Annotated in this window: 115 protein-coding genes (2 of these 115 only partly in view); 21 read left to right on the top strand and 94 right to left on the bottom strand. The window is 69.7% G+C overall.

What is annotated here, in order from left to right; translation table 11 throughout:
• From P0Y48_14355 to P0Y48_14345, 3 genes are all read left to right on the top strand, one after another.
• Positions 1-978, top strand: partial view of a branched-chain amino acid ABC transporter permease gene (locus P0Y48_14355; GenBank protein WEK15092.1) — the 3' portion only. It extends 12 nt beyond the left edge of the window; the window shows 978 of its 990 coding nt (coding positions 13-990); its start codon lies off the left edge, out of view; the stop codon is at positions 976-978.
• Between the two features lie 115 nt (positions 979-1,093).
• On the top strand, positions 1,094-1,969 hold the full coding sequence (locus P0Y48_14350) for an ABC transporter ATP-binding protein (protein ID WEK15091.1): 876 nt from the start codon (positions 1,094-1,096) through the stop codon (positions 1,967-1,969).
• A 62-nt stretch (positions 1,970-2,031) separates the two neighbouring features.
• Positions 2,032-2,745, top strand: coding sequence for an ABC transporter ATP-binding protein (locus P0Y48_14345; GenBank protein ID WEK15090.1), 714 nt, complete (start codon positions 2,032-2,034; stop codon positions 2,743-2,745).
• Positions 2,746-3,076: 331 nt separating this feature from the next.
• Here the strand turns inward: P0Y48_14345 and P0Y48_14340 are convergent, their stop codons facing one another.
• From P0Y48_14340 to groES, 3 genes are all read right to left on the bottom strand, one after another.
• Complete coding sequence (locus P0Y48_14340) at positions 3,077-4,345, bottom strand: ABC transporter substrate-binding protein (GenBank protein ID WEK13618.1); 1,269 nt, start codon at positions 4,343-4,345, stop codon at positions 3,077-3,079.
• A 119-nt stretch (positions 4,346-4,464) separates the two neighbouring features.
• Complete coding sequence (rarD, locus tag P0Y48_14335; protein ID WEK13617.1) at positions 4,465-5,403, bottom strand: EamA family transporter RarD; 939 nt, start codon at positions 5,401-5,403, stop codon at positions 4,465-4,467.
• Between the two features lie 154 nt (positions 5,404-5,557).
• Positions 5,558-5,854: a co-chaperone GroES gene (gene groES, locus P0Y48_14330; GenBank protein ID WEK13616.1), complete on the bottom strand. Its 297-nt coding sequence runs from the start codon at positions 5,852-5,854 to the stop codon at positions 5,558-5,560.
• A gap of 159 nt (positions 5,855-6,013) precedes the next feature.
• Here groES and P0Y48_14325 point away from each other — a divergent pair, with 159 nt between their 5' ends.
• On the top strand, positions 6,014-7,201 hold the full coding sequence (locus tag P0Y48_14325) for a class I SAM-dependent methyltransferase (GenBank protein ID WEK13615.1): 1,188 nt from the start codon (positions 6,014-6,016) through the stop codon (positions 7,199-7,201).
• Between the two features lie 33 nt (positions 7,202-7,234).
• On the opposite strand, the gene P0Y48_14320 is transcribed toward P0Y48_14325, so the two are convergent.
• The 9 genes from P0Y48_14320 to coaA form a co-directional block, all read right to left on the bottom strand.
• The gene (locus tag P0Y48_14320) at positions 7,235-7,690 is read right to left on the bottom strand and encodes a hypothetical protein (GenBank protein ID WEK13614.1); all 456 of its coding nucleotides are present in this window, start codon (positions 7,688-7,690) and stop codon (positions 7,235-7,237) included.
• A complete protein-coding gene (tsaD, locus tag P0Y48_14315; protein ID WEK13613.1) occupies positions 7,687-8,778 on the bottom strand; it encodes a tRNA (adenosine(37)-N6)-threonylcarbamoyltransferase complex transferase subunit TsaD in 1,092 nt (363 codons plus the stop codon). Before tsaD ends, P0Y48_14320 begins: the two co-directional genes overlap by 4 nt.
• The gene (gene rimI / locus P0Y48_14310) at positions 8,778-9,317 is read right to left on the bottom strand and encodes a ribosomal protein S18-alanine N-acetyltransferase (protein ID WEK13612.1); all 540 of its coding nucleotides are present in this window, start codon (positions 9,315-9,317) and stop codon (positions 8,778-8,780) included. Before rimI ends, tsaD begins: the two co-directional genes overlap by 1 nt.
• Positions 9,314-9,982, bottom strand: a complete 669-nt coding sequence (gene tsaB, locus P0Y48_14305) for a tRNA (adenosine(37)-N6)-threonylcarbamoyltransferase complex dimerization subunit type 1 TsaB (GenBank protein WEK13611.1) — start codon at positions 9,980-9,982, stop codon at positions 9,314-9,316. Before tsaB ends, rimI begins: the two co-directional genes overlap by 4 nt.
• Before the next feature lie 40 nt (positions 9,983-10,022).
• The gene (gene tsaE / locus P0Y48_14300) at positions 10,023-10,532 is read right to left on the bottom strand and encodes a tRNA (adenosine(37)-N6)-threonylcarbamoyltransferase complex ATPase subunit type 1 TsaE (GenBank protein ID WEK13610.1); all 510 of its coding nucleotides are present in this window, start codon (positions 10,530-10,532) and stop codon (positions 10,023-10,025) included.
• Positions 10,529-11,656, bottom strand: a complete 1,128-nt coding sequence (gene alr / locus P0Y48_14295; protein ID WEK13609.1) for an alanine racemase — start codon at positions 11,654-11,656, stop codon at positions 10,529-10,531. Before alr ends, tsaE begins: the two co-directional genes overlap by 4 nt.
• The gene (locus P0Y48_14290) at positions 11,653-12,018 is read right to left on the bottom strand and encodes a holo-ACP synthase (protein WEK13608.1); all 366 of its coding nucleotides are present in this window, start codon (positions 12,016-12,018) and stop codon (positions 11,653-11,655) included. The genes alr and P0Y48_14290 overlap by 4 nt, the downstream gene beginning before the upstream one ends.
• 74 nt (positions 12,019-12,092) lie before the next feature.
• Positions 12,093-13,943: a glutamine--fructose-6-phosphate transaminase (isomerizing) gene (glmS, locus tag P0Y48_14285; GenBank protein WEK13607.1), complete on the bottom strand. Its 1,851-nt coding sequence runs from the start codon at positions 13,941-13,943 to the stop codon at positions 12,093-12,095.
• Between the two features lie 86 nt (positions 13,944-14,029).
• On the bottom strand, positions 14,030-14,974 hold the full coding sequence (gene coaA / locus P0Y48_14280; protein WEK13606.1) for a type I pantothenate kinase: 945 nt from the start codon (positions 14,972-14,974) through the stop codon (positions 14,030-14,032).
• Between the two features lie 49 nt (positions 14,975-15,023).
• Between coaA and P0Y48_14275 the strand changes: the two genes are divergently transcribed.
• Positions 15,024-15,968, top strand: coding sequence for a Ppx/GppA phosphatase family protein (locus tag P0Y48_14275; GenBank protein ID WEK13605.1), 945 nt, complete (start codon positions 15,024-15,026; stop codon positions 15,966-15,968).
• Between the two features lie 57 nt (positions 15,969-16,025).
• On the opposite strand, the gene P0Y48_14270 is transcribed toward P0Y48_14275, so the two are convergent.
• From P0Y48_14270 to rplM, 4 genes are read right to left on the bottom strand one after another with little or no spacing between them, the layout of a single operon-like run.
• The gene (locus tag P0Y48_14270; protein ID WEK13604.1) at positions 16,026-17,846 is read right to left on the bottom strand and encodes a hypothetical protein; all 1,821 of its coding nucleotides are present in this window, start codon (positions 17,844-17,846) and stop codon (positions 16,026-16,028) included.
• Entirely contained in the window at positions 17,818-19,161 is a 1,344-nt protein-coding gene (gene glmM / locus P0Y48_14265) for a phosphoglucosamine mutase (protein ID WEK13603.1), read from the bottom strand. Before glmM ends, P0Y48_14270 begins: the two co-directional genes overlap by 29 nt.
• Before the next feature lie 7 nt (positions 19,162-19,168).
• Entirely contained in the window at positions 19,169-19,657 is a 489-nt protein-coding gene (rpsI, locus tag P0Y48_14260; GenBank protein ID WEK13602.1) for a 30S ribosomal protein S9, read from the bottom strand.
• A gap of 29 nt (positions 19,658-19,686) precedes the next feature.
• Positions 19,687-20,133 (bottom strand): 50S ribosomal protein L13, encoded by a 447-nt coding sequence (rplM, locus tag P0Y48_14255; GenBank protein ID WEK13601.1) that lies wholly within the window; start codon positions 20,131-20,133, stop codon positions 19,687-19,689.
• 320 nt (positions 20,134-20,453) lie between these two features.
• Between rplM and P0Y48_14250 the strand changes: the two genes are divergently transcribed.
• Complete coding sequence (locus P0Y48_14250) at positions 20,454-21,479, top strand: CAP domain-containing protein (GenBank protein WEK13600.1); 1,026 nt, start codon at positions 20,454-20,456, stop codon at positions 21,477-21,479.
• A 1-nt stretch (position 21,480) separates the two neighbouring features.
• Here the strand turns inward: P0Y48_14250 and P0Y48_14245 are convergent, their stop codons facing one another.
• From P0Y48_14245 to P0Y48_13965, 57 genes are all read right to left on the bottom strand, one after another.
• A complete protein-coding gene (locus P0Y48_14245; protein WEK13599.1) occupies positions 21,481-22,173 on the bottom strand; it encodes an endonuclease/exonuclease/phosphatase family protein in 693 nt (230 codons plus the stop codon).
• 77 nt (positions 22,174-22,250) lie between these two features.
• Positions 22,251-23,087 (bottom strand): tRNA pseudouridine(38-40) synthase TruA, encoded by an 837-nt coding sequence (gene truA / locus P0Y48_14240; protein WEK13598.1) that lies wholly within the window; start codon positions 23,085-23,087, stop codon positions 22,251-22,253.
• A 31-nt stretch (positions 23,088-23,118) separates the two neighbouring features.
• Positions 23,119-24,033, bottom strand: coding sequence for a carbohydrate kinase (locus tag P0Y48_14235; protein ID WEK13597.1), 915 nt, complete (start codon positions 24,031-24,033; stop codon positions 23,119-23,121).
• 50 nt (positions 24,034-24,083) lie between these two features.
• Complete coding sequence (locus P0Y48_14230; protein WEK13596.1) at positions 24,084-25,136, bottom strand: GNAT family N-acetyltransferase; 1,053 nt, start codon at positions 25,134-25,136, stop codon at positions 24,084-24,086.
• A gap of 107 nt (positions 25,137-25,243) precedes the next feature.
• Positions 25,244-25,807 carry a 50S ribosomal protein L17 gene (rplQ, locus tag P0Y48_14225; GenBank protein WEK13595.1) on the bottom strand — a complete coding sequence of 188 codons (564 nt, stop codon included), beginning with the start codon at positions 25,805-25,807 and terminating at the stop codon, positions 25,244-25,246.
• A gap of 55 nt (positions 25,808-25,862) precedes the next feature.
• A complete protein-coding gene (locus tag P0Y48_14220) occupies positions 25,863-26,852 on the bottom strand; it encodes a DNA-directed RNA polymerase subunit alpha (GenBank protein ID WEK13594.1) in 990 nt (329 codons plus the stop codon).
• 115 nt (positions 26,853-26,967) lie between these two features.
• On the bottom strand, positions 26,968-27,366 hold the full coding sequence (rpsK, locus tag P0Y48_14215; protein WEK13593.1) for a 30S ribosomal protein S11: 399 nt from the start codon (positions 27,364-27,366) through the stop codon (positions 26,968-26,970).
• Between the two features lie 33 nt (positions 27,367-27,399).
• Positions 27,400-27,774, bottom strand: a complete 375-nt coding sequence (gene rpsM / locus P0Y48_14210; GenBank protein ID WEK13592.1) for a 30S ribosomal protein S13 — start codon at positions 27,772-27,774, stop codon at positions 27,400-27,402.
• 165 nt (positions 27,775-27,939) lie between these two features.
• Positions 27,940-28,056: a 50S ribosomal protein L36 gene (rpmJ, locus tag P0Y48_14205; protein WEK13591.1), complete on the bottom strand. Its 117-nt coding sequence runs from the start codon at positions 28,054-28,056 to the stop codon at positions 27,940-27,942.
• A gap of 65 nt (positions 28,057-28,121) precedes the next feature.
• Positions 28,122-28,343, bottom strand: a complete 222-nt coding sequence (gene infA, locus P0Y48_14200) for a translation initiation factor IF-1 (protein ID WEK13590.1) — start codon at positions 28,341-28,343, stop codon at positions 28,122-28,124.
• 145 nt (positions 28,344-28,488) lie between these two features.
• Entirely contained in the window at positions 28,489-29,166 is a 678-nt protein-coding gene (locus P0Y48_14195; protein WEK13589.1) for a thioredoxin domain-containing protein, read from the bottom strand.
• A 166-nt stretch (positions 29,167-29,332) separates the two neighbouring features.
• On the bottom strand, positions 29,333-30,166 hold the full coding sequence (gene map, locus P0Y48_14190) for a type I methionyl aminopeptidase (protein WEK13588.1): 834 nt from the start codon (positions 30,164-30,166) through the stop codon (positions 29,333-29,335).
• Between the two features lie 2 nt (positions 30,167-30,168).
• A complete protein-coding gene (locus tag P0Y48_14185) occupies positions 30,169-30,780 on the bottom strand; it encodes an adenylate kinase (protein WEK13587.1) in 612 nt (203 codons plus the stop codon).
• Positions 30,777-32,105 (bottom strand): preprotein translocase subunit SecY, encoded by a 1,329-nt coding sequence (gene secY / locus P0Y48_14180; protein WEK13586.1) that lies wholly within the window; start codon positions 32,103-32,105, stop codon positions 30,777-30,779. Before secY ends, P0Y48_14185 begins: the two co-directional genes overlap by 4 nt.
• A gap of 105 nt (positions 32,106-32,210) precedes the next feature.
• Positions 32,211-32,828 (bottom strand): 50S ribosomal protein L15, encoded by a 618-nt coding sequence (gene rplO / locus P0Y48_14175; GenBank protein WEK13585.1) that lies wholly within the window; start codon positions 32,826-32,828, stop codon positions 32,211-32,213.
• Positions 32,828-33,013: a 50S ribosomal protein L30 gene (rpmD, locus tag P0Y48_14170; GenBank protein ID WEK13584.1), complete on the bottom strand. Its 186-nt coding sequence runs from the start codon at positions 33,011-33,013 to the stop codon at positions 32,828-32,830. The genes rplO and rpmD overlap by 1 nt, the downstream gene beginning before the upstream one ends.
• Positions 33,013-33,681 carry a 30S ribosomal protein S5 gene (gene rpsE, locus P0Y48_14165; protein WEK13583.1) on the bottom strand — a complete coding sequence of 223 codons (669 nt, stop codon included), beginning with the start codon at positions 33,679-33,681 and terminating at the stop codon, positions 33,013-33,015. Before rpsE ends, rpmD begins: the two co-directional genes overlap by 1 nt.
• Positions 33,682-33,701: 20 nt before the next feature.
• Positions 33,702-34,061: a 50S ribosomal protein L18 gene (gene rplR, locus P0Y48_14160; protein WEK13582.1), complete on the bottom strand. Its 360-nt coding sequence runs from the start codon at positions 34,059-34,061 to the stop codon at positions 33,702-33,704.
• 2 nt (positions 34,062-34,063) lie between these two features.
• Complete coding sequence (rplF, locus tag P0Y48_14155) at positions 34,064-34,600, bottom strand: 50S ribosomal protein L6 (GenBank protein ID WEK13581.1); 537 nt, start codon at positions 34,598-34,600, stop codon at positions 34,064-34,066.
• A 6-nt stretch (positions 34,601-34,606) separates the two neighbouring features.
• A complete protein-coding gene (gene rpsH, locus P0Y48_14150) occupies positions 34,607-35,005 on the bottom strand; it encodes a 30S ribosomal protein S8 (protein WEK13580.1) in 399 nt (132 codons plus the stop codon).
• 67 nt (positions 35,006-35,072) lie between these two features.
• Positions 35,073-35,660, bottom strand: coding sequence for a 50S ribosomal protein L5 (rplE, locus tag P0Y48_14145; protein ID WEK13579.1), 588 nt, complete (start codon positions 35,658-35,660; stop codon positions 35,073-35,075).
• Between the two features lie 2 nt (positions 35,661-35,662).
• Positions 35,663-36,022 carry a 50S ribosomal protein L24 gene (rplX, locus tag P0Y48_14140; GenBank protein ID WEK13578.1) on the bottom strand — a complete coding sequence of 120 codons (360 nt, stop codon included), beginning with the start codon at positions 36,020-36,022 and terminating at the stop codon, positions 35,663-35,665.
• A 2-nt stretch (positions 36,023-36,024) separates the two neighbouring features.
• Positions 36,025-36,393 carry a 50S ribosomal protein L14 gene (gene rplN / locus P0Y48_14135; protein WEK13577.1) on the bottom strand — a complete coding sequence of 123 codons (369 nt, stop codon included), beginning with the start codon at positions 36,391-36,393 and terminating at the stop codon, positions 36,025-36,027.
• A gap of 35 nt (positions 36,394-36,428) precedes the next feature.
• Positions 36,429-36,695, bottom strand: a complete 267-nt coding sequence (gene rpsQ, locus P0Y48_14130; protein ID WEK15089.1) for a 30S ribosomal protein S17 — start codon at positions 36,693-36,695, stop codon at positions 36,429-36,431.
• Between the two features lie 119 nt (positions 36,696-36,814).
• Entirely contained in the window at positions 36,815-37,129 is a 315-nt protein-coding gene (gene rpmC / locus P0Y48_14125; protein WEK13576.1) for a 50S ribosomal protein L29, read from the bottom strand.
• The gene (gene rplP, locus P0Y48_14120; protein ID WEK13575.1) at positions 37,129-37,548 is read right to left on the bottom strand and encodes a 50S ribosomal protein L16; all 420 of its coding nucleotides are present in this window, start codon (positions 37,546-37,548) and stop codon (positions 37,129-37,131) included. The genes rpmC and rplP overlap by 1 nt, the downstream gene beginning before the upstream one ends.
• Positions 37,548-38,303 carry a 30S ribosomal protein S3 gene (gene rpsC, locus P0Y48_14115; protein ID WEK13574.1) on the bottom strand — a complete coding sequence of 252 codons (756 nt, stop codon included), beginning with the start codon at positions 38,301-38,303 and terminating at the stop codon, positions 37,548-37,550. The genes rplP and rpsC overlap by 1 nt, the downstream gene beginning before the upstream one ends.
• On the bottom strand, positions 38,303-38,695 hold the full coding sequence (rplV, locus tag P0Y48_14110; protein WEK13573.1) for a 50S ribosomal protein L22: 393 nt from the start codon (positions 38,693-38,695) through the stop codon (positions 38,303-38,305). The genes rpsC and rplV overlap by 1 nt, the downstream gene beginning before the upstream one ends.
• 38 nt (positions 38,696-38,733) lie before the next feature.
• Positions 38,734-39,015, bottom strand: a complete 282-nt coding sequence (gene rpsS, locus P0Y48_14105; GenBank protein ID WEK13572.1) for a 30S ribosomal protein S19 — start codon at positions 39,013-39,015, stop codon at positions 38,734-38,736.
• A 12-nt stretch (positions 39,016-39,027) separates the two neighbouring features.
• Positions 39,028-39,867 carry a 50S ribosomal protein L2 gene (rplB, locus tag P0Y48_14100; protein ID WEK13571.1) on the bottom strand — a complete coding sequence of 280 codons (840 nt, stop codon included), beginning with the start codon at positions 39,865-39,867 and terminating at the stop codon, positions 39,028-39,030.
• A 25-nt stretch (positions 39,868-39,892) separates the two neighbouring features.
• Positions 39,893-40,192 (bottom strand): 50S ribosomal protein L23, encoded by a 300-nt coding sequence (gene rplW / locus P0Y48_14095; protein ID WEK13570.1) that lies wholly within the window; start codon positions 40,190-40,192, stop codon positions 39,893-39,895.
• Positions 40,189-40,851: a 50S ribosomal protein L4 gene (gene rplD / locus P0Y48_14090; protein WEK13569.1), complete on the bottom strand. Its 663-nt coding sequence runs from the start codon at positions 40,849-40,851 to the stop codon at positions 40,189-40,191. The genes rplW and rplD overlap by 4 nt, the downstream gene beginning before the upstream one ends.
• 2 nt (positions 40,852-40,853) lie before the next feature.
• The gene (gene rplC, locus P0Y48_14085) at positions 40,854-41,513 is read right to left on the bottom strand and encodes a 50S ribosomal protein L3 (protein WEK13568.1); all 660 of its coding nucleotides are present in this window, start codon (positions 41,511-41,513) and stop codon (positions 40,854-40,856) included.
• A 7-nt stretch (positions 41,514-41,520) separates the two neighbouring features.
• The gene (gene rpsJ, locus P0Y48_14080) at positions 41,521-41,829 is read right to left on the bottom strand and encodes a 30S ribosomal protein S10 (protein WEK13567.1); all 309 of its coding nucleotides are present in this window, start codon (positions 41,827-41,829) and stop codon (positions 41,521-41,523) included.
• A 450-nt stretch (positions 41,830-42,279) separates the two neighbouring features.
• The gene (locus tag P0Y48_14075) at positions 42,280-42,495 is read right to left on the bottom strand and encodes an Rv0909 family putative TA system antitoxin (GenBank protein WEK13566.1); all 216 of its coding nucleotides are present in this window, start codon (positions 42,493-42,495) and stop codon (positions 42,280-42,282) included.
• 177 nt (positions 42,496-42,672) lie between these two features.
• On the bottom strand, positions 42,673-43,866 hold the full coding sequence (tuf, locus tag P0Y48_14070) for an elongation factor Tu (GenBank protein WEK13565.1): 1,194 nt from the start codon (positions 43,864-43,866) through the stop codon (positions 42,673-42,675).
• A gap of 151 nt (positions 43,867-44,017) precedes the next feature.
• The gene (gene fusA / locus P0Y48_14065) at positions 44,018-46,132 is read right to left on the bottom strand and encodes an elongation factor G (GenBank protein ID WEK13564.1); all 2,115 of its coding nucleotides are present in this window, start codon (positions 46,130-46,132) and stop codon (positions 44,018-44,020) included.
• A gap of 111 nt (positions 46,133-46,243) precedes the next feature.
• Positions 46,244-46,714, bottom strand: a complete 471-nt coding sequence (rpsG, locus tag P0Y48_14060) for a 30S ribosomal protein S7 (GenBank protein WEK13563.1) — start codon at positions 46,712-46,714, stop codon at positions 46,244-46,246.
• Positions 46,715-46,719: 5 nt separating this feature from the next.
• The gene (gene rpsL, locus P0Y48_14055; GenBank protein ID WEK13562.1) at positions 46,720-47,088 is read right to left on the bottom strand and encodes a 30S ribosomal protein S12; all 369 of its coding nucleotides are present in this window, start codon (positions 47,086-47,088) and stop codon (positions 46,720-46,722) included.
• 312 nt (positions 47,089-47,400) lie between these two features.
• Positions 47,401-48,069, bottom strand: coding sequence for a hypothetical protein (locus P0Y48_14050; protein ID WEK13561.1), 669 nt, complete (start codon positions 48,067-48,069; stop codon positions 47,401-47,403).
• Positions 48,066-48,548, bottom strand: a complete 483-nt coding sequence (locus P0Y48_14045) for a hypothetical protein (protein ID WEK13560.1) — start codon at positions 48,546-48,548, stop codon at positions 48,066-48,068. The genes P0Y48_14050 and P0Y48_14045 overlap by 4 nt, the downstream gene beginning before the upstream one ends.
• Positions 48,549-48,591: 43 nt before the next feature.
• Positions 48,592-50,478: a hypothetical protein gene (locus P0Y48_14040; protein WEK13559.1), complete on the bottom strand. Its 1,887-nt coding sequence runs from the start codon at positions 50,476-50,478 to the stop codon at positions 48,592-48,594.
• Positions 50,478-50,765: a hypothetical protein gene (locus P0Y48_14035; GenBank protein WEK13558.1), complete on the bottom strand. Its 288-nt coding sequence runs from the start codon at positions 50,763-50,765 to the stop codon at positions 50,478-50,480. Before P0Y48_14035 ends, P0Y48_14040 begins: the two co-directional genes overlap by 1 nt.
• A 116-nt stretch (positions 50,766-50,881) precedes the next feature.
• Positions 50,882-51,169, bottom strand: a complete 288-nt coding sequence (locus tag P0Y48_14030) for a WXG100 family type VII secretion target (protein WEK13557.1) — start codon at positions 51,167-51,169, stop codon at positions 50,882-50,884.
• Positions 51,170-51,360: 191 nt separating this feature from the next.
• Entirely contained in the window at positions 51,361-51,870 is a 510-nt protein-coding gene (locus P0Y48_14025; GenBank protein WEK13556.1) for a hypothetical protein, read from the bottom strand.
• Positions 51,871-51,999: 129 nt separating this feature from the next.
• Complete coding sequence (locus P0Y48_14020; GenBank protein WEK13555.1) at positions 52,000-52,620, bottom strand: hypothetical protein; 621 nt, start codon at positions 52,618-52,620, stop codon at positions 52,000-52,002.
• Positions 52,617-53,483 (bottom strand): hypothetical protein, encoded by an 867-nt coding sequence (locus P0Y48_14015; protein WEK13554.1) that lies wholly within the window; start codon positions 53,481-53,483, stop codon positions 52,617-52,619. Before P0Y48_14015 ends, P0Y48_14020 begins: the two co-directional genes overlap by 4 nt.
• On the bottom strand, positions 53,480-54,070 hold the full coding sequence (locus P0Y48_14010) for a hypothetical protein (protein WEK13553.1): 591 nt from the start codon (positions 54,068-54,070) through the stop codon (positions 53,480-53,482). The genes P0Y48_14015 and P0Y48_14010 overlap by 4 nt, the downstream gene beginning before the upstream one ends.
• 59 nt (positions 54,071-54,129) lie before the next feature.
• Entirely contained in the window at positions 54,130-55,482 is a 1,353-nt protein-coding gene (locus P0Y48_14005) for a hypothetical protein (protein ID WEK13552.1), read from the bottom strand.
• A 13-nt stretch (positions 55,483-55,495) separates the two neighbouring features.
• The gene (locus P0Y48_14000) at positions 55,496-55,792 is read right to left on the bottom strand and encodes a hypothetical protein (GenBank protein WEK13551.1); all 297 of its coding nucleotides are present in this window, start codon (positions 55,790-55,792) and stop codon (positions 55,496-55,498) included.
• 64 nt (positions 55,793-55,856) lie between these two features.
• A complete protein-coding gene (locus P0Y48_13995) occupies positions 55,857-56,144 on the bottom strand; it encodes a WXG100 family type VII secretion target (protein WEK13550.1) in 288 nt (95 codons plus the stop codon).
• Positions 56,145-56,330: 186 nt separating this feature from the next.
• Positions 56,331-60,803 (bottom strand): FtsK/SpoIIIE domain-containing protein, encoded by a 4,473-nt coding sequence (locus tag P0Y48_13990; protein WEK13549.1) that lies wholly within the window; start codon positions 60,801-60,803, stop codon positions 56,331-56,333.
• Complete coding sequence (locus P0Y48_13985; GenBank protein WEK13548.1) at positions 60,800-61,858, bottom strand: RDD family protein; 1,059 nt, start codon at positions 61,856-61,858, stop codon at positions 60,800-60,802. The genes P0Y48_13990 and P0Y48_13985 overlap by 4 nt, the downstream gene beginning before the upstream one ends.
• A gap of 40 nt (positions 61,859-61,898) precedes the next feature.
• Entirely contained in the window at positions 61,899-63,458 is a 1,560-nt protein-coding gene (locus P0Y48_13980; protein WEK13547.1) for a DUF5684 domain-containing protein, read from the bottom strand.
• A 10-nt stretch (positions 63,459-63,468) separates the two neighbouring features.
• A complete protein-coding gene (locus P0Y48_13975; GenBank protein WEK13546.1) occupies positions 63,469-64,134 on the bottom strand; it encodes a spermidine/putrescine ABC transporter substrate-binding protein in 666 nt (221 codons plus the stop codon).
• A 79-nt stretch (positions 64,135-64,213) separates the two neighbouring features.
• Complete coding sequence (locus tag P0Y48_13970) at positions 64,214-64,669, bottom strand: hypothetical protein (protein WEK13545.1); 456 nt, start codon at positions 64,667-64,669, stop codon at positions 64,214-64,216.
• Positions 64,670-64,724: 55 nt separating this feature from the next.
• Complete coding sequence (locus P0Y48_13965) at positions 64,725-65,645, bottom strand: ABC transporter (protein ID WEK13544.1); 921 nt, start codon at positions 65,643-65,645, stop codon at positions 64,725-64,727.
• A gap of 134 nt (positions 65,646-65,779) precedes the next feature.
• Between P0Y48_13965 and P0Y48_13960 the strand changes: the two genes are divergently transcribed.
• A complete protein-coding gene (locus P0Y48_13960; GenBank protein WEK13543.1) occupies positions 65,780-66,421 on the top strand; it encodes a DUF3558 family protein in 642 nt (213 codons plus the stop codon).
• 3 nt (positions 66,422-66,424) lie between these two features.
• On the opposite strand, the gene P0Y48_13955 is transcribed toward P0Y48_13960, so the two are convergent.
• The 6 genes from P0Y48_13955 to P0Y48_13930 all read right to left on the bottom strand — a co-directional run bounded on the left by P0Y48_13955 (position 66,425) and on the right by P0Y48_13930 (position 77,906).
• On the bottom strand, positions 66,425-67,036 hold the full coding sequence (locus P0Y48_13955) for a hypothetical protein (GenBank protein ID WEK13542.1): 612 nt from the start codon (positions 67,034-67,036) through the stop codon (positions 66,425-66,427).
• Positions 67,037-67,250: 214 nt separating this feature from the next.
• Positions 67,251-71,126, bottom strand: coding sequence for a DNA-directed RNA polymerase subunit beta' (gene rpoC, locus P0Y48_13950; GenBank protein ID WEK13541.1), 3,876 nt, complete (start codon positions 71,124-71,126; stop codon positions 67,251-67,253).
• Positions 71,127-71,167: 41 nt separating this feature from the next.
• Complete coding sequence (locus tag P0Y48_13945; protein ID WEK13540.1) at positions 71,168-74,668, bottom strand: DNA-directed RNA polymerase subunit beta; 3,501 nt, start codon at positions 74,666-74,668, stop codon at positions 71,168-71,170.
• 280 nt (positions 74,669-74,948) lie between these two features.
• On the bottom strand, positions 74,949-75,536 hold the full coding sequence (locus P0Y48_13940; protein ID WEK13539.1) for a hypothetical protein: 588 nt from the start codon (positions 75,534-75,536) through the stop codon (positions 74,949-74,951).
• 46 nt (positions 75,537-75,582) lie between these two features.
• Positions 75,583-77,157 (bottom strand): 5-oxoprolinase/urea amidolyase family protein, encoded by a 1,575-nt coding sequence (locus tag P0Y48_13935; GenBank protein ID WEK13538.1) that lies wholly within the window; start codon positions 77,155-77,157, stop codon positions 75,583-75,585.
• A complete protein-coding gene (locus P0Y48_13930) occupies positions 77,151-77,906 on the bottom strand; it encodes a LamB/YcsF family protein (protein ID WEK13537.1) in 756 nt (251 codons plus the stop codon). Before P0Y48_13930 ends, P0Y48_13935 begins: the two co-directional genes overlap by 7 nt.
• A 281-nt stretch (positions 77,907-78,187) precedes the next feature.
• Between P0Y48_13930 and P0Y48_13925 the strand changes: the two genes are divergently transcribed.
• A complete protein-coding gene (locus P0Y48_13925) occupies positions 78,188-79,894 on the top strand; it encodes an ABC transporter ATP-binding protein (GenBank protein WEK13536.1) in 1,707 nt (568 codons plus the stop codon).
• A 53-nt stretch (positions 79,895-79,947) separates the two neighbouring features.
• Here P0Y48_13925 and P0Y48_13920 read toward each other — a convergent pair whose 3' ends face one another.
• The 3 genes from P0Y48_13920 to P0Y48_13910 all read right to left on the bottom strand — a co-directional run bounded on the left by P0Y48_13920 (position 79,948) and on the right by P0Y48_13910 (position 83,651).
• On the bottom strand, positions 79,948-80,901 hold the full coding sequence (locus P0Y48_13920) for an ABC transporter permease (GenBank protein ID WEK13535.1): 954 nt from the start codon (positions 80,899-80,901) through the stop codon (positions 79,948-79,950).
• Positions 80,898-81,902, bottom strand: a complete 1,005-nt coding sequence (locus P0Y48_13915) for an ABC transporter permease (GenBank protein ID WEK13534.1) — start codon at positions 81,900-81,902, stop codon at positions 80,898-80,900. Before P0Y48_13915 ends, P0Y48_13920 begins: the two co-directional genes overlap by 4 nt.
• 84 nt (positions 81,903-81,986) lie before the next feature.
• A complete protein-coding gene (locus P0Y48_13910) occupies positions 81,987-83,651 on the bottom strand; it encodes an ABC transporter substrate-binding protein (protein ID WEK13533.1) in 1,665 nt (554 codons plus the stop codon).
• 142 nt (positions 83,652-83,793) lie between these two features.
• On the opposite strand from P0Y48_13910, the gene P0Y48_13905 reads away from it, so the two are divergent.
• The 3 genes from P0Y48_13905 to P0Y48_13895 all read left to right on the top strand — a co-directional run bounded on the left by P0Y48_13905 (position 83,794) and on the right by P0Y48_13895 (position 85,776).
• Positions 83,794-84,657, top strand: coding sequence for a fused MFS/spermidine synthase (locus tag P0Y48_13905; protein WEK13532.1), 864 nt, complete (start codon positions 83,794-83,796; stop codon positions 84,655-84,657).
• Between the two features lie 79 nt (positions 84,658-84,736).
• The gene (locus P0Y48_13900; GenBank protein ID WEK13531.1) at positions 84,737-85,258 is read left to right on the top strand and encodes a hypothetical protein; all 522 of its coding nucleotides are present in this window, start codon (positions 84,737-84,739) and stop codon (positions 85,256-85,258) included.
• Positions 85,259-85,287: 29 nt separating this feature from the next.
• Entirely contained in the window at positions 85,288-85,776 is a 489-nt protein-coding gene (locus P0Y48_13895) for a SprT-like domain-containing protein (protein WEK13530.1), read from the top strand.
• Positions 85,777-85,862: 86 nt separating this feature from the next.
• Here the strand turns inward: P0Y48_13895 and P0Y48_13890 are convergent, their stop codons facing one another.
• A complete protein-coding gene (locus tag P0Y48_13890; GenBank protein WEK13529.1) occupies positions 85,863-86,501 on the bottom strand; it encodes a 2-phosphosulfolactate phosphatase in 639 nt (212 codons plus the stop codon).
• Between the two features lie 53 nt (positions 86,502-86,554).
• Here P0Y48_13890 and P0Y48_13885 point away from each other — a divergent pair, with 53 nt between their 5' ends.
• Complete coding sequence (locus P0Y48_13885) at positions 86,555-87,097, top strand: hypothetical protein (GenBank protein ID WEK13528.1); 543 nt, start codon at positions 86,555-86,557, stop codon at positions 87,095-87,097.
• A 119-nt stretch (positions 87,098-87,216) separates the two neighbouring features.
• On the opposite strand, the gene P0Y48_13880 is transcribed toward P0Y48_13885, so the two are convergent.
• The 5 genes from P0Y48_13880 to P0Y48_13860 all read right to left on the bottom strand — a co-directional run bounded on the left by P0Y48_13880 (position 87,217) and on the right by P0Y48_13860 (position 91,918).
• Positions 87,217-88,680 (bottom strand): FtsX-like permease family protein, encoded by a 1,464-nt coding sequence (locus P0Y48_13880; GenBank protein WEK13527.1) that lies wholly within the window; start codon positions 88,678-88,680, stop codon positions 87,217-87,219.
• Positions 88,677-89,438: an ABC transporter ATP-binding protein gene (locus P0Y48_13875; GenBank protein ID WEK13526.1), complete on the bottom strand. Its 762-nt coding sequence runs from the start codon at positions 89,436-89,438 to the stop codon at positions 88,677-88,679. Before P0Y48_13875 ends, P0Y48_13880 begins: the two co-directional genes overlap by 4 nt.
• A 104-nt stretch (positions 89,439-89,542) precedes the next feature.
• On the bottom strand, positions 89,543-90,199 hold the full coding sequence (locus P0Y48_13870) for a response regulator transcription factor (protein ID WEK13525.1): 657 nt from the start codon (positions 90,197-90,199) through the stop codon (positions 89,543-89,545).
• A complete protein-coding gene (locus P0Y48_13865; GenBank protein ID WEK13524.1) occupies positions 90,196-91,383 on the bottom strand; it encodes a histidine kinase in 1,188 nt (395 codons plus the stop codon). Before P0Y48_13865 ends, P0Y48_13870 begins: the two co-directional genes overlap by 4 nt.
• A 79-nt stretch (positions 91,384-91,462) precedes the next feature.
• Positions 91,463-91,918, bottom strand: a complete 456-nt coding sequence (locus tag P0Y48_13860; protein ID WEK13523.1) for an Lrp/AsnC family transcriptional regulator — start codon at positions 91,916-91,918, stop codon at positions 91,463-91,465.
• A 119-nt stretch (positions 91,919-92,037) separates the two neighbouring features.
• Here P0Y48_13860 and P0Y48_13855 point away from each other — a divergent pair, with 119 nt between their 5' ends.
• Positions 92,038-93,453, top strand: a complete 1,416-nt coding sequence (locus P0Y48_13855; protein WEK13522.1) for a DUF6421 family protein — start codon at positions 92,038-92,040, stop codon at positions 93,451-93,453.
• Positions 93,446-94,138, top strand: a complete 693-nt coding sequence (locus P0Y48_13850) for an SDR family NAD(P)-dependent oxidoreductase (GenBank protein WEK13521.1) — start codon at positions 93,446-93,448, stop codon at positions 94,136-94,138. The genes P0Y48_13855 and P0Y48_13850 overlap by 8 nt, the downstream gene beginning before the upstream one ends.
• Before the next feature lie 6 nt (positions 94,139-94,144).
• On the opposite strand, the gene P0Y48_13845 is transcribed toward P0Y48_13850, so the two are convergent.
• Positions 94,145-95,602, bottom strand: coding sequence for an MFS transporter (locus P0Y48_13845; protein ID WEK15088.1), 1,458 nt, complete (start codon positions 95,600-95,602; stop codon positions 94,145-94,147).
• A gap of 119 nt (positions 95,603-95,721) precedes the next feature.
• Here P0Y48_13845 and P0Y48_13840 point away from each other — a divergent pair, with 119 nt between their 5' ends.
• Positions 95,722-96,792 (top strand): low specificity L-threonine aldolase, encoded by a 1,071-nt coding sequence (locus tag P0Y48_13840; GenBank protein ID WEK13520.1) that lies wholly within the window; start codon positions 95,722-95,724, stop codon positions 96,790-96,792.
• Between the two features lie 22 nt (positions 96,793-96,814).
• On the opposite strand, the gene P0Y48_13835 is transcribed toward P0Y48_13840, so the two are convergent.
• From P0Y48_13835 to P0Y48_13820, 4 genes are all read right to left on the bottom strand, one after another.
• On the bottom strand, positions 96,815-98,146 hold the full coding sequence (locus P0Y48_13835) for a cell division initiation protein (GenBank protein ID WEK13519.1): 1,332 nt from the start codon (positions 98,144-98,146) through the stop codon (positions 96,815-96,817).
• 182 nt (positions 98,147-98,328) lie between these two features.
• The gene (locus P0Y48_13830) at positions 98,329-100,242 is read right to left on the bottom strand and encodes a Zn-dependent oligopeptidase (protein WEK13518.1); all 1,914 of its coding nucleotides are present in this window, start codon (positions 100,240-100,242) and stop codon (positions 98,329-98,331) included.
• A gap of 26 nt (positions 100,243-100,268) precedes the next feature.
• Positions 100,269-101,084, bottom strand: a complete 816-nt coding sequence (locus P0Y48_13825) for an ATP-binding protein (GenBank protein ID WEK13517.1) — start codon at positions 101,082-101,084, stop codon at positions 100,269-100,271.
• A gap of 13 nt (positions 101,085-101,097) precedes the next feature.
• A complete protein-coding gene (locus P0Y48_13820; protein WEK13516.1) occupies positions 101,098-101,754 on the bottom strand; it encodes an NUDIX hydrolase family protein in 657 nt (218 codons plus the stop codon).
• 84 nt (positions 101,755-101,838) lie between these two features.
• Between P0Y48_13820 and P0Y48_13815 the strand changes: the two genes are divergently transcribed.
• The 5 genes from P0Y48_13815 (at position 101,839) to P0Y48_13795 (ending at position 111,625) form a co-directional block, all read left to right on the top strand.
• Complete coding sequence (locus P0Y48_13815; protein WEK13515.1) at positions 101,839-102,486, top strand: alpha/beta hydrolase-fold protein; 648 nt, start codon at positions 101,839-101,841, stop codon at positions 102,484-102,486.
• 280 nt (positions 102,487-102,766) lie between these two features.
• On the top strand, positions 102,767-104,371 hold the full coding sequence (locus P0Y48_13810) for an ABC-F family ATP-binding cassette domain-containing protein (GenBank protein ID WEK13514.1): 1,605 nt from the start codon (positions 102,767-102,769) through the stop codon (positions 104,369-104,371).
• Positions 104,372-104,522: 151 nt separating this feature from the next.
• On the top strand, positions 104,523-105,950 hold the full coding sequence (locus P0Y48_13805; protein WEK13513.1) for a hypothetical protein: 1,428 nt from the start codon (positions 104,523-104,525) through the stop codon (positions 105,948-105,950).
• A 55-nt stretch (positions 105,951-106,005) separates the two neighbouring features.
• Positions 106,006-110,802 (top strand): DEAD/DEAH box helicase, encoded by a 4,797-nt coding sequence (locus P0Y48_13800; protein ID WEK13512.1) that lies wholly within the window; start codon positions 106,006-106,008, stop codon positions 110,800-110,802.
• 49 nt (positions 110,803-110,851) lie between these two features.
• Positions 110,852-111,625, top strand: a complete 774-nt coding sequence (locus tag P0Y48_13795) for an Fpg/Nei family DNA glycosylase (protein WEK13511.1) — start codon at positions 110,852-110,854, stop codon at positions 111,623-111,625.
• 24 nt (positions 111,626-111,649) lie between these two features.
• Here the strand turns inward: P0Y48_13795 and P0Y48_13790 are convergent, their stop codons facing one another.
• A complete protein-coding gene (locus P0Y48_13790) occupies positions 111,650-112,258 on the bottom strand; it encodes a YitT family protein (GenBank protein ID WEK15087.1) in 609 nt (202 codons plus the stop codon).
• Positions 112,259-112,447: 189 nt separating this feature from the next.
• Between P0Y48_13790 and P0Y48_13785 the strand changes: the two genes are divergently transcribed.
• Positions 112,448-113,260: the 5' portion of a phosphodiester glycosidase family protein gene (locus P0Y48_13785; GenBank protein WEK13510.1), read on the top strand. 129 nt of this gene lie beyond the right edge of the window; 813 of the gene's 942 nt are visible here — the first part of the coding sequence; it begins with the start codon at positions 112,448-112,450; its stop codon lies beyond the right edge, outside the window.

The raw sequence follows: 113,260 nt of genomic DNA, 5'->3' as shown, positions 1-113,260 counted from the left end.
GCCATCCTCAACAACACGCTCAGCTACCTGCTGAGCCCCGTCACGATCGCCTACGCCCTCGCGGCCACGGGCCTCGCCGTGCACTTCGGCTACGCCGGACTGCTGAACTTCGGTATGGCCGGCTTCATGGCCCTCGGCGCCTACGGCTACGCGATCTCCATCCTCACGTTCCAGCTGCCGTGGTACCTCGCGATGCTCGTGGGTCTCGCGCTGGCCGTCGTGTTCGCCGTCATCCTCGGTGTGCCGACGCTGCGCCTGCGCGCCGACTATCTCGCCATCGTGACCATCGCGGCCGCCGAGATCGTCCGACTGCTCTTCACGACCCAGGTGTTCGACGAGTGGACCAACTCGGCCGACGGCCTCGGGAACTACAACGGCAGCTTCCAGTCGTCCAACCCGTTCCCGGCGCTCCCCACGGGCGAGCGCTACGGCTTCGGCCCCTGGCAGTTCACGCCGCAACAGCTGTGGATCGTGGTGTTCGGCCTGATCGTGCTGGCGCTGTCGATCTTCGTCGTGTGGTCGCTCATGCGCAGTCCGTGGGGCCGCGTGCTCAAGGGCATCCGTGAAGACGAGGATGCCGTGCGCTCGCTCGGCAAGAACGTCTTCGCGTACAAGATGCAGGCGCTCATCGTCGGTGGTGTCATCGGCGCCCTCGGCGGCATCGTCTACGTCCTGCCGTCGGCGGTGATCCCGTCGAGCTACACGACGGCGCTGACGTTCTTCCTGTGGACGATCCTGCTGCTCGGCGGTGCGTCCACCATCTTCGGTCCGTCGCTCGGCGCCGTGATCTTCTGGATGGTGCTCGCGCTCCTGGGCAACCTGCTGCCGCAGATGGCGCAGGCGGGCTGGCTCCCAATGACGCCGATCCAGGCGGGCACGCTCCGCTACATCCTCGTGGGCGTCGCGCTCATGCTCCTCGTGATCTTCAGGCCGCAGGGAATCCTCGGCGACAAGAGGGAGATGACCTTTGTCAAGTAATGAGACTCCCGGCGCCCCCGAACCGGCGCCCGTCACGGGCAGCGTCCCGCGGCCGAAGACGACAGGACTCGCGAAGGGCGACGCCGTCCCCGGCGTCGCGAAGGTCGATCCGATCATGGTGGTCGACGGTGTGACGCGGCAGTTCGGCGGCCTGAAAGCCGTCGACGTCGAGCACCTGGAGATCCCGCGCAACGCGATCACCGCCCTCATCGGCCCGAACGGCGCCGGGAAGACGACGCTGTTCAACCTGCTCTGCGGGTTCGACAAGCCCAACTCCGGCACATGGTCGTACGACGGGAAGAGCCTCTCCGGCATCCCCGCCTTCAAGGTGGCCCGCATGGGCCAGGTGCGCACCTTCCAGCTCACGAAGGCGCTGTCGTTGCTCACGGTGCTCGAGAACATGAAGCTGGGCGCTCCCCAGCAGCGCGGGGAGAAGTTCTGGCAGTCGTTCCTCCCCGCCACCTGGCGGGGTCAGGAGACCGACAACGAGGAGAAGGCGCGCGGTCTGCTCAAGCGCTTCAAGCTCGACGCCAAGGAGCAGGACTTCGCGGCATCCCTCTCCGGCGGTCAGCGCAAGCTCCTCGAGATGGCGCGGGCGCTCATGAGCGATCCCCAGCTGGTCATGCTCGACGAGCCGATGGCCGGGGTCAATCCGGCTCTGACGGAGTCGCTGCTCGATCACATCCTCGATCTGAAGGAACTCGGCGTCACGGTGCTGTTCGTCGAGCACGACATGCACATGGTGCGCCACATCGCCGACTGGGTCGTCGTTATGGCCGAGGGCAAGGTCGTCGCCGAGGGTCCGCCCGACACCGTCATGCAGGATCAGGCGGTGATCGACGCCTATCTCGGCAGCCACCAGGACGTCGATCTGGGCGTCGTGACCGGTCGCGTCTCGGGCACTCTCGACGATTCGGCGCGGGAACTGCTCGACGAGATCAAAGACGAGGAAGCCGCCTCGATCGCCGACGCGGAGGAGGACAAGAAGTGACCGATTCTTCCAGCCAGCCGGAAGGCGCAGGCGCAGCGACCGTCGACGAGCGCGAGGTCGTCGTGCAGGTCACCGATCTGCTCGCGGGCTACCTGCCCGGCATCAACATCATCAACAACGCCAACCTGGTCGCTCACAAGGGCGAGCTCATCGGCATCATCGGCCCCAACGGCGCCGGAAAGTCGACCCTGCTGAAGTCGATCTTCGGACTCGTCAAGGTGCGCGGCGGCGACATCACCGTCAACGGCGAGTCGATCGTGGGGCTCAAGGCGGACAAGCTCGTGCAGCGCGGGGTGGCCTTCGTGCCGCAGACGAACAACGTGTTCCCCTCGCTCTCGATCGAAGAGAACCTGCAGATGGGGCTCTACCAGAACCCGCGCATCTACGCGGAGCGACTGGAGTTCGTCACGGGGATCTTCGCGGAGCTCGGCAAGCGCCTCAAGCAGCGCGCCGGTTCGCTCTCCGGCGGCGAGCGTCAGATGGTCGCGATGAGCCGCGCGCTCATGATGGACCCGTCGGTGCTGCTGCTCGACGAGCCTTCCGCCGGCCTCTCCCCCGTTCGTCAGGACGATGCGTTCCTGCGCGTATCGGACATCAACAAGGCCGGCGTGACGACGATCATGGTCGAGCAGAACGCCCGCCGGTGCCTGCAGATCTGCGACCGCGGCTACGTTCTCGACCAGGGCCGCGACGCGTACCACGGCACCGGTCGCGAGCTGCTGAACGACCCCCAGGTCATCGGCCTCTACCTCGGGACGCTCGGCTCCGGCGACTGACCGCCCCACAACGACGACAGAGGGTCGGATGCCACGTGGCATCCGACCCTCTTCTCGTGCGCGTACGCGGCGCGAGGGGGTGCGTGACCGGTGCGACGGGTGCGCGGTCCGGACGTGGCCGCTGGGGTGCCCAGGCACGGCGCAGCGGAGGAGATCGACGCTTCGGAGGAAAGGATGCCGGCTGCGCTCCCTCCGTAACGCGTATCTCCTCCGCTGTGCCCGGCCGCTGTGCCCGGGGCCGCTGCGCCCGGCTCTGCCGCCGCCGCCCGCGGGAGGAACGGGAAAGGCCCCGCAGCCGGAGCTGCGGGGCCTTTCGCGTGCCGTGCGAGCGTCAGCGGGTGTCGATGCGCTCGTGGGTGTTGTCGGCCTTGTACTGGAAGATACCGATCGACGCTTCGGTGGGGTCACCGGCCTCGTCGAACGTGATCGGACCGGAGACACCGTCGTAGTCGGCGGTGCCGCCGCCGAGGATGATGTCAGCGCACTCGGCGTACGTGGTGCACTTCGTGCCCTCGCCCGAGCCTCCCGAGACCTCCTGGAGCTTGCCGGCGATGTCGGCGGCGTCGGTCGAACCGGCAGCCAGCGAGGCCAGCGAGAGCAGCACGACGGCGTCGTACGACTCAGCGGCGTACGAGTAGTCGTCCAGCGCAGCGTTGCCCGCGTCGGTCCAGGCCGCGTTCAGGCGGTCCTGGAAGTCCGTCTCGAGCACCGGTCCGGGCGTCGTGCCCTTCGCGCCCTCGAGCGAGACCGACACGTCGTCGCCCCACTGCTTGAGGTTGCCGTCGACGAGGTAGTAGTTCGCCGGGTCGACACCCGCGTTGGACAGCAGCGGCGCGATCGTCGCGAACTGGTCGAACGTGATGAGCACCACCGCGTCGGGCTTGGCCGCCGCGATCGTGGACACCTGGGCGTCGAACGAGCTATCGCCGTCGTTGTACGACGCCTCAGCAACGACCGAGCCACCCGTCGACTCGAACACCTCCTTGATGACACCGAAGAGGCCGGTGCCGTAGGCGTCGTTCTGGTAGATGATGCCGATGTTCTTGTGGCCGTCCTCGGCGATCAGGTTGCCGAGAACCTCGCCCTGGAGCAGGTCGCTCGGAGCGGTGCGCCAGTAGAGGTTGTCGTCGTCCCACGTCGTGAAGTCGGGCGAGGTGTTCGCCGGCGAGAACGTGATGATGCCCGCCTGGACGTTGGAGTCGAGGAAGAGCTTCGTGACACCGGATGCCGCGGCACCGATCATCGCGGAGACTCCCGCGTTCTGCAGCTTCGGAACCGTGGTCTCGAACGCCTTGTTGTCGGCGTCACCCGAGTCGCCGGGGGTGAACTCCACCTCGAGGCTCTTGGCGGCCTCGTTGATCTCGTTGACGGCGAGGAGCACACCCGCCTCTTCGGGCGGGCCGAGGAAGGCGAGGCTGCCGGTCTGGGGCAGCACGCTGCCGATCTTGAGGGTGAGATCCTCTGCGACAGGCGCACTGCTGTCGCTCGGCGCCGGCGTGCCACCGCCGCCGGCGCAGCCGGCGAGCAGGAGGGCGCTGACACTGACGACGGCGATGCCGCCAAGGACCTTGCCCGCACGCGAACGTGTGAAGACGGTCATGTTGCTCCTTGCTATGGATGAACAAGGGACGACCTCGGGTGCCGTCCCAGTTGGAATCAACCTAATCGCCGAGACGCGTCACCAATGTTGCGATCCGTTAACGCTGTGAAACGTCATGGTCACGATGCGATAACGGCATCCCCTGCCCGTGAGCGGCGTGCGTGCCGGAGCGTGTCCGCCATGAGCACGACGAGCGCGAGCCACACCAGTCCGAAGCCGATCCAGCGCTCGAGCGGCATCGGCTCGCCCATGATCCACGCGCCCGTGATGAACTGCAGGATGGGCGCGACGAACTGCAGGAGCCCGATGACCGTGAGGGGCGCGCGGCGCGCACCGGCCGCGAAGAAGAGGAGCGGCGTGGCGGTCACCGCGCCCGCCAGCAGCAGCAGGGCGGCGTGCCCCGGACCGGGCTGGCCCATCGTGAGGCCCGTCGTCGCCGCGACGACGATGAGCTGGACCACGGCGACGGGGAGCAGCCACAGCGACTCCAGGGTGAGCCCGCTGATGGCATCCACGCTGGGACCGATCTGCTTCTTCACGAGACCGTACGCACCGAAGCTCGCCGCGAGGGTCAGCGCGATCCACGGGAAGTCGCCGTACCCCACCACGATGACGATGACGGCCAGCACGGAGATGCCGATCGCCACCCACTGGGCGATGCGCAACCGCTCCCCGAGCACGAGGACGCCCAGGAGCACCGTCACGATCGGATTGATGAAGTAGCCGAGGCTGCCCTCGATCACGTGGCCGGTGAGCGTGCTGATCAGGAAGACCTGCCAGTTCACATAGATGAGGAGGCCGGCCACGATCGTCCACAGGACGAGTCGGGGCGTGCGCAGAATGGCCCACAGCTTCGCCCAGGTGCGCGTCACCGTCAGCAGCACGGCGCAGAACGCCAGCGACAGGATGATGCGCCAGGAGACCACTTCCCACGGGCCGGTCGGCGTCAGCGTGAGGAAGTAGAGGGGCATGAAGCCCCACAGGAAGTAGGCGATGAAGGCCAGGACTCCCCCGCGCACCTCATCGCCGTCGCGGACGGAGCGCGCGGGTGGTGTCATGGGTCCAAGCCTAGGACGGTCATGACGTCGCGCGGTCCCCGGGAGCGACGAGATCCTGCCGTTCGCCGCGACGTGGCTGCCAATCCCCGGGCGCCGGCAACGACGAAGGGTCCGGATGCCACGGCATCCGGACCCTTCGGTCAGCTGTGTGCGGTCAGCGGACGACGACCGCCAGCACGTCGCGAGCCGACAGGACGAGGAACTCGTCGCCGCCGAACTTCACCTCGGTGCCGCCGTACTTGCTGTAGATCACGCGGTCGCCGACGGCGACGTCGAGCGGAACGCGGTTGCCGTTGTCGTCGATGCGACCGGGGCCCACCGCGACGACCTCGCCCTCCTGGGGCTTCTCCTTCGCGGTGTCGGGGATGACCAGTCCACTGGACGTGACCTGCTCAGCCTCGACCTGCTTGATGACGATGCGGTCCTCGAGCGGCTTGATGGAAACCGACACGGTCTACCTCTTTCTTGCTTCAGGGGTCATGCGTAAAGACTCATTAGCACCCGCACACCGCGAGTGCTAATGCCAGTCTAGGGCGATGCTGGCACTCGTGCAACGCGAGTGCCAATCCTCCGACGCGCGGCGACACGCGGCGCCGCATAGGCTTGCCCGGTGGACCACGCCGAGCTCGCGACCCTGCTGACACCGGAGGCGCTGCGTCTGCTCGACTCGCTCGGCCGCATCGACTCGACCGACGACGTCGCCGCCGCCGTCAGCCGCCTGCGCGCCGCCGGAACATCTCCGGAGCTCGTGTCGGCGGTGGTCGGTCAGGCGCGCCTGCGCACCCGCGCCGCCGCGAAGTTCGGGCCCTTCGCCGAACGCATGCTGTTCACCCGCGCGGGGCTGGAGCAGGCCTCCCGCCTCGCCGTCGCGGCCCGCCACGCCGGCCGATTCCGGGATGCGGGCATGACGCGCGTGGCCGACCTGGGATGCGGCATCGGCGGCGATGCACTGGGGCTCGCGGGGATCGGCCTGCACGTGCTCGCCGTCGACGCCGACGAGATCACCGCCGCGATCGCCGCGTACAACCTCGCGCCGTTCGGCGACACGGCGACCGTGCGCCACGCCACCGCCGAGTCCACCGACCTCACGGGCATCGACGCCGTCTGGCTCGACCCCGCCCGCCGCACCGCCGGACACAGCGAGACGCGTCGCACGCGCGCGGCCGACTGGACGCCGTCGCTGGATTGGGCGTTCGACCTGGCATCCCGGATGCCGGTGGGGATCAAGCTGGGTCCGGGCTTCGACCGCGAGCAGATCCCCGACGGCGTCGAAGCCCAGTGGATCACCGTCGACGGGTCCACCATCGAACTCGTGCTGTGGTCGGGTGCCCTCGCCCGCCCGGGCGTCGCACGCGCCGCGCTCGTCGTCCACGGCGATGCGGCGCACGAGCTGACGGCATCCGGAGACGCGGCAGACGTCCCCGTACGTCCGCTGGGCGCGTACGTCCACGAGCCCGCAGGCTCGGTCATCAGGGCGCGCCTCATCGGCGAGGTAGCGAGGCGACTGGATGCCGGCATGATCGCCGACGGCATCGCCTACCTCACGTCGGACACGGCCACGACGAGCCCCTTCGTGCAGACGTTCCGCGTGCGCGAGCAACTGCCGTTCGACCCCAAACGCTTGTCGAAGGCGCTCCGCGAGCGCGGCATCGGCACGCTGGAGATCAAGAAGCGCGGCGTCGACATCGACCCGGCATCCCTCCGCACGAAGCTGAAGCTGCGCGGCGATGCGGCCGCGACGCTCCTGCTCACGCGCGTGGACGGAGCCCGGGTCGCACTTCTCGCCGACCGTCTCTGAGCGCCGCGCCGAACCGAGGGCAACCGGGGCCGTTCAGCCGAACAGCGGGCCCTGCGTCGAGGCCCACCACAGCCAGCCGCCGCTGTACAGGAGCGACAGCGCGCTCAGGCACAGCGCCCAGACGGCCACCCCGCGGCTCTCCCACGGGCGGCGAAGGGCGACGACGGCGAGCGACGCGCCCAGGATGCCGATGAGGAAACCCCATCCGACGAGCAGCGACACGAGCAGCCCGAGGACGGCGAAGGTCAGTGCCCACGGCGCACTGCGGGGCAGCGGGGCGGGCGGGGCAGGTGCCCACCGCACCTCCGTGTGCACGGGAGCGGTCACCTCGACCGGTTCCGTCAGCGCGCGCTGGAAACCGCCACGGTGCTCTCCCGGCAGCCTCGCTGTCTCGCCGGGCGCGACATCGCCCGATGCCGACTCGATGATCGGCACGGGAACCTGCGGGACGTCGGCCGGCAGGGCGGGCGGGTCGTCGGGCGTGCTCATGCGCTCACCGCCACCTGGATCTCGGTGACGGGAAGGGTCGAGTCCGCACCGAACGCGAGCGTCGAAGCGGGACGCCCGCTGCGGATCAGCTCGGCCGCGAGGGCGGCGATCATCGCGCCGTTGTCGGTGCACAGCGACAGCGGCGGGATGCGCACCGCCACCCCGGCGGCCTCGGCACGAGCGACCGCCACCTCACGCAGGCGCCGGTTCGCGATGACGCCACCGCCGAGGAGGAGCCGGGGTACACCGTGGCGCTCACAGGCGGCGAGCGCCTTGGTGACGAGCACGTCGACGACCGCCTCGCGGAAGGACGCGGCGACGTCGGGGACGGACACGGTCTCCCCCGCTGCCTCGGCCCGCTCCACCCAGCGGGCGACCGCCGTCTTCAGCCCCGAGAACGAGAAGTCGTACCGGTGCTCCGCCATGTCGGAGGCGCGGGAGAGCCCGCGTGGGAAGCGGATCGCGTCGGGGTCGCCGAGCGCGGCCGCGCGGTCGATCTCGGGACCGCCCGGGTAGGGCAGTCCGAGGGTGCGCGCGATCTTGTCGAAGGCCTCGCCCGCCGCATCGTCCATGGTCTCCCCGAGGAGCTCGACGTCGAAGACAAGGTCGCGCACGAGCAGCAACGATGTGTGGCCGCCCGAGACGAGGAGCGCGACCGTCGGATACTCGACCTCTTCGCCCGTGAGGATGTCGGCGGCGATGTGACCGACGAGATGGTTGACCGCATAGAGCGGGCGATCCAGGGAGACGGCGAGCGCCTTCGCCGCGCCGACACCCACCATGAGGGCACCGGCGAGGCCCGGTCCGCTCGTGACGGCGACGGCATCCAGGTCGGTGAGCGCGATCCCCGCCTCCGCGACGGCCTGCTCGATCGCGGGCTGCAGCGCCTCGAGGTGTGCGCGTGCCGCGACTTCGGGCACGACGCCCCCGTAGCGCGCGTGTTCGGCCATGGAGCTCGCGATCGTGTTCGACAGCAGCGTGCGGCCCCGCACGATGCCGATCCCGGTCTCGTCGCAGCTTGTCTCGATCCCGAGCACGAGCGGCTCCTGCGGAGCAGGACCGTCCGACGGGAGGATGCGCCCGGTCATCAGCACCACCCCGTTCCGGCGGTGGTGGCCGGCGACGCGCTCGGGTCGGCCGAGGCGGACGGCCGCGCCGAGTCGGCCTCACGCGCGCCCCACGCTGCCAGGTCGAGCTTCATCACGACGGCATCGACGTCGTCGGGCTGGTAGTAGCGCGGGCGACGGGCGATCTCGACGAACCCCTCCGAGATGTACAGCGCGGTGGCCACCGGGTTGTCGGCGCGCACCTCGAGGAAGACCTCTCGCGCGCCGCGCTCCCGAGCCGTGCGCAGCAGCTCGTCGAGCAGGTGACGCCCGCGCCCACGGCCCCGGGACGACGCGGCGATCGCGATCGTCTGAATGTCGGCATCCGCGGCTCCCTGCACGGCGCGCACGCCGCCGTACCCATGGAGGACGGCACCGTCGACGTCGACGACGTAGCGCCCGTGGGGCGACGCGAGCTCGGCGGCCATCATCGCCTCGCTCCACGCATCCGTGGGGAACGAGTCGCGCTCGAGCGCCATGATGGCGCCCAGGTCGGATGCCGTCGCCGTCCGCACCGTCATGTGCCCACCTTCTTGGGACCGGCGGGCAGAGTGACGTCGGGCGCCCGGAGGTAGAGGGGCTCACCGTCGGCGAGGGTGCGCCCCGAGGCGACCGCGCGCGCCGCGGCGAGCGCGAGCATCGCGGCGGAGATCGACGACACGTCGCGGCGTTGGACATCGAGGCCCGCCAGGACGTCGTCGATCGCGTCGCGCGGGGCGAGGGTGGCGGGCGCACGCCGCACGGGCAGCCCGTCGTCGTCGACGCCGTCGTAGACGGTGTACGCGTACTCGCGACGGCGAGCGTCGGTGACGACGGCGAAGGGGCCCGGCACGCTGTGCGGATCGGCCAGCAGCACGGCGAGCGCGGCGGCGTCGTGGCTGGGCACGGGGATGACGGGCAGTCCACGGCCGAGCGCGAACGCCCGAGCGGCCGCGATGCCGACTCGGAGGCCCGTGAAGGGCCCCGGACCCATACCCGCTGCGACGTGCGTGATCTCGACGGCCTCGGAGACGGTCGTCGCCCCGATCGGACCGTGCGCCGCATCCGCGAGCACGCCCTCCAGGAGCAGCCCGATCACTTCCGCGTGCGCGAGGGCGTCGGCGCTCGTCGCCTCGGCGCGGACGACACCGTCCGATTCGACCACGGCGACAGCCGTGCCGAGGGAAGTGTCCACGCCCAGGATCATCCCTCCAGCGTAGCCGCGGCTCCTCGAGATGCGAGCGCGGTCAGGGACGACGGACGACGGTCACCAGCCGCGGCGCCGTATCGTCCATCTCGCGCGCACCGGGCCCGCCGACGCCGCACGCCGTGTCGATCCCGGCGCCGCCCCACTCGCGATCCAGCTCGATCTCCCACCACTCGTCGACGAGGGCCTCGACCATCCCGCGACCCCACTCGACGATCGTGACCGAACGTTCCAGATCCAGGCCGAGATCGTCCAGCTCAGCCGCCGACCCCAGCCGGTACGCGTCGACGTGGACGAGCGGAGGGCCCCCGACGAGGGAGGGGTGCGTGCGGGCGAGGACGAAGGTCGGACTCTGGACGGGTCCGCGCACCCCGAGGCCGGCCGCGATCCCCCGCGTGAGGGTCGTCTTGCCCGCGCCGAGCGCCCCGGTGAGCACGACGACGTCGCCGGCACGGAGCACGGCGCCGAGTTCGCGCCCGAACTGCTCCATGGCCGAGGCGGACGCGATCTCGCGCCGTCCGGCGAACTGTGCCAGGCCGTCTGCGGTCATCGCGTCACCTGACGGCGCGGCACCCGCGGTCCGATGCGGGTGACGATCTCGTAGTTGATGGTGCCTGCGGCATCCGCCCATGTCTCCACCGCAGGCTCGCCCAAGGTCGGGTCGCCGAACAGCAGCGCCTCGTCGCCCACCGCGACGGGGTGGTCGCCGACGTCGACGACGAACTGGTCCATCGCGATGCGCCCCGCCACGGGGAACACCCGCCCACCGATGCGCACCGCCCCGCCTGCGGACGCGTTCCGCGGGATGCCGTCGGCGTACCCGAGCGGGACGAGCGCGAGGGTCGTGTCGGAGTCGGTGCGATGGAGGTATCCGTACGAGACGCCCTGGCCCGCCGGCACGCGGCGCACCGCGGCCACGGCGGCGCGCAGCGACATCGCCGGACGGAGCCCGAGTTCGGCGGAGGTACGGTCGGCGAACGGCGACAGGCCGTACATCGCGATGCCGATGCGCACGGCGTCGAATCTCGCCTCCGGCAGGGCGATGGCCGCGTGCGATGCGGCGAGATGGCGCAGCCGTGGAGCGAGGCCCTGCGCTGCGGCCGCCAGCAGCGCCTCGTCGAAGCGTCGCACGGCGGCACGGTCATCGGCCTCGCTCGTATTCGACAGGTGGCTGAAGATGCCGACGACCCGCACCCGGCCGAGGCGCTCCCAGCGGGCAGCCTCGGCGAACACGTGTCCCCATTGGGCGGGTGGTACACCGTTGCGGCCGAGGCCCGTCTCCACCTTCACGTGGATGGCGGTCGGTCGGTCGGCGACGGCGGCGGCGGATGCCGCGGCCAGAAGCTGGTCCGCCGACGAGACCCCGATCTCGATCCCGCGAGCCGCGGCCTCGGTGAACGTCTCACCGGGGGCGTGGAGCCATGCCACGAGAGGGGCATCGATGCCCGCCCGGCGCAGCGCCAGCGCCTCCGTCACGTCGGCGACGCCGAGACGCGTCGCCCCGCCGTCGAGGGCGGCGAGCGCGGATCGCACCGCACCGTGGCCGTACCCGTCGGCCTTCACGACCGCGAGCACCTCGACTCCGGTGAGACGGCGCAGGTGCCGCACATTCGCGGAGATGGCTCCGACGTCGATCGCAGCCTCCCGCATCTCGCCCGGGTGCAGAGCGGTCATGCGGGACTCCCGTCGCTCTCGGCCACGACATAGGCGATCGCGACGCCCGCGTCGTGGGTGAGGGACAGGTGCACGGTGCGGATGCCGCGAGCGGCAACGGTGGCCGCCGTCTCGCCGGTGAGCGCGAAGACCGGGCGACCCGACGGCTCGGAGGCCACCTCGATGTCGGTCCAGTGCACGCCGTCCGACCCGCCGAGCGCCTTGATCAGCGCCTCCTTCGCGGCGTATCTCGCCGCGAGGGACGGGGGACGCAGAGCACGCTCCGCCGGTGCGAACAGGCGATCCATGAGACGCGGCGTCCGCTCGAGCGAGCGCTCGAAACGGGGGATGTCGACGAGGTCGACGCCGATGCCGACGATCATCCCGCCAGCCTACCGTCGGGCGGGCGACCGTCGCCGGGCGAAGGCGGATGCCGTCACCCGCCGCCAGGCTGCGCTCACTCGACCGTGACGGACTTCGCGAGGTTGCGCGGCTGGTCGACGTCCAGGCCCTTGGCGGTCGCGAGCCCCATCGCGAAGATGTGGAGCGGCACGACGGCCAGCAGCGGCTCGAAGAGAGGCCCGGCCAGCGGGATGCGCAGCACCTCGTCGGCGAACGGGAGGACGGCGGCATCCCCCTCTTCGGCCACGGCGATGACGCGGGCTCCGCGGGCGCGGATCTCCTGGATGTTGGAGACGACCTTCTTGTGCAGCTCGGCCGACTCGCGCGGCGACGGCACGATGACGAAGACCGGCTGGCCCGGCTCGATGAGGGCGATCGGGCCGTGCTTGAGCTCGCCGGCGGCGAACCCCTCGGCGTGGATGTACGAGATCTCCTTGAGCTTGAGGGCTCCCTCGAGGGCGATCGGGTAGCCCACGTGACGCCCGAGGAACAGCACCGACTGCGTGTCGGCCATCCAGTGCGAGAACTGCGCGATGTGCGCCTGCTCCTTCTCGAGCACCCACGAGATCTTCTCCGGCACCGCCTCGAGTTCGCGCACGAACCGGGCCCCATCGGCGTCGCTGAGCGCACCGCGCACGCGCGCGACGTGGAGTCCCAGGAGGTACAGCGCCGTGATCTGAGCGACGAACGCCTTCGTCGAGGCGACCGCGACCTCGGGCCCCGCGTGGGTGTAGACGATGGCATCCGATTCGCGCGGGATCGTCGCGCCCTGCGTGTTGCAGATCGACAGGGTGCGCGCCCCGCGCTCCCTCGCGTACTTGACGGCCATGAGGGTGTCCATCGTCTCCCCCGACTGGGAGATGGACACGACGAGCGTGTCGTCGCCGATCACCGGGTCGCGGTAGCGGAACTCATGGGCGAGCTCGACGTCGACGGGGATGCGCGCCCACTGCTCCAGCGCGTACTTGCCGACCATGCCGGCGTACGCCGCCGTGCCGCACGCGATGACGATGATGCGGGAGATGCCCGCGAACAGCTCGTCCAGACCCTCCAGCTCGGGGATCACGACCTGACCGCCGCGGATGCGGCCGCGCACGGTGTTGGCGACGGCTTCGGGCTCCTCGGAGACCTCCTTCGCCATGAACGACGGCCAGCCGCCCTTCTCCGCCGCCGCAGCGTCCCATACGACCTCGAAGGGCTCGACCTCGACGGGGTTGCCGTGGAAGTCGGTGACGGTGACACCCTCGGGCGTGATCGAGACGATCTCGTCCTGACCGATCGCCAGCGCGTTGCGGGTGTGCTCGACGAAGGCGGCGACATCGGAGCCGAGGAAGTTCTCCCCCTCGCCGAGACCGATCACGAGCGGGGAGTTGCGGCGCGCCCCCACGACGAGACCCGGCTCGTCACGGTGCATCGCGAGCAGGGTGAACGCGCCCTCCAGACGGGAGACGACCGTGCGGAACGCGGCGACGAGGTCGCCGGTGGCGCGGTACTCGCGTCCGAGCAGCACTGCCGCGACCTCGGTGTCGGTCTCGCTGCGGAACGTGAACCCCTCCGCGACGAGTTCTGCCTTGAGCTCGGAGAAGTTCTCGATGATGCCGTTGTGGATGACCGCGAGCTTGTCGTCGTCGGCCAGGTGCGGATGCGCGTTGGCGTCGGTCGGACCGCCGTGCGTCGCCCAGCGCGTGTGCCCGATGCCGGTCGTGCCGTCGGCCAGCGGATGGGCCGACAGGTCGTCGCGGAGCACCTTCAACTTGCCCGCGCGCTTGCGCAGCCCCAGGTCACCGTCGGCGTCGATGACCGCGATCCCGGCGGAGTCGTAACCGCGGTACTCCAGACGGGCCAGGCCCGAGAGCAGGATGTCCTGGCTCGGCCGCGGGCCGACATATCCGACGATTCCACACATGCGTTCAATCGTAGGCGGGCCGTGGCCGGGAGCCGCGCACCGGGGCCGGGAATGACCTGGGGATGCCGTGGCCTCCGGCGGCGCGGTCAGAGCTTGCGGAGCCGGACCGAAGAGACGGTGTGGTCGGCCGCCTTATTCAGAACGAGTTGGGCGCGGTGCCGCGTGGGCTCCACGTTCTCGCGGAGGTTGGGCAGATTGATGTCGCGCCAGAACCCGAGAGCTTGACTGACCGCCTCGTCGTCGGAGATGTCGGCGAACACCCGGAAGAACGACTTCGGGTTGCTGAAGGCGCTCTCGCGCAGAGCGAGGAACCGGTTCACGAACCAGGACTCGATGTGTTCCACATCGGCATCCACGTAGATCGAGAAGTCGAACAGGTCGCTGACGGCGACATCGTGCGGGGACGGCGGCGGGGCCAGAACGTTCAGGCCTTCGACGATGACGACGTCGGGGCGCCGCACCGTGACGTAGGCATCGGGGATGATGTCGTACCGCATGTGCGAGTAGAACGGCGCCCGCACCTCGGCTGCCCCCGACTTCACCGCCGAGAGGAAGCTCACCATCGCGCGGCGGTCGTACGACTCCGGGAACCCCTTGCGCTCCATGAGGCCGCGACGTTCGAGTTCGGCGTTCGGGTAGAGGAACCCGTCGGTCGTCACCAACTCCACCCGCGGTGTGCCGGGCCACCGGCTCATGAGCTCACGCAGGAGGCGCGCGATGGTGGACTTCCCGACCGCCACCGAGCCGGCCACCGCCACGACGAACGGGGTCGTGGAGTCGGGTTCGCCGAGGAACGCCGCCGTCTCCGCCCCGAGGCGCTTCGTGTTCTCCGCGTAGGCGCTCAGCAGCCGACTCAGCGGAAGGTAGACCTCTCGCACCTCGGCCAGGTCGAGCCGGTCGCCGATGCCGCGCAGCTGCACGATCTCGGTCTCGGTGAGCGGGTTGGGAACGCCCGGGGCCAGCCGTGCCCAGTCGGCGCGGTCGATCTCGCGGTAGAGCGAGTCGCTCATGGCGGTGTCTTCGGTGGCCATCGACGGCCACTCTATCCTCTGCTCTCCCGCATCCCGCTAGCCTGACGGGATGCGCCTGGGAGTCCTCGACATCGGCTCGAACACCGTCCATCTGCTCATCGCCGACGTACACCCCGGCGGGCGTCCGCTTGCGACGACGAGCACGCGGACCGTCCTCCGACTGATGCGGTACCTGGAACCCGACGGCGCGATCTCCGAAGCAGGTGTCGTCGCGCTCGTCGATGCGGTCGCGCGGGCGCGAGAGGTCGCCGAGAGCGAGAACGTCGCCGAACTCCTCGCGACAGCCACCAGTGCCGTCCGCGAGGCGACCAACGGAGACGACGTCATCGCCCGCATCGAGTCGGCGCTCGGGCAGGATCTCCAGGTGCTGGGCGGCGAGTCCGAGGCGCGCTTCACGTTCCTGGCCGTCCGTCGCTGGTTCGGCTGGTCGGCCGGCCAGATCCTCCTCTTCGACATCGGCGGGGGTTCGCTGGAAGTGGCGGCCGGCGCCGACGAGCTCCCCGACGTCGCCGCGTCGGTCCCGCTGGGTGCCGGTCGCATGACGGTCGAGTTCCTCGCCGAAGACCCGCCCGGAGAGGATGCCGTCGAGGTGCTCCGTGACCATGCGCGGGCCACCCTCGCACCGGTCGCCGAGCTCATGGTCGACCAGCCGGCACCCCATCACGTGGTCGGGTCGTCGAAGGCGATCCGGTCTCTCGCGAAGCTCGCCGGCTATCCGGTGCCGGGGTGGAACGGCGCCGATCGCATGCTGCTCCCCCGCGGCGCACTCGGCTCGTGGATCCCGCGGCTCGCGCGGCTCCCGGCATCCGCCCGTCAGGAGCTGCCCGGCATCACCGCCGACCGGACGTTCCAGATCGTCGCCGGAGCGGTCGTCCTGCACACGGCGATGACCGTGCTCGACGTCGATGAGCTCGAGGTCTCACCGTGGGCGCTGCGCGAAGGAGTGCTCCTGCGGTACATCGAGTCGCTCTCGTGGAGTGCGCCGGGCGTCTGAGCTCGCCCGGCATCCCGGAACGCGCGACACGGCGCGGCAGGCGCACTGCCGCCCGAGTCAGGGCAGCGAGACCGTCGTGGTCGGCGCACGCCAGCGTCGGTGCGGTCCGCCCTTCCTGCCGACGCCTGCGCGCGCCAGCGGAACGACCACCTGCAGCACGACGTGGTCGCCCTCCTGCCGCAGCGTCGCCTTGTCGCCGAAAGACGCCAGTCCGAGACCGGTGGCACCCGACCCGCGAAGGACGCCGCGCGATGCGATGGCGACGGTCAACTCCGACTCGTCGGCGCTCGTCGTCACCGACAGACGCGCCGCCCGCGCTTCGGAGTGCTTGACGGCGTTGACGAAGCCCTCGCTCACCGCGGCGACGACCGCCGTGGCGACGACCGGCGTCTGCAACGCCACCATCGCCGAGGTGTCGATGTCGGCCTGCACGTCGAGCACGCCGGACCACGTCGCGAGGAGACCGTCGAGATCGGCGGTGTCGGCGCGGTCGGGAGCTCCGACCAGGATCTCCGCGAACGCGGCCTCCGTCGACGCGCGGAAACGGCGGATCTCCTCCGGGGTGGGCTCCCGCTCATCGACGCGGGCCGCGAAGATGACGCACCGGCTCTGCACGCGATCGTGGAGGAGGTCGACGGCCCGCCACAGCGGCTCCCGCGCCTGTGCGGTCTGCGCCGTCGCGAGGGCCGCCGTGTGAGCGAGCAGGTCGGTGAGCGTGCGGCTCTGCGTGCCGGTGCGCTCCACGGCATCCGCCGTCAGCGCGACGACCACCGCGAGGGCGGGAATCGTCACGAGCGGGATGGCGAGCACCAGTTCGTCGGCGTCTGTCAGGAGCACGCCCACGAGGACCGTGCCGAGAGCAACGGCCAGCCAGCACAGCAGGACGATGACGCCGCGCGCGATCGGACCCTGACCTCGCGCGGTGAAGCGGATGACCGCATCGGCGGTGAGGGCGAATACGACGAGCAGCACGAGCGCGGCGATCACCAGCAGCACTCCGCCCAGGGCGAGAGTGTACGGCGTGCTGGCGGCGAAGTAGAGGCCGACGACGAGCAGCGGATGCGGCCTCGCCAGGCGCGCCAGGAACGGGACGCGCGGCGTCCGTGCCGCCTCGTCCGGGACGTCGTGGTCGAGCACGACAGCGTCGAGCCGGGCACTCAGCCGCGCGTCGAGGCGGTGGCTGGCCGCGCGCACATCGTCTGCGAATGCTCGCACGGCGTCGAAGTCGATCACGCCTGCCAGCAGCGCGTCGCGACGACGCCGCACATCGGCGACGGCATCCGTGAGGAGTGCGGCGTTCTGCTGGCCGTAGCGCAGCACGAGCCCGCGCAGATCGGCGAACACCGCGAGCGCGGACTCCAGCCGCTGAGCCGTCTCGCGCGCGTCCGCGTAGCGCGAAGCCGCGGCGGCCACCAACGGCAGCACCGTGAACCAGCTGAGGGCGTTCGTCGCGACGCGCTGCAGCCAATCGGCCGTCCACGGATGGTCGAACAGGATCGCGGCTGCCGCGTCGTTCAGGAAGGGTCGGGCGACGGAGACGGCGAGGAGCGCTCCGATCACGAGTGCCCCGCGCGCGGCAGGACGGGCGAGGCGACGCTCCGCGACGGCCACCGGGAGGACCAGGACGACCAGCACCAGCCAGGTGACGGCCGAGGCGATCATCGCCGCGAGGTGCTCCGCGATACCGTCGAGTCCGCTGAACGGACTGAGGATGAGGATCGCGACGACAGCGGATGCCAGGAGGGTCCAGCGGGTGAAGAAGCGACCGCCCGAGACGGCGCCCCACCAATGATCGACGACCTCCGCCAGTCGTAAGCGGTCGCTCGATCGCGGGGTCGTCATCTCGCTGTCAGCCGCGCACCACGTCGGCGAGATCATCGGCGACGCGTTGAGCCGTCGCTGCGTCCGCAGCCTCCACCATGACCCTCACCATAAGCTCCGTGCCGGACGGGCGCAGCAGAACGCGACCCGTGTCGTCCAGTTCTGCTTCCGCTGCACGGACGGCCGCCTGCACATCGGGGTCAGCCGCGCGCGTGCGCTCGACCCCGCGAACGTTGACGAGCACCTGCGGGAACACCGTCATCACGGCGGCGAGCTCGGCCAGCGACTTCCGTTGACGAGCCATCTCGGCGCACAGGTGCAGGCCGGTGAGCAGCCCGTCGCCGGTGGTGGCGTACGCACTGAGGATGACGTGGCCGCTCTGTTCGCCGCCGAGCGAGAAGCCGCCTTCCGTCATCCGCTCGAGGACGTAGCGGTCGCCGACCGCGGTGGTCTCGACACGGATGCCGTTGGCGGCCATGGCGCGGTGCAGACCGAGATTGCTCATGACCGTCGCGACGAGCGTGTCGTGATGAAGTCGCCCGCGGTCGCGCATCGCGACGGCGAGGATCGCCATGATCTGATCGCCGTCGATGACGCGACCCTCGGCATCCACCGCGAGACACCGGTCGGCGTCTCCGTCGTGAGCGATGCCGACGTCCGCTCCGACGCGGACCACTTCGGCAGACAGCCGCTCCAGGTGCGTGGAACCGTAGCCCTCGTTGATGTTGAGTCCGTCGGGGTCGTTCCCGATGACGGTGACCTTGGCGCCCGCGTTGCGGAAGGTCTCCGGCGACACGCCCGACGCTGCGCCGTGCGCACAGTCGACGACGACGTGGAGGCCGTCCAGGCGGTGGGGCAGCGACGCGAGGAGGTGCAGCACGTAGCGGTCCTCGGCATCCGCGAAACGGATCACGCGCCCGACATCGCCGCCCGTCGGTCGCAGCTTCTCCCCGGACATCGCTTCTTCGATGCGCTGCTCCACGACATCCGGGAGCTTGACGCCCCCGCGCGCGAAGATCTTGATGCCGTTGTCGGCGGCGGGATTGTGGGATGCCGAGATCATGACACCGAAGTCCGCGTCGATGTCGCTGATGAGGAACGCCGCCGCCGGAGTCGGAAGCGTGCCGGCATCCAGCACGTCCACCCCGGAGGATGCGAGTCCAGCCTCGACGGCAGCACTCAGAAACTGACCGGACAGCCGCGGATCGCGCGCGACGACCGCCGTCAGTCGCTTTCCGGCGGCCTTTCGCGCCTCCGCGATACGCCCCTGGCCCAGGACGACAGCAGTCGCCTGGGCCAGGGAGAGCGCGAGGTCCGCGGTGAGGGGGCCGTTGGCCAACCCCCGCACACCGTCCGTACCGAACAGCGCCATCGAGTGTTTAGCGCTTCGAGTACTGAGGTGCCTTGCGGGCCTTCTTGAGACCGGCCTTCTTGCGCTCCTTGACGCGAGCGTCGCGCGAGAGGAAGCCGGCCTTCTTCAGGGTCGGGCGGTTGTTCTCGACATCGATCTCGTTCAGCGCACGAGCGATGCCCAGGCGCAGCGCACCGGCCTGGCCCGAGGGGCCACCACCGGAGATGCGGGCGATGACGTCGTAGGCGCCGGCAAGGTCGAGCACCGTGAACGGGTCGTTGATGAGCTGCTGGTGCAGCTTGTTCGGGAAGTAGTCCTCGAGGGTGCGGCCGTTGACCGTGATCGAGCCGGAGCCGGGCACGAGGCGCACGCGCGCGATGGCCTGCTTGCGGCGACCGACGGCAGCGCCGGGCACCGAAAGAACGGGGCGCGGGGCGGCAGCGGCAGCCTCGGCGGCCGGGGTCTCGGTGGAGTAGTTCTCGGGGGTCTCTTCGAGGGAGTCAGCGATCTTCGCCATGGGATGTCCTCAGTCTGTTTCGGCGGCGCTTACTGGGCGACCTGGTCGAAGGTGTACGTGGTGGGCTGCTGGGCCGCGTGCGGGTGCTCGGCACCGGCGTAGACCTTCAGCTTCGACAGCTGCTGGCGTCCCAGGCTGTTCTTGGGGAGCATGCCGCGGACGGCCTTCTCGACGGCGCGAACCGGGTTCTTCTCGAGGAGCTCGGCATAGGAGGTCGCGGTGAGACCACCCGGGTAGCCCGAGTGACGGTAGGCCATCTTCTTCTGGAGCTTCTGGCCCGTCAGCGCCACCTTGGCGGCGTTGACGATGACGACGAAGTCACCGGTGTCGATGTGGTTGGCGAAGGTGGGCTTGTGCTTGCCACGGAGGAGGGCCGCCGCGTGCGAGGCGAGGCGTCCGAGGACGACATCGCTCGCGTCGATGACCAGCCACTCGCGCTGGGTCTCGCCAGCCTTGGGGGTGTAGGTGCGCGTCACAGTAGTGCTGCTTTCTTGATCGAACGGAGAAGTTCGTGAATCCCACTCCGGGGTGGTTCCGATGCTCGAGTGAACGAGCGGAACACGCCAGTGGAGGGCTCACGTTCGCGGTGACGGGTCAGCTGAGCCGAACACCAAGGGATCAGTCTACGCGAACGAGGGCGTCACCGCGAATCGGTCCGCCGCCGAGGCCACCATTGGTGATGGCTGACACACGTAGCACGCAATCAAGGAATCCCCTGATATTGGGATTGGCGTGTCGCGAGTGACCTGTGGTACCAATGTGGCACAAGAAGTCCTTTCCCCCCGGAGGATTACAGATGTTCAGTCGCCCTCGGCGACGCCTCGGCGTCGCTGCTGGGGCGGCGACGGCATTGGTGGTGGCGCTGCTCGGCGCCGTCGTCCCTGCCACCGCCGCCGCCGGCGCTAGTTCATGCACGTCGTCCCTCACCGTCTCCCAGGTGCAGGATCGCATCCTCGCCGACGTCAATGCGGCACGCAGCCGCGTCGGCGTCAAAGCCCTGCGCGCCAACGCCGCGATGGACTCGGTCGCCCTCAAGTGGTCGCAGCGACAGGCAGCCGACGCGACCATGAAGCACAATCCGAACTACTCGACGCAGATCCCCGCCGGCTGGTCGGCGGCCGGTGAGAACGTCGCGTTCGGGTACTCCCCCACCACCGTGACGCGGGCGTGGCTCGACAGTCCCGGCCATCGCGCGAACATCCTCCGTTCGAGCTTCACGCACATCGGCATCGGTGTCGGGTGCAGCGAATCCGGTCGCCCGTATTACACGCAGGTGTTCGGCGCCTACAAGATACTCACGACCACGGCCCCCGCCATCAGCGGGACCCCGAAGGCCGGCATCACGCTGACGGCGAAGACCGGCACGTGGACCACCGGCACCACGCTGAAGTACCAGTGGTACGCCGACGGTTCGTCGATCTCGGGCGCCACCGCGAAGACCTACACCCCGAAGTCGACGGATGCCGGCAAGACGGTCAAGGTCAAGGTGACCGGCGTCAAGACCGGCTACGCGCCCACCGCCCGCGTCTCGCAGCCGACCGACGAGGTGGCCAAACTCAGCACCTTGACCACCGTGAGGCCACGCGTCTCGGGAGTCATCAAGGTCGGTGAAGAGCTCCTGGCCGTCCGCGGCGTATGGACGACCGGGACGACCTACTACTACCGGTGGTACCGCGACAGCACCGCCATCTCCGGCGCCACGGGGAAGAGGTACGTGCTGACCAAGTCCGACCGAGGCCACACCATCACCGTCAAGGTCACGGGTAAGAAGGCGGGTTACGCCACCGCGAGTCGCGTGGCGGCGAAGACCCCGGTGCCCTGACTCAGGCGGTCGCACCTGACCGGCGCGGACTGAGTTCGGCGTCGATGAGGATCGGCAGGTGGTCACTGCTGCCCTGCGGCAGCGTCGTGATGCTCTCGATGGTCACGCCCACGCTCGTCGCGAAGTCGTAGTGGCCACGGAAGAACTTGTAACGCGTGTAGGTGCGGGCATCGCTGAGCGTGAGCTCGTAACCGGCATCCCGGATGCGCTGGCTCAGGCTCTCCTTGAACACCGGATAGTTGTAGTCGCCCACCATGAGGATCGGGAGGCCGGGCCCGAGCGTGCTCAACTCTGCGAGGGCCGCCTGGATCTGCTTGCGACGGAGGGAGTTGAGTGCCGTCAGAGGTGCGGCGTGGAAACTGGCCACGAGGAACTCGCGGCCATGATCGATGTCACGCATCCGGACGCCGAGCATGCGCTCCTCGGCCGGCTTGAGCACCCGGTCGTGCAGCGACTTCTTGAGCGCCAGCGTGCGCACCTCGACCGCGGTGTAGGTGTTCTCCCGGTGGTACACGGCGAGTCCGAGCCGGTTGCGGACCGTCGCCTCGGCGAGGCGCAGACCCGCGATCTGCGTCGGCAGATCGTCGCTCACCGCCTCCTGGAGGCACAGGACGTCCGCGGCGTGCGCCTCGACCAGCTCTTCGAGCTCGTGCGCAGCCTTGTGCTTATTGAGGTTGTAAGAGATGACCTTCATACCGCCGACAACAATATGCCGCGTGCCTGGGATCCGCCTCGGGGTTGCAAAAGTGTCCGCGGTGAAGCAGGGCGGTGTCAGTCGCCGTCGAGCGAGCGCCGCTTCCTCGTCTGCTCGGCCCGGACGGCGAGCAGCTCATCGGCCGGGTAGCCGACCTCAGTCAGCGTGAGGCCGCGCGCGGCGAGTACCTTCGTCTCGCTCGTGCGCCGACCGGCCTCTCGTATCTCCACGACGTCGGCCGCGTCCAGTCGCCCTTGACCCACGGCGACGCAAGCGCCCACGAGCGCGCGCACCATGCTGTGGCAGAACGCATCCGCCTTGACGTTGGCCACGAGGATGCCATCGGCGTCGCGGCGCCAGCCGAACTCGAGAAGCGTGCGGATCGTCGTGGCCTCCTCCCGCCACTTGCAGTACGCGGCGAAGTCATGCAGCCCGACCAGCGACCTCGCGGCGGCATCCATCTGCTCCACATCGAGATCGGCGTTGACGCTCGTCGTCCGCAGCCGATCCAGCGGATCGTACCCGCTGACCCGGTCGGCGACGCGGTACGAGTACCGGCGCCACACGGCGGAGAATCTGGCATCGAACCCATCGGGCGCCAGCGCAGTGCGATGGACGGCGAGATCGGGGTACTGCCCGAGCACTCCCGTCAACCGCGCGGCGAGGGCCTCCGGATGCGGGTTGCGACCGCTCTCGAGCCGGTGGCGTTGCGCGTCGCTGAGGTCGACATGCGCCACCTGACCGCTCGCATGCACCCCCGCGTCGGTGCGTCCCGCCACGACCAATCGCGGTTCGCCGCCGAGGATGCGCGCGATAGCCGCCTCCAGGACGCCCTGCACGGTGCGCAACCCTGGTTGACGCGCCCACCCGCGGAAGTCGGTGCCGTCATAGGCGAGATCGAGACGCAGCCGCACGTCGCCAGCCTACCGATCCCCCGACGGCGAGTCAGAGGGCGGCGTCGACCTCCGCGCGCCGCGGCGGGTTCGCGCCGGCGCGGGCGACCGTGAGACCCGCGGTGACGGCGGCGCGCCGCAGCGCCCGCAGCAGCGCTGACTTCGACTCGAAGAGCTGCGGGTCGTCGAGGACGCTGGAGATGAGGCTCGCCATGTACGCGTCGCCCGCCCCGATCGTGTCCACGACGTCGACGGGCAGCGCAGACACCTCCGCGACTCCGCCCGGACCGAGCGCGAGCGCCCCCTCGCCGCCCCGGGTCATGACAACGATGCGCGGGCCGAGCGTCGCGATCTCGGAAAGAACCTGCTCCGGGAGCAGCTCGGGATAGAGCCACGCGGCATCCTCGTCGCTCAGCTTGACGAGGTCTGCCGACCGTGCCGCCTCGGAGAACTGCTGCAACGCCGTGTCGTGGTCACCGATCAACGCGGGTCGGATGTTGGGGTCGAGGGTCACTCGCTGCGAGCCGGCTGCCCGGCGAAGCGTGTCGCGCACGGTAGCGGCACCCGGCTCCAGGAAGAGGGCGATGGACCCGGTGTGCACGAGGTCCACCCCGTCGAGGTCGGGCGCGCCGACCGTCCAATCGATGTCGAACTCGTACTCGGCCGATCCGTCTGCGCGGAGGCGCGCACGCGCCGTCGAGGTCGCGGCGTCGGTCCAGGAGGCCGCGGTGAGCGCCGCGCCGGAGGAAGCCACATGCTCGGCGATACGCGCCCCCCGCTCATCGCGACCGATCCGCGTGAGCAGGTGCACGTCGTGGCCCTGCCGCGCGAGCCCGACGGCGACATTCGCCGGGCTGCCGCCCACGAGTTCGCGATCGGGCGTCGACGCCGCGGAGTCGTCCTCGGACGCGTGTCCGTGGACGATGTCGATGAGGGCCTCGCCGATGACGAGCGTTCGGGTGTTCATGGCATCCAGTCTTGTGGAACGGCGCGGTCGGTGGAAGCGCGACGCGGCGGCTACAGGCGGTGAACGAGAGCGAGTGAGCGCTCCGTCGCCGCGAAGCCGAGTCGTTCGTAGAGCGTGTTCGCACCCGTCGGGCTGGCCGTGTCGACATCGAGCACCGCCTTCTCGAGCCCCTCCTCCGCGATCGCCGCGAGAGTGGCGGCGATGACGGCGGGCGCCAGGCCGCGGCGGCGGTGCGCTCGCACCACACCGATGAGATCGATGTACGCGTGGGTGGCTCCGAGTGCCTCCCAGTCGTCGCGATTGACGGATGCCAGGCACAGCGCGATCACGGCACCGTCAGCGTCGAGCGCGATCCGCGAAAGGTCGGGCCGGAGGAACTCCCCGCCGACGAACTTCTGCCAGCTCTCCTCGCTCGTCGGGAGGCTTCCCCAGTGATCTCGGAAGGCGTCGTTGCGGGCAGCGAGCACATCGAGCGCCCGATCCGACGAGTACGCGACGATCGTCGCGTCCGGAACCGCAGGCGGAGCGGGGACGGGCTCCGACATGTCGCGCACCATCGTGGTGAACCAGCGTTCGACGTGGAAGCCGAGCGGCTCGGTGATCGCGATGACATCGGGGGTCGACTCCTCCGCGTACACCTTGATCTCGAGCTTCCACGCCTCGCCGTCGTGTGTGGCCGGGAGATCGGCGGCGGCTTCCGCGAGCTGCTCGAGCGCGCGTGCGTGGCTCCACGCCAGGGCGGCGGAGCCGATACCGCGACGACGCCACTGCGGATCGACCGCTCCACCGATGTGCACCGTCAGCGTGCCCTCGCGAGACGGGTGGAGGAATGCACTGGAGAACACGAGCGGCGTGCCGTCGACGCCGAATCCGATGACCGTGTCGCGGCCGTGGTCGATGTGGCTGAGCTCGAAGGTGTCGGCGACTTCTTCCCTCGGCGTGATCCACGTGGGATGGTCGGCGGCGTCCGCCCCGGCGTGCACGCGGTGAATGTGGTCGATGTCGTCGGCCGTGGCGGTGCGCCACGTGGCGATGTCGTCATGGCGGGGAAGCTCGGGCGACGGGACGGCGCCGATCCGGTCGTTCAAGGGCTGCGCACTCACCGCGCCAGCCTACCCGTGACCGGCGACACGCGTTCGGTCGCCGCCCGCCAGGAACGACGAAGCCCGCACCGTGAACGGTGCGGGCTTCGCGACGTCGATGACGGGGATTACTCCGCCTTCTCCTCGGTCTTCTCCTCGGCGGGCGCCTCGACGGCCTCCTCCGCGGCGGCCTCGGCGGCAGCGCCCTCGTCCTGCGACTCGGCGCCGGCATCCTCGACCGGGGTCTCCTCAGCGAGGGTCTCCTCGGCGGGGGTCTCCTCGGCGAGGGTCGCCTTCGCGGCGGACTTCTTCGCCGACTTCGGCTTCGGGTTCACCGGCTCGAGCACCAGCTCGATGACGGCCATGGGGGCGTTGTCGCCCTTGCGGTTGCCGACCTTGGTGATGCGGGTGTATCCGCCCTCACGCTCCGCGACCAGCGGCGCGATCTCGGCGAAGAGGACGTGCACGACCTCCTTGTCGCCGATGACCGACAGCACGCGACGACGTGCGTGCAGGTCACCGCGCTTGGCGAAGGTGATCAGTCGCTCGGCGAGGGGACGCAGGCGCTTGGCCTTCGTCTCCGTCGTCTTGATCGACTTGTGCGTGAAGAGGGCAGCCGCGAGGTTCGCAAGCAGCAGGCGCTCGTGGGCGGGGCCGCCTCCGAGGCGGGGACCCTTGGTGGGCTTGGGCATGTCAGTTACTCCTGGTGAAAAGTGTCAGCGAGAGACCCGGCGGACCGGAATCCGCTCAGAGGGTCTCGTCGTCGTAGCCGCCGTAGAAGTGCGCGCCGTCGAACCCGGGCACCGAGTCCTTGAGCGACAGGCCGAGCGAGACGAGCTTGTCGCGCACCTCGTCGACCGACTTCTGACCGAAGTTGCGGATGTTCATCAGCTGCGTCTCCGAAAGGGCGACGAGCTCGGACACCGTGTTGATGCCCTCGCGCTTGAGGCAGTTGTACGAACGCACCGACAGATCGAGGTCCTCGATGGGCATCGAGAGCTCGTTGGTGAGCACCTGCTCGACCGGCGCGGGGCCGATCTCGATGCCCTCGGCCTCGACGTTGAGCTCACGGGCGAGCCCGAACAGCTCGGTGAGCGTGCGACCGGCGGAGGCCACGGCGTCGCGCGGGGCGATGGAGGGCTTGCTCTCCACGTCGAGCACGAGCTTGTCGAAGTCGGTGCGCTCACCGGCACGCGTGGCGTCGACGCGGTAGCTGACCTTCAGGACGGGCGAGTAGATCGAGTCGATCGGAATCTGACCGGCCTCGGCGTACTCGTTGCGGTTCTGCGTCGCCGACACGTAGCCGCGGCCACGCTCGATCGTCAGCTCGAGCTCGAAGCGCGCGCTGTCGTTGAGGGTCGCGATGACCAGCTCGGGGTTGTGCACCTCGACGCCGGCAGGAGCGGAGATGTCGGCCGCGGTGACCTCACCGGCACCCGTCTTGCGCAGGTACGCCGTGATCGGCTCATCGCGCTCGCTCGAGACGACGAGCTGCTTGATGTTGAGGATGATCTCGGTGACATCTTCCTTGACACCCGGAATGGTGCTGAACTCGTGCAGCACGCCGTCGATGCGGATGCTGGTGACGGCTGCGCCGGGGATCGAGGAGAGCAGGCTGCGACGCAGCGCGTTGCCGATCGTGTAGCCGAAGCCGGGCTCCAGCGGCTCGATGACGAAGCGGCTGCGGAACTCGCCGATCTTCTCCTCGGTCAGAGTGGGACGCTGTGCGATGAGCACTATGTGTTCCTTTCAGTCACGTGCCCGCTATATGACACGTGGGTGTTCTGAGATTTTGAGTTGTTCATGGCGGATGCCGGGACGCACCGGAATCGGTGGCCCCGGCATCCGGAAATCAGACGCGGCGACGCTTGGGCGGGCGGCAGCCGTTGTGGGCCTGCGGGGTGACGTCCTGGATGGAGCCGACCTCGAGGCCGGCGGCCTGCAGCGAGCGGATCGCGGTCTCGCGGCCGGAGCCGGGACCCTTGACGAAGACGTCGACCTTCTTGACACCGTGCTCGGCGGCCTGACGGGCGGCCGACTCGGCGGCCATGCCGGCCGCGTACGGGGTCGACTTGCGCGAGCCCTTGAAGCCCACGCCACCCGAGGAGGCCCAGCTGATGACAGCGCCGGACGGGTCGGTGATCGAAACGATCGTGTTGTTGAACGTCGACTTGATGTGGGCGTGGCCCAGCGCGATGTTCTTCTTCTCCTTGCGGCGCGGCTTGCGCGCGGCGGACTTGGCCTGTGCCATGGTGCGTTCTCCCTAAATCCCTGGGGCCGCGCCTTAGCGCGCCTTCTTCTTGCCGGCGACGGTGCGCTTGGGGCCCTTGCGGGTGCGCGCGTTCGTCTTCGTGCGCTGACCACGCACGGGAAGGCCGCGGCGGTGACGCAGACCCTCGTAGGAGCCGATCTCGACCTTGCGGCGAATGTCGGCGGCCACCTCACGGCGGAGGTCACCCTCGACCTTGTAGTCGGCCTCGATGAGGTCGCGGAGTGCGACGAGCTGGTCGTCGGTGAGGTCCTTGACGCGGATCGACTCGTCGATCTGGGTCGCCTTGAGGATCTCGACCGAGCGGGTACGGCCGATGCCGTAGATGTACGTGAGGGCGATCACCACGCGCTTGTCGCGCGGGATGTCAACGCCGGCAAGACGTGCCATGCGGTTCTCCTGGGAGTTGGTGGAGGTATGGAGCAGAATCGGTGCCCGGGCCTCCGACCCGGGGTGTCCCCCCGCCGTGCGACCGAAGCCGCGGCGAGGTTCTGAAGCTGCCTGTATGTGTGAAGTTGTGAGCCCGAGGCCGGATGCCGTGGCACCCGGAGCGCATCAGCCCTGGCGCTGCTTGTGACGCGGGTTCGACTTGCAGATGACCATGACGCGACCGTGGCGGCGGATGACCTTGCAGTGGTCGCAGATGGGCTTGACGGAGGGGTTGACCTTCATGATTTCCTGATTCGCTGTCTTCACCGGGCAGACCGAGGTCTGGGGTGTTACTTCTCGACCGGTCTTTAGCGGTAGCGGTAGACGATGCGTCCGCGCGTGAGGTCGTAGGGCGAGAGCTCCACGACGACGCGGTCTTCGGGGATGATGCGGATGTAGTTCTGCCGCATCTTGCCGGAGATCGTGGCGAGAACCTTGTGTCCGTTGCTGAGCTCCACGCGGAACATCGCGTTCGGCAGAGCCTCGGAGATCACACCTTCGATCTCGATGACACCGTCTTTCTTCGCCATACGCTCGCTTACAGTCGTGCAGACCGGTCGATCTGCGGTGGGTGGGATTGTCGGTGCTTCGACACGCCAATGAAGGCGCAAGGCACCAAAGATCCAGTGTACGTGATAGAACGCGACCCGGCAAACCGCCGGTGGATACGGACGGCTATTGCGTCAGTCGGTCGACGATGTCGGCCTGCGGGTCGAACGTCACGGGCACCAGAGTGTCGTTGACGGCGAGCGTCGGGGTTCCCGTCGCTCCGTCGGGAAGGGTCTGGCTCTTGGCGAAGTCGAGGAACTTGTGATCGAGGATCGCGGACTCGAGGTCGGCGGTGACATTGACACCGGCATCCTTCGCGATCTGGACGATCTGCTCGTCGGTGAGCCCTGTCGACTGCTCGGCCGGCTGGTTGTCGTACATGGCCACGAGGAACGCGTACGCGTTGGCCGGATCGGCCTCGGCGACGGCGTACATGGCGGAGGCTGCGCGGCTGGAGAACTCGGTGCCCTGCGACAGGCGGTCGAGGATCGCGACGGGGTGCAGTTCGAGGGTGATGCTGCCGTCTTCGACGAGTTGCGTGATCGTCTCGCCCTCGGTCTGCTCGAACTGGTTGCAGTAGGGGCACATGAAGTCGACCCACGTCGACACCGTGTCGGGGCCGTCGCCGAAGACGATGGCACCCGTCTCCTGGTTGATACCGCTGGAGTTGGGGGCAAGGCCAGGATCGGTCGCCTTGTTGTTCATCAGCATCACCACGACGACGAGGATCGCGACGACGGCCACCACAGCGACACTCGTCCAGATCGCGAACCAGTTCGTCTTGTTCGTTGCAGCGCCTGCCATGCTCTTGCCTCTCTCCGGTCGGTTTCGGAACCGACCTCTCATTCTGGCATCGACTCCTATGCGCCTGCTGTGCCGGCGCCCGTGGAAATGCGTGCACGCGATGCACCTGAGGCAAGCGCGACCTCTCCCGGCGATGTTCGCGGGGAGAACGAAGGCGCCCGGCGCGTCAGGCGATGGGGGCGGGAGTGATGCCGAAGCGCGCGAGCCCGGCAGCTCCGCCGTCCGGCGCGGTCAGCACCCAGATGCCGTCGGCGTGCACGGCGACGCTGTGCTCCCAATGGCATCCGTCCGAGCCGTCGACCGTCGACACCGTCCAGTCGTCGTCCTCGACGAGCGTCGCCTCGGACCCCGCGACGACCATCGGTTCGATTGCCACGCAAAGTCCCGGGCGAACTGCCGGGCCGAGATCGTCCACGCGGTAGTTGAAGATGGTCGGACCCTCGTGCATGCGGCGGCCGATGCCGTGACCGACGTAGTCCCGCAGGATGCCGTAGCCCTCTCCGGACGACTCGATCGACGTCTGCACCGCATCGCCGACCTCGCCCACCCGTGCGGCCGACGCGAGCGCCGCGATACCGGCCCACAGCGACGTCTCGGTCACCTGCGACAACCGCTCACGTGCGGCGACGAGCTCCGGACGTGAGGGATCGGGCACGACGATCGTGATCGCCGAGTCGCCGTTCCAGCCTTTGTACTGGGCGCCGGCATCGATGGACACGATGTCGCCGGGCTCGAGAACGCGCCCGCCCGGGATGCCGTGCACCACCTGCTCGTTGACCGATACGCACGTCGTGTGGCGGTAACCGCGGACCAGCTGGAAATTCGACTCCGCGCCGCGTGCACGCACGACCTCGTCCGCCGCCGCGTCGAGTTCGGCGGTCGTCACGCCGGGGGCGACGATCGCACGCACCGCGTCGAGCGCCGCAGCCGTGATGAGACCGGGCTCGACCATCGACCGCAACTGGGCGGGGGTCTTGTAGAGCGAGCGGCGAAGTCCCACGATCAAGCAGTGATGCCGCGTGCCGCGAGGGCCGCCATGATGCGGCCGGTGATCTCGTCGAGCGACCCGACCCCGTCGATCTCGTCGACGATGCCGCGGCCGCGGTAGACCTCGAGGATCGGTGCGGTCTCGGACTCGTAGATCGACAGGCGCTTCGCGATCGACTCTTCGTTGTCGTCGGCGCGTCCCTGTTCGGTGGCGCGCAGCGACAGTCGCTGGACGGACTCCTCACGCGGGACCGACAACTCGATGACGGCCGTGAGCGGCTCACCGCGACCGTCGAGGAAGGCGTCGAGGTCGCCGACCTGACCGAGGTTGCGCGGGTAGCCGTCGAGCAAGAAGCCATCCGCCGCGTCTTGCTGAGACAGTCGATCGCGCACGATCGCGGTCGTCAGCTCGTCGGGCACGAGGTCGCCGGCGTCGATGATCGCCTTCACCTGCTGGCCGAGCTCGGTCCCGTCCTTGACGTTGGCACGGAACACATCGCCGGTTGACACTGCCGGTACGCCGAGAGCCTCCGCGATTCGGACGCCCTGCGTCCCCTTCCCGGAGCCCTGCGGACCGATGATGAGGAGTCGAGCCGCCGCGCCGTCCTGAGGCTGACCAACGGTCATCGAAGGAGCCCCTCGTAGTGCCGCTGCTGCAGCTGCGCGTCGATCTGCTTCACCGTCTCGAGACCCACACCGACGATGATGAGGATCGAGGCGCCGCCGAACGGGAAGTTCTGGTTGGCGCCGACGGTCGCGAGGGCGATGAGCGGCAGCAGGGCGATGAGACCCAGGTAGATCGAGCCGGGCAGCGTGATGCGCGTGAGGACGTAGTCGAGGTACTCGGCCGTCGGACGTCCCGCACGGATGCCGGGGATGAATCCGCCGTACTTCTTCATGTTGTCGGCGACCTCGACCGGGTTGAACGTGATCGCGACGTAGAAGTACGTGAAGCCGATGATCAGCAGGAAGTAGACGGCCATGTAGATCGGCGAGTCGCCGGTCGTGAAGTACGCCTGGATCCAGGTCACCCAACCGGGGACGTTGCCGTCGGCATCCGGGGTCTGGTTGAACTGCGCGATCAGCGCCGGGATGTACAGCAGCGACGACGCGAAGATGACGGGCACCACGCCGGCCATGTTCACCTTGATCGGGATGTACGTGTTCGTGCCGCCGAGCGTGCGGCGTCCGACCATGCGCTTGGCGTACTGCACGGGGATGCGACGCTGCGACTGCTCGACGAAGACGACGAGAGCCACGACCGCGATACCCACCGCGAGGACGAGGAGGAAGACCTCGAAGCCGTTCGTCGCCTGGATCGCCCAGAGTGCAGCGGGGAACGTGGCAGCGATCGACGTGAAGATGAGGATCGACATGCCGTTGCCGACGCCGCGCTCCGTGACGAGCTCGGCGAACCACATGATGAGGCCCGTGCCGGCGGTCATCGTGATGATCATGAGGAGCTGTGCCCACCAGGCTTCCTCAGTCAGGAGCGCCTCGCACTCGGGCACTCCCGAACCGCTCGGGAAGAGCTGACCCGAACGAGCCACCGTCACCAGCGTCGTGGACTGCAGCAGCGCCAGCGCGATCGTGAGATAGCGCGTGTACTGCGTCAGCCTGCTCTGGCCCGCCTGGCCCTCCTTGTAGAGGGTCTCGAAGTGCGGGATGACCACACGCAGCAGCTGCACGATGATCGTCGCCGTGATGTACGGCATGACGCCGAGCGCGAAGATCGACAACTGCAGCAGTGCGCCGCCGGAGAAGAGGTTCACGAGCGACAGGAGCCCGTCGGTCGATCCCGTCTGGTCCAGACAGGTCGTCACGTTCGGGTAGTCGACGAACGGCGTCGGCACGTGGGCGCCGAGGCGGTAGATGGCGATGATCGCCAGGGTGAAGGCGATCTTCCGCCGAAGATCCGGCGTGCGGAAGACCCGCGCAATGGCGCTGAACAAGAGATTCCTCCAGGTGGACGACGGCGTGTCGGGACACACCGTCAACCAGAGTACGGCAACAGGGGCCGACCCGGCTGATGAGCCGGGTCGGCCCCTGTCACAGGACTACTTGACCGAACCGCCCGCGGCGACGATCTTCTGCTCGGCAGAACCCGAGACCTTGTCGACGGCGACGGTGAGCTTGACCGAGATGTCGCCGGTGCCGAGCACCTTGACCTTCTCGTTCTTGCGCACGGCACCCTTGGCGACCAGGTCGCTCACGGTGACGTCACCACCGCTGGGGTACAGCTCGGCGAGCTTGTCGAGGTTGACCACCTGGTACTCGACGCGGAACGGGTTCTTGAACCCGCGCAGCTTCGGCGTACGCATGTGGAGCGGCATCTGACCACCCTCGAAGCCGACCTTGACCTGGTAACGGGCTTTCGTGCCCTTGGTACCACGGCCGGCCGTCTTACCCTTCGAGCCCTCACCGCGACCCACACGGGTCTTCGCGGTGTTGGAGCCCGGGACGGGACGGAGGTGGTGCACCTTGAGGACGCCCGGACGCGCCGCAGCGGCATCCTTCTCGTCCTTCTTGGGAGCAGCCTTCTTGGCGGGCGCCTTCTTGGGGGCGGCCTCGTCCTTGGCGGCGGCCGCAGCCGGAGCCTTCTTGGCAGGCGCCTTCTTGGCGGGTGCCTTCTTCTCGACGACCTCTTCGGTCGCCTTCTCAGCCTTCTCGGCCATCAGTCGATCTCCTCAACCTTCACGAGGTGGGCGACGGTCTTGACGTACCCGCGCGTCTGCGAGTCGTCGGGACGGACGACGGAGTCGCCGATCCGCTTGAGACCGAGGGAACGCAGCGTGTCGCGCTGGTTCTGCTTCTCGCTCACCTTGGACTTGACCTGGGTCACCTTCAGACGGGCAGCCATCAGGCACCAACCTTCTGTGCCTTCGCGGCCTCAGCCTCGGCACGGACGAGGCGGGCGGGCGCGACCTGGTCGAAGTCCAGACCACGGCGCGCGGCGACCGCACGGGGCTCTTCGAGCTGCTTCAGGGCCGCGACGGTCGCGTGCACGATGTTGATCGTGTTCGACGAACCCAGCGACTTCGACAGCACATCGTGGATGCCGGCGCACTCGAGCACGGCGCGCACCGGGCCACCGGCGATAACACCGGTACCGGCGGCGGCCGGACGCAGGAGCACCACACCGGCAGCGGCCTCACCCTGCACGGGGTGCGGGAGGGTCGAGCCGACACGGGGCACGCGGAAGAAGTTGCGCTTGGCCTCTTCGACACCCTTGGAGATGGCCAGGGGCACCTCGCGGGCCTTGCCGTAGCCGACGCCGACGAGACCATTGCCGTCACCCACGACGACGAGCGCCGTGAAGCTGAAGCGACGACCGCCCTTGACGACCTTGGACACGCGGTTGATCGTCACGACGCGCTCGAGGAACTGGCTCTCGTTGCGGTCGCGCGAGTTGCGGTCGCGGTTCGGGTTGCGCTCGCGGCCACCGCGGCGCGGCTCGCGCTCGCGCTCGGTGGTCGCCTCGGTCGCAGTCGTGCCCTCGGGCGCGGTCTGCTCGGCAGTGGCTGCCACTTCGGTCTCCTTGATTTCGCTCACAGGTTCAGTCCCCCTTCGCGGGCGCCTTCGGCGATCGCCGCGACACGGCCCGCGTAGCGGTTGCCACCACGGTCGAACACGACATCCTCGATGCCGGCCGCCTTGGCACGCTCGGCGACGAGTTCGCCGACCTTGCGGGCCTTCGCGGTCTTGTCACCCTCGAAGCCGCGCAGGTCGGTCTCGAGCGTGGATGCCGAGGCCACGGTGTGGCCCTTGCTGTCGTCCACGACCTGGACGAAGACGTGGCGGGCAGAGCGGGTGACGACGAGACGCGGACGCGACTCGGTGCCCACGACCTTCTTGCGAAGGCGCTTGTGACGACGCGCGCGGGCGTCGGACTTGGACGTGATAGCCATGGTTACTTACCACTCTTTCCGGCCTTGCGGCGAACGTTCTCGCCGGCGTACCGCACACCCTTGCCCTTGTAGGGCTCGGGCTTGCGGATCTTGCGGATGTTCGCGGCGGCCTCACCGACCGCCTGCTTGTCGATGCCGCTGACGGTGAGCTTGTTGTTGCCCTCGACGGTCAGCGTGATGCCGGCCGGAGCCTCGACGAGAACAGGGTGCGAGAAGCCGAGTGCGAACTCGACCGCCGTGCCCTTCTGCGCGACGCGGTAACCGGTGCCGACGACCTCGAGGCCCTTGGTGTAGCCCTGGGTGACGCCGATGATGTTGTTGTTGATAAGGGTGCGGGTGAGACCGTGGAGCGAACGCGATGCGCGCTCGTCGTCGGGACGCGAGACCAGAACCTGGTTCTCTTCGACCGCAACCTCGATCGGACGCGCGACGGTGAGCTTCAGCTCGCCCTTCGGGCCCTTGACGGCGACATCCTGGCCGGCGACCTCGACGGTCACGCCTGCGGGGATGTCGATGGGAAGACGTCCAATACGCGACATGTCAGATCACCACACGTAGGCGAGGACTTCCCCACCCACGCCCTTCTGCTCGGCCTGGCGGTCCGTGAGGAGACCGGAGGAGGTGGACAGGATCGCGACGCCCAGGCCACCGAGGACCTTGGGGAGCTCGGTCGACTTCGCGTAGACGCGGAGACCGGGCTTCGACACGCGCTTGATGCCGGCGATCGACCGCTCGCGGTTCGGGCCGTACTTCAGCGTCATGGTGAGGGTCTGTCCGACGCGGGCGTCCGAGACCTCCCAGCCGGCGATGTAGCCCTCCTGCTGGAGGATCTCGGCGATGTGCGTCTTGAGCTTGGAGCTCGGCAGCGCCACGGTGTCGTGGTGAGCGGAGTTCGCGTTGCGCAGACGGGTCAGCATGTCTGCGACCGGGTCTGTCATCGTCATTTCGTGTGTTTCCTTTGTTCAGCGGTTTCGGATGCCGTTACACGACAGCCGACCTTCGTGATGGGTATTACTGGGCGTCGTCCGTCTTGAACGGGAACCCGAGCTGGCGCAGCAGCGAGCGACCCTCGTCATCCGTCTTCGCCGTCGTGACGATCGTGATGTCGAAGCCGCGTACGCGGTCGATCTTGTCCTGGTTGATCTCGTGGAACACGGACTGCTCCTGGAGACCGAACGTGTAGTTGCCGTTGCCGTCGAACTGCTTGGGCGACAGACCGCGGAAGTCGCGGATGCGGGGCAGCGCGAGGTTCACGAGGCGGTCCAGGAACTCCCACGCGCGGTCGCCGCGGAGGGTGACGTGCGCGCCGATGGCCTGTCCCTCACGCAGCTTGAACTGCGCGATCGACTTGCGGGCCTTGGTGACGAGCGGACGCTGTCCGGTGATCTTGACGAGGTCGTCGATGGCGCCCTCGATCACCTTGCTGTCGCGAGCTGCCTCGCCGACACCGGTGTTCACGACAACCTTGACGATCCCGGGGATCTGCATGACGTTCGAGTAGCCGAACTCCTCCTGCAGAGCCTTCTTGATCTCGCCCTGGTACTTCTGCTTCAGGCGGGGCTGGATCTTGCCAGCCGCCGCGGCAGTGGTGGTGCTCATATTCAGAGGTCCTTGCCGCTCTTCTTCGCGTAGCGCACGCGGACGGTGCGCTTCACGCCGTCCTTCGTCTGCTCCTCGACACGGTGACCGACACGGGTCGGCTTCTTGGTCGAGGGGTCGACGAGGGCGACGTTGGAGATGTGGATCGGGGCTTCCATCGTCTCGATGCCGCCCGTCTTCGTTCCGCGCTGGGACTGGCCCACACGGTTGTGCTTGGTGACGTAGTTGACGCCCTCGACGATCACACGGTTCTGCTCGACGAGGATCTCGAGGACCTTGCCCTGCTTACCGCGGTCGCCGCCCTTGTCCTGCTTCTTGCCGGCGATGACCTGAACGAGGTCACCCTTCTTGAGCTTCGCCATGATCAGATGACCTCCGGGGCCAGCGAGACGATCTTCATGAACTTCTTGTCACGAAGCTCACGACCGACCGGTCCGAAGATGCGGGTGCCGCGGGGCTCCCCGTCGTTCTTCAGGATGACGGCGGCGTTCTCGTCGAACTTGATGTACGACCCATCGGCACGACGGGTCTGCTTCTTGGTGCGGACGACGACGGCCTTGACCACGTCACCCTTCTTCACGTTGCCGCCCGGGATCGCGTCCTTGACGGTCGCGACGATGATGTCGCCCAGACCGGCGTAACGACGGCTGGAGCCACCGAGCACGCGGATGGTCAGCAGCTCCTTGGCGCCGGTGTTGTCGGCGACCTTGAGGCGGGATTCAGTCTGAATCACTTCTTACTCCTTGGGTTCCAAGAAGGCCGGGGGCCTTACTTGGCCTTCTCGAGGATCTCGACCAGGCGCCAGCGCTTGGTGGCGCTGAGCGGACGGGTCTCGTTGATGAGGACCAGGTCGCCGATGCCGGCGGTGTTCGCCTCGTCGTGCGCCTTGACCTTCGAGGTACGACGGATGACCTTGCCGTAGAGCGGGTGCTTCACGCGGTCCTCGACCTCGACGACGATGGTCTTGTCCATCTTGTCGCTGACGACGTAGCCACGGCGGGCCTTGCGGTATCCACGGGCGTCGGCGTCGCGCACGTCGTGCGCTGCCGACTCGTGGCCGGCGACCTGCGTCTCGACGGGCTCGGCAACCGCAGCAGCGGCGGGCTTCTTGGCGGCCGGCTTCTTGGCCGGAGCCTTCTTCTCAGTCTCAGCCATCACTCGGCCTCTTCCTTCGCGGCCTCGTCAGCGGCATCCGCCTTCTTGGCCTTCGTCTTCTTCGCCTTCGTCGCGACCTCGACGGGCGCGGGCGTGGCACGGATGCCGAGCTCGCGCTCACGGATCACGGTGTAGAGCCGCGCGATGTCGCGCTTGACCGCACGGATGCGGCCGTGGCTCTCGAGCTGGCCGGTGGCCGACTGGAAGCGCAGGTTGAACAGCTCTTCCTTGGCCTTGCGCAGCTCCTCGACGAGGCGCTGGTCTTCGAACGTATCGAGCTCGCTCGGAGCGAGCGTCTTGGTGCCGACGGCCATTACGCGTCGCCCTCCTCGCGCTTGATGATGCGTGCCTTGAGAGGCAGCTTGTGAATTGCACGGGTCAGGGCCTCGCGAGCGAGTTCCTCGTTGACGCCGGCGACCTCGAAGAGGACGCGACCCGGCTTGACGTTCGCGACCCACCACTCGGGCGAGCCCTTACCGGAACCCATGCGGGTTTCAGCCGGCTTCTTGGTGAGCGGACGGTCGGGGTAGATGTTGATCCACACCTTTCCACCACGCTTGATGTGACGCGTCATGGCGATACGAGCGGACTCGATCTGACGGTTGGTCACGTAAGCGGGCGTGAGCGCCTGGATGCCGAACTCACCGAACGACACCTTGGTGCCACCGGTGGCCTGGCCCGAGCGGCCCGGGTGGTGCTGCTTGCGGTACTTGACCTTGCGGGGAATAAGCATCAGGCAGACGCTCCTTCTGCGACGGGGGCCTCGTTGCGCGGGCCACGGCGACGGTCGCCACGGTCGTCACGACCGCGGGACTTCGGCGCGTTGGCCTGCTCGCGCGCGAGCTCCTTGTTGGTGAGATCGCCTTTGTAGATCCAGACCTTCACGCCGATGCGGCCGAAGGTGGTCTTGGCCTCGTAGAAGCCGTAGTCGATGTTCGCGCGGAGCGTGTGCAGCGGCACACGACCCTCACGGTAGAACTCCGAACGGCTCATCTCCGCGCCGCCGAGACGGCCGGAGACCTGGATGCGGATGCCCTTGGCGCCGGCGCGCTGAGCGCCCTGGAGACCCTTACGCATCGCGCGACGGAAGGCGACACGAGCAGAGAGCTGCTCGGCGATGCCCTGCGCGACGAGCTGAGCGTCGGCCTCGGGGTTCTTGACCTCGAGGATGTTCAGCTGGATCTGCTTGCCGGTGAGCTTCTCGAGGTCGGCGCGGATGCGCTCGGCCTCGGCGCCGCGGCGACCGATCACGATGCCCGGGCGGGCGGTGTGGATGTCGACGCGGACGCGGTCACGCGTGCGCTCGATCTCGATACCGCTGACGCCTGCGCGGTCGAGCTGCGTCTGCAGAAGCCGGCGGATCTTGATGTCCTCGGCCACGTAGTCGGCGTAACGCTGTCCCGGCTTCGTCGAGTCGGAGAACCAACGCGACACGTGGTCCGTGGTGATGCCGAGGCGGAAGCCGTACGGGTTGACCTTCTGTCCCATTACTTGCTCGCCTTCTTGGTCGTGGTCGCGACCTCAGCGACCTCGGGGGTCGCGAGCTCGACGGTGATGTGGCTCGTGCGCTTCTTGATCTGGAAGGCGCGACCCTGGGCGCGGGGCTGGAAACGCTTCAGCGTCGTGCCCTCGTCCACGTACGCGTTCTTCACGTACAGGTCCTGCTCGTCCAGGAACTCGCCGTCCTTGTCCGCCTTCACGCGGGCGTTGGCGACTGCTGCCGCAACGAGCTTGTAGATCGGCTCGCTGGCGCTCTGCGGGGCGAACTTCAGGATGGCGAGTGCCTCCTGAGCCTGCTTGCCCTTGATGAGCGCGACGACACGACGAGCCTTCTGAGGGGTCACGCGGATGTGCTTCACGCGTGCGATGGATTCCACCATGTCTCTCCTCCTCTAGTCCTCTCTGGAACGCCCCCGCGTCAGCGGCGGCGGCCCTTCTTGTCGTCCTTCACGTGGCCGCGGAAGGTGCGGGTGGGCGCGAACTCGCCCAGCTTGTGGCCGACCATGGTCTCGGACACGAACACGGGGATGTGCTTGCGTCCGTCGTGCACGGCGATGGTGTGTCCCAGCATGGCGGGGATGATCATCGAACGGCGCGACCAGGTCTTGATGACGTTCTTGGTACCGGCTTCGTTCTGCGAGACGACCTTGCGAAGCAGGTGCTCGTCGACGAAGGGGCCCTTCTTAAGGCTGCGAGGCATCTTCCTCTACTCCTACTTGCGCTTCTTGCCGGCGTTGCGACGACGGACGATGTACTTGTCGCTTTCCTTGTTGGCGTGGCGGGTGCGACCCTCAGCCTGGCCCCAAGGAGAGACGGGGTGACGTCCACCGGACGTCTTGCCCTCACCACCACCGTGCGGGTGGTCGACCGGGTTCATCGCGACACCACGGACGGTCGGGCGGACACCCTTCCAGCGCTTGCGGCCGGCCTTGCCCCAGTTGATGTTCGACTGCTCGGCGTTGCCGACCTCGCCGATCGTCGCGCGGCAGCGCGCATCGACGTTGCGGATCTCGCCGGACGGCAGACGCAGCTGGGCGTAAGGGCCGTCCTTCGCGACGAGACGCACCGAGGTGCCCGCGGAGCGCGCGAGCTTGGCGCCGCCGCCGGGGCGGAGCTCGATCGCGTGGATCACGGTACCGGTGGGGATGTTGCGCAGCGGCAGGTTGTTGCCCGGCTTGATGTCCGCGCCGGCACCCGACTCGACGATGTCGCCCTGCTGCAGCTTGTTCGGGGCGAGGATGTAGCGCTTCTCACCGTCGAAGTAGTGCAGGAGCGCGATACGCGCCGTGCGGTTGGGGTCGTACTCGATGTGAGCGACCTTGGCGTTGACGCCGTCCTTGTCGTTGCGACGGAAGTCGATCAGACGGTACTGGCGCTTGTGTCCGCCACCGATGTGACGGGTGGTGATGCGGCCCTGGTTGTTGCGGCCACCGGTCTTCGACAGGGGGCGCAGCAGCGACTTCTCCGGCGTCGAGCGCGTGATCTCGGCGAAGTCAGCCACCGACGAACCGCGACGACCCGGGGTCGTGGGCTTGTACTTGCGAATAGCCATGGTGTGTTGTCCTCTATCCCGACCGTCAGCCGACTGCCGTGAAGATGTCGATGGTGCCCGACTTCAGCGTGACGATCGCGCGCTTGGTGTCCTTGCGCTTGCCGATGCCGAAGCGGGTGCGACGGGCCTTGCCCACGCGGTTGATGGTGTTCACCGCGGCGACCTTGACGCCGAAGATCTTCTCGATGGCGAACTTGATCTCGGTCTTGGTCGCGCGGGGGTCCACGAGGAACGTGTACTTGCCCTCGTCGATGAGCCCGTAGCTCTTCTCGGAGACGACCGGCTTCAGGATGATGTCGCGCGGGTCCTTGTTCACAGCGGTCATGCCGAGACCTCCTCGGTGGCGCCGGCCTTCGCAGCGACGAACGCGTCGTAGGCGGCCTTGGTGAAGACGATGTCGTCGGAGACGAGCACGTCGTAGGCGTTGAGCTGGCCGACGGGGAGCACGTGGACGTACGCGAGGTTGCGCACGCTCTTGATCGTGATCTCGTCGTCGCGGTCGATGACCACCAGGACGTTCTTGACGGCCGACAGACCGGTCAGAACGGCGGCGGCGGCCTTCGTCGAGGGCGTGCCCTCGATGCCGAAGGAGTCGACGATGTGCAGACGGCCACCGCGAGCGCGGTCGCTGAGCGAGCCCAGGAGCGCCGCAGCGATCATCTTCTTGGGCGTGCGCTGCGAGTAGTCGCGCGGCTTGGGGCCGTGGACGATGCCACCACCGGTCATGTGCGGCGCACGGATCGAGCCCTGGCGGGCGTTACCCGTGCCCTTCTGCTTGAAGGGCTTGCGGCCGGCGCCGGAGACCTCACCGCGACGCTTGGTCGAGTGCGTGCCCTGGCGAGCCGCCGCGAGCTGCGCGACGACGACCTGGTGGATGAGCGGGATGTTCGTCTTGACGTCGAACAGGGCAGCGGGAAGCTCGACCGAACCGGCCTTCTTTCCGCCGACGCCGTGGACGTCGAGCGCGAGAGTCGAGTCAGCCATGATCAGGCACCCTTCACTGCGTTGCGGACGTAGACGATGCGGCCACGCGCACCGGGGACGGCGCCCTTGACGAGCAGCAGACCCTTCTCGGCGTCGACGGCGTGCACCGTGAGGTTGAGGACGGTCACGCGCTCGCCACCCATACGGCCGGCCATGCGCATGCCCTTGAAGACGCGGCTGGGCGTCGAGGACGCACCGATCGAGCCGGGCTTGCGGTGGTTGCGGTGCGCACCGTGCGAAGCGGAGACACCCTTGAAGTTGTGGCGCTTCATGACACCGGCGGTGCCCTTGCCCTTGCTGGTGCCGACGACGTCGATCCGCTGGCCGGCCTCGAAGGTGGCGTCGACGGTGAGCTCCTGACCGAGTGAGTAGTCAGCGGCATCCGCCGTGCGCACCTCGGTGAGGTGGCGGCGCGGGGTCACGCCCGCGGCCTCGAAGTGGGCCGTCAGCGGCTTGTTCACCTTGCGGGGGTCGATCTGGCCGTAGCCGATCTGCACCGCGTTGTAGCCGTCCTTCTCGGGCGTGCGAACCTGGGTGACCACGTTCGGCGCGACCTCGATGACGGTGACGGGAACGAGCTTGCCGTTCTCGTCCCAGACCTGGGTCATGCCGAGCTTGGTACCCAGCAGACCCTTGGAAACCTTGTTGTTGATGTCAGCCATGTCGACCTCAGAGCTTGATCTCGATGTTGACGTCGGCCGGGAGGTCGAGGCGCATCAGCGAGTCGACGGCCTTGGGCGTCGGGTCGATGATGTCGATCAGACGCTTGTGGGTGCGCATCTCGAAGTGCTCGCGGCTGTCCTTGTACTTGTGGGGCGACCGGATGACGCACACGACGTTCTTCTCGGTCGGAAGGGGCACGGGGCCCACGACAGTCGCGCCCGCACGGGTCACGGTGTCGACGATCTTTCGCGCCGACGTGTCGATGACCTCGTGGTCATACGACTTCAGGCGAATGCGGATCTTCTGTCCCGCCATTGTCTGCTCACTCTCTTTTCTCGCGTCATACCTCTCGGGCATTGGACGCACGTGGCGCGGTTACGCCGGGTACTTCGTCCTCACGGCTCGTGTTGCGAACCGGTGAGGGATGCTGCACCGCTGTTCTGATGTCAGTCCGCTCCCCCGCACGCGTGCGGAACCTGTTCCCAGGTGAGGAGTCGGATGTGGTGTTCTGCTGCCCGCGGCCTAGGACCCTGCACCGGTCCTCACGAGGAGGAGGCGCCGCCTATGCACTGCCCTGGCAGTGATCCCGCAGCGCGCTGGTGCGCACGCAGGAATGTGGAACCTCACTAGTCTACGTGCCGCCCGGGCGTGTCGCAAACTCGGGCGTGTCGCGCATCGTCGAATCGCCCGCACAGCGCGTCTGCCGGGCCGTGAACGACGGAGGGACGGATGCCGCGTGGCATCCGTCCCTCGTTCGGCGAGGTGTTACTCGTTGCCGATCTTCGAGTCGATCGTGCCCCGGACGTCGTCCACGGTGCCGTGGGCCGACTCGGGGGCGACCTTCTTGACGAACTCAGCAGCAGCGTCGAGGACGTTGTCGCTGACCTCCTCGGCCTGATCGGAGTTGAGCGTCTCCTCGATCTTGTCCTTGTTCTTCTCCAGGAAATCCTTGCCCTGGTTCACGAGATCCTCGATGCCCATATGTTCTCCTCCCGCTCGGCGGACACACCGGCGGACGCCGTCGTGCTGGCACCATCATGACGCGAAGGCAGCCTCCGGTCCAGGCCCATCCCACCGGCAACGCGCACTTCTGGGCCGAGCATGCCGAAAGGGCCGGATCCTTTCGGATCCGGCCCTCTCGATGCAGTCTGGAAAGACTTACTTCACGATCTTCGTGACCGTGCCGGCGCCGACGGTGCGGCCACCCTCACGGATCGCGAAGCCGAGGCCCTCTTCCATGGCGATCGGCTGGATCAGCTCGACCGTCATGTCGGTGGTGTCACCGGGCATGACCATCTCGGTGCCCTCGGGCAGCGAGATGACGCCGGTGACGTCGGTGGTGCGGAAGTAGAACTGCGGGCGGTAGTTCGTGTAGAAGGGGTTGTGACGGCCACCCTCCTCCTTGGACAGGATGTACGCCGTGCCCTCGAAGTTGGTGTGCGGCGTGACCGAACCCGGCTTCACGATGACCTGGCCGCGCTCGACGTCGTCACGCTTGGTGCCGCGCAGGAGCAGACCACAGTTCTCGCCGGCCCAGGCCTCGTCGAGCTGCTTGTGGAACATCTCGATACCGGTGACGATCGTCTTCTGCGTCGGGCGCAGACCCACGATCTCGATCTCCGAGTTGATCGCCAGGGTGCCACGCTCGGCGCGACCCGTGACGACCGTGCCACGGCCGGTGATGGTGAAGACGTCCTCGACGGGCATGAGGAACGGCTTGTCCTTGTCACGCACCGGGTCGGGGATGGACTCGTCGACGGCCTCCATGAGGTCGAGGATCGCCTGCGTCCACTTCTCGTCGCCCTCGAGAGCCTTAAGGCCCGAGACGCGGACGACGGGAGCGTTGTCGCCGTCGAAGTCCTGCGACGAGAGCAGCTCGCGAACCTCGAGCTCGACGAGCTCCAGGATCTCCTCGTCGTCGACCATGTCCGACTTGTTCAGCGCGACGAGCAGGTAGGGCACGCCGACCTGCTTGGCGAGCAGCACGTGCTCGCGCGTCTGCGCCATCGGACCGTCGGTGGCGGCGACCACGAGGATCGCGCCGTCCATTTGAGCGGCACCGGTGATCATGTTCTTGATGTAGTCGGCGTGACCCGGGGCGTCGACGTGAGCGTAGTGACGCTTCGGGGTCTCGTACTCGACGTGCGAGATGTTGATCGTGATGCCGCGCTGACGCTCCTCGGGAGCCGAGTCGATCGACGCGAAGTCGCGCTGGACGTTGGTCGCGGACGGGAACTTGTCAGCGAGCACCTTCGAGATCGCCGCGGTGAGCGTCGTCTTGCCGTGGTCGACGTGACCGATCGTTCCGATGTTCACGTGCGGCTTGGTCCGCTCGAACTTGGCCTTAGCCACTGGGTCCTCCTCAGGACGGTCGTTGTAGAGCTCCGGGCGCTGGATTGCGACCGGCGTTCTACGGGGATGTTGTCAGTGTAGTTGACGGTTCTGTATTCAGTTTGGGTGGATGCCGGGAGCGCAGGCCCCCGGCATCCGAGCAGGGAAAGGGTTACTCGCCCTTGGTCTTCTGGACGATCTCGTCGGCGACGGCCTTGGGGACCTCGGCGTACGAGTCGAACTCCATCGAGTAGACCGCGCGGCCCGAGGTCTTCGAGCGCAGGTCGCCGATGTAGCCGAACATCTCGGACAGCGGGACGAGCGCACGGACGACCTTCACGCCGGCGGCGTCTTCCATGGACTGGATCTGGCCACGGCGGCTGTTGAGGTCGCCGATGACGTCACCCATGTACTCCTCGGGAGTACGGACCTCGACGCTCATGAGCGGCTCGAGGATGGCGGGGTTCGCCTTGCGGACGGCCTCCTTGAAGCCCATCGAGCCGGCGATCTTGAACGCCATCTCGGACGAGTCGACGTCGTGCGACGCACCGTCGAGCAGGATCGCCTTCACGCCCACCATGGGGTAGCCGGCGAGCACGCCGACGTTCATGGCGTCCTGGAAGCCCTGGTTGGTCGGCTCGATGTACTCGCGCGGGATGCGGCCACCGGTGACCTTGTTCTCGAACTCGTACGTCTTGTCGGCCGTGACCTCGAGGGGCTCGAGCGCGAACTGGATCTTCGCGAACTGACCCGAACCACCGGTCTGCTTCTTGTGCGTGTAGTCGTGACGCTCGACCGTCTTGCGGATGGTCTCGCGGTACGCCACCTGCGGCTTGCCGACGTTCGCCTCGACGCGGAACTCGCGCTTCATGCGGTCGACGAGGATGTCGAGGTGCAGCTCGCCCATGCCCTTGATGACGGTCTGACCTGTCTCGGGGTTGAGCTCGGTGCGGAACGTCGGGTCTTCCTCGGCGAGCTTCTGGATGGCGACACCCAGCTTCTCCTGGTCGGCCTTCGTCTTGGGCTCGATCGCGACCTCGATGACGGGCTCGGGGAACGTCATCGACTCGAGGACGACCGGCTCGTTCGGGTCGGCCAGGGTGTCACCGGTGGTGGTGTCCTTCAGGCCGATCACGGCGTAGATGTTGCCCGCGGTGACCGAGTCGACCGGGTTCTCCTTGTTGGCGTGCATCTGGAAGATCTTCCCGATGCGCTCCTTCTTGCCCTTGGTCGAGTTGATGACCTGCGCGCCGGAGTCGAGGTGACCCGAGTAGACGCGGATGTAGGTGAGGCGACCGAAGAAGGGGTGCACCGCGACCTTGAAGGCCAGCGCGGCGAACGGGTCGTTGGCGTCGGGGTGACGCTCGATGACCTTCTCCTCGTCCTTCGGGTCGTGCGCCTCGATGGCGGGCACGTCGAGGGGCGACGGGAGGAAGTCGACGACCGCGTCGAGCATGGGCTGCACGCCGCGGTTCTTGAACGCGGAGCCGCACAGGACGGGGTAGAGCTCACCGGAGACGGTCATCTTGCGGATGGCGCCCTTGATCTCGGCGATCGAGAGCTCCTCACCGCCGAAGTACTTCTCCAGCAGGGTCTCGTCGCTCTCGGCGACCGTCTCGAGCAGCTTCTCGCGGTACTCGGCGGCACGGTCGGCGAGGTCGGCCGGGATCTCCTGGATCTCGTACTTCGCGCCCATGGTCACGTCACCCTTGGCATCGCCGGGCCACACCAGTGCGCGCATCTCGACGAGGTCGATGACGCCGATGAAGTCGTTCTCGGCGCCGATCGGCAGCTGGAGGACGAGCGGCTTCGCGCCGAGACGGTTGATGATCGTGTCGACCGTGAAGTAGAAGTCGGCACCGAGCTTGTCCATCTTGTTGACGAAGCAGATGCGCGGGACGTCGTACTTGTCGGCCTGACGCCAGACGGTCTCGGACTGGGGCTCGACGCCCTCCTTGCCGTCGAAGACGGCGACCGCGCCGTCGAGCACGCGGAGCGAGCGCTCGACCTCGACCGTGAAGTCGACGTGGCCGGGGGTGTCGATGATGTTGATCTGGTTCTTGTTCCAGAAGCAGGTCACGGCGGCAGACGTGATCGTGATGCCGCGCTCCTTCTCCTGCTCCATCCAGTCGGTCGTCGAGGCACCGTCGTGCGTCTCACCGAGCTTGTGGTTGACGCCCGTGTAGAACAGGATGCGCTCGGTCGTCGTCGTCTTGCCGGCATCGATGTGCGCCATGATGCCGATGTTGCGGACCTTGTTGAGGTCGGTGAGCACTTCTTGTGCCACGGGGATGTCCTTTATCTGGAGGTTCGGGTGGGGCGTTTCGACTCGCGGCTTCGCCGCTCGCTCAACGACCGGTACTTCGGTCGTTGAGCGAGCGAAGCGAGTCGAAACGGATTACCAGCGGTAGTGCGCGAAGGCGCGGTTCGACTCGGCCATCTTGTGGGTGTCTTCACGGCGCTTGACCGCGGCACCGAGGCCGTTCGAGGCGTCGAGGATCTCGTTCTGCAGACGCTCGGTCATCGTCTTCTCACGACGGCCCTTCGCGTAGCTGACGAGCCAGCGCAGCGCGAGCGTGTTCGCGCGGTGCGGCTTGACCTCGACGGGCACCTGGTAGGTCGAACCGCCGACGCGGCGGCTCTTGACCTCGAGGGTGGGACGGACGTTGTCGAGCGCCTTCTTGAGCGTCGCGACGGCATCCTGGCCGTTCTTGGCCTCGACGCCCTTGAGGGCGTTGTAGACGATCGACTCGGCGAGCGACTTCTTGCCGTCGACGAGGATCTTGTTCACCAGCTGGGTGACGATCGGAGCACCGTAGACCGGGTCGTTGACGACGATGCGGCGGGGTGCGGGTCCCTTGCGAGGCATCTGACTCAGCCCTTCTTGGCGCCGTAGCGACTACGGGCCTGCTTGCGGTTCTTGACGGCCTGGGTGTCCAGGGCGCCGCGGACGATCTTGTAGCGCACACCGGGGAGGTCCTTCACACGACCGCCGCGGACGAGCACCAACGAGTGCTCCTGCAGGTTGTGACCCTCGCCGGGGATGTACGCGGTGACCTCGGTGCCGTTGCGAAGCTTGACACGGGCGACCTTGCGCATCGCCGAGTTCGGCTTCTTGGGCGTGGTCGTGTACACGCGGGTGCAGACACCCGCCTGCTGCGGGTTCGCCTTCAGGGCGGGCGCCTTGGTCTTCGAGACCTTGGGCGAGCGACCCTTGCGAACCAACTGCTGAATGGTTGGCACGTTCTCTCCTTGTTGAGCTGTGCGGGCCTTCGGTCCGCACAGGTGCTGCACGGTGACAGCGTTCGTGGTTTCACCACAGATCCACCGGCACGACGCGAGAGCGTCGAACGTGTAAGTGGTGGATATGCCGTGGGGGCGCCCTGTTCGCAGGACGATCCCTGATGTGCGACGCTCCCTGCCCTGTCCGCACCGTTGGCGCGACGCAGGGCGCGCGAGAGCGCACACCCGGTCAATGATACGCCGTATTACAAACGGCGGCAAACGCGGATGCCACGCGGGATACCGGAGAGGATGCCGTGGGCGTCGCCGCGGTCAGCCCTGGAGTTCCGCTCGCAACGAGGTCGCCGGCTCACCGGGTTCCGCAGCCCACGAGGCCGCCGAGACGATCGCGTCGAACAGCTCCACCATCACCGGCTCGAGGTCGACCAGCGCGGTCGTGAAACTCACGAGCACGGCATCGGGGCGGCCCGGCCGCGTGAGCCAGTAGTCCACCGTGGTCGCGCCGAGATCGTCGTCGTCCACGGGGGCGCGTCGCCGCGTCGTCCGGAGCACGAGACCGTCGCCGCGATCGAAGACGGCACCGCCTGCGGCGGCGAACGCGTCCCAGTGATCGCCCGCCTCTGCAGCCGAGGACGCGCCGCCGGCGAGAACGCGCACGAGCGCGTCGGCGACGGCCGGCGGCTCGGTGGCGGTGCCGAGGGGCAGCGCCGGGTGATACTCCGCGACCGTGGCGGCGAGACCGACGCCGCCGGGCACCGTGAGCGACAGCTGGAACTGCGCGGCACCGGCATCCCGGGCCCGGCGCGCTGCGGTCCGCAGACGCTCCCGCTGCTGGGCGCGGAAGACCGCCTGGTCGTCGCGACGACCGAAGTGTTCGCGCACGAACGAGGCGACGTCCTCGTCGATCGCGGCGTCCTCCCCCAGCGGCACGGGGTGCCAATCGCCGGGGAGGGTGAGTTCCAGCGCGGGACGGCGGCTCATCCGGCGGCGACCTCCGCGAGCTCGGATGCCGTCAGCGACAGCGTCGAGCCGAGGTACGTTCCCTGGGAGAACGGGATGCCGTCGCGGTAGCGCGAGAGGGTCAGCACGATGAGGTCGGACGGCTCGCTCTCGTCGGGCGCCGTCACCTCGAACTCGTACGTCGCGTAGTCGCCAGGGTCGGCGGCGACCGCCCGCACCGCTTCGTGAAGCACCTCGCCGAGGCGTGCGAGTCCGCTCTCGTCGAGGGTGAGGGCGATGCGCGCGGCGAACGATCCCGGCGTACCCGTGTTGAAGGCGCCGACGTCGGCCGACGCGACGCCGGGGATCTCCTCGATCGCCGCCGTCACGGCTGCTTTGTCCATGTCCGGTTCTCCTTCGGGTGTCGTCGGGGTCGGTGACGCGGCGCACGCGACCAGGACGAGCGCGCACAGCGCCGCGACGAGCACCGCGGCCGCGCGGCGGATCTCTCGTAGGGGCATGGCGCCCTCCCGTCTCTCTCGTCCCATTCTGTCGGCCCTTGCCTCAGTCGCCGCGCGTGTACGCGTAGTCGTGCGTTCCGATCCGGTTGCCGTCTTCGTCGCGCGTCGCCGGCGTGCCGAAGTAGTCCGAGATCTGCACGCCGTCCTGGGCGTTCGGATCATCCGCGAGGAAGTCGCGGCCCGCCTGGCTCCCGCCCTGCGTCACCTGCGCGTCGACGGTCGACTGGTACTGCTTCGCGTTGTGGCCCAACCCCTCGCCCGGGTTGGGTGCCGGCACGTCGATCTTGTAGCGGTTGGGATCGTCCGAGTGGTCGGCGGCGTAGGGGTTCTCGGTGCGCGGCACGGGATCGGTCGAATGCGACACGTCGAGCACGCGTGTCGAGTGCGGGATGTCCAGGTCGTCCACCGACGAGCCGGCGACGGCGATGGCATCCACGCGGTACGTGCTGGAGAACTCGGGGTCGGCGGCGAGGTTCCCCGCCGTGATGCCGCCGAGACTCCAGCCGGCGAGCATGACGTGGTCTCCGGGTTGGATGCCGGCGCGCTTCATCGCGTCGATGACCATCTTCTCCAGCTGTGTCTGCTGAGCCTGGTTCATCTTGGCGACGACGTCGCTGGTCACGTCGTTCCCGCTGGTTCCCCCGGGCGTCCACTGCTGCGTCGAGGGGATGTGCACACGGTAGATGATCTGACCGTCGGGGCCGACGAACGGGATGATCCGCACGACCGACTCGTGGTTGACGGAATCGTCGTCGGGGTCGAGGTGCCCCGCTTCGTCGATCGCCATGAGGTCGTCGAACATCGTCGACAGCGACTCGTCCTGACGGCGCGGCTGCGCCTCGGCATCGACGAACTCCGGCGTGCCGGTCTCCTGCAGCGACGCGAGCGCGATGACGGCCCACAGCTCGGGGAACGCCGTGAGCAGCGCGGGGATCGCCGCCTGCACGAGCGCCTGCATCGGGTCCATGCCGCGCAGCAGATTGATCGCGAGGAGCCACGAGAACCCGACGACGAACACGAACAGGCCCACCAGCACCCGCGCGACCAGGATCACAAGCACCGCGAGGGCGGCGAGCACGAGCCCCAGCACCAGCAGGGCGGCGACGACGAGGAGCACGAGGGCGGCGGCCACGACGAGTACGAGCACGGCGAGCGCGACGATCGCGAGCGCCAGCGCGACGAGGATCACGAGGCCCAGGAGCAGCACCGCCGCGAGCACGGCGAGCACGGTCACGATGAGCGTGACGATCGCCTCCAGCACCGCGACGATCGCGTCGACGATCGCCTCCAGCGCATCCGCCAGGAAGTCGACGATGTCGTGGAACACGCCGGACACGTCGTCCCAGAAGGAGTCGTTGAGCGAACTGCCCTCGACGACGTCACGGATGCGGTCCATGGCGGCGCGAGCGGCGCGATCGCGATCGGCGACCGCATCGTCGTAGCGTCGCCGCGCGGCGGTGGCAGCGGCCTCGGCATCCGCGGCATCGGATCCGGCACCGCGCAGCAGGCGGTCGAGGCCGGAGAGTTCGTCGGCGCCGTCGCCGCCGGACGCGGCGGTGGTCGAGGTGCGCAGCAGCGTGGAGCGCTCGGATCGCAGCGAGCGCGAACGCGTCTGGGCCGCCGCGCGATCGGTGGCCGCGGCATCGTGGTCGGCGATGGCGCGCGCAGCGCGCTCCTGCGCGTCGGCGAGCGCCGCCGCGTAGTCGAGGAGCGCCTCACCCGTCTCGCCGTAGCGGCTCTCGGCCGCATCGATCTCGCTCGCGAGATGCTCCGCGTCGCCGCGCACGCGATCGATCGCGACACTCACCATGGCGCCCGGGCGGGAGATGTCCTGCAGAGTGGAGACGGCGATGCGGATGGCGGCGGCCGTCTCGCGATAGCGCTGTCCGGTGCTGCGGAGGACGACCGGGTCGCCGTCGAGCTGCTCCATCAGCGCTCCCCTGCCGCCGAGCCGAGTTCCAGGTCGATCTGCGTGAACGCCGTGCGGATGTCCTCCAGCACGCCGCCCAGGGTGCCCAGCGCCTCGGCCATCCCCCGGCGCCGGTCGTCCCACGTCGAGGCGAATCGCCGCACGGTGTCGGCCAGGTCGTCGTGCCCGCAGGCATCCGCGGCTCGTCGGGCCGAGTCGTCCGACGCGTCGAACGTGCGACGGATGCGCTCAGCGCGACTCGCGGTCGCGGCGATCTCGCCGAGGTCGAGTCGGACCATGTCAGCCATCGGATGCCTCGCGGTTCGGAACGGGAAGGGACGGGGATGCCGCGGCCGGCGGCAGAAATGCGTCGGTCGCGGCGGCGGCACCCTCCAGGGGCGCCGCCCGCCGCGACCGGAGGACGTCAGTTGCCGGCGAGTGCCTGGTCGGTGTCCTTGATCGCCTGCTGCATCTTGCGCAGCGACTCACCCATGTCCGAGATGCCCTCGATGGCCTTCTCCAGACCGGTGGTGAGCTCGTTGTACCCCTCACCGAACTTGCCCGACGCGTGCTGCGTCTTGAAGTCATCGCCCAGCAACCGGTCCACATCGCTCTTCAGACGACGAAGAATGTCACCGATCTCCTCACGACCCGAGTCGAGCTTCCCCGACATCGCTTCCATCTCGCCGTACGAAGCCTTGAAATCAGCCATCGATCCATCTCCCTTTCAGAATCACCGGACCTCCCGGCACACCCCCAGGCTACGAGACGCCCTCCGGGGAGCCAATGGGGAGAACTCCCCGATCCGCCACGGTCGGCGCGGGGACCCGCGGTCCGCCACCTCCTGCGACGCCACCTAGCTCCCCTGCGCGGCATCATGAAGTGGAAGCCGATCAGCCGCCGTCACGGGAGCAGCCCTCCGGTTCTGCGCGATCGTTCATGCTCGCCGCCCTTCGCGAGGAGGGCGATGACGAGCACGCCGATGCTGAACAGCGACAGGGGCACGGCGACCCAATGAAGACCGAGGAACAATCCATCCCCCGACGGCATAGGCATGACTCCCGTCTCCGCCGGAAACAGCCCCGAGAAGAGCACAGTCGCGCCGCCCGCGGCGAAAGCCTGAGAAATGGCGCCCAGCAAACGCGGTGCCATCGCGGCTGGCGTGAGGACGCTCATGGGCATCACGACGGCCGCGCCGACCACAGCGAGCGCGACGGGCAGCCACCCCGGCACCGTGAACACCGGCCACGCCCACAGCTGCGGCCAGGCTTCGTTCTGCATCGGAGCCACGCGCCCACCGACGAACAGGAGCGATCCTGCGATGAACGCGACCAGGAGTCCCGCCAGCGCCACTTGCGAGCTCGTGAAGATCAGCCAGAGCACGTTCGCCCGGTTGAGTTGCCGGCGAGTCATGCGCCCCCCGTGCGACGACGGTCCTTGACCAGCAGGTAAACGGCGATCACCGCGGCAGCGCCAAACATCAGCGCGCACCCCACCCGAGGGAGAAGCACAGCAGCTCGCCGACGTAGGTGTCCACTCCGATCAGCGCGCACCGGCGTGCACCCAGCGCATGGTTCCCATCATCAGGTCGCCGACGCGCACGAGCGTCTCCGCGAGCGCGAGGGTCTGCGGATCGTCGGCGGCGAGGGCCGTGAAGTGGAAGTACAGCGCGCGGCGCGCTCCCGGCTCGGCGGTCGGCACCAGATAGTGCGAGGAGCGTCCCGCCAAGACCGCGCCGTCGTCGCCGGTGCGGCCCGAACCTCGCCAGACCCACATGGGCGTCTCGGTGAAGTCGGCATCGCCCACAGCGGAGCCGCGGGCCAGGCGAGCCAGCGCCATCTCCCACGTCGTCGTGTCGGGCAGGACGAAGGGGGAAACCAGCATCACCGCGGGGAGCGGAATGCCGTCGGCCAGCGGCGCGAGGTACGCCCGGAACGCGCCTGACTCGCGCACGGCGCCGCGGTAACGGACGAGCATCGCGCGGAAGGCAAGAACCAGATCCGGTCGCCCGGACGCCTTCAGCTGGGCGACCACCGGCGCGACCGTCACGTCGTCCGCGAGTGCGGCAGCGGGAATGCGCCGCCAACCCGGAGGGCACAACAGGGTATATGGCGTCGCGGCAGTGACGGGCTCTCCCCCAAGCTCTTCGCGCAGCGAGTTCATCGTCGACGCTCCTTCCACTCCGGCACCGCGGTCCTGCGAAGCGCGGCGCGCTCCTCCCGCTCGGTGATGTACATCGTGCCGCGAAGCTTGGCGAGGACGGCCGCGCGAGCCTGCTCCAGCCCCTCCCGGTCGGACGCGAGCGCCGCCGGGCCGACCGCGGCCCACCACGCGTCGAGCGCGGCCAGCACTTCCCCGGCATCCGCCTCGTCGATGAGGTCCCCGGTCAGCCGGCCCACGCCCGACTGCGTGCCGCTGCGGTCGGCGCGCAGGCCCCTTCGCCAGAGGACGAGGGCGGCTACGCCGGCCGCCGCGAACAGGAGGAGTCCGGCGATCACCGGCAGCGGCTGGTAGCGGTCCACCTCGCCCCAGCGCAGGACGACGACGGATGCCGCGAACAGCAGCCAGAGGACGGCGAAGAACAGGTGGATGCGCGCCGGGAGATGCCCGCCCCACAGCGACCCGTTCGCCCGCAGCGGCTCGAGCCAGAAGAGGAGTCCGGCGGACAGCACCGCCAGTGCGCCCGCGAGCAGCGCGCCCTCCTGGAGCGTGAATGCGGCGCTGCCCGTCCGCGGCGAGATCGCGATGACGGCAACGGCCGCGGCGCCGAGGAGGAAGGCGACGACGAAGAGAACCCGATGCAGGGTGGTGGCGCTGCGCACCGGGGTCGCGTCGGGCCGACGACGCGCGTTGGCGGCTCGCACCGCCGCGGTGCGCGCGTCCTCGCGAGCGCGCGCGGCGCGCGGGTCGGATGCCAGGAGCGCGATCCGCCATGCATCGTCGACGGCCGATTCAGCGTCGCGGTAGTCGGCATCCTCGACGAGGGCGTCGATACGGTCGAGCACCCGCCCCTGTGGCGCGCTCACCGGGCGGCTGCTTCGGCGGGATCGATGGCGGCGAAGAGCGCGTCCGCGTCGGCGAGGCGGCTCTCGAGCTGGTTCGCGTCGAAGTCGGTCGAGACCGCATAGACCACCCAGCCGTCGGCGGCGCCGATCCATTCGGCCTTCGGGACGATCATCGGCTCCGCGTCGGGCGAGGGCAGGGTCGCCTGGATGCTGAGGCGGCGCACGGCCGTCGGCATCCCCTCCGCCGCGACGGGCTCGACGACGGGCGGGACGACCGTGAAGCCGAGGTCGGGCAGGAGGTCCGCCGGCGCGGTGGCGTCGTCATCGCGCGCCTGGACGAAGACATCCACGAACCCCGTGGGTGCGCCGTCGGCGGGATAGTGCCAGAAGCGGAGCGACACGTGCGCCGCGGGGAAGAGCGCGATCGCGAGCGCTTCGGCGGCGACGGCATCCCGCAGCACCTCCGCATCGGGACGGCCGCGGGTCGCCTCCTCGGCCAGCCAGCCCGACCATTCGCCGGCATCCGCCCACGGGGTGTCGACGTAGTCGAGCGGGATGTGGATCCAGCGGTCGGCGTCGTAGGCGACGCTCATCGGAGTTCCGGGCATGCTTCCATCCTGTCGCGGCAGGCGACGCCGGTGGGGCGAACGGGGGACCGGCGGTCAACCTATCGACCGAACGGGTTGGGGACGACGTCCGGCATGTCGGGGAGAGGCACACCGACGCCCTGCAGGGACTGGTACCCGCCGTACCCGAGGTTCCACACGTTCGTGCCCTGCATCAGTGCGCCGGGGCCGTCGACGCCGGAGAGCCAGTTGCGCGTCGCGTTCCCCGCCCGGCCGCCCGGCCACGCCGAGGCGAGACGGTCGGCCATCGTGGCCGCCTGGCCGTCGAGCTGCGTGCCGCCCTCGCGAATGGCGTTCCACGCGTTGCGGCCCCAGCTGTTCTGGACGACGCGGAAGAAGTCGTCGGCGATGCCGGCGGCGCGCGCTTCGCGGGCCGCGCGTCCGCCGTAGCGGCCGCCGGCGCCCGCGATGCTCCGCAGGTCGTAGGCGATCGCGTTGCGGCCGACGCCGAGCGTGCCGCGGGTGGCTCCCCCGAGGCCGGAGGCCGCCCGCAACGATCCCAGCATGCCCTGGCCGCCCTTGAGGGCCTTGCCGAAGGCGCCGAGGAACGGCACGACCCCGATGAGGTCGAAGACGATGTCGCTCATGCTCACCCGCTTGGACCCGGCGATCATCATCGTCAGGTGGGCGGCGAGGGCGACGAAGCTCGCGATCGCGGCGATGGCGAGCAGCACGCCCGCGATGGGGCCGGAGATGATGATGGCGGCGATGACGGCGATCGTGCCGATGACGGTCGCAACCGTCGCGAGGCCGTCGAGGAGGTCCTCCCACCAGGTGTCGTTGATGCCGGAGGCGTCGCACGCGTTCTTCACGCCCGTGACGGCCGCCTCGTAGGCCTTCTCCCACTCGTCATATCCGGTCTCGAACGACTGCCAGAGATCCTCGAGCGCGCCGGCGGCGGTGGTCGAGGCGGTGCGGGCGGTGGAGACGCCGGATCCCGCCGCGCGACGGTCGGCGTCGGTCGGCTCGTCCTCCCACGGCCAGGTGTGGTCGAGGTCGTCGGCGGCATTCTGCGCGCGGCGGAGCTCCTCGGCGGCTTCCTGCGCGGCTTCGTGCGCGTTTCGGATCGGCTGGACGAGCGGGTCGACCGTGGTCCGCTGCGCCTTCCGCAGGGCACTCGCGTAGGTGACGAGGACGGGGCCCGTGTCGCTGTAGCGGGAAGCCACCTTGTGCAGCTCGCCCGCGAGCTCGCCGGCCGACTCGCGGATGGCGTCCAGCCCTTCGGCCTTGTACTTCGTGCTCGCCGCGAGCTTGTCGAGCTCCTCGGCGGTCCACTCCATCTGCGAGCCGATGCGCGTGTATCGCTGACCGGCCGAGGAGATGGTCTCGGGGTTCCCTTCGATCGTCTCGAGCGGGAAATGGCGCGTGGGCGAGACCAGGTATCCGTAAGTCATGGGTGATCCTCTGTCAGCGTTCGTCGGTGGCCAGGTTGCGGTCGAGCTCTTCGATGTTGGCGATGAAGTCGGACAGGTGCGTGTGCACGTTGTCGAGCGACTCCTGGACGACCTCGCGGTTGCCGTTCCACCCCGACTCGAAGTCGCCGACACGGCCGCGCAGGCGTCCGTCGCCCGTCGGACGGCCCACCGCGTCCTCGACGTCGTCGGTCGCCCCGCCAAGCTCCTCGAACTCGGTCACGAAGTGGCCGAGCCGTTCGGTCATCAGCTTCAGATCGTCGAGGTCGACATCGATCTCGTCACCAGCCATCACGCTCTCCACTCATGCGTGGGTTCGTGCCCGGCGACCTCGGCCTCGGGCTCGTACCTCAGCGTCAGTTGCCGGCGAGTGCCTGGTCGGTGTCCTTGATCGCCTGCTGCATCTTGCGCAGCGACTCACCCATGTCCGAGATGCCCTCGATGGCCTTCTCCAGACCGGTCGTCAGCTCGTTGTACCCCTCACCGAACTTGCCCGACGCGTGCTGCGTCTTGAAGTCATCGCCCAGCAACCGGTCCACATCGCTCTTCAGACGACGAAGAATGTCACCGATCTCCTCACGACCCGAGTCGAGCTTCCCCGACATCGCTTCCATCTCGCCGTACGAAGCCTTGAAATCCACCATCGATCCATCTCCCCGCTCTCACGCGCGCCGGACCACCCGGCGCACCCAGGGTAGGAAGCCCGCGGAGGGCCGTCCGGCGGGCAGCGGGGCGCAACCACGTATCGACGGCGACGGGCCCGCCGAAATCACCGGGATGTTGCCGCCGTGACTGCCCGTCGCGGGTGAGCGTCCGTGGCGGATGCCGGATCAGTCCGCAAGCGGGAGCTGCACCGTGACGAAGCGGCCGTTCTCGACGAACAGACCGCGTCCGACGGGGAACTCGTGCCGCTGCACCTTGGGGAACGGCACCTTGAACAGCGACTCGCCGTCGTAGCTCTCCGGACGTAGCGCGATGCCGTGACGGCCGGCCTTGAGCTCGCCGATGAGGCCGTAGCCGCTCGAGAGCTGCGTGACGTCGCCGTCGGCGATCAGCAGATGGTCGCTCCGGTTGATCGCCTGGAAGAGCTCCTTCAGCGGCCTCTCGGCATCCGTGTCGCCGAACTCCGTCACGTTCTCGACGACGATGACGATCCGCGTGGGGATGCTCTCGTCGGCCACGACGTCCTTCAGCTCCTTCGCGAGCGCCCGCACGTCTTCGATGCCCGACGCGGCTCGGCGCCACGCCCGCGCGTCGCGGAGTGCTGCCCGTCGCCCGCCGATGTGGAAGAGCTCGACCTTGGGGTCGAACCGCTCCATGGCGGCGACGATCGCCCGCAGCGCCGTCGTCTTCCCCGACTGGGGCGGACCTGCGACGACGAACGTGCCCACGGGCTCGAACCCCTTCGGGCCGAGCGTGTCGTCACCGACACCCAGCACGGGCAGGTCGTCGATGCGGTCGGGAAGATCGGCGGGAGCGAGCTCGGTCGGGAGCGAGCCGATGTTGCGCGCCTCGACGGCTCCCCTCGCACGGAGATCGCGTGCGAACTCGGCGCTCGCCGCGTTCTGCTCCGCGACGTTGGTCGTGCCGCCGATGACGGCCATCTGGGTCTCCAGGCCGTCGACGATGGCGCGGCCGGGTGCGCTCCGCTCGCTCAGGACGTCCTTGGCGACGCCCAGGATGGCGTACGCCCCCTCGTCGGACATGCGCAGCACGACCCGCTTGGTGACGTTCGCGCTCACCGCAGTGGGAACGGCGCCGTAGCGGTCGGCGGTGGCGACCACGTGGATGCCGAGGGGCCTGCCCTCGCCGAGGATCCGCATGAAGATCGCGTAGAAGGGGGCCCGAGCCGAGACGGTCTCCCAGTCCTGCTTGAAGACGCCGAAGCCGTCGAGCAGCAGCACGATGCGAGGCTCCTGCAGGTCGCCGGTGATCGTGCGGTATTCGGAGAGGGTGGCGGCTCCCGCTTCGGAGAACCGCTTCGCGCGGTCGTCGAGCATGCTGCGGAGGGTGCGCAGCAGTCGTTGCACCCGCTCGACGTCGTCGCCGGAGACGACGGACCCGACGTGCGGCATGACCTCCAGCGAACGCAGCGCACCCGTGCCGAAGTCGATGCCGTAGACGGCGGCGCGGCCGGCTTCGGGGCGCGCACCCGCGGCGATGCCGATGGAGCGGAGCGCAACGGACTTGCCCGCGCCGCTCGTGCCGTACACGAGGAGGTGGCCGTCGGCGTCGGGAACGAACGTGACCGCTTCCTGGAGCTGGCGCTGCGGGATGTCGGCGAGACCGAGAGGGATGCGGCTGTCGCCTTCCAGGGGAAGGTCGCGCAGGTCGATCGTCGTCGCCAGATCGTCGAGCCAGGGACGCCGGGGCTGCGGAAGGCCGGCCTCGGCGGTCGCGGCGACGAGGTTCGCCACGAGTCGCTTCTGGTCGTTCGGTCCGAGATCCTCGTCGTGCGTGTCGCTCTCCTTGCGATCGTCGTCGTTCTCCCACAGGGTGACCGAGCCGAAGCGCAGCTCGGCGACCCGCACCTGCGCGCGGTCGGGGTCGTCCGTGGTCCAGCCGCCCGCGTAGGCCGACTGGAAGGGCACGAGTCGCCCGGGGCCCGTCTTCGCGATGCCGCGGCCCGGGATGGACGGATCGAACGTGGATGCCACGACATCGCCGACCACGTCGTTCGAGTCCGAGGCATCCGCCATGCGCAGCGCCACGCGCAGGTTGGTGTTCGCGCGCAGGTTGTCCTTGATGACGCCGGCGGGACGCTGCGTGGCCATGATCAGGTGGATGCCGAGCGAGCGGCCCCGCTGGGCGATGTCGACGACACCGTCGACGAACTCGGGCACCTCGGTCGCGAGCGCCGCGAACTCGTCGATCACGAGGACGAGCGCGGGTGGGGTATCGGGGTCCTGGCGCTTCTCCAGCTCGAGGAGGTCTTTGGCCTTCTTGCGGTTGAAGAGGTGCTCGCGGTGGTGGAGCTCGGCCCGCAAGCTCGTGAGTGCCCGGCGCACGAGGTGAGGGCTCAGGTCGGTCACGAGCCCGACGCAGTGCGGCAGTTCGACGCAGTCGGCGAAGGCGGAGCCGCCCTTGTAGTCGACGAAGAGGAACGTCACGCGGTCGGGACTGTATTCGGCCGCCATGCCGAGCACCCACGCCTGCAGGAACTCGCTCTTGCCGGACCCGGTCGTGCCGCCGACGAGCGCGTGCGGACCCTGCGTGCGCAGGTCGAGCGACATCGCGTCGGGGCTCCCTTGGCCGATGTACGCCTTCAGCGTGCCCGCGCGCTTCAGGCGCGGCCGCGGCGTGCGGGAACGGTCGATGATGGACGCGTTCTGCCGCCAGCGCTCGAGCACGGCCGAGGTCTCGGCGGCGCGCTCGGTTCCCACGAGCCGCAGCAGCGACACGCTCTGCGGCAGGTCGGAGGAGTCGGGGGCGACGGAGCTGGAGTCCACGACCGGCGCGAGGCGCTTCGCGAAGTGCTCCGCGTACTCGCGGGAGACCCCCTCGACCGTGACGTCGTCGATGCGCTCCCCCGAGCGCACCCAGCCGACCGAAGCATTGTCGAGCCCGTCGGTGACGTCGAGGTAGGTGCGGCAGGCCGCCGGCAGCGACTCGACGGTCGGGGCGACGAAGATCGTGTAGACACCGGCATCCGGTCCGCGCTCGATGAGCTGCGTCAGGCGCGCACGGTCGACGGGGGCGTCGTTGGTGACGATGAGGACGAGAGCCACGTCGCCGGCCGTCTTGGAGGTCTGGCCCGGACGCTCGCCGACGTGCTTGCCGGCCTCCATCGACATGTCGGCCACGGCGAGCGGTCCGCGATGCGACGGCGAACCCGAGAGGCGTTCGAGGATCGCCTCCTCCAGGGCGTTCAGCAACACCGTGCCGGCGGACTGGCTGTCGGCCAGCGCGATCTCCGCGAACGGCGACTGCGGGCTGGTCGTGTGCGGCAGCCACTTCATCCACTCGACGTCGGGCGTCCACGCGGGGTCGACGATCGCCGCGGTGATCACCTCGTTCGGAGCGTGGAGTCCGAACAGCTGCACGCTGAGCCCTCGGAGGACATCGCCCACCGGCTGGCGGGGACCGGCGAGGCCGATCGCGCCCGCGGACGGCAGCAGCTCGATGAGCGGCACGTCCTCGATGCGGGCGAAGCGCTGCCCCACCGCGGTGACCTGATCGGCGTACTGCGCGATGCCGCGCTGGTCGTTGACCTCTTTGATCGTGTTCCGGCTGGCTGCGGTGCCCGACCCCAGTCGAAGCGACAGGAAGTTCCAGTGCTCGGGGCGCCGGGTCCACAGGAGCGGTCCGAGGCGCATCGCCTGCTCGTACACCGTCGCCGTCGGCGGCGCCTCTTCGCGGCGTCGCTCCCGTTCGACGATCTCCTCGGCCGCCATGGCGTCTTCGAGCTCGTCGAGCTGCCGCTCGAACGTCTCGATCTCCTGTCGCAGCTTCTTGCCCTGCTGCGTGCGCTGGCCGATGAAGTTCCCGAGCATCATGAGCGGTGCCATGACGATGATCAGGAGCGACGACGATCGTCCGGTGAAGGCGAACATCGCGAAGCCGAGCAGGACGGGCGCGGCGATCATGGGCCACGGGAAGATGCGCGGGTCGGCCTCCGCGGGGATCATCGGATGCCGGTGCTCTTTGCCCGGATACCGCTTCTCGACGCGGGGCGACCGGTTGAACAGCAGCGTGCCGCCCCGCTCCAGCACGCGGTCGTCGTCGGCGCCGGGAGCCGTCTCGGTCTTCACGAACGTGACGTCGGTCGCGCCGATCGTGATGACCTGCCCCGGGAGCACGCGGACGCGCTGGACGAGTCCGCCGTCGACGAGCAGCCCGTTGGCGGAGTTCAGATCGATGACCTCGATCTCCTGGTCGATCTCGATGCGCGCATGCCGCTTCGACACCTGCGGGTCGGACAGCACGACGTGAGCCGGCTCGGTGCGCCCGATGATGGTCGTGCCCCGCGAGAGCGGAACGACCCGGCCCGCCTCCGGTCCGTTGAGGATCTGCAGCACGGCGGCCGTCTCGCCGCCCGCGGCGTACGCTTCGACGGTCGCCGGCACGACCGATGCGTCGAAGCCGGAGCCCACCGGGGCATCACCCAGCAGCGCCGTCGGATCGAGCTGCACGGGTTCGCCCGCGGGCGGGGCGACGAGGAGCGTCGGGGTCACCGAGGGTGTCAGTCGCGCCGGGTCGACCAGCGACCGCGCGACGTCTTCGACTGTCGCCGTCGCGTCGGCCGTGACGATGACGTCGACGGGCGGCGCGGCCTCGCGACGCAGGGCGAGCTTGATCTTCATGCGCCGAGTCCTCCGTAACGCACCTGGAACATCCGGCCGCCCGCCCGGACGACCGTGCCGTGGGCGACCGCGACACGCGTCCCCGCGGGAAGCGGCGAGTCCGTCCCGTCGGCTCCGACGATCGCGGTTCCGTTGCTGGATCCCTGATCGAGCACCCACACCGTGCCGTCTTCGACACCGAACGCGAGGTGGGTCTTCGAGAGCAGCAGCTGCGGGTCTTCGAGGGTGAGCAGGACGTCGGCGGCGCGGCCCGTAGGGGCCTCCGGCATCCGTCCGATGAGTCCGTACGAGGGGACGATCACCGTCGAACCGTCTTCGAAGACGAGGAACGGCGCGGCCGGGTCGGCGACCGCCGCGACGACCGGAGCCACGACATCGGGCCGTTCGCTCCACGTCTGGCGCGAGACGCCGACGATGCCGGCGCGCGAGCGGCGCTCCTCCAGCACGGGACGATCGGCGACGGGGACGGTCGCCAGCGACGGCAGGTGCTCGGAGATGTCGCGATTCGGTGCCTCCAGCGCCCGGCGCGCACGACGCAGCTGCGACGCGTCGAACGGGTCGATGCCCGCGCGGACGTCGAGCAGCCAGCACCCGGCCGTCTTGTCCAGCACGCTGCGTCCGCGCCGGTCCCACAGGTTCGAGGTCAACACGACGAGCGGACCGATGACGGGCAGGATGCCGGACGCACCGAGCACGAGGGCGCGCAGCACGATGCGCCAGAAGCCGGGCCGCGTGAAGTCGTCGACGCGCACCGAGCGCAGGCGCATCGACGCCTTACCGACCGTCACGCCGCGACGGCCGTGGAGCACGAGCTGCAGGATGCCGAAGACCACCGGCAGCGCCGCACCCACGATGTACAGGACGAGCGTGGCGACGGGCGCGTCGATCATGTAGCCGATGAGCGCCGGGGATGCCAGCACCGCCAGCACCAGCAGGTCGATCACGAACGCCCACGTGCGCACCCCCGGCGCCGCCGCGACCATGCCGAGCCGCTCGCCGAGGTCGGCGGGGTCGGATGTCGTCGGGGCGGCGTCCACCTGGACGTCGTCGGTCATCGATGCTCCTCGGGGGGTGGGCGACGGCGTCGCCGGTCGCTCAATCGTGCTGCAGGTGGAATTCTTCGTCGCCGAGGAAGAACCGCTCGCCCGGTTCGAGCTCGGTACCCGGCTCCACCTCGATCTCCTCGCCCATGAGCGTGCGCACGAGCACGCCGTTGGTCGAGCCGAGGTCGGTGACGAGCCACTTCTCCCCGCGCAGTTCGAGGCGCGCGTGCGTCTTGGAGACGGTGCGCGCATCGTCCTGCACGGCGACGAGCTGCGCCTGCGGGAAGGCGGCGTCTGCGGCGGGGCGGCGACCCAGCACGACGACCTCTCCCGTCAACGGAACGGCGGGTCCGGATCCCGGCACGAGTTGCCACGTGATCTTCTTGCGCCGCACCATGACGGTCTGGTCGACGTCGTCCTCGCTCGGTGCGGCGTGCTGCGGCACCTCGGCGGCTTCCGGAGTGCGCTGCTGGGCGGACACCGACGACCGTGCCGACAGCGGGGCGCCGGCCACGGGCGAACCGACGACCGCCGAGACCTCCCCCGACAGTTCGGGGAACTCGTCGCCCCGGTCGGCGCGGGAGGGCAGCGGCGTCTCGATCGGTGCGGTGACCGGCATCCGCGTCACGGGAGCGGGCGGTGCGGGCGTCTCGGGAACGGCAGAGCGCCTGCCCGGCACGAAGGAGATGAGGCCTTCGGGGTCGGCGGAGGCCGCGGGCTCCGGTGCGACGGCGTCGGATGCGGCGGTCGGCTCACCACTCGGGGCGACCGCGGACGGGTCCGACAGCGGCTCGGGCGACGGCTGCGGCGACGAAGCGCGACGGGCGCCGATCGGTGCTGCGGCGCTCGGCGGGAACGGCGACGGCGAGACAGCCGACACGTCATCGATCTCGGACGGCCATGACGCCATGTCGGGTTCGTCCTCGCTCGCGCGAGACGCACCCGGCGCCGCGGATGACTGCGGCGCCCACCCACCCAACGTGGGAACGACGGGCTGCGCCGCAAGCGGGTCGCGCGAGGGCGCTCCCGGGAACGGCACCGCGGAGAACGTCCCCGTCGGCGAGGGGAAGGCCGCCGGGATGCCGGCCGGCGGAAGCGGCGGCGCTGCAGGGTAGCTGGCACCGGTCGCGGCGGACGACGCCGCGAAGGAGGCGCTCGTCGACGGAAGCGGCGGGAGCGGGGGCGCCGGCGGAACCCCCGGAGGAAGCGGCGGTGCGGGCGCGATCGAGTGCCGCGCACCCCGCCACGGGGCCGGGCCGAACCCGAGGATGCTCGCCCACACGATGAACAGGAACGCCGCGACCACCGTCATGCTCGTGCCGTAGCCGAAGCCCGGGTTGATGCGGTGCGCGGAGACGATCAGGAGAACGAGCACGGCGAGCTGTCCCACGATCGGCACCAGGAGAAGCAGGATGAGCAGCGGGGAGAAGCCGCCCCACGCGAGCACCGTGGCCTGATTGAGGAACGGCACCCAGCCCTTCCACGCCTCCTCGCCCATCTTGCGGAACATGGCCGACAGCGCGAGCGCCATCCACACGTAGAGGGCGATGCCGATCACGAAAGCCAGCAAGCCCACGAGGGGCGCCAGCGAGGTGTCGATCGTCGGACTCATGCCCTCCACCTTAGAGGTCGGGGATGCCGGGCTCGCTTCCGGGATCGAAGGGTGCGTCGAGCGACTTCGTGAGCTCGTCCAGCATCGCCGCGATCTGCGGCTCGACGTACTGACCGACAGCGGCCTGGATGCGCAGGCGGTGATGCAGCAGGACCGTGCAGACCTCGCGTCCGATCATGTTCGCGTAGTCGTCGGCGAGCCCCACCTCTTGACGCAGCGCGGCTTTGGCCTCGTCCGACAACGGCGGAAGCGCCGGGATGTCCGCGTTCTCCTCGTCGGCGAGACCGGAGATCGTGAAGAGGAACGGCGCACCGGGCACGGGATCGGGGTCGAGCGGAAGTCCCTCGAACTCGGGCGCGAGGCCCTCCGTGGGCCGGTAGCTGCGTGCGCGGTTGCGCGCGGCCTGCTGATCCAGTTCCGCCTGCAGCATCGGCAGATTGCGCGACGTGTACTCGGCCACCGCGTGGTCGACGATCGTCTTGATGCGCGTGGAGAGACCGTGCTGCACCCCGTGGGGAACGTCGGCCCCCAGACCCGCCGCCGACAGCACGGGCGAACCGAAACAACGGCGACACGGAGCGACCCGTCCGCGGTGCGTTGCCGGCTCCCAGCGCGGCAACCACTTCAGCCAGGCGTCGACCGCCTGGCTGACCTGGGTCTCGATCGACCGCTCCACGGGCACCATTGTCCCCTGTTGACGGCCGCGCGGGTGGGATTTCCCTCGTTCCGCGCGCGGCGCACGCCCTCACGGGGCCTCACCGGTCGTCGTCCTCGTCCTCCCACGGCCAGCGCGGCCGCGACGCACGCGTGCGCACGAGAGCGACCGCGACCCAGGCGCACACGGCGGCGGATGCCGCGAGCACCACGGCGAACGAACTCCCGACGAAGCCGCTGACGGCCGCCGTGGCACGTCCGGCATCCGTGCCCGTCACCAGCGCCCCCACCCACAGGCCCGCGAGATAGACGAGGAAGACGCCCGCGATGACGGCCACGACGGAGACGAACGACGGATGCGGCACCCGCACCGACAGCCACGTCAACCCGGCGAACGCGACGGTGGCGGCAGCGAACGCGGCGGCCCCCGGCACGGCGCCGAGGCCCGGGATGCCGATGACCTCCGTGTCGGTGAGCAGGCTGACGATTCCGAAGCCGGCGATCAGCAGGGCGACGAACCCGGCCGCGGTGAACGCGAGGGCCAGAGCCGGCCGCACGGAAGATCCCGCACCGTCCGGGGACCCTCCCGCACCCGTCATCGCCGCCCCGGACTCACAGGCGGTGGAGCTGCGGGCCCGCCTCGAGAGTGCGCTCGTACTCGCGCTGCGCTTCGGTGTTGAGCTCGGTCACCCGGGCACCGCGCGCGGCGACCCACGCGCCGAACCAGATCGTGATCTCGCGGCCCAGGATGAACGCGACGATCGCGAGCGGGGCGAGCAGCTGCTCCTCGACGATGTCCGAACCCTGGCTCGCCGTCAGCGTCCAGAAGGGCGCCTGGAAGAGCTGACCGAGGATGTGCCCGCCGTACGAGACGGCGCCGACGAGGAGGCCGAGGATGACCCACCGGCCCCATCGGCCGCGGTTGATGATCGCGCCGAGCAGCCAGAAGCCGAGGAAGAACACGACCACGGGCACCCAGAACCACCACGAGGTGACCGCGGCGGTCAGCTCCTGCGCGACGTTGCCTGCCGTGACATCGCCCGCGGCGGCACCGAAGCCGAGAGCGGCAGCCAGGTACAGCACGGCGAAGACGAGCGCGGCGAGCAGACCGATCGCGCCGGCCGCACCGCGGTTGCCGCGGGGACGCGGCGCCTCCGGGGCCTGGACGAAGATGGGCTGCGGGGCGGGCTCGGCGGCAGGGGCCACGGCGGCGGGAGCGACCACCGTCTCGGCCGGGGCGGCGACGGGCTCGCTCGGCGTGACCACCGCAGTCTCGGCGGCGGCGGTCGCACCCGCCGTCGACGTGGCGACCGCGGGCTCCTCGCGAACGGTCTCCGGCTCGGGGCCGGCGGCCTCGATGTAGGACAGGTCGTGGTGGGCCTCGGCGGCCTCTTCGGGAGTCACGGCGTCACGGGAGGCGGCTTCGGCCTCGGCGAGTCCTTCGTTGGCGCGGCCGACGACGTCGTCCACGTGGGTCGGCTCTTCGGCGGGCGTCGGCTGCTCCGCGGGCTGGCCGTTGCGGGGATCGCTCATGTCCGGTGTGCTCCTCACGCGGAGGCGCGCGCCACCGCTCGACAGTGAGCGTAACCCGCGGCATCCGTGACGACGCGAAGGCGTGCCGACGTGTCTGCCAGGCGACTGTCGGCTCCGATGCGTAGGGTGTCGGAATGCTCCGTCTCACCACGACGACACCGACCCCGTCCGTCCGCCGCCCGCGGGGCGCGCGTGCGGCCATCCTGGGCGGTCTCGTGGCGATGGCGGCCCTCGCCGTCACGGCGTGCACGGCGGCGCCCGCGCCCGCGCCATCCGCGTCGTCGCCCGCACCGACGCCCGAGGCGTCGAGCACGCCGACCGGGCCGGTACTGGCCGACTTCCCCTTCGGTCCGTCCACCTCGACGACGCCGCTCCCCGACGACTGCCGCGCGATCCTCACCGACAGCGTGCTCGCCGAACTCGACGGGGTGCCGCTCAACGCGCCCGGCATGGGCGGCGGCATCCGCCCCGACAGCAGCCGCGTCTGCGCGTGGGGGGAGCCCGGGGCAGCCGCCACGTGGCTCGTGACGGTCATCGGCTTCTCGCCCTACCGCGAAGCGACCGATGCGTTGTTCGCCCTCGGCAACGAGGGGTACACATGCTACGAGCCCGACGACGGCATCCGCTGCGAACGCACGTGGGAGCACGACACGCTGCCGGTCACGCAGGGCCGCACGTTGTACTACCGCGACGGGATCATCGTCGACACGCAGTACTCGAACCTCGCCCCCGCGGGCTATACGAGCGCGATCATCGCCGCGCTCTGGTCTCGCTGACGCTCAGTCGGTCCACACCCGCTCGGCCACGCGCGCCGCATAGTTGGCGGGATGCCAGTCGTGCTGCACGGTGGACAGCCACACGCCGCCGCCCGTTTCGATCGTCTCCCGCGTGCCGTCGTCCTCGCGCGCGCAGCGCGTGCGGGCATCGACCGTCTCGCAGGTGAAGCCGAGCGACGGCAGCGCGGTCGTGGCGATCGCCCCGGCATCCTTCGGCACATCGGCGAGGGTCGTCGAGATCGATCCGTCGGCCGACGTCCAGTCGCACGTGAACCGCACCGACGGCGAGAGCGCGTCGAGCAGGCCGGAGGCCGACGACGCAGGCGCATCGGTCGAGGGCGTGAGGACCGAATCCGGAGTCCATACGAGCGAGGTCCACAGGGCGTTCGCGTACAGGTCGCGGCACTCGCTCGGGTCGCCGTCCGCCCCGTCTCCGGCCTCGCCTGCCTCGCCGGCAGCCGGGTCGGAGGTCGGCGGATTCAGCTGGTCGCCGACGAACTGCGCCGCGCCGGGAAGCAGCGGCGCCGCCGTCCAGGCGAGGACGCCGATCACGCCCGCGCAGACGATACCGACGATCCACGCCAGGGACGTGTTCCTTCCGCCGACTCGAGCCATGGCTCCACGGTACGTCGCGGCATCCGATCGATCTTCGCGCCCCGCCGCGCGGCGGCCAGCAGAAGCACCGGAAACGACGGAAGCCCCGCAGGACGTGTGTCCTGCGGGGCTTCCGTCACGGGTGACGCGTCTCTCAGTTATGTTCGCGATTTCGTCGCTCGACAACCTCAATCGGCTCGGTCGAACGAGCGAGCTCGTTCTCCGCTCGCCTCAATCAGTTGTAAGTACCGGGAGTGAAGTCGTCGGTCGAGAAGCTGTCGAAATCGACGTAGCTCAGGTCGGCGTCGCTGTACGCGCCGTCCGAGGCGAAGATGCGGTTCGGGTACCGCTCGCTCTTGGCCTCCTCCGTCGCCTCGACAGCGACATTGCGGTACTTCGCAAGGCCGGTGCCGGCGGGGATGAGCTTTCCGATGATGACGTTCTCCTTGAGGCCGACGAGCGGGTCGCTCTTGCCCTCCATGGCGGCCTGCGTGAGCACGCGGGTCGTCTCCTGGAACGATGCAGCCGACAGCCACGACTCGGTCGCGAGCGACGCCTTCGTGATACCCATCAGCTCCGGGCGGCCGGACGCCGGGCGCTTGCCCGCCGCGACGGCTTCGCGGTTCATCTGCTGGTAGCGCTTGAAGTCGACGAGCTCACCCGGCAGCAGCGTGGTCTCGCCGTGGTCGACCACGGTGACCTTGCGCAGCATCTGGCGCACGATGACCTCGATGTGCTTGTCGTGGATCGGCACACCCTGCGAGCGGTACACGCCCTGCACGCCGCCGACGAGGTACTTCTGCACCTCGCGGGCACCCTGCACGCGCATGACCTCCTTGGGGTCGAGCGTTCCGACGAGGATCGGCTGACCGACCGTGACGCGCTGACCGTCCTCGACCAGAAGCGTCGCGCGCTTCAGGACCGGGTAGACGTGCGGCTCGTCGCCGTTGTCGGGCGTCAGGATGACCTTCTTGGCCTTGTCGGTCTCGTCGATCTTCACGACACCGTCGGCCTCGGCGATCGGGGACGCACCCTTCGGGGTGCGGGCCTCGAACAGCTCCTGGACACGCGGCAGACCCTGGGTGATGTCGTCGGCGGAGGCCGAACCACCCGTGTGGAAGGTACGCATCGTCAGCTGCGTGCCGGGCTCACCGATCGACTGGGCCGCGATGATGCCGACGGCCTCGCCGATGTCGACGAGCTTGCCGGTGGCCAGCGAACGGCCGTAGCACTTCGCGCAGACGCCGACGGCCGAGTCACAGGTGAGCACCGAGCGCACCTTGATGGTCTCAATGCCGCCCTCGACGAGCTTGTCGATGAGCACGTCGCCCACATCGTCGCCGGCCTCGGCCAGCACGGCGCCCTTCGCGTCGACCACGTCGGCGGCGAGGGTACGGGCGAACACCGAGTTCTCGACGTTGGCGTCACGCACGAGCGTGCCGTCGGTGCCGGGAGCGGCGATCGTGAACTCGAGGCCCTTGGAGGTGCCGCAGTCGTCCTCGCGGATGATGACATCCTGCGAGACGTCGACCAGACGACGCGTGAGGTAACCCGAGTCGGCCGTACGGAGGGCCGTGTCGGCCAGACCCTTACGGGCACCGTGCGTCGCGATGAAGTACTCCGCCACCGACAGACCCTCGCGGTACGAGGAGATGATCGGGCGGGGGATGATCTCACCCTTGGGGTTGTTCACCAGGCCTCGCATACCCGCGATGTTGCGGATCTGCAGCCAGTTACCACGCGCTCCCGAGCTCACCATGCGGTTGATGGTGTTCTCGGCCGGGAAGTTGTCGCGCATCGCCTTCTGGACGGCGTCGGTCGCCTCGGTCCAGATCTTGATGAGCTCCTGACGACGCTCGGCGTCGGTCGTGAGACCCTTCTCGAACTGCGCCTGGACCTTTGCGGCCTGCTTCTCGTAGCCCGCGACGATCTCACCCTTGTTCGGCGGCGTCAGGATGTCCGACAGCGCCACGGTGACACCCGAACGGGTGGCCCAGTGGAAGCCGGCGTCCTTGATGCGGTCGAGCGAAGCGGCGACCTCGACCTTCGGGTACTCCTCGGCCAGCTTGTTGACGATCTGCGACAGCTTGCCCTTGTCGGCCTGGCTCCGCACGAACGGGTAGCCCTTGGGGAGCGTGTCGTTGAAGATCGCCTGTCCGAGCGAGGCGTCGACCAGACCGTGGCGCTCGTAGCCCTCGGGCGCTTCGCCCTCGAGGAACGTCAGGCCGGGGATGCGGATGCGGACCTTGGCCTGCAGGTCGAGGGTGCCCTCGTCCTTCGCCAGGATCGCCTCGCCCACCGAGCCGAACACGCGACCCTCGCCGGCGGCACCCTCGATGACCGTGGTCAGGTGGTGCAGACCGATGATCATGTCCTGCGAAGGCAGGGTGACCGGACGGCCGTCGGACGGCTTGAGGATGTTGTTCGACGCGAGCATGAGCACGCGGGCCTCGGCCTGAGCCTCGACCGACAGCGGCAGGTGGACGGCCATCTGGTCACCGTCGAAGTCGGCGTTGAACGCCGCGCAGACGAGCGGGTGCAGCTGGATCGCCTTGCCCTCGACGAGCTGAGGCTCGAAGGCCTGGATGCCGAGACGGTGCAGCGTGGGCGCACGGTTCAGCAGCACGGGGCGCTCGCGGATGATCTCCTCGAGCACGTCCCACACCTCGGGGCGCGTGCGCTCGACGGCGCGCTTGGCGGCCTTGATGTTCTGCGAGTGACCGAGGTCGATGAGGCGCTTGATCACGAACGGCTTGAACAGCTCGAGAGCCATCTGCTTGGGCAGACCGCACTGGTGGAGCTTGAGCTGCGGGCCGACGATGATGACCGAACGACCCGAGTAGTCGACGCGCTTGCCGAGCAGGTTCTGACGGAAACGTCCCTGCTTGCCCTTGAGCATGTCGGACAGCGACTTGAGCGCACGGTTGCCGGTACCGGTGACGGGGCGACCGCGGCGACCGTTGTCGAACAGCGCGTCGACGGCCTCCTGCAGCATCCGCTTCTCGTTGTTGACGATGATCTCGGGCGCGCCGAGGTCGATCAGGCGACGAAGACGGTTGTTGCGGTTGATCACGCGGCGGTACAGGTCGTTCAGGTCCGAGGTCGCGAAGCGGCCACCGTCGAGCTGCACCATCGGGCGCAGCTCCGGCGGGATCACCGGGACGACGTCGAGCACCATCGCGGCCGGCGACATGCCGGTCGAGAGGAACGAGTTGACGACCTTGAGGCGCTTGATCGCGCGGATCTTGCGCTGGCCCTTGCCCTCGGAGATCTGCAGGTGCAGGCTCTCCGCCTCGGCGGCCAGGTCGAAGGCCTGCAGGCGACGCTGGATCGACTCCGCGCCCATGTAGGCCTCGAAGTACTGGCCGAAGCGGTCCTGGAGCTCGTGGAAGACGTCGTCCTCCTGCTTGAGCTGACCCACCTCGAGCGTGCGGAACTCCTCCCACATGCGCTCGAGCTTGGCGATCTGCTCGTCCGAGCTCTTGCGGATGCCGGCCATGTCCTTCTCGGCGGCGTCCTTGACCTTCTTCTTCTGGTCGGCCTTGGCGCCTTCCTCCTCGAGCGCGGCGAGCTCCTCCTCCAGCTTGGCCAGACGCGCAGCCACACGGGCATCGCGGCGGTCGCCGAGGTTCTTGATCTCGAGGCGCAGGTTGGACTCGTGCGTCGGAAGGTCGCGATGACGCGCGTCCTCGTCGACCGAGATCACCATGTAGGCGGCGAAGTAGATGACCTTCTCGAGGTCCTTCGGCGCCATGTCGAGCAGGTAACCCAGGCGCGAGGGCACGCCCTTGAAGTACCAGATGTGGGTGACGGGTGCGGCGAGCTCGATGTGGCCCATACGCTCACGACGGACGGAGGACTTGGTGACCTCCACGCCGCAGCGCTCGCAGACGATGCCCTTGAAGCGGACGCGCTTGTACTTGCCGCAGGCGCACTCCCAGTCGCGGGAAGGTCCGAAGATCTGCTCTCCGAAGAGACCGTCCTTCTCCGGCTTCAGCGTGCGGTAGTTGATGGTTTCGGGCTTCTTGACCTCGCCGTAGGACCACCGACGGATGTCGTCGGCAGTGGCCAGGCCAATACGAAGCTGATCGAAGGTGTGTGACTCGAGCACTGATTCTCCTGTGTCGGAATTCTGTTCGTTGCCTGGCCGGGTCAGATCTCGTCGATCGACGAGGACTCGAAGCGGCTGGAGATGTTGATGCCGAGCTCTTCGGCGGCGCGGAAGGCCTCGTCATCGGTGTCGCGGAGGTTGACCTCCGTGCCGTCGGCCGAGAGGACCTCGACGTTCAGGCACAGCGACTGCATCTCCTTCATGAGCACCTTGAAGGACTCGGGGATGCCGGGCTCCTGAATGTTCTCGCCCTTGACGATCGCCTCGTAGACCTTGACGCGGCCGACGATGTCGTCGGACTTGATCGTCAGGAGCTCCTGCAGCGCGTAGGCGGCACCGTAGGCCTCGAGGGCCCACACCTCCATCTCACCGAAGCGCTGACCGCCGAACTGCGCCTTACCACCGAGCGGCTGCTGGGTGATCATCGAGTACGGACCGGTCGAGCGGGCGTGGATCTTGTCGTCGACGAGGTGGTGCAGCTTCAGGATGTACATGTAGCCGACCGAGATGGGAGCCGGGAAGGGCTCGCCCGAGCGACCGTCGAACAGCTGGGTCTTGCCCGAGCTGCCGATGAGACGCTGGCCGTCGCGGTTGAGGTTCGTCGAGTCGAGCAGACCGGCGATCTCCGCCTCGTGGGCGCCGTCGAACACGGGCGTGGCGACCTTCGTGCCGGCGGGGGCCTCGAAGGCCTCCTTCGGCAGGTGCGCGGCCCACTCCGGGGTGCCCTCGACCTTCCAGCCCTGCATGGCGATCCAGCCGAGGTGCAGTTCCAGCACCTGACCGAAGTTCATGCGGCCCGGGATGCCGAGCGGGTTCAGGACGACGTCGACCGGCGTGCCGTCGGCGAGGAACGGCATGTCCTCGACGGGCAGGATCTTCGCGATGACGCCCTTGTTGCCGTGGCGGCCGGCGAGCTTGTCACCCTCGGTGATCTTGCGCTTCTGGGCGATGTAGACCACGACGCGGCGGTTGACGCCCGAGCCGAGCTCGTCGTCGCCGTCCTCGGCGTTGAACTCCTTGACGGCGATGATCGTGCCCTGCTCACCGTGGGGAACCTTGAGCGACGTGTCGCGCACCTCGCGGCTCTTCTCGTTGAAGATCGCGCGGAGCAGGCGCTCCTCGGCGCTGAGCTCGGTCTCGCCCTTGGGCGTGACCTTGCCGACGAGGATGTCACCGGGACGAACCTCGGCACCGATGCGGACGATGCCGCGCTCGTCGAGGTCCTTCAGCAGGTCGGGGCTGACGTTGGGGAGGTCACGGGTGATCTCCTCCTTGCCGAGCTTCGTGTCACGCGCGTCGACCTCGTACTCCTCGATGTGGATCGAGGAGAGCGTGTCGTTCTTGACGAGGTCCTGGCTGAGGATGATCGCGTCTTCGAAGTTGTGGCCCTCCCACGTCATGAACGCGACGAGGAGGTTCTTGCCGAGCGCGAGCTCGCCGTTCTCCGTCGCCGGACCGTCGGCGATGACCTCGCCGACCTCGACGCGGTCGCCGGCCGAGACCACGACGCGCTGGTTGTAGCTCGTGCCCTGGTTGGAGCGGTCGAACTTACGCAGGAAGTAGTCCTGCGTGCCGCCCTCGTCGAGCTGCACGGTCACGACGTCGGCCGAGACCTCGGCGACGACACCGGCCTTCTGCGCGGTCAGCACGTCACCGGCGTCGACGGCTGCGTAGCCCTCCATACCGGTGCCGACGACAGGCGAGTCGCTGCGCAGCAGCGGCACGGCCTGACGCTGCATGTTCGCACCCATGAGGGCGCGGTTCGCGTCGTCGTGCTCGAGGAAGGGGATGAGCGAGGTCGCCACCGACACCATCTGGCGCGGCGAGACGTCCATGTAGCCGATCTCTTCGGCGTGGAAGAGGTCGACCTCGCCACCCTGGCCGCGACGGGCGAGGACGCGGTCGTTCGCGAACGATCCGTCGGCCTTCAGCTCGACACCGGCCTGCGCGACGATGTAGTCGCTCTCCTGCGAGGCGGTCAGGTAGTCGATCTCGTTGGTGACCTTGCCGTCGACGACGCGACGGTAGGGCGTCTCGATGAAGCCGAACGCATTGATGCGCGCGAACGACGCGAGCGAGCCGATCAGACCGATGTTCGGGCCTTCCGGCGTCTCGATCGGGCACATGCGGCCGTAGTGCGAGGGGTGGACGTCACGGACCTCGACGCCGGCGCGCTCGCGGGACAGACCACCGGGACCCAGCGCCGACAGGCGACGCTTGTGGGTCAGACCCGCGAGCGGGTTGTTCTGGTCCATGAACTGCGAGAGCTGCGACGTTCCGAAGAACTCCTTGATCGCGGCGACGACGGGGCGCACGTTGATCAGGGTCTGCGGCGTGATGGCCTCGATGTCCTGCGTGGTCATGCGCTCGCGGACGACGCGCTCCATGCGGGACAGACCCGTGCGGACCTGGTTCTGGATGAGCTCGCCGACGGCGCGGATGCGGCGGTTGCCGAAGTTGTCGATGTCGTCGACGTCGAGACGGATCTCGGCCGGCTTGCCGTCGCGGATACCCGGGAGCGTCGCGTCGCCGCGGTGCAGGGCGACGAGGTACTTGATCGTCGCGACGATGTCGGCGACGGTGAGCACCGAGTCGCTGGGCGCGGCATCGAGACCGAGCTTCTGGTTGATCTTGTAGCGACCCACCTTCGCCAGGTCGTAGCGCTTCGGGTTGAAGTAGAAGTTGTCCAGGAGCGCGCGGGCGGCCTCGGCGGCGACCTGCTCGCCCGGACGGAGCTTGCGGTAGATGTCGCGGAGGGCGTCTTCCTTGGTGAGGATCGTGTCCTTGCTGAGGGTGTCCTCGATCGACTCGTAGCCGGCGAACTCGTTGAGGATGTCCTCGCTGGACAGGCCCAGCGCCTTGAGGAAGACGGTGACGGACTGCTTGCGCTTGCGGTCGATGCGCACGCCGACCTGGTCACGCTTGTCGATCTCGAACTCGAGCCACGCACCGCGGCTCGGGATGACGCGCGCCGAGACGATGTCCTTGTCGCTGGTCTTGTCGGGCGTCTTGTCGAAGTAGACACCGGGCGAACGCACGAGCTGCGACACGACGACACGCTCGGTGCCGTTGATGATGAAGGTGCCCTTGCCGGTCTGGAGCGGGAAGTCGCCCATGAAGACCGTCTGGGTCTTGATCTCACCCGTGAGGTGGTTCATGAACTCGGCCTCGACGTACAGCGGGGCGGCGTACGTCTTGCCGCGCTCCTTGCACTCCTCGATCGAGTACTTCTCGGGCTCGAGGTACGGGTTCGTGAACGAGAGCTGCATCGTCTCGCCGAGGTCCTCGATCGGCGAGATCTCCTCGAAGATCTCCTCGAGACCGCTCGTGCTGGGAACGTCGGTGCGGCCGGCGGCCTGAGCGTCGGCGACGCGGGCCTTCCATGCCTCGTTACCGACGAGCCAGTCGAACGACTCCGTCTGCAGCGCGAGAAGGTCGGGGACCGTCAGCGTGTCGGAGATCTTGGCGAACGAGAGGCGGGATGCTCCGCGACCGTTCTTCGTGGTGGTGGTGGAATTGGTTGCGTTGCGCGCAGCAGCCAAGGGGATTACCTCCGTGAGCCCGGGCAGGGCGGGTTTTCCTTGTCGTCAGGTGAAACGCATCCCGTTCCAAGCCTGCAACACGCGCCATCGCGAAGCGACGGGGCTGCAGGCACAAGCCGACCACCATATGAGGGCATGGGGATTGGGAGCGCAACTACCCACTATAGGCCGCGCGACGCGCCATGTCCAGTCGGATTCTTGACCGAGTGCGTACGCTGCGGTATAACCGCGCGATGACCGGGCGCACGGCCCGTCATCGAGCCGCCGGTGCCGCCCGGCGTCAGCTCCAGGCCCAGGATGCCAGCACGGCATCCGTCACGGCCTGGCGGTCGACATCCGCGACGTCGGGACTGAAGGAGAAGGTGACGATGAAGGTCTGGTCGTCGCTGTTCACGTAGAACTGCTCGATCAGGTAGGACGTGTCGCCGGACGCGAGGTTCGCGGAGATGTGCGCAGCCTCCTCGCCTGCCACCGTGACGCGCGGCTCCACGCTCACGTCGGTCGCGCCGCCGCCCTCGAGTTCGCCGGGACCGGCGCTCTCCACCTGGTCGAGCTCGACCTTGCCCGCCGGCGACAGGATCACGTTGACGTTGTCCGCGAAGCCGTCGGCGTCGTCGAGGTCGGCGGCGAGGCTGTCGGCGTCGAAGCCCTCGATGGGTCCCGGGTCGCCCCAGCCCTCGGGCACCGCGAAGCTGTATCCCGTGCCGCTGATCGTGTCGCCGTCGGCGGGTTCGACGGCGGGTGCCGACGAGATGGGCGTGGGTTCGGCCGGCCCGTTCGTGCCCGGCGACGTGCACCCCGCGAGGGCGAGCGAGGCCGCGATCGTGACAGCGGCGAACGGAAGGGCGAGGGGAGACAGACGCGACATGCCCTCCACTCTATGAGTCCGCTGTGGCTGCGCCCACCCCCGGGCGTCACCGCGCGTGGCGGAACCGCACGCGTGTGCCCGGCCGCGCCTGGGCGAGCCGGTCGCGCGTCGCGTCGGTCACGACCGCCACGACCGGGTATCCGCCCGTCACCGGACCATCCGGCCCGAGGATCACCGGCCGGCCCGACGGCGGCACCTGGATGGCGCCCGGGAGCATCCCCTCGCTCGGCAGCTCCCCCGGCCGCGTCCGCTGCAGGACCGGACCGTCCAGACGGATGCCGACACGATCGGCGTCGCCCGACACCGACCAGACGGTCGTGAACAGAGCGGTCCGCGACGCCTCGTCGAACCAGTCCGCGCGCGGCCCCGGCGCGACCTCGACCTCGATCACGTCGTCGTCCGGCGGCCCCCACGGCAGAACGTCGGCGGGCGGGACGGGGGCCACGGCATCCGTCGCCAGCGCCAGCTCGTCACCGGTCCGCAGCGGCGCCGGACCGAGGCCCGCGAGCGTATCGGTCGACCGCGAGCCCACGGCGCGCGGCGCCTCCAGCCCCCCGCGGATCGCCACGTAGGCACGCACCCCGCGGGCGAACAGATCGAGATGCAGCTCCGCACCGGCCGGCCAGCGCTGCGCCGCGTAGGGGTCGACGTCGCGACCATCGATTCGGATGGGCCCCCACGCTCCGGCGACGGCGAACCACAGGTCGGTGAGCGCCACGGCTCGGAGGCCGCCCATCGTGACCTCGATCCCCGCGGCACCCTCGTCCGTGCCGACGAGGCGCAGCGCGGTGCGAAGAGCGGCCCGGTCGGCGGCGCCCGACGGGGACACGCCCTCCGAGGCGTGTCCGGGACGGCCCTGGTCCTGCACCGTCGCCCGCAGACCCGGCTCGACGATGCGCACGGCCGGAGTCGCCGCGGTGGGGCGCGGGGGCACCGCGGGCTGCGGGGGCACCGCGGTGCGCGGCGCGGCGGGACCCGCCGTCGAGAGCTGCTCGCGCATCCGCCGGAACCGCACGCGCGCGCCCGGCGACAGGAGCGCGGGCTGCGCGGCATCGGGGTCGAACAGCGTGGCCGACGTCGTGCCGATCAGCTGCCACCCGCCCGGCGTCTCCCGCGGATACGCGCCCGAGAACTCCGCGGCGAGACCGACCGCACCGGCGGGAACCCGCGTGCGCGGGGTCGCCAGGCGCGGCACGTCGAAGGGCCAGTCCTCGCTCACCAGGTACCCGAACCCCGGCGCGAAGCCCGTGAAGGCGACGTTCCAGAGGGCATCCGCGTGGCGGGCGGCGAGCTGCTCCGGGGCGAGTCCGATCGCCGCCGCGACGCCCGCGAGGTCGGCCCCGTCGTAGCGGATCGGCACCTCCACCTCGGGCGGCGGCGCCACGGCATCCGTCCCGCGCTCAGCCTCGGCCGCGGCCGAGATCCACGCGCGGGCCGCACCCACCATGAGCACCCGCGGATCGACGCGGACGAGCACGGTCCGAGCCGCCGGGACGACGTCGACGACACCGGGCGGGCGGGATGCCGTCAGCCGCCGGTGCAGGTCGAGCACGGCCTCGAGCGAACCCACCTCGGCCAGCACCGCCGCTTCACCGAAAGGGTGCAGCGTGGGCGTCACCACGGGGAGCGCACCTCGACGCCGGCGGCGTCCAGCGCCGCGCGCACCGACCGGGCCATCGCGACGGCGCCCGGCGAGTCCCCGTGAAGGCAGAGCGAGGCCGCCGGCGTGCGCACGAGCGTGCCGTCCACCGCCGCGACGACGCCCTCCCGAGCGAGGCGGAGCGCGCGGTCGGCGACCAACGCGGGGTCGTGGAGGAGCGCGCCCGGGTCGGTGCGCGGCACGAGGCGGCCGTCGGGCCGGTAGCCCCGGTCGAGGAACGCCTCGTGCACGAAGGGGAGACCGGCATCCGCTGCGGCACGGACGATCTCGCCGTCCATCCCCAGCACGGGCACCGCGCGGCCGAGCCGCTCGGACAGGTCGGCCACCGCACCCGCCACCGCGCCGGCCGCGCCGGCGTCGGCCGAGACCGCGTGATAGAGCGCGCCGTGCGGCTTGACGTACCGGATGTCTCCGCCGCACTCCCGGAGCGCGTCGAGCTGCGCGGCCACCTGTGCGCGGAGCGTCGCGGGCTCGACGCGCTGGGCGATGCGGCCGAAGCCGGCGCGGTCGACGTAGGAAGGATGCGCCCCGACGGCGACCCCGCTGAGCCCGGCCCGTCGCACCGCTTCACGCATGGACGCGGCGTCGCCGGCGTGGCCGCCGCACGCGATGGACGCGCTCGAGACGACGGCGAACATGGCCGCGTCGTCGGCCGTGGGGCGGCCGTCGACGGTCTCGCCGAGGTCCGCGTTGAGGTCGATCACCGCCATGAGGCCACGGTACCGGCGCGCGCGCCGCCATAACTCCGGAGATCCGCGAGACCGGCAGCCGCGGATACGCGACGCAGCAGCGTCCGTGGGCGACGCGGGCCCGAGATTCCGGAGTTATGCTGGCGCCTCGCCCCATAGCCCGGGCGTAGGCATCGGGCCAAACAGCGTGACAACTGCACAGCGTGACGACTGCACAGTGTGGCGGCGGCGGCGCGTTACGACTGCGTAAAGACCGCGACGCGGACCGTGCGCGGCGACCCGCCGCGGGGCAGGATGGTCGCATGTCCCTCCAGACCCGCCCGGCGGCAGCGACGCCGCTCCTCCAGGTCCGCGATATGGCCGTCGACTTCCGCACGGTGGGCGGTGTGGTCAACGCGGTCGAGGCCGTCGACCTCGAGATCGCCGCCGGCGAGACCGTCGCGATCGTCGGCGAGTCCGGGTCGGGAAAGTCGACCACGGCGATGGCCGTCATCGGCCTCCTCCCGGGCAACGGCAAGGTCGTCCGGGGCAGCATCACGCTCGACGGGCAGGAGCTGGTGGGCGCATCGGAGTCGAGGATGCGGAAGGTCCGCGGCGCCCAGATCGGCCTCGTGCCGCAAGACCCGATGTCGAACCTGAACCCCGTCTCGAAGATCGGGACGCAGGTCGCCGAAACCCTCCTCGCGCACGGCTTGGCGACGACGAAGGACGTCGACCGCAAGGTCGTCGAGACGCTCGCCGCGGCGGGGCTCCCCGACGCGGCGGAGCGGGCGAAGCAGTACCCGCACGAGTTCTCCGGCGGCATGCGGCAGCGTGCGCTCATCGCGATCGGACTCGCGTGCAATCCGCGGCTCCTCATCGCCGACGAACCCACGAGCGCCCTCGACGTCACGGTGCAGAAGACGATCCTCGACCAGCTCGACCGCATGACGACCGACCTCGGCACATCGGTCCTGCTCATCACCCACGACCTCGGCCTCGCGGCCGAGCGCGCCGCCCGCGTCATCGTCATGAACCGCGGCCGCATCGTCGAACAGGGCCCCGCGCGCCAGATCCTCGAAGACCCGCAGCACGCCTACACGCAGGCGCTCGTGAAGGCGGCGCCCTCGGTGGCGGTCGCCCGCCTGCGGCCCGAGGTGTTCCGCACCGATGCCCGACCGGCGACGGAGAGCACCGCCACGGACGCGCCGACGACACGGGATGCCACGGCGCCCGCCCGCGTCGACAACATCGTCGAGGTCGAGAACCTCACCAAGGTGTACAAGATCCGCGGCAAGAAGGAGGACTTCACGGCGGTGTCCGACGTCTCCTTCGCGATCCCGCGCGGCGAGACCGTCGCGATCGTGGGCGAATCGGGCTCCGGCAAGACCACGACGGCGCGGATGCTGCTGAAGGTGGTGGAGCCGACGTCGGGTGCTCTCCGGTTCGAGGGACAGGACGTCGCGACGCTCAAGGGTCGCGCGCTCCGCGAGTTCCGTCAGAAGGTGCAGCCCATCTTCCAGGACCCGTACTCGTCGCTGAACCCCATGTTCACGATCGAGCGCATCGTCTCGGAGCCGCTCGACTTCTACAAGCGCGGCTCGGCGAAGGAGCGCGACGCGCGTGTGCGGCAGCTCCTCGACGACGTCGCCCTCCCCCAGACGATGCTGCGCCGCTACCCGTCGGAGCTCTCGGGAGGACAGCGCCAGCGTGTCGCGATCGCGCGGGCCCTCGCGCTCAACCCCGAGCTGATCGTGTGCGACGAGCCCGTGTCGGCGCTCGACGTGCTCGTGCAGGACCAGATCCTCACGCTCCTGCGCGACCTCCAGTCGGAGTACGGCCTGAGCTATCTCTTCATCTCCCACGACCTCGCCGTCGTGCGCCTCATCAGCGACTACGTGTGCGTTATGAAGGACGGTCAGCTCGTGGAGGCCGCCTCCAGCGAGGAGATCTTCACGAACCCCCGCGACCCGTATACGCGGCGCCTGCTGGCATCCATCCCCGGCAACGAGCTCGACATCGCGGTCTGACGCGCCAGGTCGCAGCCGACACCGTCACGCCGCGAGATGCGGGCGGATGCCGGTCAGCGCGCGCGGGTGCGAGGGTCCATGGCCTCGCGGAGCGCCTCGCCGAGCAGCGTGAAGCCCAGTGCGGTGACCGAGATGCAGATGCCGGGAAGGAACGCGAGCCACGGGGCGATCGCCAGTTCCGCCTGCGCGTAGGTGAGCATGCGTCCCCACTCGGCGGTCTGCGGAAGGCCGCCGCCGAGGCCGAGGAACGACAGCGCCGCCGCATCGATGACGGCTGTCGCCAGCGACAGGGTGCCCTGCACGATGACCGGTCCGACCGAGTTCGGCAGCACGTGACTCATCGTGATGGTGCCGCGGCCGAGGCCGAGGGTCTGCGCCGACAGCACGTAGTCCGCCGATCGCTGCTGCAGCATCGACGCACGAAGCAGGCGCGCGAACACCGGCACCTGCGAGGCACCGATGGCGATCATGACGGCCGTCTGGGACTGCCCGAGGATCGCGGCGATCGACACCGCCAGCAGCAGGTTCGGCACCGAGAGCAGGATGTCGACGAAGCGCATGATGACGTTGTCGACCCACCCGCCGAACATGCCCGAGAGGAGCCCCAGGATCATCCCTCCGAGGAGGCCGAGAGCCGTGGAGATCACACCGATCATGAGGGACGCCTGGGCGCCCCAGATGAGCTTCGACAGCACGTCGCCGCCGAACCGGTCGAGCCCCAGCGGGAACTCGGCGATCTCACCGGGGCCGGGGATGTGCGTCGGCGTGATGTATCGCTGGCCGGGGAGCTCGGTCGGCCCGAACGGCGCCAGCAGCGGCGCGAGAGCGGCCACGAGCAGGAACAGCAGCACGATGACGGCGCCGACCCACGCGGACGGGTTGTGGCGCAGCCGCGCGAAGACGTCGCGCCAGAATCCGCCCTTGGTCTGCGTGTTCAGCACCTGACGCTCGGCGGCGTCGTCGGCGGGGCCGCCGCCCGGCGCGGGCGGGAGGATCGCGGAAGTCATTGGACCCTCACTCTCGGGTCGATGACGCTGTAGGAGACGTCGACCAGCAGGTTGATGAGCGCGTACAGCACGGCGATGAAGAGGATGAACCCCTGAAGCACGGGGAAGTCCCTCGTGAAGATGGCGCGCGCGAGGAACGATCCGATACCGGGGAAGGCGAACACCGTCTCGGTGAGGACCGCGCCGGAGATGAGGAGTCCCGTCTGCAGACCGATGGTCGTCACGACGGGGAGCATCGCGTTGCGGAGGATGAACCGGCCCCGCAGCGTCTGCCGCGAGATGCCCTTCGCCATGCCCGTACGCACGTAGTCGGCGTTCTGCACCTCCAGCACCGACGCCCGTGTGATGCGGACGATGATCGCCAACGGGATCGTCCCGAGGGCGATCGCCGGGAGGATCAGGTGGAGCACGGCATCCCAGGCCGCGTCGAACTCCCCGGTGAGGAGCCCGTCGAGCACGTAGAAGTTCGTGTAGTGCGTCGCGTCGATGCGGGCGTCCTGGCGACCGTCGGACGGCAGCCAGCCGAGCTGCACGGCGAAGACGTACTTGAGGATGAACGCGAGGAAGAAGACGGGGATCGTGATGCCGACGAGGCTGAGGGCGACCGCCGAGTGGTCGCTCCACTTCCCGTGGCGCCGCGCGGCCCAGTAGCCGAGCGGGATGCCGACGCCGACGGCGATGATCATGGCCGCGACCGACAGTTCGATCGTCGCGGGGAAGCGGCGGGCGAACTCTTCGATGACGGGACGGCCGGTCTGGATCGAGCTGCCGAAGTCGCCCTGCAGCAACCGTCCGAGCCACGTCACGTACTGCTCGATGAGGGGCCGGTCGAAGCCGTAGAGCCGATTGATCTCGGCGACCGCCTCCGGAGTCGCCCGCTCACCGAGGAGGGCGACGGCGGGACCGCCGGGCAGGGCGCGGACCCAGAAGAACAGCAGGATCGTGAGCCCGAGAAGAGTGGGGATCAGCAGCAGGATGCGCCGACCGATGGTGCGTAGCACGGGATGCGACTCCAGTGGGGTGGGGAGGTGACGCGGATGCCGCGACCGGGTGCGCCGGTCGCGGCATCCGCCGTTCGGGCCGTCTTACTCGGACAGCACGATCATGTTGTACACCTCGTCCTGGACGGGGCTGGCGGGGTACTCCGTGACGCGCGCGTCGAACGCGAGCGTGGGCACGGGGTGGGCCAGCGGCACGCCCGGGATGAACTGGGCGATCTGCTCGTTGATCGCCTCGTAGGCCGGAACCTGCTCCTCTTCGGTCTTGAGGCCACGGGCCTCGGTGAGCGCCGAGAACAGCTCCGGGTTGTCGAAGCCCCACTCGTTCGTCTCGGCGCCGAAGAAGACGCCCACGAAGTTGTCCGGATCGTTGTAGTCACCCGTCCAGCCGAGCAGGTGGATGCCGTGGTCGGATCCGCCCTGCATCCGGTCGAGGTACTCGCCCCACTCGTTGGACTCGGCTGTGATCTTCACGCCGACCGCCTCGAGCTGGCTCTGCAGGTTCGCGAAGATCTGCTCGGGGTTGGGCATGTACGGACGCGAGATGTTCACGGGGTAGTTGAAGAGGATCTCGAGCGGGTTGGACTCGTCGTAGCCGGCCTCGGCCAGGAGCGCCTTGGCGGCCTCCGGGTCGTAGTCGTACGTCGTGACGTCGGGGTTCCAGCCGATGACCGAGTCGGGCATGAACTGCGTCGCCGCGACCGTGCCCTCCGGCAGCACCTGCGAGATGAGCGCGTCCTTGTCGATCGCCTGCGTCAGCGCCTGGCGCACCTTGATGTCGTCGAGCCCCTCGGCGGCCTGGTTGAAGGCGAGGTAGAGGACGTTGAACGGCGCACGGTTGACCAGGTTGAAGCCGGCATCCTCGAGCGCGCCGAGGTCGGCGGGAGCTACGAGGTCGAAGCCGTCGATGGAGCCCGACTCGAGCGCCTGACGACGGGCGGTGGTGTCGCCGATCACCTTGAAGATGACCTTCTCGACCTGGCCCTGCTCGCCCCAGTAGTCGTCGTACACCGAGACGGTGGCCTCGGCGCCCGGCTCCCACGAGTCGAACTTGAACGGGCCGGTGCCGGTCGGGTGACCGGTCGCGTACTCGCTCTGCGTCGGAGCCTCCTCGGTGCCGCCGACCTCGTCGGCGTTGTACTCCTCCAGCGCCGTCGGGCTCTGGATCGCGAACGCGGGAAGGGACAGGGCGGGGATGAAGCCGGCGAACGGCTGCGTCAGCGAGATGACCACCTCGGTGTCGCTCGTGGCCTCGCACCCGGCGTAGATGGAGGTGCCGGTGTCGGCGTAGCCGCGCATGAGAGCACCCCAGTAGTACGACATGCTCGCGCTCTGAGCGACGCCCGTGAAGTTGTTCTGCCGGTCGAAGTTGAAGCACACCGCGTCGCCGTTGAAGGCGCTGCCGTCGTGGAACGTCACGCCCTCCTTGAGCTGGAACGTGTAGGACAGTCCGTCTTCGGACTGCTCCCACGACTCCGCCAGGAGCGGTGCCGGGTCGGCGGTACCCGGCTCGACGCCGACGAGACCCTCGAAGATCTGGCGCGAGATGCGGAACGACTCGCCGTCGCTGGCGAACGCGGGGTCGAGGCTCGACGGGTCGCCGGACGCGCCGAACACGAACGTCGTGTCGACGTCGCTGGGAGCCTCCGACTCCTCCTGACCACGCTGGCTGCTGCAGGCCGTCAGCACGAGGCCGCTGATGGCGACCGCCGTGACGGCGGCCAGCGCACGCCTTCTCGAAGTGAAGAGCATTGTGGACCTTCCGTTGTACGAGCCCGGCATGGGGCGCGGGCATGCGCCGCCGGGGATGCGATCGACGCTACCTGTGAACCGGCTGAGCAACGGTTACACCTTTGTCTCGATCCTGTTTCGTCGTCCGGGCTACCGTGGAGGCATGGCGCGGGCACGGATCGAGGAGGCGGGACCCTCGGCGCGCCTGTCCGACGGAACGCTCGCACGCGTCGTGCCCAGCCGGTTCGCCGGCGGGTGGGAGCTCGACGTCGACGGCACGCCGCAGTCCCACGTCGACCTCGACGACCCCACCCATCTGCACTTCGAGTACATCGCCCGCATGGCAGCCGTCATCGACCTGCTGCGGATGCCGGGGCAGCCGCTGACCGCCGTCCACCTGGGTGCGGGCGCCCTGACGCTCCCCCGCTACGTCGAGCACACCCGGCCCGGTTCGCGCCAGCAGGTGATCGAGCTCGAGCAGGCGCTCGTCGATCTGGTGCGGGAGAACCTCCCCCTCCCCCGCGGCGCCCAGCTGCGGGTGCGGATCGGCGACGCCCGCGACGTCGCCGGACGACTTCCGGCCGGACTGCGGGGTGCCGCCGACCTCGTCGTCTCCGACGTGTTCGCCGGCGCACAGACACCCGCCCACCTCACGACTGTCGAGTACTACCGCACGCTGGCGAGCCTCCTCGTCCCGACCGGCGTGCTGCTCGTGAACGTCGCCGACGGCGCGGGTTTGGCGTTCGCGCGCCGTCAGGTGGCGACGGTGCGCGCCGTGCTCGAGCACGTCGTCGTGCTCGCCGAGGTGCAGACCCTCAAGGGGCGACGCTTCGGCAATCTCGTCGTCGCGGCCTCCGCCGCACCGCTGCCGACCACCTGGCTCCCGCGCCTCATGGCGGCCGGGCCGCACCCCGCGAAGGTGGCGCAGGGAGCGGAGCTCGACGAGTTCGCGCGCGGGGCCCGGGTGAGCGTCGATGCGGATGCCGAGGCGTCGCCGAAGCCCGCGGCATCCGTCTTCGATCGGTGATCCGGCGCGCCCTCGCGATGTTCGCCGAGTGACGGGTGAGACTGGAGGGGCGAACCGCGCGGCATCGGAGGGAGACACGGTGAGCTACATCCTCGGATACGACCCGGACACGCTGCGCGAGAAGGTCGACCCGCGTCGCTGCAAGGAGCGCCTGAGCGAACTCGGCGATCAGCGGAGCCTTCCCGCGCTGCTGGAGCGAGTGTGGCTCCTGAAGGTGCTCGACCGGCTCGAGGACGCTCTCGTCGTCTCGGAGCAGTCGGTGCGCGTCGCCCGCATGGGCGGCACCCGCAAGGACCTGCTGCGCGCCCGCATCCTGCACGCGACCGTCATGCAGTTCCGCGGTGCCTACGCCGCCGCCGTGCAAGAGCTCACGACGTGCGCCGAGGAGGCCGAAGGCCAGCGCTGGGCGGCGCTGGCGGCGTTCGCCTACCAGCACCGCGGCAAAGTGCACTACGACGCCGGAGACTTCGCCGGCGCACGCGCCGACTTCAAGCGCGCGCTCTTCCTGCGTCAGGAATCGGGCGCGCCGGAAGAGCAGCTGGAGTCGACGCTGCTCGCGATCGAGGCCGCCGACCGGCGCCGCACCGCCGTCGCATCCTGAGTGTCCGCGGCCCGACGTACACTGCCCGCATGACCGATCTGCTCGACGTCCGTCGCGACGCGGAAGCGCTCATGTCGGCGCACCTCGATGCGTCGTGGACGTTCGCGTTCGACAACGCCAAGCGCCGCGCCGGTGCCTGCGACTACACGCGCCAGCGCATCACACTGTCGCGGTACCTCTCGGCGCGCTACGACGCCGAGACCAACCGGCAGACGATCCTGCACGAGATCGCGCACGCGCTCGCGGGTGCCCGCGCGGGCCACGGCGTCGCTTGGAAGCGGGCGGCGCGCGCCATCGGCTACACCGGCGGCGTCACCCACCGCGGCGAGACGGCGACCGAGCTCGCCCCATGGGTCGGGGTATGCCCGGCCGGACACGTCGCGTACCGCCACCGCCGCGCCTCCCGCCCGACCTCGTGCGCGAAGTGCTCGCCGCGCTTCGACGACCGCTACCTCTTCTCCTGGACACGACGCGAGATCACGCGAGCCACGCGGGTCGCGGCCATGACTCCCCGTTGACCGGGGGCGGGACTCGGCGTTTCGACTCGGCGCTGCGCGCCTCGCTCAACGACCGGGGGACCGGGGGAACGGGGCGCGGGCGGGGGTCAGGCGGCGGTGAAGGTGCCGTCGCGCAGCGCGACGGCGACGGCGACCGCATCCGTCTGCGCCGCATGCAGCACCTCGTCGCGGGCTTCGCGGTCGAGGAGCTCCTGACCCGACCCCGACGCCGTCAGCAGATGACGCACGGCGCCGCGGAGGCCTCGGAACGACTCGCACGCCGCCGCCGCTTCCGGAGAGGTGTGATCGACGCCCAGCGCTCCGAGGGCGTCGACGACGGCTCCCGCCCCCAACTGGTCCTCGACCGCGAACCGCAACGCGGCATCGGCATCTCGGGAAGCGAGCTCGCCGGCGGCGATCACGGCGATGCTCGTACGTCCCCCGCGCCGCACCTGCTCCGCGAGGACAGCGCGCGCCGTCGCCGCCGCATTGCGCAAGCACCCGAGGAACACCGTCGCGCCCGCGGCCGCGGCGTGAGCGGCGACCGCCGCGCCGTTCAGCGACACCGCGTGCGCGGCTCCGTCGAACGGCACCGACTCGCCGGCGCCGACGCGGTCGGCGACCGTGGTGCTGAAACGCAGCACGTCGACCACCACGACGACGTCGGCAGGGGCGAGCCGGTCGAGTCCGGCGGCGCCCCACTCGAAGCGGACCTGATAGCGGGACTGGTCGAAGGGGGAGCTCACCGTCCCAGGCTAGGGGCCTCCGCCCCGGACCGCGGACGGTGCAAGACTGAGGCATGCGCATCCTGCTGAAGACCGTGCTCGACTGCGACGCAGACGCCGCGTGGCGGGCGCTGCACTCTCCCCGCGTCGTCGCCGAACTGTACGGGCCTCTGCTCGAACTGGAGCCGATGGCATCCGGCGGCCTGCCGACCTCGCTCGAGCCCGGCACCGACGTCCCCGTGCGGATGATGCTCGCCGGCGCCGTGCCGCTCGGCGCGCAGCTCATCCATGTGAGCGACCGGCGCACCGAGACGGCCGAAGGGCCCGTGCGCATCTTCCGCGACAGCGGTATCCCGCTGACGGGCCCCCTGGCATCCCTCGACGTGTGGGACCACCAGATGGCCGTGTCGGCCGCGCCCGGCGACCCGACGCGCACCCTGTGGCGCGAGCGGCTCGTGATCGGCGGACCGACCGCCGCCGCCCTGTGGCCTGTCCTGTGGACCGTCTGGCAGTGGCGAGCCCTGAGGCTGCGGCGCCTCGCACCGACCTGGGCGCACGATCCCGAAGCGGAATCGGCCCCCGTGGCTGCACCCGGCTCGGACGAGCGGCGCGGCTAACTCCTTCGATCCACACGCCGATCCGCGTCCCCGGGGGCTGCGGGCCGGGTTCTCGCCCGGATCGAAGGAGTTCGCCACGCGGCAGACGCGACCCCGCGCGGCGGCCGCGGCACCGGCCCCTACTCGGCGAGCACCTCGACGGGGGTCGCGCGGGTCGCGAGCCGCGTCGGCACGACGGCCGCGATGAGGGTCAGCACCGCGGTGGCCGCGACGACCACGAGCGTCGGCCCGACCGGCACGGCCGGCAGCACGAGCGTGGGCGCCTGCCACAGCGGCGGCATCGGCACCGACCCGAGCACCGACTGCGCCGCCACCCACCCGTAGGCCGTGCCCAGCACGAGCCCGAAGGCGAGCGCCGTCACCGTCACGTGCGTCGCCTCGAGGAGCACCATGCTGCGCACCTGACGGGCCGTCAGCCCGAGGGCCCGGAGGAGTCCGAGTTCCCGACGCCGCTGCACGACGCCGATCGTGAGCAGGTTCACGAGCCCGACCGCGGCGATGACGGCACTCACGGCGACAAGGGCCATCATCACCCCCGCGAACGAGTCGACCATCTGTGAGAAGTAGAGGTCGGGCTCTCCCCCGCTGGATGCCGTGATGAGCGCCTTCGCCGACTCCGCCGCCACCGCGAACATCGTCACGAGCGCGACGCCCATGACGACGCCGATCGCCATGCGGCTCGACCGCTCCGGGTAGCGGAGGGCGTTCTCGGCCGCGAGTCTCGCCGTCGCCGAGCGACCGAACAGCCGTCCCGTCAGGCGCAGGAGCGGGGGCATGATGACCGCCGCCGCCAGCGTGAGCGCCGTGAAGGAGAACAGCCCGCCGAAGAAGGCGACCACGACGCCGAGGGGGCTCAGCAGCCCCAGCAGCAGTCCGCCCACGAGCAGCAGGATGCCGAGGGCACCGAGCACGACGGTGACCGCGTTGCGGCCTCGGTGCGCCGAGACGTCCTCGTGCGTCTGCTCCACCGACCCGCCGAGCGCCTGGAGCGGGGTCACGGTGAGGACGCGCCGCGAGCCCGCCCACGCCGCCGCCCAGGTGGTCAGGGTCACCGCGACCGCGGGTAGGACGAGGGTCGGCTGGAGGACGTCGTAGGCGACATCGCCGCCGAGCGCACGGCCGAGGATCGGGATCGCGACGGCGGTCGCCGCCGTACCGAGCACCAGTCCCGTCACCGCGCCGATCGCTCCCACGATGAACCCCTGCGACGCGATCTCCGTGCGCTGCGACCGCGCCGAAGCACCGATGAGCCGCAGCAGGGCGATCCGCCGGGTGCGCCCGGCGACGATCGTCGCGAACGTGTTGGCGGTGACGATCGCCGCGACGTACACGGCGACGGCCAGTAGCAGCATCCCCAGGATGCCGACGACCACCGCGAGCGTGTCGGACGTGCCGTACGTCGGGGTGGCGAGCATGGCCGCACCGATGTAGCCGGTCGCGCTGATGAGCGCGACGCCGAAGGCCGTCGAGATGGCCGCGACGAGGATCGTCGCCCCCATCCCGCGTTCACGCAGCCACGCCAGTCGACCCGCACCCCGCGCGACGGATGCCGTCATCGGCATCCGTTCCGCGACCGCGGTCATGCCGTCACCTCGGCGGCGAGCATGTGGGCCGAGATCTGCTCGGCGGTCTGTCGAGGCTTGTCGGCGACGACGCGTCCGTCGCCGAGGAACACGACGCGGTCGGCGTACGACGCGGCGACCGGGTCGTGCGTGACCATCGCGATGGACTGGCCGTGTTCGCGGCTGGCGGCCGCGAGGAGGGCGAGCACCTCGCGGCTCGAGCGCGAGTCGAGGTTGCCGGTGGGCTCGTCGGCGAAGACGAGGTCGGGGGCCGTGGCGAGGGCGCGGGCGATCGCGACGCGCTGCTGCTGACCGCCGGACAGCTGGTGCGGGCGGTGCCGCAGGCGGGGCCCGAGCCCGAGGGTCTCCACGAGCCCGTCGATGCGCGCGCGCTCCAGCGCCGAGGGGCGGCGCCCGTCGAGGTCGAACGGGAGCATGATGTTGCCGATCGCGTCGAGGGTGGGCACGAGGTTGAACGCCTGGAAGACGAAGCCGACGCGGCGCCGTCGGAGGATCGTGAGCTCCAGGTCGGAGAGCCCCGTGATGTCGGTGTCGCCGATCCAGGCACGGCCCGACGTCGGCGCGTCGAGGCCCGCCATGATGTGCATGAGCGTGGACTTGCCCGAGCCGGACGGTCCCATGACGGCGGTGAACTCGCCGCGGCGGATGCCGACGGTGACGGCGTCGAGGGCGCGGACGCCGCTCTCGCCTGCTCCGAAGCTCTTGGTGAGGTTCTGCACTCGCGCCGCGAGGCCCAGGTCTGTGGTCGTGATCTCCATGACATCGACGTTATGGATCGCCTGTGCGTGGGCGCGTCGTCCGTCCGTCGCGATCACCTACATCGGAAGGATGATCCCGCCTGCGCGCGGGGAGGAGGCGCGGCTCAGGCGAGCCCGTGCTCGAAGGCGAACACCACGAGCTGCACGCGGTCACGGAGACCGAGCTTGGTGAGGATGCGGCTGATGTGGGTCTTCACGGTCGCTTCCGAGAGGAACTCGCGCGCCGCGATCTCGGCGTTGGACAGCCCGCGCGCGGCGAGCGCGAAGATCTCCCGCTCGCGGTCGGTGAGCGCGGCGAACGCGGGCGGGGGAGCCTGCACGGTGTCGCCGAAGTGCGCGAACAGCTCCCGCGTGGCCGCGGCGGCGATGACGGAAGACCCGGCGTGGACGGTGCGGATCGCCGCGAGCAGGAACTCGGGGTCGGCATCCTTCAGGAGGAATCCGCTCGCGCCCTGCCGGATGGCGCGCGCCGCCGCTTCGTCGAGGTCGAACGTCGTCAGCATCACGACGCGCGGCGGCTCGTCGCCGAAGGACGGGTCTGCCAGCAGCTCCGCGGTGGCGGCGAGGCCGTCCATCAGCGGCATCCGGATGTCCATCAGCACGACATCGGGGCGCTGCGCCCGCACGACGCGGACGGCTTCGGCGCCGTCGCCGGCTTCTCCGACGACCTGCAGGTCGGGCTGTGAGTCGATGACCATGCGGATGCCGGCACGGAACAGGGCCTGGTCGTCGACGAGGACGACACGGATCGGGGCGCTCATGCCGCAGCCCCGATCGGGACGGTGGCGCGCACGGTGAAGACGTCGCCGTCGAGTCCCGCCTCGAACGTGCCGCCCACGAGCTGCGCGCGCTCCCGCATGCCGATGAGGCCGTGCCCGCGCCCGTCGCCGGGGGCCGAGCCGGCGGAGGCGGGGTTGCGGACGATCAGGCGCACGCGGTCAGGATGCCACGACAGCCCGACGTCGACGGCACCTCCCGCGCCGTGTCGGAGGGCGTTGGTGAGAGCCTCCTGCAGGATCCGGTACACCGCCAGTTGGGCCGCGGCCGGCGGCTCGGCGACAGGGGCGGGGTCCACGTCGACCCGCAGATCTACCCCGGCGGCGCGGACGTGCGCGTAGAGCTGCTCGAGATCGGCGAGGGTCGGCTGCGGGCCCGGTCCTTCGCTGTGGCGCAACTGCGTCAGCAGCATGCGAACGTCGGCGAGGGCGGAGCGGGCGGCCCCGGAGATGGCGGCGAGCGCGTCGGTCGCGGCGTCGGGATTGCGGGCGGCGGCGTAGCGGGCGCCGTCGGCCTGCGCGATCACGACGGCGAGCGAGTGGGCGACGACGTCGTGCATGTCGCGGGCGATGCGGTTGCGCTCCGCCTCGACCACGGTCTCCGCTTCAGCCCTCTCCTGGGCGCGTCGGTTCTCGCGTGCGCGCAGCGCCGTCCTCACCAGCGCACCGACGGTCCAGGACAGGAGCAGGGCGAGCGCGGCACTGAAGAAGACGGTGATCCCGACGATGAGATTCGCCTCGATGGCGCCCATGAGGCTCCATCCGCCGCGGATGAGCGGCGGGACGATCAGGTAGGCGGTGATCGCGACCGCCCCGACGACCGCGGAGGCGAATCCGACCCAGAACAGCGTGCGCGTGCCGTAGGCGGCGGTGACGTACAGGATGCCGAAGATCGCGACGTTGGCCGGAAGCGGCGGGAGCCCGAAGCTCATCTGCACGAGCGCGAGCACCCACGCGAGAGTGAGGGCGAGCGGCGGCGACCACCGCCGGATGCCGAGTGCCACCGAGAATCCGGCCGTGAGCACGACGGCCGCCACGACGCTCGCGGTCGTGTCGACGCCGTTCCAATAACCGTAGGGCAGGACGGTGAACAGGACCGTGCCGAGGAAGAACAGCACGGCCACGACGATGTCGACGGTCAGCTGGTATCGCTCGAGGGGACGGAACACCCTTCGACGCTACGCGAGCGCGGTGCCTGACGGCATCCGTCGGGGGATGTATCCGCGGCGCCGACCGGGATGCCGCGCGTCAGGTGCGAGCGGGGTGGAGGGGGCGCCCCTCGAAGAACGTCTGCAGCACGACGGTTGTGCGGGTGCTGACTGACGCGGCCGCGCGGATGTCGCGGATCAGCTCTTCCAGGGCGCGCGGCGTGGCGACCCGGACGAAGAGCATGTAAGCCGCGACGCCGGCCACCGAGTGGCACGCCTCGATCTCGTCGAGGTGCGCGAGCATCTCGGGGGCGTTGTCGGGCTGGGCGGGGTCGAGCGGCGTGATCTCGATGAAGGCGGCGAGAGGCTTGCCCACCGCCTCGGGGTTGATCGTGGCGCGGTAGCCCGCGATGGTGCCGTCCGCTTCGAGTCGCTTGAGCCTCGCCTGGACGGCGGAGACGGACAGGCCGACAGCGGCCGACAACTGGGAGAGGGTCGCCCGCCCGTCGCGAGAGAGGGCGCGAACGATTCCCGCATCGACATTTGTGAGGGTCATAGGTCGAAAACTACCGGAAGATTTCCTGCCGTCTATTTATCCTGGCGGAACTTCTCTCGTAGAATTCGGGGAGCTCGCGGCTCGGCGCTGCGACACGTCGCTCTGATCGGAGGTTCACCATGTCCCTGACCGCACCCGCCCGCAAGGTCGTCATCGGAGAACCGGAGGTCGTCGAGGACGGCCGTGCGATCCCCGAGCAGCCGGCGTGGCTCGCCCTGAAGGATGCCGCGACCGCTCTCCAGGAGCTGCAGGCGCAGGACGGCTCCGTCCCCGAGGCCGACGCGCACGAGGAGGCGCGCGCCTACGTCGAGACGATCGTCCTCGCCATCCGCGCGCTCGCCCCGCTGTTCCCGCACGACGCGGAGTACCTCGCGGCGAGCGTCCATGATTTCCAGCGCTGGGTCGACGGCGGGTTCGGCGTGCCCGACTTCCTCGACTCGCTCACCGCGTTCCAGCCGCAGCAGCATCGGGTCGACGGGCTCACGCACCTCGTGGTGTTCCCGATGTACACGCAGAACGGTTCCCGCAACCGCTACGTCGAAGCGGTGCTGGTCGAGGTGATCTGGCCGGAGTTCATCGCGGAGTTGGAGAACACCTACACGAACAAGCTCTTCGTCTCGCTCCGGCTCCTCGACTTCACGCCCGGTTACGACACGAACTCCGCCGTCCTGTTCCCCGAGACGGTCGCCATGCGCGAGATCCCGACCTTCACCTGGGGCGCGATCTTCCAGGACCGCGAGGCCGCCCGCTACCGGCGCGTGGTGCGCGCGGCATCCGAGATCACGAAGCTCGACCTGCCCGACGACGCCGCGCGGATGCTCGACGACCAGGCGCTCACCGAGAAGACCTTCGTGATGTGGGACATCATCCACGACCGCACCCACATGCGCGGCGACCTGCCCTTCGACCCCTTCATGATCAAGCAGCGGATGCCGTACTTCCTCTACTCCCTGGAGGAGCTGCGCTGCGATCTCACCGCCTTCCGCGAGTGCGTCGCGATCGAGCAGGAGCTGCGTGCGCGTACGGAGCTGTCGGACGTGGAGGCCGAGACGCTCGAGCACGCGAAGCTCGTGCAGTACGCCGTCATCTTCGATCGGATCTTCCGGTTCTCGATCACCGGCACCCGGGTGCGCAACTACGACGGCCTCGGCGGGCAGCTGCTCTTCGCGTGGCTGCACCAGCGCGGCGTGCTCCACTGGACCGACACGGCCCTCGCCTTCGACTGGGATGACGTGCCCGCCGCGGTCGTCGCCCTCGGCGACGCGATCGACGAGCTGTACTGGAAGTCGATCGACCGCCCGAAGGTCGCGCATTGGCTCGCCGCCTATGACCTGGTGCGGCAGACCGTGACACCCCATCCCGCCTCGGTGTGGAACCGCGGGCTCCCCGACGAGGTGCTCGCCGGCGCTCCGAAGGGGTACACCGACGCGGTGCTGGACGACGAGTTCCCGCTGTCGATGTTCTTCGAGGCGTTGGAGAAGAAGATGCGTGACGTGATCGCGTCGACGTCGGGGATCACCGGCGCCGATGCCTGACGAGACGGTCACGTCTCAGACGCGGGACGTCGGGGGCCGCCTCGTGCTCGTGGCGGGGGCGACGAGCGACAGCGGGGAAGCGGCGACGCGTGCGCTGGTGGGGGCCGGCGCACGCGTGGTCGCCGTGGGGCGCGATGAGGAGCGCCTCGCGCCGCTGGCGCGACTCGGCGCTCGGACCGCGGTGTGCGATCTCACCGACGAGCATGCCGTCGCCGCGCTGGCGGCCCAGCTGGCGGCGACGGGCGGGCACGTCGACGGCATCCTGCACCTCGTCGGCGGCTGGCGCGGCGGTGGCGGCGTCGCCGGGCAGACCGACGACGACTACCGCTTCCTCGAGCAGTCGCTGACCGCGTGGCGGCACACGTCGCGAGCCTTCTGGGGCGACCTGCTCGCTTCGTCGGCCGCGAGGATCGCCGTCGTGTCGTCGACGGCGGTGGCGCGGCCCCTCGCCGGAGGCGCGAACTACGCGGCCGTCAAGGCGGCCACCGAAGCGTGGACGCGCGCGCTCGCGCAGGGCTTCGCCAAGACCGCACGGGATGCCAGTGAGCCGCTGCGCGCTGCCGCCGTCGTCTTCCGCGTGAAGAGTCTGGCCGGAAGAGAGGCCGATCTCGCGGCGGCGTTCGTGGACCTGTGGGATGCGCAGGCGGATGCCGTGAACGACACGGTCATCACTCTCGCCGACTGAGGCGGTTCAGTCGCGGGGCGCCGCTCCCTGATCGGCCACGCCGCCGCGCACCTGCGCGGACGAGGCCGGCGGGATCGGCGGCGCGTCCGCCGCGGCACCGGCACCGGCTTCGGAACCCGCTTCGGAACCGGCTTCCGGCGCGCCCGCAGCTTCACCGGCGGCGACGGTCGTCTCCGGTGCTTCCCGATAGCCCGCAGACAGCGTGCGGTAGGACTTCGTCGCGAAGGCGAGCACCGCGAAGACAACCATGATGAGGCCGGAGAAGAAGAACACGAGCGCGATCCCCCGCGCCTCGCCCTCGCCGAGCAGCCACCCCCACGTGCGCTGACCGGCATCCGTGTTCATGTACGGGATGATCCAGAACTCGGCGATCGGCGCGATGAGGAACGAGGTGATCGGCGCCGCGGACACCTCGATCGCCGTGGCCGCCCCGAACACGCGCCCCTGCCGCTCGAACGGCACCACCTTCTGCACGACCGTCTGCTCCGCCGCCTCAATCGCCGGGATCAGCATCATGTAGAGCCAGATGCCGAGGGCATACAGCCACCACCACTCGCGGATCGTGAAGAGCGATCCGAGCAGCCCCATGACGACGACCAGCAAGAGCATCGTACGGATCGGGTTCTTGCCGAGGCCCTTGGCGGCGATGATGCCGCCACCGATCAGGAAGCCCGTCGACGAGACGGCGAGCACGACGCCCCACCATTCGACGGGGAAGAGCGTGAGGCCGTAGGGGTCCATGAGCGCCATGTAGACGCCGCCGACCAGATTGTTGAAGGTCGAGAACAGGATGAGCGCGAACAGCCCCGGGACGGCCCGGATGGCCGCCGCGGCACCCCGGAAGTCGACGAGCTTGGAACCCGGCTCGCGCGCGGGTTCGTCTTCGGGAACCTTCAGCAGGAACAGGTGGATCAGCGCCGCGAGGGTGAGGACGAGCGCGATCACGAGGGTCCAGCCCATGCCGAGGAAGCCGATCGCGAACCCCGAGAACACGCTCGTCACCAGGAAGGCGAGCCCCTGCACGGTGCCCACGAGGCCGTTGGCGTTGGCATGGCGCTCGGTCGGCACGAGGAGGGTGACCGTCGTGGACAGGGCGATGTTGCGGAGGTTCTCGACGACGGCCCCCGCGAGGATGATGCCCGAGAAGAGCCAGAACCACGGAGCGCCCAGATCGAGCAGGGTCGCCTCGGTCTGAGACAGATAGATGCCGCCCGCCAGGAGGAAGGCGACGAGGGTCACGAATCCCGACAGGATCATGACGCGGTGCTTACGGTGCCGGTCGACGAACGTGCCGAATACCATGCCGAAGACCGCGAGGAGCAGCATGTACGCGCCGCCGATGATGCCGGTCGCGAGGACCGACTTCGTCTCCAGGTAGACCCAGAAGGTGAGCGCGAACCACAGGAAGCTCGTGGTGATGTTGGCCGCAGCCGTGTTGACCAGCACGTGCACGAAAGTGCGCATGCCGTCGGCAGGAACCGCGCGGGACAGGGCGGCGTCGGGCTGGGGTTGCGACATGAGGCGAGGCTAGCGAGCACCACCGACACGCGGAACCCCCGGACCGCGAACTAGGCTGGGATGTCGTGACCACCCTCCACGACACGACCGTTCGCGGCTTCGCCAGCGACAACTACTCCGGCGTCCACCCCGAGGTGCTCGCGGCGATCGCCGCCGCCAATGACGGCCACCAGATCGCCTACGGCGAAGACGTCTACACGGCGCGACTGCAGGAGGTCTTCGTCCGCCATCTCGGCGAGGGCGTGGAGGCGTTCCCGGTGTTCAACGGCACGGGAGCCAACGTCGTCGGCCTCCAGTCGATGCTGCCCCGCTGGGGCGCGGTCATCGCGGCATCCACCGCGCACATCAACGTCGACGAGGGCGGCGCCCCCGAGCGGGTCGCGGGCATCAAGATCCTCAACGTCCCCACCGACGACGGCAAGCTGACGCCCGACCTCATCGATCGGGAGGCGTGGGGCTGGGGCGACGAGCACCGCGCGCAGCCGCTCGTCGTGTCGATCACGCAGTCCACCGAACTCGGCACCCTGTACACGCCCGACGAGATCCGGGCGATCGCCGACCACGCCCATGCCCGCGGCATGCGCCTCCACCTCGACGGCGCCCGCATCTCCAACGCCGCCGCCGCGCTCGACGTGCCGCTGCGGGCGTTCACGCGCGACGCCGGCGTCGACGTCATGAGCTTCGGCGGCACGAAGAACGGCGCCATGCTGGGAGAGGCCGTCGTCGTGCTCGACCCCGCGGCATCCGAGGGTCTGCTGTTCCTCCGCAAGCTCAACATGCAGCTCTCGAGCAAGATGCGCTTCGTCTCGGCGCAGCTGGTCGCGCTCCTCGAAGACGACCTGTACCTGCGCAACGCCCGCCACGCGAACGCCATGGCGGCGCGGCTGCGGTCGTCGGTGGAGGCGGGCCTGGCCGACGGATCGATCCGCGGGGTCGCCTTCAGCCAGCCGACGCAGGCCAACGGAGTGTTCGCGACGCTGCCCGACGGCGTCGCCGACCGGCTGCGCGAGAGCTTCCGCTTCTACGACTGGGATGCCGCGAAGAACGAGGTGCGCTGGATGTGCTCGTTCGACACGAGCGAGAGCGACGTCGACGCGTTCGTGGCCGAGCTCGGCTGGCTCACGACCGCCGGCTGAGCGTCACCGCCGACGGCGCGTCTCAGCGCTGTTCGACGGCCGTGACGGACTCGATCGCATCGTCGAGCTCCGCCTCGGCCACCCCGTCGGGCACCGCCCCGTCGGAGGCGTCCGCGCCCGAGTCGGCGTCGGCATCCGTCTCCTCGACAGGGAGGGACTCGGCGGCACCGGAGGCCTCGCCCCGCATGAGCTCGCGCACCTCCGACATGAAGCTCGTGAGCTGGTGCTGCTGCCACCGCAGCTGACGCGTGCGGTCTTCGGCGTCGCGGAGCACCGAGTCGGAGTGGGCCGTCACGGTCTCGATGATCTTCTGCGCCTTCACGCGGGCGCGGTCGAGCTGCTCCCGCGCCTTGAGGTGGGCATCGGCCTCGATCTGCGACGCCTGGGCGCGCATGAGACGGTCGAAGTCGTCGGCCTTCGCCGTGATCCGCTGCGAGTGCTCGAGCGACGCGGCCACCTGGTCGTTCGCATCCTTCGTGATGCGCTCGGCGTGGGCGACGGCCTGGTTGTGCAGCATGAGGAACTCCTGCTGCGCGTCGTCCTGCCGTCGGGTCAACGACTCCTCGAACTCGAGCGCGCGCATCCTCAGCTCGCGGACCGCCTCCTCGGCCTCGGCCCGGGCCTGCTCGGTCTCGCGCGCGACGAGCGACCGCAGAGCGGCAGCGCCCTTCTCCGACTCGGTGCGGATGGTCGCCGCCTCCTGCTCGGCCTGAGCGACCTTCTCGGCGGCGTGAGCGCGCTCCCGCTCCAACTGCGCCGCGTGCGCCGTGAGCTCCGTGTCGATGCGCACCCGCGCCTGCTGCGCGTCGTGCTCGGCGCGCGCGATGATCGCGTCGGCGTCGGCCTGCGCCTCCTTGCGACGGTTCTGGATCTCCTCGTTGGCCGCCGCGAGCAGGCGGTCGGCCTGCACGCTCGCGTTCTTGATGAGCAGGCTGGCCTGCTCCTCCGCGACGTGCAGCACCTCCTCGAACTGGCGGCGGTTCGCCGACTCGCCCGACGCGCCCAGCAGCTCATCCGTGAGGGTCTGCACCTGCTCCTCGGCGTTGGACGCCTTGGCGGTGGCGACGGCGAGCTCCGCCTCCAGCTCCTCCACGCGCTTGCTGCCCTGCGACTGCGCCTGGTTCTGCGCCTTCGCCGACGCGACCGCGCGGCGGTAACGGTCCTTCAGCTGCGAGAGCTCTTCGCCCTGCACGCGCAGCCGGGTCGTCAGCTCCGCGATCGCCGACTCGACCTCGCCCTTGTCGTACCCTCGGAACGCCGTCGTGAACGTCGCATCGGCGCCGCCCTCCTGGGCGCGGATGAGGTCGTCGAACGGCGAGTTCTCGTCGCCGGGAGAGGTCTGCAGGTCGGGCATGAGGACTCCGCGAGGTCGGGGGATGCCGGGGGGCCACACCGGTACTTGGAAGGGTACCCTTCCCGCCGCCGCCGCGCGCACCGCAATCTCGACGGCGTCTCGTCCGCGTCATCTTGTGGGTGGCGGGCGCCGCGAGCCACGATTCGCCGCGGACGAACCGCGCCCAGGAACCGCCTCCGGACTCAGTTGCCCGCGAGCCACTCCCGGTACGCGTCGAAGGCGTACGGCCGGCCGAGGAAGGATGCCACGAGGTCGGCGGCATCCCGTCGCCCGCCCGGCTCGAGGATCTCGCGACGGTAGCGCTCGGCGACCTCCGGGTTCATGAGGTCGTCGCCGAACGCGGAGCGGAGGTCGCGCGCGATGACGAGACTCCATTGGTACGTGTAGTAGCAGGAGCCGTATCCGGTGAGGTGCCCGAAGCCCGCGTAGGGGTGCAGGCCCCGCAGCGGCTGCACGGGAGAGGTGACCGCGTACCAGTGCTCGGTGGCGGCCTGGAGGTCGGCGGGCCGGTCGACGTGGAGGTGGTACGACACGTTCGCGTGGCCGAGCTGGCGGCGCACCTCCAGCGCCCGGCCGAAGCCGTCGGCCACCCGCATGCGCTCGACGAGGTCGGCGGGGATCGGCTGCCCGTCCGCGTCGGCCGTGAAGGATGCCAGCACGTCGGCATCCCACGCCCACTCCTCCAGGAGCTGGCTCGGCGCCTCGACGAAGTCCCACTCGGTCGCCACGCCCGTGAAGCGGGCGAACCGCTGCGCGCCACCGAGGATGTCGTGCACGAGGTGCCCGAACTCGTGGAAGAAGGTGGTGACCTCGTCGTGGGTCATGAGCCCCCGCGCGAAGTTGCACAGCAGCGCCGCCTCGGGGAGCACACGCCCCGTGATGCCCGGCGCCAACGGGAAGCACGCCGCATGGCTGAACTTGCCGTCTCGCGGGTGGAGGTCGAGGTGCACCCGCCCGATGCGCTCGTCGCCGCGCACGACGTCGTAGCTGCGCACGTCGGGATGCCACGTCGGCACGTCGACGGGCTCGAAGTCGATGCCGAGCAGCCGTGAGGCGGTCTGCAGCACTCCGGGCAGCACCCGATCGAACGTGAAGTACGAGCGCACGAGCTGCGCATCGACGTCGTGGCGCTCGTTGCGGAGCACGCTCAGGAGATAGAAGAAGTCGGCGATCGTCACCTCTTCGGCATCCGGCTCGTCGTGACGCAGACGCTCCAGCAGCAGCGGGTACTCGGCCTCCGCCGCCGGGCGCGACGCCTCGTCGAGCCGGTCCAGGAACGCACGGACCGCGGCGCCGGAGCCGATCATGCGCGGCTCGGTCTCGAAGTCGGCCCAGTCGCCGTAGCCGAGCAGGTGCGCCCGTTCCTCCCGCACGGCGAGGAGCTCGGCGAGCACGGCGTCGTTCTCGGGCCACGCGAGATCGTTGTAGGCGGCCACGAGCGCCGTGCGCGTCGCCCGCACGGTGGCGTACTCGCGCACCGGCATGAGGTCGGGATAGTCCGTGGTCAACACGACGAGCCCGTCGTCTCCCGCCGGGTGCGCATCGAGGAAGTCCTGCGGCAGTCCCGCGAGGTCGTCGGGACGCACCCGCACCTCGCGCCGGCCCTCGCGGATGTTCCGGGAGAAGGTCAGGCTGAGCTCGGTGTCGCGGTCGGTCAGCTCCCGCACGCGCTCGCGGTCGGCCTCCGCGAGATCCACGCCGCCTCGACGGAAGTCGCGCAGCGTGTGGGACAGGAGGCGCTCCTCCTCGGCATCCAGGTCGGCGCCCTCGAAGGCGGCGAGCGCCGCGAACAGGACGGGGTCGAGCAGCCGGGCGGAGGAGAGCGCCTCGAGGGTCTGCACCGACGCCTCCGCCGCCGCACGGACGTCGGCGTCGGGGTGCGCCTCGCTGAGGATGTACGCCTCGCTCATCGTGCCGCGAAGGGCGAGATCGGCGTCGTTCCAGAGGTCGAGGGCCTCGGATGCCGTGGCCGCGCCGGCCGTCAACTGGCCGTCGAAGTGGCGCACGAGCCGCACGGCCGCCTCGGCGTGCTCGGTGGCGGCGGCCAGCCAGCCGTCGCGGGTGGTCGGGAAGACGAACGGCTCGGGCGCACTCATGGGTTCGAGCCTACGGGTGGCATCCGTCAGCGACGCCCGAACAGCATGGTCGTGAGGGTCGGCCGCCAGTGGCGGGCGACGTACGAGACCGCTTCGTCGACCCCGAACGATCGCGTCGAGTTGCCGACACGCACCCACAGGTCGGTGCTCTGCCCCTGCGCGAGGAACACCGGCTCCGGAGCGCGCGGGCAGCGGACGGCGCACACCGTGAAGCCGTCGACGTCCGCGAAGCGGATGCGCGGGAGTGCCGCGGCGTTCTTGCCGAGGGTCGCCGAGAGCATGTCGCGCAGCCACAGCTCGAACCGATCGACGTCGGGTTCGCGCAACGTCGCGAGGTCGCGGTCCAGGCCCGTCGGGCGGCCGGCGTCGTCGGCACCGATGAGGAGGGTGCCGCCGCTGCTGTTGAGGAACGCGGCGACCGTCTTGGCGATCACCGCCTCCATCCGCGCGTCCTTCTTGTCCTCGCGCACGTTCCAGCGCGCCGTCTCCTTGAACTCGACCCGGTCGGACTCCCCCGCCGCCAAGAGCGCGCGGACGTCGACGGCGGCGCTGTCGCGGCGCACGAGGGCGACGACCGCGGAGGCGAGCAGCGAGAGCCCGAGACTGCAGCCGGCGGCCAGGAGGATGGTCGTCGGCATCCAGAGTCGGAGACCGGCGAAGAACCAGCCGGCGATGAAGAGACCGGCGCTGAGCCCCAGGATCGAGATGATCGTCATCGCCGACAGCGGCAGCGAGAGGCGTTGACCGAACAGGCGGCGCAGCGCCCAGGCGATGACGAACGACACCAGGAGCGCCGCCGGCAGGGCGAGGGCGAAGTCGACGAGCAGCGCGCTCTGCGGCATGACGGCGTCCGCCTCAGCGCAGGGCGCCGACGGAGGCCAGCGCCAGGCGCACCAGGGTTCCCCGGCCGCCCTCCATCTCGGCCGCCAGCGAATCCGAGGAGGCCTCGGCGGGGGTCAGCCACGTGACCTCGAGCGCGTCCTGCCGGGGCTCGCATGTGCCGGTCACCGGCACGACGAACGCGAGCGACACGGCGTGCTGACGGTCGTCGTGGTAGGCGCTGAGGCCCGGCATCGGGAAGTACTCGGCCACCGTGAACGGCACCGGCTGCGGCGGGAGGAGCGGGAAGGCCATGGGCCCCAGGTCGTTCTCGAGATGGCGGAAGAGGGCATCGCGCACCGTCTCGCCGTAGCGGACGCGGCCCGACACGGTCGAACGCGTGATCTCACCGAGCGGAGTGGCGCGCAGGAGGATGCCGACCTCGGTGACGACACCCGTGCCGTCGGTGCGGACGGGAACGGCCTCCACGTAGAGGATCGGCAGGCGCCGACGCGCCTCGGCGAGTTCGATCTCCGTCAGCCAGCCCGGGTTGGCGGCGTTGCCCGGGGCGGGAGAGCCGAAGGAGCCGTCACCCACCGGGTGGCCCTCGCGACCGTACGCGCGCAGCGGATCGCGCGGCGCTCCGTCGTCGTCGCGGTCGTTCGGGTCGGGGTCGGGGGTGCGGACGGCCATGCTCCATGTATACCCGCGCCTGCTCCCGATCGCGCGGGCGCACGCCGGAGGACACGGTGGGACGGCGTTTGGGACAATGGGGCCATGAGCGAGTTGGATGCCGACGCCGTCCTGTGGAGCGCCCCGCCCGCCGAGCGTGCGGGCCGCCCGCTCGTGGTGCTCCTGCACGGCTACGGCTCGGAGGAACGCGACCTCTTCGCGCTCGTGCCCCACCTGCCGCCGGAGTACGTGTTCGCCGCCGTCCGCGCCCCGCTCACGCCGCCGTTCCCCACCCCGGGGTGGTCGTGGTTTCCGATCGAAGGCCTCCGCGGACGAGACCCGGAGGGTACGACGACCGCAGCGAGCGCGTTCCTCTCGTGGCTGGACGCGTCGACGGATGCCGAGGTCGTCGGCCTGCTGGGCTTCTCGCAGGGGGCGGTGATCGCCCTGCAGGCGCTGCGTCTGCGGCCGCAGCGGTTCGCCTTCGTCGTCGCCCTCGCGGGCTACGCGGATGCCGCTCCCCTCCCGACCGATGCCGAGCTGGCCGAGCGCAAGCCCCCCGTCTTCTGGGGGCGCGGAGCGCGCGACGAGGTCATCCCGGCCGACCGTGTCGCCCACACCGTGCAGTGGCTCCCCGAACACGCGGAACTGAGCGGCCGGGTCTACCCGGGGCTCGCCCACAGCGTCTCGCAGGACGAGCTGGACGACGTGCGCACCTTCCTCGAGAAACGCCTCGCCGACGAGCGGGGTTGACGCCCTCCGATAGAATCGTCGTGTCCCCCGTCCCGAGTGTGAGGAAGACCGTTGAAGGGTTTCGACGCCGCGCTGTGATCCCGCGCCAGCCGTCGCCCTCCGCTACCCTCCGCTAGCCGCAGGACCGGACTCTTCGCGACGTCTGCGCACCCATCCCGCGCTGACGTCGTCGACTCCCTCCGCCTCCCCCGGCCGCATGCCGGGAGCGAGGCTGCCCGGTGTCCGCTGCGTCGGCGCACCCCCGACCGAGATCGGGGCCACCGACAACCGGGAGGCACTCATGCCTGCACCACACTCCGCGGTCGCTCTCGACCGCCTCTCCTTCACCTGGCCCGACGGCACCGTCGCCCTCGACGGCGTCACGGGCGCGTTCGGCACCGGCCGCACCGGCCTCGTGGGCCGCAACGGCGCCGGCAAGTCGACGCTGCTCTCGCTCATCGCGGGCGAACGGATGCCGACGTCCGGCCAGCTCACCGTCACCGGCCGCGTCGACCGCCTGCCGCAACAGCTCACGCTCGACGTGGACGTCCCCGTCGCCGACCTGCTCGGCGTGGGCGATGCGCTCCGCGCCGTGCGGGCGATCGCCGACGGCGACGTCGACCCCGCGCACTTCGACGCCGTCGGAGACGACTGGGACGTCGAAGCGCGGGCCACGGCATCCCTCGACGAGGCGGGACTTCCCGCGGGAGCGCTCGACCGGCGGGTGGGCACCCTGTCCGGCGGCGAAGCGGTACTCGCCGCGCTCGTCGGCGTCCGGCTCCGCGGAGCGCCGATCGCCCTGCTCGACGAACCCACCAACAACCTCGACCGCGATGCCCGCGCGCGCGTCTACGACCTCGTCCGCGGGTGGCGGGGCACGCTCGTGGTGGTCAGTCACGACACCCGGCTGCTCGACCTCATGGACGAGACCGCCGAGCTGTACCGCGGCGGGCTGTCGGTGTTCGGCGGCGGCTACTCGGCGTGGCGCGAAGCGCTCGACGTGGAGCAGGCGGCCGCACGGCAGGCCGAGACCGCCGCGCGGCAGGTGGTCAGACGTGAGAAGCGCGACCGCCGCCTGACGGAGACCAAGATCGCCCACCGCCAGGCGGCCGGACACAAGGCGCAGATCGAGAAGCGCGTGCCGGGCATCGTCGCGGGCGGACGCAAGCGCGCCGCGCAGGTGTCGGCAGGGAAGCTGCGGACCGAGGCCGTCGAGAAGGTCGCGGCGGCTCGCGCGGACCTCGACGTCGCCGAACGTCGCGTTCGCGACGACGAGTCGGTGCACATCGACGTCCCCGATCCCCGGGTCGCGGCGGGGCGACGCATCGCGATGCTCGGCGACGGCGAGCGCGCGTGGATCGTGCAGGGGCCGGAGCGGGTGGCCGTCATCGGCCCCAACGGCGCGGGGAAGACGACGCTCCTCGAGAGCCTCGTCGGCGTCGGCCGCTCCGGGACCGGCCTGCACACGGAGACGTACACCGACCGCATCGGATACCTCCCCCAGCGCGTCGACGGTCTCGACGACGATCGGTCGGTGCTCGACAATCTGCGCAGCCCCGGCATGGGCGACGTGGAACTGCGCAACCGGCTCGCCCGGTTCCTCCTGCGCGGCGACACCGTGCTGCGGCCGGTGGCGACGCTGTCGGGCGGCGAGCGCTTCCGGACCGCGCTGGCACGCCTCATGCTCCACGAACCTGCCCCGCAGCTGCTCGTGCTCGACGAGCCGACCAACAACCTCGACGTGGAGACGGTCGACCATCTGGTCGACGCGCTGGCCTCGTACCGCGGCGCGGTGCTGATCGTGAGCCACGACGACGCGTTCCTCGCGCGCATCGGTCCCGACCTCGTGCTCGAGCTGCGCGACGGGCTCCTGAAGGAGCGTCCGATGACCGTGCTATTCCCCTAACGGAATGCATGCGATGCGCAACTGTTATCGCAGCCCGTAGCAAGCGCTATCCGGCTCGCATACGCTTCCCACAGGAGGAGAAGTGTCACCTGAAGAACCCGGCCCCGAGGCCCCTGAGAACACCCCCGCAGCATCACGTACGCCACGGCGCATGAACCGCCCGGCGCTGTGGATCACCGTGGGCACGGTGGCGGCGATGGCGATCGCCGGCGCGGCCGTCGCTGCCCCGCTGATGCGACCGTCCGCGGAGGGGGCGGCCTCCCCGAGCACCGCGCCGCCCACGTCGCCCACGGGCGAAGCCGAGTCCCCGTCGCCGACTCCGTCACCGACGCCCACGCCGACGTGCACCGTGACGATGCACGATGTCGTCTGGTCCGACCCGTTCGAGCTCACCCTGCCGGCCACGGGCCCCGCCGACGCCGACCGTGTGCAACGGATAGAGCGCGCCGACGTCGACTATCGCCCCACCCCGTTCCCGTTCCCGATCGACGACGAGAGTTTCGGCATCCTGACCGCGAACGACTTGCGGTCGCGCAGCTCGCTGACCGTGGCGGGCCGTGACGGTCAGGAGCGGTGGACGGTGGTGATCGACGGTGGTCGACTCCAGGTGCTCTCGTCACCGGCGACCACGGGCGTGCAGGGGATCCTCGTGATCGGCGTGACGGCATTCGGGGGCGGCGACCACCGCATGATGTCGTTCGATCTCGCCACAGGTGATGTCATCGCGGAGCGCGAGACCGGCGAGACCAGTCCCATCACGTGGCGCGCCGGGCGAGCGTGGTGGACGAGTGTCGCACCTGCCACCGCGGACAGCTTCTACGTCAGCGATCGCGACGCCCTCTCGCGGATCGACGCGACCAGCCTCGAGACGCGATGGACGGTGGCCGGTTCGGACTACGGCGTGGAGTGGTTCGAGGGCGGCGTGCCGTTCGGCGTCATCGGAGACCGGGCGTTCGTCGGCAGTCATGCCGTGGATGCCGAAACCGGAGAAGGTCTCGGGTGGGAGTCTGCGGGCAACGTCACGTCCGTGGCGGGCGCCACCCTGCACACACGTCTCATGTACGACCACGTCGGCCCGTTCGACCTATCCGGACTCGATCTGGCGCGAGGAGAGTCGTGCTGGACGCGTGAGGTGCTCAGCTACACGGGTGACGCCGACACACTGTGGATCCTCACGTCGGAGGGAGCGATCGAGCGCATCGACCCCCTCACCGGCGAGGCGCTCGAGACCGTCGCGCAGACGACCGCGAACTCGCTGAGGGCAGTCGGACGTTATCTGTTCGCCACCGAGTCCGACCCTGACGACTACAGGCAGCCCACCACCGTGAGCGTCTTCGAAGACTCGGTGCTGCGCTGGACGTACACGGACGACTCCTCCGCGCCCCCGTATGTCTCCGGATCGCAGATCGTCGTGCACGAACGCAAGCAGGGTCTCGACACGCTGACGGGATACGACGAGCCCGGCGGCGATCCTGCCTGGCAGATCGAGGAGCTCGACATCTTCGTCGACGAGGGGGTCGTGCTCCAGGCAGGGGTGGACTGGAACGAGAACATCGTCGACTACGCGCTGCGCCACTGACAGCCCGCGGCGCAAGCCCTGTCCGGATGTCGGACGGACGGACGAAGATGGAGGGATGGCCGAGGTGCTCGAGCGATTCGGTCCTGCGACGCAGGACTGGTTCCGCAGCGCCTTCCATCGGCCGACCGCCGCGCAAGCCGGCGCATGGGAGACCATCTCGGCCGGGCGGCATGCGCTCGTGGTGGCTCCGACCGGGTCGGGCAAGACGCTCTCGGCGTTCCTGTGGTCGATCGATCGGATCTTCCACGACAAGCAGGATGCCGCGGCCGCCGCGCCCGCACCGCCCCGGTCGAAGCAGCCCCGCCCGCCGCGCACGCGCGTGCTCTACATCTCACCGCTGAAGGCGCTCGGCGTCGACGTCGAACGCAACCTGCGCTCTCCCCTCGTGGGCATCGGGCAGTCGGCACGGCGCCTCGGCATCCCCGTGCCCGACATCACCGTCGGCGTGCGCTCGGGCGACACGACGTCGGCCGACCGCCGGAAGCTCGTCTCCGATCCGCCCGACATCCTCATCACGACGCCCGAGTCGCTGTACCTCATGCTCACCTCGCAGGCGGGTGAGACGCTGCGCGGCGTTCACACCGTGATCGTCGACGAGGTGCACGCGGTGGCCGCCACCAAGCGGGGGGCGCACCTCGCGGTGAGCCTGGAGCGGCTCGACGCGTTGCGCCGGGAGCACGACGAGAGCGTCGCACCCGTGCAGCGGATCGGGCTGTCGGCCACCGTCCGACCGATCGACGAGGTGGCGCGGTTCCTGGGAGGTTCGCAGCCGGTCGAGATCGTGGCGCCGAAGGCGACGAAGGCGTTCGACCTGTCGGTCGTGGTCCCGATGGACGACATGCTCAACCCACCTCCCCCGCCGGGTGCGGCGGCCGAGGCGTCGGCGCCCGGGGGCGATCGAGCGACCGCGGACGTGCCCGACGACGGCGACGCTCCCGCCTGGTACGACGCCGCACCCGGCCCGACCGGGTCGGCCTCCGCGCCAGGACCGAGCGAAGTGACGGGGTCGGTGTGGCCGCACGTCGAGGAGGCGATCGTCGACCGCATCCTCGCCCACCGCTCGACCATCGTCTTCGCGAACTCGCGCCGGCTCGCGGAGCGTCTGACGGGTCGGCTCAACGAGATCTACGCGGAGCGCCTGGGGCTCGATCTGCCCGATCCCACCGTTCCCGCCGCGATGATGGCCCAGGCGGGCGCGACGAGCGGCGCCGACCCCGTGCTCGCCAAGGCGCACCACGGCTCCGTCTCGAAAGAGCAGCGAGCCCAGGTCGAGGACGAGTTGAAGTCGGGGATGCTGCGTTGCGTCGTCGCGACGAGCAGCCTCGAGCTCGGCATCGACATGGGTGCCGTCGACCTCGTCATCCAGGTCGAGGCGCCGCCGTCCGCGGCATCCGGTCTCCAGCGCGTGGGACGCGCAGGTCACCAGGTGGGCGAGGTGAGTCGCGCCGCGCTCTTCCCGAAGCACCGGGGCGACGTCCTCCACACCGCCGTCGTCACCGAGCGCATGCTGGCCGGTCAGATCGAGGCGATCGCCGTACCGCAGAACCCGCTCGACATCCTCGCGCAGCAGACGGTCGCCGCGTGCGCGACCGGCCCGGTCGACGTGGAGGGCTGGTTCGAGACGGTGAAGCGGTCGGCGCCGTTTCGCACGCTTCCCCGCTCCGCGTTCGAAGCGACCCTCGACCTCCTCGCGGGCCGGTTCCCCTCCGACGAGTTCGCCGAGCTCCGTCCCCGGGTGGTCTGGGATCGCGACCACGGCACGCTGACCGGTCGGCCGGGAGCGCAGCGCGTCGCCGTGACCAGTGGCGGCACGATCCCCGATCGCGGCCTCTTCGGCGTGTTCGTCGCCGGCGAGAGCCGCAACGCCCGCGTCGGGGAGCTCGACGAGGAGATGGTCTACGAGTCGCGCGTGAACGACGTCTTCACACTGGGCACCACGAGCTGGCGCATCGTGGAGATCACCCACGACCGCGTCAACGTGCTTCCCGCGTTCGGGCAGCCGGGGAAGCTGCCGTTCTGGCACGGCGACGGGCTCGGACGGCCCGCAGAGCTCGGCGAGGCGCTCGGACGGTTCTCGCGGGAGGTGGCGGCGGCGACCCCCGAGAAGGCGACCGAGCGGTTGCGCGAATCGGGCCTCGACGACAACGCCATCGGGAACCTGCTGTCCTATCTGTCCGAACAGCGCGAGGCGACGGGCACGCTGCCCACCGATCGCACGCTCACGGTCGAGCGATCGCGTGACGAGGTCGGCGACTGGCGCATCATCCTGCATTCCCCGTACGGCATGCACGTGCACGCGCCGTGGGCGCTGGCTGTCAATGCGCGGGTCCGCGAGCGGCTCGGTGTCGAAGGATCCGCCGTCGCGAGCGACGACGGCATCATCGCCCGCGTGCCCGACGCGGAGTCCGAACCGCCCGACGCCGAACTCTTCGTCTTCGACCCCGACGAGCTCGAGCAGATCGTCACCGACGAGGTCGGCGGCTCCGCGCTGTTCGCCTCGCGCTTCCGCGAGTGCGCGGCCCGCGCCCTGCTGCTGCCGCGCCTCAACCCGAACCGTCGCTCGCCGCTGTGGCAGCAGCGGCAGAAATCGGCGCAACTGCTGGAAGTCGCGAAGAACCATCCGACGTTCCCGATCATCCTGGAAACGCTCCGGGAGGTGCTGCAGGACGTCTACGACCTTCCCGCGCTGCTGCGGATCGCCCGGTCGATCGGCGACCGTCGCATCCGCCTCGTCGAGACCACGACCTCGCAGCCGTCGCCGTTCGCGCGCGACCTGCTGTTCGGGTACGTCGGCGCATTCATGTACGAGGGCGACTCCCCACTCGCCGAGCGTCGCGCGGCCGCGCTCTCCGTCGACCCCGCACTGTTGAGCGAACTCCTCGGCAAGGTCGAGATGCGTGAGCTCCTCGACCCCGGCATCATCGCCCAGTTCGAACGCGAGGTACAGCGACTCGACCCGACCCGGCGTGTGCGCGGCCTCGAAGGGGTCGCCGATCTGCTGCGCCTGCTCGGCCCGCTCGACGCCGACGAAGTGGCCGCCCGGCTCGTCGCCGCCGATCCCCCGACCGGCGCTCCTCCCCCGGACGGCGCACCCGAGGCGGCTGCGACAGTGGTCGAAGCCCGGACCCACCTCGATGCGCTCGTCGACGCCCGGCGAGCGATCCCCGTGACGATCGCGGGCGTGGCCCGGGTGGCCGCGATCGAGGATGCCGGGCGGCTGCGCGACGCGCTCGGCGCGGCGCTGCCTGTCGGCATCCCCACCGCGTTCCTGGAACCCGTCGTCGACCCGCTCGCCGATCTCGTCGCCCGGCACGCCCGCACGCACGGCCCGTTCCGCACGGGCGACGTGGCGGCACGACTCGGGATCGGCGCGGCCGTCGCCCGGCAGACGCTGCAGCGGCTCGAGTCGCAGGGCCGGCTGTCGAGCGGCTTCTTCCTTCCCGACCCGGCGCGCGGTGCCGGGGAGGCGCGGGCCGACGGTGCCGATCCGGGTTCCGAATGGTGCGACACCGAGGTGCTGCGTCGGCTGCGGCTGCGCTCGCTCGCCGCCATCCGCGGGGCGGTCGAGCCCGTGGCCCCGGAGGCGTTCGCCCGCTTCCTCCCCGCGTGGCAGCACGTGCACGCCGCCGAGTCCGCCCGCGGTCTCGAAGGGGTCGACGGCGTGCTGGCCGTGATCGAGCAGCTCGCCGGCGTGCCTCTCCCGGCGAGCGCGTGGGAGTCGCTCATCCTGCCCTCGCGCGTCGTGGACTACACCCCGGGCATGCTCGATGAGCTCACCTCCACAGGAGAGGTGATCTGGTCGGGTCACGGCTCGCTCCCCGGCCGCGACGGCTGGATCGCGCTGCACCCCGCCGACACCGCGGCGCTCACGCTCCGATCCGAAGACGACGTCGCGCCGTCGCCACTGGAGGAGCAGCTCCTGTCGGCCCTCGCCGGCGGCGGCGCCTTCTTCGCGGGGCAGCTCGTACCCCTCGTGGGTGCGGAGAACGAGCAGTCCGTCGTCGATGCGCTGTGGAATCTCGCGTGGACGTCGCGCATCACCAACGACACGTTCGCGCCGGTGCGGCTGCTGCTGGGCGGCGGCTCGCAGGCACATCGCACGGTGCGCCGCACTCCGCGTGCCCGCATGTTCCGCGGCACGCCGATCGCGCGGCCTCAGACCGCTCCCCAGCGGCCGCCGCTCGTGGGAGGGCGCTGGTCGCTGCTGCCGGCGCCCGAGAGCGACCCGTCGCTGCGCACCGCGGCATCCGCGAGCATGCTGCTCGAACGCTACGGCGTGGTCACCCGCGGCTCGGTGACCGCGGAGGAGCTGCCGGGCGGGTTCGCGCAGGCCTATCGCACCCTCGCCGGCTTCGAAGACGCGGGGCACTGCCGCCGCGGCTACTTCATCGAACGTCTCGGCGCCGCGCAGTTCGCGACGTCGGCCACGGTCGACCGGCTGCGCACCTACACAGGCCCCGACGCCGACGAGGGCGCACCGCGACTCCACGCGCTGACGCTCGCCGCCACCGATCCCGCCAATCCCTACGGAGCGGCGCTCGGCTGGCCGGCCCAAGACGGCGGCCACCGTCCCGGGCGGAAGGCGGGCGGCCTCGTCGTCCTCGTCGACGGCGCGCTCGTGCTGTACCTCGAGCGCGGCGGCCGGTCGGCGCTCGCCTTCTCCGACGACGAGGCCGTCCTGTCCGCCGCGGCGCGCAGCCTCGTCGAGACGGCGCGCGCGCGCCGGCTCGACACGCTGACGATCGAACAGGTCGGCGGCGCGTTCGTGTACGGCACCCCCGTCGGCCGCGCGCTCCGCGACGCCGGATTCGTCGAATCCGCGCGGGGCCTCACCCTCCGGCGGACCCGATGACGACCCCGGATGCCTGCGGATGCCTGCCCGTGCCTGAGGATGCCTGCTGATGCCCGAGGGTGACACCGTCTTCCGCACGGCGCGACGCCTCCACCAGGCGCTCGCGGGGGCGACGGCGACACGCTTCGACATCCGCGTCCCGGGAAGCGCGACCGCCGACCTCACGGGGGAGATCATCCGTGAGGTCGTTCCGCGGGGGAAGCACCTGCTCCTGCGCATCGGCTCCTACACGCTCCACTCCCACCTGAAGATGGAGGGCCACTGGGACCTCTACCGACCCGGGGAGCGCTGGCACGCGCCGGCGTTCCGCGCGCGGGCGATCGTAGGGTCTGCCGCGGCGGATGCCGTCGGCTTCGACCTCGCGATGGTCGAAGTGCTGCCCACCGCCGACGAAGACCGCATCGTCGGACACCTCGGCCCCGATCCGCTGTCGCCCGGGTGGGATGCCGCGGAGGCCGCCCGGCGCCTCTCGATCGACGAACGGGCCGCGCACGTGGCCTTGCTGGACCAGCGCAACGTCGCCGGGTTCGGCAACGAGTACGCCAACGAGCTCCTCTTCGTCCGCGGCATCCTCCCCACCACCCCGGCCACGCGCATCGACGCGCGCGGCCTCGTCGACACGGGCGCCCGGATGATCCGGCAGAACCGCGACCGCCACGGCCGCACGTTCACGGGCGACACGCGACCCGGGGCGCAGAACTGGGTGTACCGCCGCGAAGGCAAGCCCTGCCGCCGGTGCGGCACCCTCATTCGGAAGACGGAGCTGGGCGCCGACCCCACGCAGGAGCGCATCGTCTTCTGGTGCCCGCGCTGCCAGACCTGACCGCGCGGGGCCGGCGTCACGACGTCAGTGCCCGAGGTAGCGTCCGGGGCGGTGGTTGAGGGCCAGCACGAGGTTGAGCAGCACGGCGCCGGCGGCGCTCAGCAGCACGATCGGCCACGGCACCACCAGCAGCGCGGCGACGATCACGAGCACGTCGAACACCATGAGCGACCAGCCCGCGCGGATGCCGAGGCGCTCCTGCAACAGCAGGGCGATGATGTGCACGCCGCCGACGCTGGAGCGGTGACGGAACAGGATCAGCACGCCGACCCCGGCGAGCAGGTTGCCGGCGAGGACGGCGTAGATCGGCTCGATCTCGACGATCGGGAGGAAGGCCTGATGCACGACGGCGAAGGCCGAGACCAGCGCGATCGACACCGCCGTGCGGATCGTGAAGTCCCAGCCCTTCTTCCACACCGCCAGCGCGGCGAACGGCAGATTGATGACGGCGAACAGCACCCAGAACGGCCACGGGGTGGCGTAGCCGAGGAGGAGGGACAGACCCGCCGTGCCACCGGTCACCGCGTGGGCCGCGTGCAGCAGATGCAGCCCGAACGAGGCGACGAACGTCCCCGTCAGGATGCCGAGCACGTCCTCGACCACACTGTGCTCGGTCGCCTTCACATCGAACACGAGCGACGGACCCGTCGTGGGGTCGGGATCACTCGCCGCCGCATCGACGACCGGGGTGGAGTCGGGCTCGGGGGAAGTCACGGCATCCATCCTGCATCACGACAGCCGCGGAGAACCGCGGTCGGGTTCATAGACGGCGCCTAGACCGGCCACACGGGCCGCATCACGGGGACGGCGACACTGGCGGGCATGAACAAGCGCCTGAAGCACAGCCTCATCGCCGGCGGTCTCGTCGTCGCGCTGTCGGCGACCGGCGGCACGGTGTGGGCGCTCGAGCGCTTCGTGGTGCCCCACGTCGTCGTCGACGACGTCGCCGCGTACGAAGCGGCACAGAACCCCACGGCATCCGCGACGGAGTCGGCCACCACGAGCGCCCCCGCCGAGGTCACCGACACGACCTACACCTCCGACGACGCCTCGATCGAGATCACGACGCACACGCAGGGCACCGGCGACGACACGGTTACGTACTACGTCGCCGACGTCGAGCTGGGCGACGCGACTCGCCTGCGGAGCGCGTTCGCCCAGAACCAGTTCGGCGAGAACATCACCGATCTCGTGTCGAGCATCGCGACCGACAACGGCGCCGTGTTCGCCGTCAACGGCGACTACTACGGGTTCCGCGACAGCGGCATCGTCATCCGCAACGGCGTCGTCTACCGCGACCAGGGTGCGCGCGAGGGGCTCGTCTTCTACGAGGACGGATCGGTCGCCGTCTACGACGAGACCGAGACGACGGCCGCGGAACTGCTCGCCGACGGCGCCTGGAACACCCTCAGCTTCGGACCCGCGATCGTCGAGGACGGCGCCGTCGTCGCGGGCATCGACGACGTCGAGATCGACACCAACATCGGCAACCACTCGATCCAGGGCGAGCAGCCGCGCACGGCGATCGGCGTGATCGACGACAACCACCTGATGATCGTCGTGGTCGACGGCCGCGACACCGGCTACAGCCGGGGCGTCACGATGACCGAACTGGCCGACATCATGGTGTCGCTG

It is taken from the genome of Candidatus Microbacterium phytovorans (genome assembly GCA_029202445.1).
Lineage (GTDB): Bacteria > Actinomycetota > Actinomycetes > Actinomycetales > Microbacteriaceae > Microbacterium > Microbacterium phytovorans.
The sequence above is the reverse complement of the archived record's forward strand: the minus strand, read 5'-3'. Positions and strand labels throughout refer to the sequence as shown.

What these genes read in the sequence shown, in the direction of transcription:
- P0Y48_13885 (WEK13528.1), top strand. Translation starts at nt 86,555, where the DNA reads ATGCGCATCCTGCTGAAGACCGTGCTCGACTGCGACGCAGACGCCGCG.
- rplQ (WEK13595.1), bottom strand. Translation starts at nt 25,807, where the DNA reads ATGCCCAAGCCCACCAAGGGTCCCCGCCTCGGAGGCGGCCCCGCCCAC.
- P0Y48_13850 (WEK13521.1), top strand. Translation starts at nt 93,446, where the DNA reads ATGCCTGACGAGACGGTCACGTCTCAGACGCGGGACGTCGGGGGCCGC.
- rplF (WEK13581.1), bottom strand. Translation starts at nt 34,600, where the DNA reads ATGTCGCGTATTGGACGTCTTCCCATCGACATCCCCGCAGGCGTGACC.
- P0Y48_14000 (WEK13551.1), bottom strand. Translation starts at nt 55,792, where the DNA reads ATGGCTGGTGACGAGATCGATGTCGACCTCGACGATCTGAAGCTGATG.
- rplW (WEK13570.1), bottom strand. Translation starts at nt 40,192, where the DNA reads ATGACCGCTGTGAACAAGGACCCGCGCGACATCATCCTGAAGCCGGTC.
- rplO (WEK13585.1), bottom strand. Translation starts at nt 32,828, where the DNA reads ATGGCCGAGAAGGCTGAGAAGGCGACCGAAGAGGTCGTCGAGAAGAAG.
- P0Y48_14020 (WEK13555.1), bottom strand. Translation starts at nt 52,620, where the DNA reads ATGAACTCGCTGCGCGAAGAGCTTGGGGGAGAGCCCGTCACTGCCGCG.
- P0Y48_14005 (WEK13552.1), bottom strand. Translation starts at nt 55,482, where the DNA reads ATGACTTACGGATACCTGGTCTCGCCCACGCGCCATTTCCCGCTCGAG.
- P0Y48_13990 (WEK13549.1), bottom strand. Translation starts at nt 60,803, where the DNA reads ATGAAGATCAAGCTCGCCCTGCGTCGCGAGGCCGCGCCGCCCGTCGAC.
- P0Y48_14030 (WEK13557.1), bottom strand. Translation starts at nt 51,169, where the DNA reads ATGGCTGATTTCAAGGCTTCGTACGGCGAGATGGAAGCGATGTCGGGG.
- P0Y48_14250 (WEK13600.1), top strand. Translation starts at nt 20,454, where the DNA reads ATGTTCAGTCGCCCTCGGCGACGCCTCGGCGTCGCTGCTGGGGCGGCG.
- P0Y48_13855 (WEK13522.1), top strand. Translation starts at nt 92,038, where the DNA reads ATGTCCCTGACCGCACCCGCCCGCAAGGTCGTCATCGGAGAACCGGAG.
- glmS (WEK13607.1), bottom strand. Translation starts at nt 13,943, where the DNA reads ATGTGTGGAATCGTCGGATATGTCGGCCCGCGGCCGAGCCAGGACATC.
- P0Y48_14010 (WEK13553.1), bottom strand. Translation starts at nt 54,070, where the DNA reads ATGCCCGGAACTCCGATGAGCGTCGCCTACGACGCCGACCGCTGGATC.
- P0Y48_13920 (WEK13535.1), bottom strand. Translation starts at nt 80,901, where the DNA reads ATGACTTCCGCGATCCTCCCGCCCGCGCCGGGCGGCGGCCCCGCCGAC.
- P0Y48_13825 (WEK13517.1), bottom strand. Translation starts at nt 101,084, where the DNA reads ATGCCGCAGAGCGCGCTGCTCGTCGACTTCGCCCTCGCCCTGCCGGCG.
- rplB (WEK13571.1), bottom strand. Translation starts at nt 39,867, where the DNA reads ATGGCTATTCGCAAGTACAAGCCCACGACCCCGGGTCGTCGCGGTTCG.
- P0Y48_13985 (WEK13548.1), bottom strand. Translation starts at nt 61,858, where the DNA reads ATGACCGACGACGTCCAGGTGGACGCCGCCCCGACGACATCCGACCCC.
- P0Y48_13925 (WEK13536.1), top strand. Translation starts at nt 78,188, where the DNA reads ATGTCCCTCCAGACCCGCCCGGCGGCAGCGACGCCGCTCCTCCAGGTC.
- glmM (WEK13603.1), bottom strand. Translation starts at nt 19,161, where the DNA reads ATGGCGCTGTTCGGTACGGACGGTGTGCGGGGGTTGGCCAACGGCCCC.
- P0Y48_14195 (WEK13589.1), bottom strand. Translation starts at nt 29,166, where the DNA reads ATGGCAGGCGCTGCAACGAACAAGACGAACTGGTTCGCGATCTGGACG.
- rarD (WEK13617.1), bottom strand. Translation starts at nt 5,403, where the DNA reads ATGACACCACCCGCGCGCTCCGTCCGCGACGGCGATGAGGTGCGCGGG.
- P0Y48_14025 (WEK13556.1), bottom strand. Translation starts at nt 51,870, where the DNA reads ATGACTCGCCGGCAACTCAACCGGGCGAACGTGCTCTGGCTGATCTTC.
- infA (WEK13590.1), bottom strand. Translation starts at nt 28,343, where the DNA reads ATGGCGAAGAAAGACGGTGTCATCGAGATCGAAGGTGTGATCTCCGAG.
- P0Y48_14045 (WEK13560.1), bottom strand. Translation starts at nt 48,548, where the DNA reads ATGCCCCTACGAGAGATCCGCCGCGCGGCCGCGGTGCTCGTCGCGGCG.
- rpmC (WEK13576.1), bottom strand. Translation starts at nt 37,129, where the DNA reads ATGGCCGTCGGCACCAAGACGCTCGCTCCGAGCGAGCTCGATACGTTC.
- P0Y48_13875 (WEK13526.1), bottom strand. Translation starts at nt 89,438, where the DNA reads ATGGAGATCACGACCACAGACCTGGGCCTCGCGGCGCGAGTGCAGAAC.
- P0Y48_13980 (WEK13547.1), bottom strand. Translation starts at nt 63,458, where the DNA reads ATGAGTCCGACGATCGACACCTCGCTGGCGCCCCTCGTGGGCTTGCTG.
- P0Y48_13910 (WEK13533.1), bottom strand. Translation starts at nt 83,651, where the DNA reads ATGCTCTTCACTTCGAGAAGGCGTGCGCTGGCCGCCGTCACGGCGGTC.
- rpsG (WEK13563.1), bottom strand. Translation starts at nt 46,714, where the DNA reads ATGCCTCGCAAGGGACCCGCACCCCGCCGCATCGTCGTCAACGACCCG.
- P0Y48_13830 (WEK13518.1), bottom strand. Translation starts at nt 100,242, where the DNA reads ATGAGTGCGCCCGAGCCGTTCGTCTTCCCGACCACCCGCGACGGCTGG.
- P0Y48_14035 (WEK13558.1), bottom strand. Translation starts at nt 50,765, where the DNA reads ATGGCTGACATGGTCCGACTCGACCTCGGCGAGATCGCCGCGACCGCG.
- P0Y48_13870 (WEK13525.1), bottom strand. Translation starts at nt 90,199, where the DNA reads ATGAGCGCCCCGATCCGTGTCGTCCTCGTCGACGACCAGGCCCTGTTC.
- tsaE (WEK13610.1), bottom strand. Translation starts at nt 10,532, where the DNA reads ATGACCGCAGACGGCCTGGCACAGTTCGCCGGACGGCGCGAGATCGCG.
- rpsH (WEK13580.1), bottom strand. Translation starts at nt 35,005, where the DNA reads ATGACGATGACAGACCCGGTCGCAGACATGCTGACCCGTCTGCGCAAC.
- rpmD (WEK13584.1), bottom strand. Translation starts at nt 33,013, where the DNA reads ATGGCTGCCCGTCTGAAGGTGACCCAGGTCAAGTCCAAGGTGAGCGAG.
- rpsK (WEK13593.1), bottom strand. Translation starts at nt 27,366, where the DNA reads ATGGCACAGGCCAAGTCCGCCGCGCGCAAGCCGCGCCGCAAGGAGAAG.
- P0Y48_13995 (WEK13550.1), bottom strand. Translation starts at nt 56,144, where the DNA reads ATGGTGGATTTCAAGGCTTCGTACGGCGAGATGGAAGCGATGTCGGGG.
- P0Y48_14235 (WEK13597.1), bottom strand. Translation starts at nt 24,033, where the DNA reads ATGAACACCCGAACGCTCGTCATCGGCGAGGCCCTCATCGACATCGTC.
- rpsI (WEK13602.1), bottom strand. Translation starts at nt 19,657, where the DNA reads ATGGCGAAGATCGCTGACTCCCTCGAAGAGACCCCCGAGAACTACTCC.
- rplX (WEK13578.1), bottom strand. Translation starts at nt 36,022, where the DNA reads ATGGCGAAGCTCAAGAAGGGTGACCTCGTTCAGGTCATCGCCGGCAAG.
- tsaB (WEK13611.1), bottom strand. Translation starts at nt 9,982, where the DNA reads ATGATCCTGGGCGTGGACACTTCCCTCGGCACGGCTGTCGCCGTGGTC.
- rplP (WEK13575.1), bottom strand. Translation starts at nt 37,548, where the DNA reads ATGCTTATTCCCCGCAAGGTCAAGTACCGCAAGCAGCACCACCCGGGC.
- P0Y48_14275 (WEK13605.1), top strand. Translation starts at nt 15,024, where the DNA reads ATGCGCCTGGGAGTCCTCGACATCGGCTCGAACACCGTCCATCTGCTC.
- rpsC (WEK13574.1), bottom strand. Translation starts at nt 38,303, where the DNA reads ATGGGACAGAAGGTCAACCCGTACGGCTTCCGCCTCGGCATCACCACG.
- P0Y48_14185 (WEK13587.1), bottom strand. Translation starts at nt 30,780, where the DNA reads ATGACCGTTGGTCAGCCTCAGGACGGCGCGGCGGCTCGACTCCTCATC.
- P0Y48_13940 (WEK13539.1), bottom strand. Translation starts at nt 75,536, where the DNA reads ATGTCGCGTCTGTCTCCCCTCGCCCTTCCGTTCGCCGCTGTCACGATC.
- tsaD (WEK13613.1), bottom strand. Translation starts at nt 8,778, where the DNA reads ATGACCGGGCGCATCCTCCCGTCGGACGGTCCTGCTCCGCAGGAGCCG.
- P0Y48_13930 (WEK13537.1), bottom strand. Translation starts at nt 77,906, where the DNA reads ATGGCGGTGATCGACCTCAACGCGGACCTCGGCGAGACCGTCGACGGC.
- P0Y48_13820 (WEK13516.1), bottom strand. Translation starts at nt 101,754, where the DNA reads ATGGCCGTCCGCACCCCCGACCCCGACCCGAACGACCGCGACGACGAC.
- P0Y48_13795 (WEK13511.1), top strand. Translation starts at nt 110,852, where the DNA reads ATGCCCGAGGGTGACACCGTCTTCCGCACGGCGCGACGCCTCCACCAG.
- P0Y48_14075 (WEK13566.1), bottom strand. Translation starts at nt 42,495, where the DNA reads ATGGGCATCGAGGATCTCGTGAACCAGGGCAAGGATTTCCTGGAGAAG.
- rplC (WEK13568.1), bottom strand. Translation starts at nt 41,513, where the DNA reads ATGGCTGACATCAACAACAAGGTTTCCAAGGGTCTGCTGGGTACCAAG.
- P0Y48_14350 (WEK15091.1), top strand. Translation starts at nt 1,094, where the DNA reads ATGGTGGTCGACGGTGTGACGCGGCAGTTCGGCGGCCTGAAAGCCGTC.
- P0Y48_13880 (WEK13527.1), bottom strand. Translation starts at nt 88,680, where the DNA reads ATGACCGCGGTCGCGGAACGGATGCCGATGACGGCATCCGTCGCGCGG.
- rplE (WEK13579.1), bottom strand. Translation starts at nt 35,660, where the DNA reads ATGAGCACCACCACTGCCGCGGCGGCTGGCAAGATCCAGCCCCGCCTG.
- rpsM (WEK13592.1), bottom strand. Translation starts at nt 27,774, where the DNA reads ATGGCACGTCTTGCCGGCGTTGACATCCCGCGCGACAAGCGCGTGGTG.
- rpsJ (WEK13567.1), bottom strand. Translation starts at nt 41,829, where the DNA reads ATGGCGGGACAGAAGATCCGCATTCGCCTGAAGTCGTATGACCACGAG.
- P0Y48_14050 (WEK13561.1), bottom strand. Translation starts at nt 48,069, where the DNA reads ATGAGCCGCCGTCCCGCGCTGGAACTCACCCTCCCCGGCGATTGGCAC.
- rimI (WEK13612.1), bottom strand. Translation starts at nt 9,317, where the DNA reads ATGACGGTGCGGACGGCGACGGCATCCGACCTGGGCGCCATCATGGCG.
- P0Y48_13845 (WEK15088.1), bottom strand. Translation starts at nt 95,602, where the DNA reads ATGCGCACTTTCGTGCACGTGCTGGTCAACACGGCTGCGGCCAACATC.
- alr (WEK13609.1), bottom strand. Translation starts at nt 11,656, where the DNA reads ATGACCGCTCTGCACCCGGGCGAGATGCGGGAGGCTGCGATCGACGTC.
- rpsS (WEK13572.1), bottom strand. Translation starts at nt 39,015, where the DNA reads ATGCCTCGCAGCCTTAAGAAGGGCCCCTTCGTCGACGAGCACCTGCTT.
- P0Y48_13810 (WEK13514.1), top strand. Translation starts at nt 102,767, where the DNA reads ATGCCTGCACCACACTCCGCGGTCGCTCTCGACCGCCTCTCCTTCACC.
- P0Y48_13905 (WEK13532.1), top strand. Translation starts at nt 83,794, where the DNA reads ATGGCGCGGGCACGGATCGAGGAGGCGGGACCCTCGGCGCGCCTGTCC.
- rpmJ (WEK13591.1), bottom strand. Translation starts at nt 28,056, where the DNA reads ATGAAGGTCAACCCCTCCGTCAAGCCCATCTGCGACCACTGCAAGGTC.
- P0Y48_13815 (WEK13515.1), top strand. Translation starts at nt 101,839, where the DNA reads ATGAGCGAGTTGGATGCCGACGCCGTCCTGTGGAGCGCCCCGCCCGCC.
- P0Y48_13805 (WEK13513.1), top strand. Translation starts at nt 104,523, where the DNA reads ATGAACCGCCCGGCGCTGTGGATCACCGTGGGCACGGTGGCGGCGATG.
- rplR (WEK13582.1), bottom strand. Translation starts at nt 34,061, where the DNA reads ATGGCTATCACGTCCAAGTCCGACGCCCGCGCGCGTCGTCACAAGCGC.
- P0Y48_13895 (WEK13530.1), top strand. Translation starts at nt 85,288, where the DNA reads ATGACCGATCTGCTCGACGTCCGTCGCGACGCGGAAGCGCTCATGTCG.
- P0Y48_14340 (WEK13618.1), bottom strand. Translation starts at nt 4,345, where the DNA reads ATGACCGTCTTCACACGTTCGCGTGCGGGCAAGGTCCTTGGCGGCATC.
- P0Y48_14290 (WEK13608.1), bottom strand. Translation starts at nt 12,018, where the DNA reads ATGATCGTCGGCATCGGCGTCGACCTCGTCGACATCCCCCGTTTCGAG.
- P0Y48_14245 (WEK13599.1), bottom strand. Translation starts at nt 22,173, where the DNA reads ATGAAGGTCATCTCTTACAACCTCAATAAGCACAAGGCTGCGCACGAG.
- P0Y48_14040 (WEK13559.1), bottom strand. Translation starts at nt 50,478, where the DNA reads ATGGAGCAGCTCGACGGCGACCCGGTCGTCCTCCGCAGCACCGGACAG.
- coaA (WEK13606.1), bottom strand. Translation starts at nt 14,974, where the DNA reads ATGGCCACCGAAGACACCGCCATGAGCGACTCGCTCTACCGCGAGATC.
- P0Y48_13835 (WEK13519.1), bottom strand. Translation starts at nt 98,146, where the DNA reads ATGCCCGACCTGCAGACCTCTCCCGGCGACGAGAACTCGCCGTTCGAC.
- P0Y48_13860 (WEK13523.1), bottom strand. Translation starts at nt 91,918, where the DNA reads ATGACCCTCACAAATGTCGATGCGGGAATCGTTCGCGCCCTCTCTCGC.
- P0Y48_13800 (WEK13512.1), top strand. Translation starts at nt 106,006, where the DNA reads ATGGCCGAGGTGCTCGAGCGATTCGGTCCTGCGACGCAGGACTGGTTC.
- P0Y48_14270 (WEK13604.1), bottom strand. Translation starts at nt 17,846, where the DNA reads ATGATCTCGCCGACGTGGTGCGCGGCTGACAGCGAGATGACGACCCCG.
- P0Y48_14320 (WEK13614.1), bottom strand. Translation starts at nt 7,690, where the DNA reads ATGAGCACGCCCGACGACCCGCCCGCCCTGCCGGCCGACGTCCCGCAG.
- rplD (WEK13569.1), bottom strand. Translation starts at nt 40,851, where the DNA reads ATGGCTGACTCGACTCTCGCGCTCGACGTCCACGGCGTCGGCGGAAAG.
- P0Y48_13960 (WEK13543.1), top strand. Translation starts at nt 65,780, where the DNA reads ATGCTCCGTCTCACCACGACGACACCGACCCCGTCCGTCCGCCGCCCG.
- P0Y48_13955 (WEK13542.1), bottom strand. Translation starts at nt 67,036, where the DNA reads ATGGCTCGAGTCGGCGGAAGGAACACGTCCCTGGCGTGGATCGTCGGT.
- rplV (WEK13573.1), bottom strand. Translation starts at nt 38,695, where the DNA reads ATGGTGGAATCCATCGCACGCGTGAAGCACATCCGCGTGACCCCTCAG.
- P0Y48_13965 (WEK13544.1), bottom strand. Translation starts at nt 65,645, where the DNA reads ATGAGCGATCCCCGCAACGGCCAGCCCGCGGAGCAGCCGACGCCCGCC.